General features: G+C 62.0%; 100 protein-coding genes, 4 tRNA genes, 1 rRNA gene and 4 pseudogenes (1 of these 109 running past the window's edge). 60 read left to right on the top strand and 49 right to left on the bottom strand.

Annotation, left to right across the window (positions count from 1 at the left end):
• A 5S ribosomal RNA gene (gene rrf / locus ABIB36_RS12770) occupies positions 1-92 on the top strand; the annotation flags it as partial.
• A 327-nt stretch (positions 93-419) separates the two neighbouring features.
• On the opposite strand, the gene ABIB36_RS12775 is transcribed toward rrf, so the two are convergent.
• The gene (locus ABIB36_RS12775) at positions 420-1,994 is read right to left on the bottom strand and encodes an adenylate/guanylate cyclase domain-containing protein (protein ID WP_354561603.1); all 1,575 of its coding nucleotides are present in this window, start codon (positions 1,992-1,994) and stop codon (positions 420-422) included.
• Positions 1,995-2,036: 42 nt separating this feature from the next.
• On the opposite strand from ABIB36_RS12775, the gene nucS reads away from it, so the two are divergent.
• Positions 2,037-2,708 carry an endonuclease NucS gene (gene nucS / locus ABIB36_RS12780; RefSeq protein ID WP_354561605.1) on the top strand — a complete coding sequence of 224 codons (672 nt, stop codon included), beginning with the start codon at positions 2,037-2,039 and terminating at the stop codon, positions 2,706-2,708.
• 47 nt (positions 2,709-2,755) lie between these two features.
• Positions 2,756-3,073, top strand: coding sequence for an Rv1322 family protein (locus ABIB36_RS12785; protein ID WP_084345097.1), 318 nt, complete (start codon positions 2,756-2,758; stop codon positions 3,071-3,073).
• Between the two features lie 15 nt (positions 3,074-3,088).
• On the opposite strand, the gene ABIB36_RS12790 is transcribed toward ABIB36_RS12785, so the two are convergent.
• Entirely contained in the window at positions 3,089-4,024 is a 936-nt protein-coding gene (locus ABIB36_RS12790) for a coiled-coil domain-containing protein (RefSeq protein ID WP_084345088.1), read from the bottom strand.
• A gap of 45 nt (positions 4,025-4,069) precedes the next feature.
• On the bottom strand, positions 4,070-4,549 hold the full coding sequence (mce, locus tag ABIB36_RS12795) for a methylmalonyl-CoA epimerase (RefSeq protein ID WP_354561608.1): 480 nt from the start codon (positions 4,547-4,549) through the stop codon (positions 4,070-4,072).
• A 95-nt stretch (positions 4,550-4,644) separates the two neighbouring features.
• On the opposite strand from mce, the gene ABIB36_RS12800 reads away from it, so the two are divergent.
• The 3 genes from ABIB36_RS12800 (at position 4,645) to ABIB36_RS12810 (ending at position 7,313) form a co-directional block, all read left to right on the top strand.
• Positions 4,645-5,835 carry an acetyl-CoA C-acetyltransferase gene (locus ABIB36_RS12800; RefSeq protein WP_354561610.1) on the top strand — a complete coding sequence of 397 codons (1,191 nt, stop codon included), beginning with the start codon at positions 4,645-4,647 and terminating at the stop codon, positions 5,833-5,835.
• A 103-nt stretch (positions 5,836-5,938) separates the two neighbouring features.
• Positions 5,939-6,307 carry a DUF3817 domain-containing protein gene (locus ABIB36_RS12805; protein WP_354561612.1) on the top strand — a complete coding sequence of 123 codons (369 nt, stop codon included), beginning with the start codon at positions 5,939-5,941 and terminating at the stop codon, positions 6,305-6,307.
• 112 nt (positions 6,308-6,419) lie between these two features.
• Entirely contained in the window at positions 6,420-7,313 is an 894-nt protein-coding gene (locus ABIB36_RS12810; protein ID WP_084345096.1) for a tetratricopeptide repeat protein, read from the top strand.
• 18 nt (positions 7,314-7,331) lie between these two features.
• On the opposite strand, the gene ABIB36_RS12815 is transcribed toward ABIB36_RS12810, so the two are convergent.
• From ABIB36_RS12815 to ABIB36_RS12825, 3 genes are read right to left on the bottom strand one after another with little or no spacing between them, the layout of a single operon-like run.
• Positions 7,332-8,786 (bottom strand): neutral zinc metallopeptidase, encoded by a 1,455-nt coding sequence (locus tag ABIB36_RS12815; RefSeq protein ID WP_354561614.1) that lies wholly within the window; start codon positions 8,784-8,786, stop codon positions 7,332-7,334.
• Positions 8,787-10,991: a 1,4-alpha-glucan branching protein GlgB gene (glgB, locus tag ABIB36_RS12820; protein WP_354561616.1), complete on the bottom strand. Its 2,205-nt coding sequence runs from the start codon at positions 10,989-10,991 to the stop codon at positions 8,787-8,789. It abuts the gene before it with no gap.
• A gap of 11 nt (positions 10,992-11,002) precedes the next feature.
• On the bottom strand, positions 11,003-13,012 hold the full coding sequence (locus tag ABIB36_RS12825) for a maltotransferase domain-containing protein (protein WP_354561618.1): 2,010 nt from the start codon (positions 13,010-13,012) through the stop codon (positions 11,003-11,005).
• A 220-nt stretch (positions 13,013-13,232) separates the two neighbouring features.
• Here ABIB36_RS12825 and glgP point away from each other — a divergent pair, with 220 nt between their 5' ends.
• Positions 13,233-15,812 (top strand): alpha-glucan family phosphorylase, encoded by a 2,580-nt coding sequence (gene glgP / locus ABIB36_RS12830; protein WP_084345082.1) that lies wholly within the window; start codon positions 13,233-13,235, stop codon positions 15,810-15,812.
• Between the two features lie 18 nt (positions 15,813-15,830).
• On the opposite strand, the gene ABIB36_RS12835 is transcribed toward glgP, so the two are convergent.
• On the bottom strand, positions 15,831-17,879 hold the full coding sequence (locus ABIB36_RS12835) for an ATP-dependent DNA helicase (RefSeq protein WP_354561621.1): 2,049 nt from the start codon (positions 17,877-17,879) through the stop codon (positions 15,831-15,833).
• Between the two features lie 71 nt (positions 17,880-17,950).
• Positions 17,951-19,237, bottom strand: coding sequence for a nicotinate phosphoribosyltransferase (locus ABIB36_RS12840; RefSeq protein WP_256895327.1), 1,287 nt, complete (start codon positions 19,235-19,237; stop codon positions 17,951-17,953).
• A gap of 128 nt (positions 19,238-19,365) precedes the next feature.
• On the opposite strand from ABIB36_RS12840, the gene clpS reads away from it, so the two are divergent.
• The 8 genes from clpS to ABIB36_RS12880 all read left to right on the top strand — a co-directional run bounded on the left by clpS (position 19,366) and on the right by ABIB36_RS12880 (position 25,248).
• A complete protein-coding gene (gene clpS / locus ABIB36_RS12845) occupies positions 19,366-19,731 on the top strand; it encodes an ATP-dependent Clp protease adapter ClpS (RefSeq protein WP_256895315.1) in 366 nt (121 codons plus the stop codon).
• A gap of 119 nt (positions 19,732-19,850) precedes the next feature.
• The gene (gene aosR / locus ABIB36_RS12850) at positions 19,851-20,411 is read left to right on the top strand and encodes an oxidative stress transcriptional regulator AosR (RefSeq protein ID WP_084345079.1); all 561 of its coding nucleotides are present in this window, start codon (positions 19,851-19,853) and stop codon (positions 20,409-20,411) included.
• Positions 20,412-20,417: 6 nt separating this feature from the next.
• Positions 20,418-21,482, top strand: a complete 1,065-nt coding sequence (locus ABIB36_RS12855; protein ID WP_084345078.1) for a P1 family peptidase — start codon at positions 20,418-20,420, stop codon at positions 21,480-21,482.
• 46 nt (positions 21,483-21,528) lie between these two features.
• Entirely contained in the window at positions 21,529-22,176 is a 648-nt protein-coding gene (locus tag ABIB36_RS12860) for a rhomboid family intramembrane serine protease (RefSeq protein WP_179142143.1), read from the top strand.
• Between the two features lie 102 nt (positions 22,177-22,278).
• The gene (locus ABIB36_RS12865; RefSeq protein ID WP_179142142.1) at positions 22,279-23,037 is read left to right on the top strand and encodes a cyclic nucleotide-degrading phosphodiesterase; all 759 of its coding nucleotides are present in this window, start codon (positions 22,279-22,281) and stop codon (positions 23,035-23,037) included.
• A 21-nt stretch (positions 23,038-23,058) separates the two neighbouring features.
• On the top strand, positions 23,059-23,844 hold the full coding sequence (rph, locus tag ABIB36_RS12870; RefSeq protein ID WP_084345076.1) for a ribonuclease PH: 786 nt from the start codon (positions 23,059-23,061) through the stop codon (positions 23,842-23,844).
• Positions 23,837-24,448 (top strand): RdgB/HAM1 family non-canonical purine NTP pyrophosphatase, encoded by a 612-nt coding sequence (gene rdgB / locus ABIB36_RS12875; RefSeq protein WP_084345075.1) that lies wholly within the window; start codon positions 23,837-23,839, stop codon positions 24,446-24,448. The genes rph and rdgB overlap by 8 nt, the downstream gene beginning before the upstream one ends.
• Before the next feature lie 11 nt (positions 24,449-24,459).
• Positions 24,460-25,248 carry an esterase/lipase family protein gene (locus ABIB36_RS12880; RefSeq protein WP_354561626.1) on the top strand — a complete coding sequence of 263 codons (789 nt, stop codon included), beginning with the start codon at positions 24,460-24,462 and terminating at the stop codon, positions 25,246-25,248.
• A 4-nt stretch (positions 25,249-25,252) separates the two neighbouring features.
• On the opposite strand, the gene ABIB36_RS12885 is transcribed toward ABIB36_RS12880, so the two are convergent.
• From ABIB36_RS12885 to ABIB36_RS12895, 3 genes are all read right to left on the bottom strand, one after another.
• Positions 25,253-25,600: a DUF3817 domain-containing protein gene (locus tag ABIB36_RS12885; protein WP_084345074.1), complete on the bottom strand. Its 348-nt coding sequence runs from the start codon at positions 25,598-25,600 to the stop codon at positions 25,253-25,255.
• Positions 25,597-26,007 carry a transcriptional regulator gene (locus ABIB36_RS12890; RefSeq protein WP_354561629.1) on the bottom strand — a complete coding sequence of 137 codons (411 nt, stop codon included), beginning with the start codon at positions 26,005-26,007 and terminating at the stop codon, positions 25,597-25,599. The genes ABIB36_RS12885 and ABIB36_RS12890 overlap by 4 nt, the downstream gene beginning before the upstream one ends.
• 61 nt (positions 26,008-26,068) lie before the next feature.
• Positions 26,069-26,153: transfer RNA gene (locus ABIB36_RS12895), tRNA-Leu, on the bottom strand.
• Between the two features lie 85 nt (positions 26,154-26,238).
• Here ABIB36_RS12895 and ABIB36_RS12900 point away from each other — a divergent pair.
• Positions 26,239-27,024, top strand: a complete 786-nt coding sequence (locus ABIB36_RS12900; protein ID WP_354561631.1) for a TetR/AcrR family transcriptional regulator — start codon at positions 26,239-26,241, stop codon at positions 27,022-27,024.
• 10 nt (positions 27,025-27,034) lie between these two features.
• Here ABIB36_RS12900 and ABIB36_RS12905 read toward each other — a convergent pair whose 3' ends face one another.
• The gene (locus tag ABIB36_RS12905; protein WP_354561633.1) at positions 27,035-27,718 is read right to left on the bottom strand and encodes a DUF8548 family protein; all 684 of its coding nucleotides are present in this window, start codon (positions 27,716-27,718) and stop codon (positions 27,035-27,037) included.
• Between the two features lie 438 nt (positions 27,719-28,156).
• Between ABIB36_RS12905 and ABIB36_RS12910 the strand changes: the two genes are divergently transcribed.
• Together ABIB36_RS12910 and acpS are read left to right on the top strand one after the other, a co-directional pair.
• Positions 28,157-37,441 (top strand): fatty acid synthase subunit beta domain-containing protein, encoded by a 9,285-nt coding sequence (locus tag ABIB36_RS12910; RefSeq protein WP_354561635.1) that lies wholly within the window; start codon positions 28,157-28,159, stop codon positions 37,439-37,441.
• On the top strand, positions 37,441-37,833 hold the full coding sequence (gene acpS, locus ABIB36_RS12915) for a holo-ACP synthase AcpS (protein ID WP_269306838.1): 393 nt from the start codon (positions 37,441-37,443) through the stop codon (positions 37,831-37,833). The genes ABIB36_RS12910 and acpS overlap by 1 nt, the downstream gene beginning before the upstream one ends.
• Positions 37,834-37,921: 88 nt before the next feature.
• Here the strand turns inward: acpS and ABIB36_RS12920 are convergent, their stop codons facing one another.
• Positions 37,922-38,626, bottom strand: coding sequence for a TetR/AcrR family transcriptional regulator (locus ABIB36_RS12920; RefSeq protein ID WP_168708373.1), 705 nt, complete (start codon positions 38,624-38,626; stop codon positions 37,922-37,924).
• 270 nt (positions 38,627-38,896) lie between these two features.
• Between ABIB36_RS12920 and ABIB36_RS12925 the strand changes: the two genes are divergently transcribed.
• Positions 38,897-40,255 (top strand): hypothetical protein, encoded by a 1,359-nt coding sequence (locus ABIB36_RS12925; protein ID WP_354561639.1) that lies wholly within the window; start codon positions 38,897-38,899, stop codon positions 40,253-40,255.
• Positions 40,256-40,334: 79 nt separating this feature from the next.
• Complete coding sequence (locus tag ABIB36_RS12930) at positions 40,335-41,681, top strand: dipeptidase (protein ID WP_354561642.1); 1,347 nt, start codon at positions 40,335-40,337, stop codon at positions 41,679-41,681.
• On the opposite strand, the gene bcp is transcribed toward ABIB36_RS12930, so the two are convergent.
• Positions 41,670-42,143, bottom strand: a complete 474-nt coding sequence (gene bcp, locus ABIB36_RS12935) for a thioredoxin-dependent thiol peroxidase (RefSeq protein WP_084345066.1) — start codon at positions 42,141-42,143, stop codon at positions 41,670-41,672. The genes ABIB36_RS12930 and bcp overlap by 12 nt on opposite strands.
• Before the next feature lie 80 nt (positions 42,144-42,223).
• Here bcp and ABIB36_RS12940 point away from each other — a divergent pair, with 80 nt between their 5' ends.
• From ABIB36_RS12940 to ABIB36_RS12950, 3 genes are all read left to right on the top strand, one after another.
• Positions 42,224-42,445: a DUF3618 domain-containing protein gene (locus tag ABIB36_RS12940; protein ID WP_084345065.1), complete on the top strand. Its 222-nt coding sequence runs from the start codon at positions 42,224-42,226 to the stop codon at positions 42,443-42,445.
• Positions 42,446-42,536: 91 nt separating this feature from the next.
• Positions 42,537-42,610, top strand: a tRNA-Lys gene (locus tag ABIB36_RS12945).
• Positions 42,611-43,236: 626 nt separating this feature from the next.
• Positions 43,237-43,842: a HipA domain-containing protein gene (locus tag ABIB36_RS12950; protein ID WP_354561645.1), complete on the top strand. Its 606-nt coding sequence runs from the start codon at positions 43,237-43,239 to the stop codon at positions 43,840-43,842.
• A 386-nt stretch (positions 43,843-44,228) separates the two neighbouring features.
• Here the strand turns inward: ABIB36_RS12950 and ABIB36_RS12955 are convergent, their stop codons facing one another.
• Positions 44,229-44,558 carry a hypothetical protein gene (locus ABIB36_RS12955; RefSeq protein WP_354561647.1) on the bottom strand — a complete coding sequence of 110 codons (330 nt, stop codon included), beginning with the start codon at positions 44,556-44,558 and terminating at the stop codon, positions 44,229-44,231.
• A gap of 640 nt (positions 44,559-45,198) precedes the next feature.
• A pseudogene (locus ABIB36_RS12960) lies at positions 45,199-46,418 on the bottom strand (IS110 family RNA-guided transposase).
• 281 nt (positions 46,419-46,699) lie between these two features.
• Between ABIB36_RS12960 and ABIB36_RS12965 the strand changes: the two are divergent.
• Positions 46,700-47,844, top strand: a protein-coding gene (locus ABIB36_RS12965) for an IS3 family transposase (RefSeq protein ID WP_502944929.1) whose coding sequence is annotated in 2 segments (ribosomal slippage) — positions 46,700-46,976 and positions 46,976-47,844 — 1,146 coding nt in all. Because the reading frame shifts where the segments join, the coding sequence is not laid out codon by codon here.
• A 61-nt stretch (positions 47,845-47,905) separates the two neighbouring features.
• Here the strand turns inward: ABIB36_RS12965 and ABIB36_RS12970 are convergent.
• Positions 47,906-49,114 carry a hypothetical protein gene (locus ABIB36_RS12970; protein WP_354561651.1) on the bottom strand — a complete coding sequence of 403 codons (1,209 nt, stop codon included), beginning with the start codon at positions 49,112-49,114 and terminating at the stop codon, positions 47,906-47,908.
• Between the two features lie 788 nt (positions 49,115-49,902).
• Between ABIB36_RS12970 and ABIB36_RS12975 the strand changes: the two genes are divergently transcribed.
• Entirely contained in the window at positions 49,903-50,154 is a 252-nt protein-coding gene (locus ABIB36_RS12975; protein ID WP_354561653.1) for a hypothetical protein, read from the top strand.
• A 159-nt stretch (positions 50,155-50,313) separates the two neighbouring features.
• On the opposite strand, the gene ABIB36_RS12980 is transcribed toward ABIB36_RS12975, so the two are convergent.
• Positions 50,314-50,904, bottom strand: a complete 591-nt coding sequence (locus tag ABIB36_RS12980) for a DUF6461 domain-containing protein (RefSeq protein ID WP_354561655.1) — start codon at positions 50,902-50,904, stop codon at positions 50,314-50,316.
• A gap of 755 nt (positions 50,905-51,659) precedes the next feature.
• Here ABIB36_RS12980 and ABIB36_RS12985 point away from each other — a divergent pair.
• A complete protein-coding gene (locus tag ABIB36_RS12985; protein ID WP_354561657.1) occupies positions 51,660-52,019 on the top strand; it encodes a hypothetical protein in 360 nt (119 codons plus the stop codon).
• A gap of 29 nt (positions 52,020-52,048) precedes the next feature.
• Here the strand turns inward: ABIB36_RS12985 and ABIB36_RS12990 are convergent, their stop codons facing one another.
• Both ABIB36_RS12990 and ABIB36_RS12995 read right to left on the bottom strand, forming a co-directional pair.
• The gene (locus ABIB36_RS12990; protein WP_354561659.1) at positions 52,049-52,396 is read right to left on the bottom strand and encodes a hypothetical protein; all 348 of its coding nucleotides are present in this window, start codon (positions 52,394-52,396) and stop codon (positions 52,049-52,051) included.
• 113 nt (positions 52,397-52,509) lie between these two features.
• Positions 52,510-53,790 (bottom strand): hypothetical protein, encoded by a 1,281-nt coding sequence (locus ABIB36_RS12995; protein ID WP_354561661.1) that lies wholly within the window; start codon positions 53,788-53,790, stop codon positions 52,510-52,512.
• Positions 53,791-54,072: 282 nt separating this feature from the next.
• Between ABIB36_RS12995 and ABIB36_RS13000 the strand changes: the two genes are divergently transcribed.
• From ABIB36_RS13000 to ABIB36_RS13040, 9 genes are all read left to right on the top strand, one after another.
• Entirely contained in the window at positions 54,073-54,891 is an 819-nt protein-coding gene (locus tag ABIB36_RS13000; RefSeq protein ID WP_354561664.1) for a hypothetical protein, read from the top strand.
• Between the two features lie 190 nt (positions 54,892-55,081).
• Complete coding sequence (locus ABIB36_RS13005; protein ID WP_354561666.1) at positions 55,082-55,768, top strand: hypothetical protein; 687 nt, start codon at positions 55,082-55,084, stop codon at positions 55,766-55,768.
• A gap of 47 nt (positions 55,769-55,815) precedes the next feature.
• Complete coding sequence (locus tag ABIB36_RS13010) at positions 55,816-56,094, top strand: transcriptional regulator (RefSeq protein ID WP_354561668.1); 279 nt, start codon at positions 55,816-55,818, stop codon at positions 56,092-56,094.
• 280 nt (positions 56,095-56,374) lie between these two features.
• Complete coding sequence (locus ABIB36_RS13015) at positions 56,375-56,557, top strand: antitoxin VbhA family protein (RefSeq protein ID WP_136171768.1); 183 nt, start codon at positions 56,375-56,377, stop codon at positions 56,555-56,557.
• A gap of 16 nt (positions 56,558-56,573) precedes the next feature.
• Positions 56,574-57,230 (top strand): Fic/DOC family protein, encoded by a 657-nt coding sequence (locus ABIB36_RS13020; RefSeq protein ID WP_168708378.1) that lies wholly within the window; start codon positions 56,574-56,576, stop codon positions 57,228-57,230.
• 768 nt (positions 57,231-57,998) lie between these two features.
• Positions 57,999-58,235: a hypothetical protein gene (locus ABIB36_RS13025; protein ID WP_354561671.1), complete on the top strand. Its 237-nt coding sequence runs from the start codon at positions 57,999-58,001 to the stop codon at positions 58,233-58,235.
• A 1,525-nt stretch (positions 58,236-59,760) separates the two neighbouring features.
• On the top strand, positions 59,761-60,705 hold the full coding sequence (locus ABIB36_RS13030) for an ABC transporter ATP-binding protein (RefSeq protein ID WP_354561673.1): 945 nt from the start codon (positions 59,761-59,763) through the stop codon (positions 60,703-60,705).
• Positions 60,705-61,499 (top strand): ABC transporter permease, encoded by a 795-nt coding sequence (locus ABIB36_RS13035; RefSeq protein WP_354561675.1) that lies wholly within the window; start codon positions 60,705-60,707, stop codon positions 61,497-61,499. Before ABIB36_RS13030 ends, ABIB36_RS13035 begins: the two co-directional genes overlap by 1 nt.
• A 364-nt stretch (positions 61,500-61,863) precedes the next feature.
• Positions 61,864-62,628 (top strand): MerR family transcriptional regulator, encoded by a 765-nt coding sequence (locus tag ABIB36_RS13040; protein WP_354561678.1) that lies wholly within the window; start codon positions 61,864-61,866, stop codon positions 62,626-62,628.
• Positions 62,629-63,384: 756 nt separating this feature from the next.
• On the opposite strand, the gene ABIB36_RS13050 is transcribed toward ABIB36_RS13040, so the two are convergent.
• Genes ABIB36_RS13050 through ABIB36_RS13075 form a run of 6 tightly spaced genes read right to left on the bottom strand, consistent with a single transcriptional unit; the run spans position 63,385 to position 67,370 of the window.
• Entirely contained in the window at positions 63,385-63,546 is a 162-nt protein-coding gene (locus ABIB36_RS13050) for a hypothetical protein (protein WP_354561680.1), read from the bottom strand.
• Between the two features lie 48 nt (positions 63,547-63,594).
• On the bottom strand, positions 63,595-64,215 hold the full coding sequence (locus ABIB36_RS13055; RefSeq protein ID WP_354561682.1) for a response regulator: 621 nt from the start codon (positions 64,213-64,215) through the stop codon (positions 63,595-63,597).
• On the bottom strand, positions 64,212-65,423 hold the full coding sequence (locus ABIB36_RS13060; protein ID WP_354561684.1) for a sensor histidine kinase: 1,212 nt from the start codon (positions 65,421-65,423) through the stop codon (positions 64,212-64,214). The genes ABIB36_RS13055 and ABIB36_RS13060 overlap by 4 nt, the downstream gene beginning before the upstream one ends.
• The gene (locus tag ABIB36_RS13065; protein WP_084345114.1) at positions 65,363-66,181 is read right to left on the bottom strand and encodes an ABC transporter permease; all 819 of its coding nucleotides are present in this window, start codon (positions 66,179-66,181) and stop codon (positions 65,363-65,365) included. Before ABIB36_RS13065 ends, ABIB36_RS13060 begins: the two co-directional genes overlap by 61 nt.
• A complete protein-coding gene (locus ABIB36_RS13070) occupies positions 66,178-67,137 on the bottom strand; it encodes an ABC transporter ATP-binding protein (RefSeq protein WP_354561685.1) in 960 nt (319 codons plus the stop codon). Before ABIB36_RS13070 ends, ABIB36_RS13065 begins: the two co-directional genes overlap by 4 nt.
• Positions 67,134-67,370: a hypothetical protein gene (locus ABIB36_RS13075; protein ID WP_143542009.1), complete on the bottom strand. Its 237-nt coding sequence runs from the start codon at positions 67,368-67,370 to the stop codon at positions 67,134-67,136. Before ABIB36_RS13075 ends, ABIB36_RS13070 begins: the two co-directional genes overlap by 4 nt.
• Positions 67,371-67,771: 401 nt before the next feature.
• Here ABIB36_RS13075 and ABIB36_RS21935 point away from each other — a divergent pair.
• The 3 genes and pseudogenes from ABIB36_RS21935 to ABIB36_RS13085 form a co-directional block, all read left to right on the top strand.
• Positions 67,772-68,123: pseudogene (locus tag ABIB36_RS21935) on the top strand (IS3 family transposase); the annotation flags it as partial.
• Between the two features lie 25 nt (positions 68,124-68,148).
• Positions 68,149-68,457: pseudogene (locus ABIB36_RS21940) on the top strand (IS3 family transposase); the annotation flags it as partial.
• A gap of 565 nt (positions 68,458-69,022) precedes the next feature.
• A complete protein-coding gene (locus tag ABIB36_RS13085; RefSeq protein ID WP_143542008.1) occupies positions 69,023-69,403 on the top strand; it encodes a nuclear transport factor 2 family protein in 381 nt (126 codons plus the stop codon).
• A gap of 26 nt (positions 69,404-69,429) precedes the next feature.
• Here ABIB36_RS13085 and ABIB36_RS13090 read toward each other — a convergent pair whose 3' ends face one another.
• Positions 69,430-70,062 (bottom strand): TetR/AcrR family transcriptional regulator, encoded by a 633-nt coding sequence (locus ABIB36_RS13090; protein WP_084345126.1) that lies wholly within the window; start codon positions 70,060-70,062, stop codon positions 69,430-69,432.
• 49 nt (positions 70,063-70,111) lie between these two features.
• Between ABIB36_RS13090 and ABIB36_RS13095 the strand changes: the two genes are divergently transcribed.
• The 4 genes from ABIB36_RS13095 to ABIB36_RS13110 all read left to right on the top strand — a co-directional run bounded on the left by ABIB36_RS13095 (position 70,112) and on the right by ABIB36_RS13110 (position 73,878).
• Positions 70,112-71,062: a zinc-binding dehydrogenase gene (locus ABIB36_RS13095; RefSeq protein ID WP_354561690.1), complete on the top strand. Its 951-nt coding sequence runs from the start codon at positions 70,112-70,114 to the stop codon at positions 71,060-71,062.
• A 368-nt stretch (positions 71,063-71,430) separates the two neighbouring features.
• On the top strand, positions 71,431-71,766 hold the full coding sequence (locus ABIB36_RS13100; RefSeq protein WP_143542007.1) for a DUF418 domain-containing protein: 336 nt from the start codon (positions 71,431-71,433) through the stop codon (positions 71,764-71,766).
• A gap of 340 nt (positions 71,767-72,106) precedes the next feature.
• On the top strand, positions 72,107-72,250 hold the full coding sequence (locus ABIB36_RS21945; RefSeq protein WP_179142145.1) for a DUF418 domain-containing protein: 144 nt from the start codon (positions 72,107-72,109) through the stop codon (positions 72,248-72,250).
• 92 nt (positions 72,251-72,342) lie between these two features.
• The gene (locus tag ABIB36_RS13110) at positions 72,343-73,878 is read left to right on the top strand and encodes an alpha/beta hydrolase (RefSeq protein WP_084345107.1); all 1,536 of its coding nucleotides are present in this window, start codon (positions 72,343-72,345) and stop codon (positions 73,876-73,878) included.
• Between the two features lie 33 nt (positions 73,879-73,911).
• On the opposite strand, the gene ABIB36_RS13115 is transcribed toward ABIB36_RS13110, so the two are convergent.
• Together ABIB36_RS13115 and ABIB36_RS13120 are read right to left on the bottom strand one after the other, a co-directional pair.
• Complete coding sequence (locus ABIB36_RS13115) at positions 73,912-74,223, bottom strand: hypothetical protein (protein ID WP_354561694.1); 312 nt, start codon at positions 74,221-74,223, stop codon at positions 73,912-73,914.
• A 17-nt stretch (positions 74,224-74,240) separates the two neighbouring features.
• Complete coding sequence (locus ABIB36_RS13120) at positions 74,241-74,456, bottom strand: hypothetical protein (protein ID WP_143542004.1); 216 nt, start codon at positions 74,454-74,456, stop codon at positions 74,241-74,243.
• On the opposite strand from ABIB36_RS13120, the gene ABIB36_RS13125 reads away from it, so the two are divergent.
• Positions 74,448-75,425 (top strand): alpha/beta fold hydrolase, encoded by a 978-nt coding sequence (locus ABIB36_RS13125; protein WP_354561697.1) that lies wholly within the window; start codon positions 74,448-74,450, stop codon positions 75,423-75,425. The genes ABIB36_RS13120 and ABIB36_RS13125 overlap by 9 nt on opposite strands.
• A gap of 533 nt (positions 75,426-75,958) precedes the next feature.
• On the opposite strand, the gene ABIB36_RS13130 is transcribed toward ABIB36_RS13125, so the two are convergent.
• From ABIB36_RS13130 to ABIB36_RS13135, 3 genes are read right to left on the bottom strand one after another with little or no spacing between them, the layout of a single operon-like run.
• Positions 75,959-76,228 carry a metal-sensitive transcriptional regulator gene (locus tag ABIB36_RS13130; RefSeq protein ID WP_354561700.1) on the bottom strand — a complete coding sequence of 90 codons (270 nt, stop codon included), beginning with the start codon at positions 76,226-76,228 and terminating at the stop codon, positions 75,959-75,961.
• Between the two features lie 44 nt (positions 76,229-76,272).
• Positions 76,273-76,437, bottom strand: a complete 165-nt coding sequence (locus ABIB36_RS21950; protein WP_502943566.1) for a DUF8730 family Cys-rich protein — start codon at positions 76,435-76,437, stop codon at positions 76,273-76,275.
• A 26-nt stretch (positions 76,438-76,463) separates the two neighbouring features.
• A complete protein-coding gene (locus ABIB36_RS13135; protein WP_354561702.1) occupies positions 76,464-77,876 on the bottom strand; it encodes an MBL fold metallo-hydrolase in 1,413 nt (470 codons plus the stop codon).
• Between the two features lie 327 nt (positions 77,877-78,203).
• Between ABIB36_RS13135 and ABIB36_RS13140 the strand changes: the two are divergent.
• Positions 78,204-78,449, top strand: a pseudogene (locus ABIB36_RS13140) (hypothetical protein); the annotation flags it as partial.
• Between the two features lie 31 nt (positions 78,450-78,480).
• On the opposite strand, the gene ABIB36_RS13145 reads toward ABIB36_RS13140, so the two are convergent.
• Both ABIB36_RS13145 and ABIB36_RS13150 read right to left on the bottom strand, forming a co-directional pair.
• Positions 78,481-78,810: a hypothetical protein gene (locus ABIB36_RS13145; RefSeq protein WP_354571597.1), complete on the bottom strand. Its 330-nt coding sequence runs from the start codon at positions 78,808-78,810 to the stop codon at positions 78,481-78,483.
• Positions 78,811-79,181: 371 nt separating this feature from the next.
• Positions 79,182-79,412 (bottom strand): hypothetical protein, encoded by a 231-nt coding sequence (locus tag ABIB36_RS13150; protein ID WP_354561707.1) that lies wholly within the window; start codon positions 79,410-79,412, stop codon positions 79,182-79,184.
• A gap of 449 nt (positions 79,413-79,861) precedes the next feature.
• On the opposite strand from ABIB36_RS13150, the gene ABIB36_RS13155 reads away from it, so the two are divergent.
• Positions 79,862-80,422, top strand: a complete 561-nt coding sequence (locus tag ABIB36_RS13155; protein WP_354561709.1) for a dihydrofolate reductase family protein — start codon at positions 79,862-79,864, stop codon at positions 80,420-80,422.
• A gap of 136 nt (positions 80,423-80,558) precedes the next feature.
• Entirely contained in the window at positions 80,559-81,587 is a 1,029-nt protein-coding gene (locus tag ABIB36_RS13160; protein WP_354561711.1) for an LLM class flavin-dependent oxidoreductase, read from the top strand.
• A gap of 16 nt (positions 81,588-81,603) precedes the next feature.
• Here ABIB36_RS13160 and ABIB36_RS13165 read toward each other — a convergent pair whose 3' ends face one another.
• A complete protein-coding gene (locus ABIB36_RS13165) occupies positions 81,604-82,269 on the bottom strand; it encodes a phosphoribosyltransferase (RefSeq protein WP_354561712.1) in 666 nt (221 codons plus the stop codon).
• A 62-nt stretch (positions 82,270-82,331) separates the two neighbouring features.
• A complete protein-coding gene (locus ABIB36_RS13170) occupies positions 82,332-83,957 on the bottom strand; it encodes an acyl--CoA ligase family protein (RefSeq protein ID WP_354561715.1) in 1,626 nt (541 codons plus the stop codon).
• Positions 83,958-84,070: 113 nt separating this feature from the next.
• Here ABIB36_RS13170 and ABIB36_RS13175 point away from each other — a divergent pair, with 113 nt between their 5' ends.
• On the top strand, positions 84,071-84,937 hold the full coding sequence (locus tag ABIB36_RS13175; RefSeq protein WP_502944930.1) for a helix-turn-helix transcriptional regulator: 867 nt from the start codon (positions 84,071-84,073) through the stop codon (positions 84,935-84,937).
• A gap of 18 nt (positions 84,938-84,955) precedes the next feature.
• On the opposite strand, the gene ABIB36_RS13180 is transcribed toward ABIB36_RS13175, so the two are convergent.
• Positions 84,956-85,618: a hypothetical protein gene (locus ABIB36_RS13180; RefSeq protein WP_354561719.1), complete on the bottom strand. Its 663-nt coding sequence runs from the start codon at positions 85,616-85,618 to the stop codon at positions 84,956-84,958.
• Between the two features lie 586 nt (positions 85,619-86,204).
• Here ABIB36_RS13180 and ABIB36_RS13185 point away from each other — a divergent pair.
• From ABIB36_RS13185 to ABIB36_RS13210, 6 genes are all read left to right on the top strand, one after another.
• The gene (locus tag ABIB36_RS13185; protein ID WP_354561721.1) at positions 86,205-87,089 is read left to right on the top strand and encodes a universal stress protein; all 885 of its coding nucleotides are present in this window, start codon (positions 86,205-86,207) and stop codon (positions 87,087-87,089) included.
• A gap of 96 nt (positions 87,090-87,185) precedes the next feature.
• Positions 87,186-90,380 (top strand): HAD-IA family hydrolase, encoded by a 3,195-nt coding sequence (locus ABIB36_RS13190; RefSeq protein WP_354561724.1) that lies wholly within the window; start codon positions 87,186-87,188, stop codon positions 90,378-90,380.
• Positions 90,381-90,507: 127 nt separating this feature from the next.
• Entirely contained in the window at positions 90,508-91,320 is an 813-nt protein-coding gene (modA, locus tag ABIB36_RS13195) for a molybdate ABC transporter substrate-binding protein (RefSeq protein ID WP_354561726.1), read from the top strand.
• Between the two features lie 146 nt (positions 91,321-91,466).
• Complete coding sequence (locus tag ABIB36_RS13200) at positions 91,467-92,117, top strand: TetR/AcrR family transcriptional regulator (protein WP_354561728.1); 651 nt, start codon at positions 91,467-91,469, stop codon at positions 92,115-92,117.
• A gap of 96 nt (positions 92,118-92,213) precedes the next feature.
• Complete coding sequence (locus tag ABIB36_RS13205) at positions 92,214-93,659, top strand: flavin-containing monooxygenase (RefSeq protein WP_354561730.1); 1,446 nt, start codon at positions 92,214-92,216, stop codon at positions 93,657-93,659.
• Positions 93,660-93,852: 193 nt separating this feature from the next.
• Entirely contained in the window at positions 93,853-95,049 is a 1,197-nt protein-coding gene (locus tag ABIB36_RS13210; RefSeq protein WP_084344816.1) for a L,D-transpeptidase, read from the top strand.
• A 41-nt stretch (positions 95,050-95,090) separates the two neighbouring features.
• Here the strand turns inward: ABIB36_RS13210 and ABIB36_RS13215 are convergent, their stop codons facing one another.
• From ABIB36_RS13215 to orn, 3 genes are all read right to left on the bottom strand, one after another.
• Positions 95,091-95,834, bottom strand: a complete 744-nt coding sequence (locus tag ABIB36_RS13215) for a M23 family metallopeptidase (protein WP_354561734.1) — start codon at positions 95,832-95,834, stop codon at positions 95,091-95,093.
• A gap of 315 nt (positions 95,835-96,149) precedes the next feature.
• Positions 96,150-96,225 (bottom strand) — tRNA-His (locus ABIB36_RS13220).
• An 86-nt stretch (positions 96,226-96,311) separates the two neighbouring features.
• Positions 96,312-96,914, bottom strand: a complete 603-nt coding sequence (orn, locus tag ABIB36_RS13225) for an oligoribonuclease (RefSeq protein WP_084344818.1) — start codon at positions 96,912-96,914, stop codon at positions 96,312-96,314.
• Between the two features lie 87 nt (positions 96,915-97,001).
• On the opposite strand from orn, the gene ABIB36_RS13230 reads away from it, so the two are divergent.
• Positions 97,002-98,744 carry a helicase HerA-like domain-containing protein gene (locus tag ABIB36_RS13230; protein ID WP_084344593.1) on the top strand — a complete coding sequence of 581 codons (1,743 nt, stop codon included), beginning with the start codon at positions 97,002-97,004 and terminating at the stop codon, positions 98,742-98,744.
• Positions 98,745-98,772: 28 nt separating this feature from the next.
• Here ABIB36_RS13230 and cmrA read toward each other — a convergent pair whose 3' ends face one another.
• From cmrA to ABIB36_RS13245, 3 genes are read right to left on the bottom strand one after another with little or no spacing between them, the layout of a single operon-like run.
• Positions 98,773-99,576, bottom strand: coding sequence for a mycolate reductase (gene cmrA, locus ABIB36_RS13235; protein ID WP_084344595.1), 804 nt, complete (start codon positions 99,574-99,576; stop codon positions 98,773-98,775).
• Positions 99,577-99,612: 36 nt separating this feature from the next.
• The gene (locus ABIB36_RS13240; RefSeq protein WP_354561738.1) at positions 99,613-101,649 is read right to left on the bottom strand and encodes an oxidoreductase; all 2,037 of its coding nucleotides are present in this window, start codon (positions 101,647-101,649) and stop codon (positions 99,613-99,615) included.
• The gene (locus ABIB36_RS13245) at positions 101,646-102,173 is read right to left on the bottom strand and encodes a PadR family transcriptional regulator (protein WP_084344599.1); all 528 of its coding nucleotides are present in this window, start codon (positions 102,171-102,173) and stop codon (positions 101,646-101,648) included. The genes ABIB36_RS13240 and ABIB36_RS13245 overlap by 4 nt, the downstream gene beginning before the upstream one ends.
• Before the next feature lie 131 nt (positions 102,174-102,304).
• Here ABIB36_RS13245 and ABIB36_RS13250 point away from each other — a divergent pair, with 131 nt between their 5' ends.
• Positions 102,305-103,627, top strand: a complete 1,323-nt coding sequence (locus ABIB36_RS13250; RefSeq protein ID WP_084344601.1) for an MFS transporter — start codon at positions 102,305-102,307, stop codon at positions 103,625-103,627.
• Here the strand turns inward: ABIB36_RS13250 and ABIB36_RS13255 are convergent.
• Together ABIB36_RS13255 and ABIB36_RS13260 are read right to left on the bottom strand one after the other, a co-directional pair.
• Positions 103,624-104,448: an alpha/beta fold hydrolase gene (locus tag ABIB36_RS13255; RefSeq protein WP_084344603.1), complete on the bottom strand. Its 825-nt coding sequence runs from the start codon at positions 104,446-104,448 to the stop codon at positions 103,624-103,626. The two genes, ABIB36_RS13250 and ABIB36_RS13255, sit on opposite strands and share 4 nt — an antisense overlap.
• Positions 104,445-105,086: a TetR family transcriptional regulator gene (locus ABIB36_RS13260; RefSeq protein WP_084344820.1), complete on the bottom strand. Its 642-nt coding sequence runs from the start codon at positions 105,084-105,086 to the stop codon at positions 104,445-104,447. Before ABIB36_RS13260 ends, ABIB36_RS13255 begins: the two co-directional genes overlap by 4 nt.
• A gap of 210 nt (positions 105,087-105,296) precedes the next feature.
• Here ABIB36_RS13260 and ABIB36_RS13265 point away from each other — a divergent pair, with 210 nt between their 5' ends.
• The 3 genes from ABIB36_RS13265 to ABIB36_RS13275 are packed head-to-tail and all read left to right on the top strand — an operon-like array spanning position 105,297 to position 107,914.
• The gene (locus ABIB36_RS13265; protein ID WP_084344605.1) at positions 105,297-106,409 is read left to right on the top strand and encodes a ferredoxin reductase; all 1,113 of its coding nucleotides are present in this window, start codon (positions 105,297-105,299) and stop codon (positions 106,407-106,409) included.
• Between the two features lie 51 nt (positions 106,410-106,460).
• The gene (locus tag ABIB36_RS13270; RefSeq protein ID WP_084344607.1) at positions 106,461-107,645 is read left to right on the top strand and encodes a fatty acid desaturase family protein; all 1,185 of its coding nucleotides are present in this window, start codon (positions 106,461-106,463) and stop codon (positions 107,643-107,645) included.
• Between the two features lie 41 nt (positions 107,646-107,686).
• Positions 107,687-107,914: a hypothetical protein gene (locus tag ABIB36_RS13275; protein WP_084344822.1), complete on the top strand. Its 228-nt coding sequence runs from the start codon at positions 107,687-107,689 to the stop codon at positions 107,912-107,914.
• Here the strand turns inward: ABIB36_RS13275 and ABIB36_RS13280 are convergent.
• The 3 genes from ABIB36_RS13280 to ABIB36_RS13290 all read right to left on the bottom strand — a co-directional run bounded on the left by ABIB36_RS13280 (position 107,889) and on the right by ABIB36_RS13290 (position 110,925).
• Positions 107,889-109,511, bottom strand: a complete 1,623-nt coding sequence (locus tag ABIB36_RS13280) for an MFS transporter (protein WP_084344609.1) — start codon at positions 109,509-109,511, stop codon at positions 107,889-107,891. The two genes, ABIB36_RS13275 and ABIB36_RS13280, sit on opposite strands and share 26 nt — an antisense overlap.
• Positions 109,512-109,647: 136 nt before the next feature.
• Complete coding sequence (locus tag ABIB36_RS13285) at positions 109,648-110,790, bottom strand: N(5)-(carboxyethyl)ornithine synthase (protein ID WP_084344611.1); 1,143 nt, start codon at positions 110,788-110,790, stop codon at positions 109,648-109,650.
• 62 nt (positions 110,791-110,852) lie between these two features.
• Positions 110,853-110,925 (bottom strand) — tRNA-Arg (locus tag ABIB36_RS13290).
• A 182-nt stretch (positions 110,926-111,107) separates the two neighbouring features.
• Between ABIB36_RS13290 and ABIB36_RS13295 the strand changes: the two genes are divergently transcribed.
• Complete coding sequence (locus ABIB36_RS13295; protein ID WP_084344613.1) at positions 111,108-113,177, top strand: bifunctional copper resistance protein CopD/cytochrome c oxidase assembly protein; 2,070 nt, start codon at positions 111,108-111,110, stop codon at positions 113,175-113,177.
• A 12-nt stretch (positions 113,178-113,189) separates the two neighbouring features.
• Here ABIB36_RS13295 and ABIB36_RS13300 read toward each other — a convergent pair whose 3' ends face one another.
• Positions 113,190-113,615, bottom strand: a complete 426-nt coding sequence (locus ABIB36_RS13300; protein ID WP_354561746.1) for a MarR family winged helix-turn-helix transcriptional regulator — start codon at positions 113,613-113,615, stop codon at positions 113,190-113,192.
• 160 nt (positions 113,616-113,775) lie between these two features.
• On the opposite strand from ABIB36_RS13300, the gene ABIB36_RS13305 reads away from it, so the two are divergent.
• On the top strand, positions 113,776-115,343 hold the 5' portion of the coding sequence (locus ABIB36_RS13305) for an ABC transporter ATP-binding protein (RefSeq protein WP_354561939.1). The gene runs 175 nt beyond the window's last position; the window shows 1,568 of its 1,743 coding nt (coding positions 1-1,568); its start codon is at positions 113,776-113,778; the stop codon falls past the right edge of the window.

The following is a 115,343-nucleotide window of genomic DNA, read 5'->3' on the forward strand; positions in this document are numbered from 1 at the left end:
CGCCCGGTCCCATTCCGAACCCGGAAGCTAAGCCCTCCAGCGCCGATGGTACTGCACTCGACAGGGTGTGGGAGAGTAGGACACCGCCGAACACAGTTTGCAGGAAAGCCCACAACCGTATGGTTGGGGGCTTTCCTGCGTTTATTGCTCTTGGTGTGCTGGTGGCTGCTGTGTCGATAGCGTCGGCGGGTCCACATCCCACATTCGTGTTCGACTGTCGCTTCGGTGGCGCACCGACGTTATCTGATCGTATGAATGGTCCATCGACGCGGTCAGGGGGGCGCATCATCGGCATTCCTGTCGTCATCGACACCGTCGACGGCACTGCTTCGATGGCGCACCGACGCTATCTGATCGTATGAATGGACCATTGAAGCAATCAGGGGGGGTGGCGCAGCAAGACTCACCCTCACACCTCCTTACGAGCCCCGATCCGACTCGGCCGGTTGCTTCGGGCTGGCGAGGACGGTGTGAACTGATCGTCCGCGCAATGTGACGCTGTCGCCGAGGTCCCAGAGCGACGCTTCTGCCTGCGTGGCGTTGTCGACCGTTGCCTTCGATGCGAGGATGGCACCAGGAGCGTTCTTGGCGAGTTCGGACAATCTGGCAGCTTCGTTGACCGGGTCACCGATGACGGTGTATTCGAAGCGCGACTTCGCTCCCACGTTGCCGGCCACGGCACGGCCGGATGCAACGCCCACTGCTGCACTGCATTCGGGGACTTCGTCGAGCAATCGGGTACTGATTTTTCGGGCCGCCGCTAGCGCGGAACCGCAATGGTCTGACATTTCGCCGGGCGCACCGAAGATCGCGAGGGCGGCGTCGCCCTCGAATTTGTTGATGAAGCCACCGTGGTCGTCGACCTCGTCGACGACGACCGCGAAGAAGCGGTTGAGAAGGTCGACGACCTCTCTCGGGGGACTGGATGCGGCAAGCTCCGTCGAACCGACCAGGTCGATGAAGAACACCGCGATGTCGCGTTCTTCGCCGCCCAGTTCCGAGGTCTTGCTGAGAGCAGCCTCTGCGACTTCCTGTCCGACGTGGCGGCCGAAGAGGTCGCGGATCTTCTCACGCTCGCGGATTCCGTCTGCCATTCTGTTGAAGCCGCTTTGTAGCTCACCCAATTCGGTTCCGTCGTATACAGCCAGATGGACGTCGAGGTTTCCGCGTTCGACTTCTGCCATCCCGGATCTGACGTTGCTGATGGGTGCGGTCGTGGCAAATCCTCCGAGAAGTGTCAGAAAGAACCCGAAGATGAGCGTGATTCCGCCCAGCGCCAGAATCGCGACTGCCAATTGACCCGATGCGGTGTAGTACGGCCGGATGAAACTGAAGATCGCGATGATCATCAGACCCGCTACTGGCACTCCGGTTCCGAGGATCCAGGAGAGGATAGATCGGCCCATCACTCCGGCGATCCGAATCCGACGTGGATCGCCTGCCTCGAGTGCGCGGGCGGCAGCGGGGCGCAACGCGAATTCGCTCAACAGATAGCTGAAAGCGCAGACAACTGTTCCGCCTGCACCGATAGTGAATGCCACCTTGGGAATCGATTGAGGATCGATGATGCCGTCGATTGTGGTGATCAGAATCAGGCCGACGGTCCACAGAAGGATCTGCACTCGGGTCAACTGCCAAGGCATCGACAACGTGTTGACCTGTTCTCGGCGTGTCGGCGGACGGTCCTCGACTGCCCACCGGAGTGCTCGGAGTGCTCTCGTCGTTCCCCATAGCACCCCGACGACGAAGGACAGTAAGACGTATACCGGAACGACTATGAAGTTGACCCACCAATATTTCTCGACGAGAACATCCGGCCCGGGAACGACGACACTGACCAAAGTGACGACGATGACGGCGCCGATCAGATTTGCCCCGAGCAGGAACGTAGTCAGCAGCAGTTGCACACGTATACGACGGCGACGGGGTGATTCGGATATGTCGCCGAGTAGGCGGGATCCGAGAGGCGCGACGGATCGTCTCGGTTGCGGCATGGTGGTCATAGACTAGCGGGCGCTCTGGCTTAGGGTGGGCGAGTGCGTCTCGTAATTGCTCGTTGCCAAGTGGACTATGTCGGCCGCCTCACTGCCCATCTTCCCCCTGCACGTCGGCTTCTTCTGGTGAAGTCCGACGGCTCGGTGAGTGTGCATGCGGACGATCGCGCGTACAAGCCGTTGAACTGGATGAGCCCGCCGTGTTGGATGGCCGAGACGACCGTGGGCGAGACGATCAAGTGGGTCGTGACGAACAAGGCCGGCGAGGAACTTCGAATCACGATCGACGATGTCGAGCTCGACTCGAGTCATGAGCTTGGTATCGATCCCGGCTTGGTGAAGGACGGGGTCGAGTCCCACCTTCAGGAGTTGCTCGCCGAGCATGTCGAGACACTCGGTACCGGTTACACGCTTGTGCGTCGCGAATACATGACGGCCATTGGGCCGGTGGATCTTCTTTGCCGCAATGCCGACGGAGGAACGGTGGCCGTGGAGATCAAGCGGCGTGGCGAAATCGACGGGGTCGAGCAGTTGACACGCTATCTCGAACTGCTGAATCGGGATCCGGTGCTATCGCCGGTGAGTGGAGTGTTCGCGGCACAAGTGATCAAGCCACAAGCCAAAACATTGGCCGTCGACCGCGGAATCCGATGCGTGACGCTCGACTACGACGTGCTGCGAGGGACCGAAAGCACCGAGTTCCGCCTGTTCTGATTCATGTGCCGTCGCAGTCGCTCGAACGTTTCTCTTACACTCGTACTGTGCCTCGACGGAACCACGACCGCAAAGCGGTCCGCAAGAAAGCAGCAGGATCTCCGGATTCGCTTCTCGGCGGCGCCCGGGTAGAGGGCGGACCGGCGGGATGGTCCGATGAGGAATTCACTTTTCGGACGGTGCCCGGAAACAGAGCCACGAAGACGTATCGCTGTCCAGGCTGTGATCACGAGGTGCGGCCGGGTGTCGCGCACGTGGTCGCGTGGCCGTCGGACGATCTGGGAGGCCCGGAGGACCGACGGCATTGGCACACAGGGTGTTGGTCCGGCCGCGGCACGAGGGGCCTGACCAGGCGCTGGTCGTAGCCAGCGCCCGGTGACTCAAGATGACGTGGAGGCCTTTTCCTTCCCGAGATCGACCGCGTCGTCCTTGGCCTTCGTGGAAGCGGTGGGCTCGGCTGCGTCGAGCAGTTCGCTCTCTCGGTTGACCGACGCCAGCATTGCGGGCACGGAGTCGAGTTGGCCACGAATACCGAGCAGCTGAGCGAGCACACGGCTGCGCAGTACTCGTAGTTCCTCGGCCAGTTCCTTCGAGTGCGCGATCCGTCGTTCGGCCTGTTCGGTCGCGGCCTGCAGTCGGCGGGTCGATTCTTTCGTGGCCTCTTCGATGCGGTGTGCAGCGTCGGCCTTGCTCGATGCTTCTAGGTCTTCGAGAGCCGCGAGGATCTTGGTGCGGCGGTCGGCCATCGTGATCTCGAAATCCTCTTGAACCTTGGCGCGCTTGGCCTCGGACTCGGCGGCGAGCTGATCGCGCTCGGACTGCGCTGCCTCCACCACGCGTGCTGCCTCGGTACGCGCCTGAGCCATCGTCTGCTCGTGCTCGGTTTCCAGCGCAGAACGACGCTCCTCCAACTCCGCGACGAGTGATTCGTGACGGCCGCGCAGACGCGCGCTTTCTTGCTCGGCGACCGAGACCATCTCCTCGGACTCGGCGTGCGCCTTGGCCCGAACTTCGGAGGCCTCGTCGGATGCGAGTCTGAGCATCCGCGAGATCCGGTCACTCATTCCCTCTGCAGTAGTAGGAGGCACCGACAGTCGGTCGATGTCCTTGCGCAGTTCGTCGATCTCGTCACGAGCATCATCGAGTTGTTTGGCCAGGTCGCGGGCTTGGGCTGCAGCGGCATCGCGATCCGCGGTAGTCAGCCGAAGCTCGGCGTCGAACCGTTCGAAGTAGTTGGTGACTTCGTCGCGATCGAATCCTTTTCGTACGAGAGAGAAAGGAAGTTGCACCCCGGTGCGATCTTGCTCGTTTGCCATGGCGGTCAACTTACCTTTGCCAGGTTTTCAGGGCCATACGGTGGGTCAATGAACTGATATCTCGGATGGTTCCACCAATTCGATGAGTACGCCACCGGCATCTTTGGGGTGAATGAAATTGATCCGTGAATCTGCGGTGCCGCGACGAGGTGCGTCGTAGAGCAGCCGAACTCCACGACTGCGTAGTTCGTCGGAGATTTCCTCGATGCTGCTGACCCGGTATGCCAGTTGCTGCAGGCCGGGTCCGCTACGGCCGATGAACTTGGCGATGGTCGACTCCTCGTTCAGCGGTGCGAGCAATTGAAGTGCGGCCGACGCCGAAGTGGCACCGGGAAAGGACAGCATGGCTTCGCGGACGCCCTGCTCCGCGTTGACTTCTTCGTGTGTTGCCACCATTCCGAGATGTTCGGTGTACCAGGCAATGGCGACGTCGAGGTCCGGCACAGCGACGCCGACGTGGTCGATAGCCGTCACCAGGTCGGATCGGAGTGGGGCACCCGTGGGAGACTGCGTGGTGGAGGTCATGCAGTCGACGTTAGCGTCAGCTGGATCGAATCGCTCACTGGGGCTGTTGTAGAGATCGACGACTCACTTTTCGCGCAATTGGTTGGAGGAACATTGTGACCACTTCTGTCATCATCGCCGGGGCTCGCACACCGGTAGGCAAGCTGTCCGGGGCGTTGAAGGATATGTCCGGTTCGGACCTCGGCGGTATCGCGATCAAGGGTGCGCTCGAGAAGGCCGGTGTCGCCCCGGAACTCGTCGAGTACGTCATCATGGGCCAGGTTCTCACCGCAGGTGCAGGTCAGATCCCTGCTCGCCAGGCCGCTGCTGCCGCCGGTATTCCGATGGACGTGCCTGCACTGACCATCAACAAGGTGTGCCTTTCCGGGGTCGACGCGATCGCCCTCGCTGATCAGCTGATCCGGGCAGGCGAGTTCGAGGTCGTCGTTGCCGGCGGTCAGGAGTCGATGACCCAGGCGCCGCACATGCTCGAAAAGTCTCGCGCGGGCTACAAGTACGGCGACGTGACGATGCGCGATCATCTGGCCTACGACGGCCTGTACGACGTCTTCACCGATCAGGCGATGGGTGGACTCACCGAATCACGCAACGAAGGCCCCACTGCCAGCACTCGTGAGGAACAGGACGCGTTCGCGGCCGCATCTCATCAGCGGGCGGCGGCGGCATGGAAGAACGGGATCTTCGACGACGAGGTCGTTCCGGTCAGCATCCCGCAGCGCAAGGGCGACCCGATCGTGGTGTCCCAGGACGAAGGCATCCGCGCCGATACGACCACCGATACCCTCGCCAAGCTTCGGCCGGCGTTCAGCAAGACCGGCACGATCACCGCGGGCAATGCCTCGACCATCAACGACGGTGCTGCAGCTGTGATCGTCATGAGCCGCGACAAGGCAGAGAGTCTCGGGCTGACGTGGATTGCCGAGATCGGTGCGCACGGTGTCGTCGCAGGCCCGGATTCCTCGCTGCAGAGCCAGCCCGCTCGGGCTATCGCCAAGGCGTGCGCCAAGGAAGGGATCGATCCTAAGGATCTCGATCTGATCGAGATCAACGAGGCTTTCGCTGCAGTAGGTATCGCCTCCACCCGTGAACTCGGCATCGACGAGGCCAAGGTCAACGTCAACGGTGGGGCAATCGCTATCGGTCACCCCCTGGGAATGTCCGGTGCACGTATCGCGCTGCATCTCGCCCTCGAGCTCGGACGACGCGGCGGAGGAATCGGCGCGGCAGCATTGTGCGGTGGCGGCGGACAGGGCGATGCGCTGATCGTTCGAGTACCGAAGTCCTGACGTTCGGTCTGGTCTCATTTCGCGCTCGCTGCTTCTGCTCGGGCGTCGAAGTGAGACCAGACCCACTACGCTCTGTCGTAGTCGATCGGGCACAATGGGGCGCATGCTGACCTTCTTCGATCTGAGCACCACGGCCAAGCGATTCCGATTCTTCGCAGTCCTCGAGGCGTTTACCTGGCTGGGTCTCTTGGTTGGAATGGCCTTCAAGTGGCTGCCTGCAGACGGCAACGAGATCGGTGTCAAAATTTTCGGACCGATACACGGCGCGGTGTTCGTGATCTACGTCCTGATCTCGATCCTGACAGCAGTCAAACTCCGCTGGGATATCAAGACCAGCGTGCTCGCCCTTCTTGCCAGCATTCCGCCGTTCGGTACCGTCGTCTTCGAGATCTGGGCCATGCGAACAGGCCGTCTCGCCGAGCTGAGCTCCTCCGAACCTGCTCTCGCGAAGGGCGCAGGCACGCCCTCGTAGTTCCCGCGAGTACCAGCAGTAGTGAGTCTTCACCGTTAGTGACAAACTGTAGGGCGTGACTCGTCCCGGTTCTCACTCTTCAGCCCGTCCGCCAACTGCCGTCCCGGCATCCATCGCAGGGGCCGTCGACCTCTCCGCTCTGAAGGATCGTCCGGCGCCGCCGCCTGCCGCTGGAAGCGACGACTCTTCAGCAGGATTGGCTCCCATCGTCGATGTGACGACTGCCAACTTCGAGGCGGAGGTCCTGCAGCGGTCCTCGCAGGTCCCGGTGATCGTAGATCTCGGATCGGCTCGGTCGCCACAATCTGCTGCGCTGACTCGGCAACTGGGCCAGCTGGCGCTCGAGGCGGGCGGTGCTTGGGTGCATGCGCGGGTGGATGTCGACAGCAACCCTCAGATTGCGCAAGCCTTCGGCGTCAAGGCCATTCCGACGGTCATCGCGGTAGCAGCTGGACAGCCCCTTGCTGATTTCGAGGGCTCGCAGCCCGATGAACAGCTGCGCAAATGGCTCGAGGCTGTCGAGCAGGCGACGGCGGGCAAACTCACCGGCCCGCCCAACGCGCGCGGCGACGCGGGCGAGGATGAACCCGAGCCGGAGGATCCGCGTTTCGTCGCTGCCGAGGAGGCAATAGACGAGGGGGACTTCGTCGCTGCCGAAGCTGCATATCAGGCGATCATCGACGCCGAGCCGTCGAACACGGAGGCGCTTGCTGCGCTTCGGCAGGTGCGCTTTCTCGCACGAGTCCAACACGTCGATGTCGACGCCGTGGAACGCGCAGATTCGGCGCCGTCCGACGTGACGGCTCAGATCGAAGCTGCTGACGTCGAGCTGTCTCAGCAGAAACCCGAAGCTGCGTTCGCACGGCTCATTGCCGGCATCAAGAAGACCGCAGGTGACGAGCGCACGCAACTGCGGACGCGCTTACTCGAACTCTTCGAGTTGTTCGATGCTGCGGACCCGATCGTGGTGGCTGCCCGTCGAAAGTTGGCTTCTGCGCTGTATTGATTTTCGGCTATGTGCTGGTCAGCGGTAGCGGGTGTTGCACTGCTCGCGTCCGCCCAGCACACCCGACCGGAATGCGTCGACGCGAGAGAATCCGCTGGGAAGCGTCACTCCGTCGATATCGCTGGCAGTCAATCCGTCGCTCAGTAGGCCCGACACGGCCTCGTCGAGGTCGCCAGGGGAGAGCCACACTTCCAACTCCGAAGTGCTGGTTCGGTTCTCGGCGCTCAGGCCTGCGGTGATGACACCGGCCAGGCAGGCCGATCGCAACGCAGTCTGTGGGTTGTCGAGCGGTTGGCCTGCCTCGTTCTGGACGGCAAGCGTGTATCGCGAAGCGAACAGCACATACGCGCTGTAGTCGCCGGATACGTTGAGGGGAATGACGTCTCCGCGCCGTGGACGTTCGGCGGTGCCGAGCTCGGCGAGGGCGTCGACGTCCACGCCGATGGTGTTGGTCGAGGCGCAGTACGACACCGGCTCGGTCGAGGTGCCGTCCGGACAATCGGTGTCCGACCCGGCATAGGTGACGGTGGGTGGGTTCTGCAGTGTCAGCAGGCTTTCGAACGACCTGACGAATGCCTCCAGCGTCTCCACGGTGACCGGAAGCTCGCCGTCGTCGGCGGCGTTGCTGAACTGCTGGGGGAGATCCGCTCGGCGCGATTCGATCTCGGCTTCGTCGATCTCGGTACAGGCCGCCGCTCCGTCGGTGAATCCGATCTGTACTGCGGTGACACGTTCGAAGGCGGTGCCGTGGACCGAATCCGGATCGTTGGGATCGACGTCGCGGACTGCGACGGTTGCGGCGAGTACGCCGTTGAGGCCGTCGGAGGTGTTGATGGTGAAATGTGTCGAATCCCCTTCGGCGACATGCCGAACGAAGGCACCGGCGAAGCAGTCGGCCTGCTGCTCGGCAACGATCGTTGGGGTGTCCTCGCCGATCAGACCGGACTGATACTGCACGGCATGGCCGTATTCGTGTGCGATGACCATGACGACCGACATCGGACCGAAGGCGTCGATCAATGCGGGCAGCAGAATCGTTCGATCCCAGCCGATGGTGTCGTCGCGAGAGCAGTACGCAGCGTTGGGAATTCCGCCGGTCCTGTCCCCGCAGAACCTGATGCCTTCGTCCTCGTCTTCGCCTGCGTCCCAGGAGATGAGTGCCGACACAGGGGCGAAGGTGCCCTTGAACAGTTCCGGGTAGGTCTGTGCCCAATACCGCTGGATGTCGTCGATGGCGTCAGTGGCGAGAATGTCGGAATCCGTGCCCTCGGCATTGCGCACCTCGAGCGTCGAGTGCGGTGCTCCCGGACGCGGCCCGCTCGGCCCATCCGTGACCGGTAACCCAGCCACGGTGAAAGGGTTGTCGTAGATCGACACTGCCCGGCCTTCGACCGAGGAACCACATCCACTCACTACCATCATGGTGATCACGGCGGTCATCCACAGTGTGTGTCGGGTACGACCGCCACTCATTCAACGCTCCAGTTTTATCCAAATCGCGCCGTGGGCGGGAAGCGCCACCTGTGCGGAAGACGGTCGACCGTGCCACGAGTGCGATGTTGCGGTTACTTCTCCGAGATTGCCGACCCCCGAACCGCCGTAGGATTCTGCGTCCGTATTGAGGATCTCGATCCAGCGACCAGGCTCCGGTAGTCCGACACGATAGTCGCCATGTACGACTCCCGAGAAGTTGAAGATACACGCGACAACAGATCCGTCCGCGCCGTAGCGCAAGAAGCTGAGCACGTTGTTCTCGGTGTCGTTGGCATCGATCCACGAATACCCGCTGGGGGACGTGTCCAGAGTCCAGAGAGCAGAGTTCGCCCGGTAGACGGAGTTGAGGTCACTGACCAAGTTCAGTACCCCGCGGTGCAGACCGTCGTCGTTATGGTCGTCGAGTTGGTACCAGTCGAGCCCGCGCTCCTCGGACCACTCACGGGTCTGACCGAACTCCTGACCCATGAAGAGCAACTGCTTGCCGGGGTGTGCCCACATGTACGCAAGCAGACCGCGCATCCCAGCAGCTTTGGTGAAGTTGTCCCCGGGCATGCGTGACCACAACGTGCCTTTGCCGTGGACGACTTCGTCGTGACTGATCGGCAAGAGGTAATTCTCACTCCACGCGTACACCAACGAGAACGTGATCTCGTGATGGTGAAAGCTGCGGTGAATCGGATCGCGCCCGAGGAAGTCGAGCGTGTCGTGCATCCAGCCCATGTTCCACTTCATGTTGAAGCCGAGGCCACCGACACTGGTCGGACGGGTGACGCCGGGCCACGCAGTGGACTCTTCGGCGACGGTGACGACGCCCCGGTGCTTCTTGTGCACTGTCGCGTTCATTTCCTGCAGAAACGACACCGCTTCGAGGTTCTCGCGGCCGCCGTAGATGTTCGGCGTCCAACCACCCTCGGGACGGGAGTAGTCGAGGTAGATCATGGATGCGACGGCGTCGACGCGTAATCCGTCGATGTGGAACTCGTCGAGCCAGTACAGCGCGTTGGCGACCAGGAAGTTCCGTACCTCGCGACGACCGAAGTCGAAGACCAGCGTGCCCCAGTCGAGTTGCTCGCCGCGTTGAGGATCCCCGTGCTCGTAGAGCGGGCCGCCGTCGAAACGGGCCAATGCCCACTCGTCCTTCGGGAAGTGAGCGGGCACCCAATCGACGAGGACGCCGATGCCTGCCTCGTGCAGGTGATCGACGAAGAAGCGGAAATCGTCGGGGCTGCCGAACCGTGAGGTCGGGGCGTAGTAGGACGTCACCTGGTAGCCCCACGACCCACCGAACGGGTGCTCGGCGACCGGCAACAACTCGACGTGGGTGAATCCGGTTTCGAGCATGTACTCGGCCAGCTGCACAGCCAATTGGCGATAGTCGAGGCCAGGACGCCAGGAGGCCAAGTGCACTTCGTAGACGCTCATCGGCGCCCGAGTCGGCTCGATCTCCGCGCGTGCTGCGAGCCAGTCGTCGTCGGACCACTCGAACGTGGAGCCGGCGACGATCGATCCGGTGGCAGGTGGAACCTCGGTAGCGAATGCCATCGGATCGGCCTTGTCACGCACAACGCCATCGGACCCGTGGACGCGATACTTGTAGATGGTTCCAGGTCCGACATCGGGAACGAACAGCTCCCAGACACCGGTGGATCCGAGCGCACGCATAGGCCAACTCTGGCCCGACCACCCGTCGAAACTTCCGACTACGGTCACGCCCGCGGCAGCCGGCGCCCACACTGCGAACGAGGTGCCGCTGACGTCGCCGTCCGGGGTGGTGTAGTTCTGCTCGTGGGCACCGAGGATGTCCCACAGTCGCTCGTGCCTACCCTCGCCGAACAGGTGGAGGTCCAGTTCTCCCAGCGTGGGGAGGAACCGGTAACCGTCGGCGGACTCGGCGGTGTATCCGCCGGGCCAGGTGACGACGAGTCGGTAGTCCATCGAATCGGTGAACGGTACGACGACGCTGAACACGCCGTGCGCAACATGAGTCAACGGATAGTCGACGCCGCCGATGCGCGCGACAACCGACTCCGCGTTCGGCTTGAGCGCGCGAATGGCCGTTCCGCCGGGCACTGGGTGAGCGCCGAGCACCGAGTGCGGATCGTAATGTCTGCCTTGGGCGAGCAAATCGAGATCATTGCTGCTCGGTGAGGCAATATCGGTTGTCGTCGGGTTGTCGGTCACGATTTTCCCACTCACTTCCGGTTGCCGCGGTATGCCAGTTCGAGCCGTGCCGGATACGGAATCGGCGGTAGCGCCAATATGTGCGCCACTGACTTCCACGGTTCCAATCTGACGAAATTGGTCTGTCCCCAATTGAATTGCTGGCCACTGACTTCGTCGGTGACGGTGAGGCTGTCATGCCAGTCGTGTCCGAGCTCAGGCATGTCCAACCAGATGGTGCCTTCTTCCGGTCCGAACGGATCGAGGTTGATCACCACGAGTACCGAGTCGCCGGTGACCGGATCGAACTTCGAATAGGCGATCAGCGCGTCGTTGTCGACATGGTGAAAATGGATGTTGCGCAACTGTTGTAGAGCCGGGTGCGCCCGCCTGATCGAATTCAGCGTCGCCAGCCACGGCTCCAATGATTCGCCTCGGGCCAGTGCGCCTTCGAAGTCTCGGGGACGGAGTTGGTACTTTTCCGAATCGAGATACTCCTCGCTGCCCGGACGCACGGCTTGGTGCTCGAACAATTCGTAACCCGAGTACACACCCCACGTGGGCGACAGGGTTGCCGCCAGCGCAGCACGAAGTGCGAACATTCCGGGTCCGCCGGTCTGGAGGCTTTCGTGAAGGATGTCCGGAGTGTTGACGAACAGATTCGGCCGCGCATCGTCTGCGCGTCGGGCATGCTCCTCGGCGAACTCGGTGAGCTCCCACTTGGCAACCCGCCACGTGAAGTACGTGTAGGACTGAGTGAAGCCACGCTTGGCCAACCCGTACATCCGCGCAGGCCTGGTGAAAGCCTCGGCGAGGAACAGCACCTCCGGATGAGACTTCTTGATCTCGGCGATGAGCCATTCCCAGAAATCTGGTGGCTTGGTATGTGGGTTGTCCACTCGGAAGATCTTGACTCCCAGCGCAATCCAATGTCGAGTGACGCGCAGAACCTCGTTGTAGATGCCGCGGCGATCGTTGTCGAAGTTGACCGGATAGATGTCCTGGTACTTCTTGGGGGGATTTTCGGCGTAGGCGATCGTGCCGTCGGGAAGGACCGTGAACCACTCCGGATGGGTCGCTGCCCACGGGTGGTCCGGGGCTGCCTGAAGCGCCAAATCGAGTGCGACCTCGAGATCGAGTGCATTGGCAGTTTCGACGAACGCCCGAAAGTCGTCTTCGGTCCCGAGTTCGGGATGGATTGCGTCGTGTCCGCCGTCTTTGGAACCGATGGCCCACGGTGAACCGACGTCGTGTGGCGCCGGGGTCAGCGTGTTGTTCGGTCCCTTCCGATTGATCTCACCGATCGGGTGGATCGGTGGAAGGTAGACGATATCGAATCCCATGCCGGCAATGCGGGGGAGTTGTTCGATGGATGTGGCGAACGTGCCATGACGGGGTGTGCCATCTTCGTTCCATCCACCTGTCGACCGGGGAAAGAACTCGTACCAGGCGCCGTTGAGCGCGCGGTTGCGATCCACCCAAACATTGATGGCGGGGGAACGCGTCACCAGCTCGCGCAGCGGGTACTCGTGCAGAAGATCTGCCACTGCCGGTGTGAACGCCGACGCGACGCGAGCCGGAAGCTGACGGGCGGTGTCGCGCAGCGCAGTGACGACGTCGACGAGAAGCGCTCGTTCCTCGCTGGGCACACCCTTGGCGGCGCGCTCGAATACACGTGCACCGATTTCCAAGTCGTTGGCCAGCTCGGTGGCGCTCTGACCCACGCCCAGTTTGGCTTCGAGTGCATGCTTCCACGTCGAGACGGGATCGCTCCACGCCTCGATTCGGCAGATCCAGTAACCGGGGGTGCTCGGAGTGAAGAGTGCGTCGAACGTATCGGGTTCACTACCCGGGGTCATGGTGATACGCAGTGGGGTCCGAACTCCGGGGCCACGAACTGCGAGCGTTGCGGCAACCGCGTCGTGACCCTCTCGCCACACATCCGCCGAAACCGGAAATGCTTCGCCTACCACCGCTTTCGCGGGGTATTTTCCGGTGCTCGTGTCTGGAAGGACATTGTCGATACCGAGTCGACCTGTCACTTCACACTCCGTTCTTCGCTCCGTTCGGCCGGTCGCATCGGGTGCGACGGCCGAGTAACTGATGGTCGGCGTGCTCTCGTGAACAACCGTAGTGCAGACAGCGGCGCTGTGCCTGTGTCAGCGGCCTCCGTCGGCGATTTTCGGCTGTCCGTCGGTCGTTCCCCACCGGTAGCGCCGGTGAGTCCGGCCATGCACGGACAACGTGGGTAGTGTTCGTTTCGTGAAAGCCTTGCGTCGGTTCACTGTCCGAGCCCACCTGCCCGAGCGTCTGAATGCCCTAGCGGAGCTTTCGACAAACCTCCGCTGGTCGTGGCACCCACCTACTCAACAACTCTTCGAGGAAATCGACCCAGCGCTCTGGGTCGAACTCGATCGCGATCCCATCGCTCTGCTCGGAGCGGTCGCGCCGAAGCGCCTGGAAGAACTTGCAGACGATCCGACTTTCGTCGACCGCCTTGCGGTAGTGTCCGGCGATCTGTCGGACTACCTGACTCGTCCACTCTGGTTCCAGAAGAAGCAGCGCACCGATTCTTCGCTGCCCACCGGCATCGGTTACTTCTCGATGGAGTTCGGTGTCAGCGAGGTCCTGCCCAACTACTCGGGCGGACTCGGCATCCTTGCGGGCGACCATCTCAAAGCCGCGTCCGACTTGGGCCTGCCGTTGATCGGAGTCGGCCTTCTCTACCGATCCGGATACTTCCGGCAGTCACTGACCGCCGACGGATGGCAGTCCGAGCGCTACCCATCGCTCGATCCGCAGGGCCTGCCCCTGCGTCTGCTCACCGACTCGTCCAATGCGCCGGTCCTCATTCACGTGTCGATGCCGGGAGAGCGGGTCCTGCGAGCCCGGGTATGGATCGCGCAGGTGGGACGCGTCCCCTTGCTGTTGTTGGACTCCGATATCGCGGACAACGATCCGGAACTTCGAGGTGTGACCGACCGCCTGTACGGCGGAGACCAGGATCATCGCATCAAGCAGGAGATCCTGGCCGGAATCGGCGGGGTACGTGCCATTCGTGCTTACACGCACGCGCACGGTTTGCCGGACCCCGAGGTGTTCCACATGAACGAGGGGCACGCAGGGTTCCTCGGTGCCGAACGCATCCGCGAACTCGTCACCGGCAAGGGATTGGACTTCGACTCCGCCCTCGCATCGGTGCGAGCGGGAACCGTGTTCACCACCCACACGCCGGTGCCTGCGGGCATCGACCGGTTTCCGGCCGATCTGGTCCGGCACTACTTCGGCAGCGACGCCTCCGCCGACTCGGCCTTGCTGCCAGGTTTGCCGATGGACCGCATTCTGGCGCTGGGCGGTGAGCCCGACCGGTCGGTGTTCAACATGGCGCATATGGGCCTTCGTCTGGGCCAACGTGCCAACGGTGTCTCGAAGCTGCACGGGATCGTCAGCCGGGGCATGTTCAACGATCTGTGGCGTGGATTCGACGTATCGGAGGTACCGATCGGTTCGGTCACCAATGGTGTTCACGCGCCTACCTGGGCCGCGCGCGAGTGGATGGAACTGGCGAACGACACCGTCGGTGCCGATGCGCTGGAGGAAGCACGCGGCTGGGAACAGTTGCAGAACGTCCCGTCCGAAAAGCTGTGGTCGACGCGAAACGATCTTCGGGGTCAACTCGTCGACGAAGTTCGCCGTCGGGTGCATCGATCGTGTGTGGAGCGAGGCTCGACCGAGGCTGAACTTGGTTGGACCTCAGGGGTTTTCGATCCGAACGTACTGACGGTCGGATTCGCGAGACGAGTGCCGACGTACAAGCGTCTGACGTTGATGCTGCGCGAACCGGAACGACTGAAGAGGCTTCTCCTCGACCCGGACCGTCCAGTGCAATTGGTCGTTGCCGGAAAGTCCCATCCTGCGGACGACGGTGGCAAGGCTCTCATCCAGCAGATAGTTCGGTTCGCCGATGCCGCAGATGTTCGCCATCGCATCGTGTTCCTACCGGACTACGACATGTCGATGGCTCGATACCTCTACTGGGGCTGCGACGTCTGGCTCAACAACCCCCTTCGCCCACTCGAAGCCTGCGGAACCTCAGGCATGAAGTCCGCGTTGAACGGTGGTCTCAACCTGTCCATCCGCGACGGATGGTGGGACGAGATGTACGACGGCGAGAACGGCTGGGCCATACCGACTGCCGACGGCGTGACGGACGAGAGCCGCCGCGACGACCTCGAAGCCTCGGCGCTCTACGAGTTGCTGGAGCAGTCGGTGTTGCCCAAATTCTACGACCGCACCGACGGTGTGCCGACTCGCTGGATCGAGATGGTTCGCCACACCCTCGAGCATCTGGGGCCGAAGGTGCTGGCGTCGAGGATGGTTCGTGACTACACGCTCGGTTACTACGCACCGGCCGCGACCGCGGCGCGCACAGTCGACCGCGACGAGTACACAGGCGCGAAGGACGTCGCAGCGTATCGCCGACGGGTCGAGGACGCGTGGCATTCCGTCGAGGTCGTCCAGGTCGACAGCGAAGGCCTGCCCGACACCCCGGTCATCGGCGCGAAGCTCACCTTGCGGGCGTACGTCCGACTCGGAGGTCTTTCGCCGTCGGACGTCGTCGTTCAGGCTGTGCTCGGCCGGGTTACCGACGACGAGGATCTGATCGACACCCGAACTGTGGTCATGACGCATTCAGGAACGGACTCGCTCGGGGAGGTCTTCGAGACCGACACCGCTCTGCCGGTCAGCGGGGCAGTCGGTTACACCGTACGAGTGCTGCCGCACCATCCGTTGTTGGCCGGTGACGCCGAATTGGGTTTGGTGAAATCGCCGAATCCGTAACCCGTTCCGCGAAGTTGGCTACCTTCCGGAAAGGCGGGTGAGGGCTTTGCGCACTACCTCAGGGTCGGACGTCTCCCAGAACGGGGGAAGCGAGGCCCTGAGGTAGCCGCCGTAGCGAGCCGTCGCAAGTCGGGGGTCGAGCATGGCGACGACGCCTCTGTCGTCGACGCTGCGCAGCAACCGGCCGACGCCCTGTGCGAGCAGAAGCGCGGCATGATTGGCGGCGACCGAGAGGAAGCCGTTGCCGCCACGGGACTCCACTGCCTGTTGCCGAGCCACCAGGAGCGGGTCGTCCGGTCTGGGGAACGGGATCCGATCCAGGATCACCAGGCTGAGCGATGGACCGGGAACGTCCACTCCTTGCCACAGTGACAGGGTGCCGAAGAGCGAGGTTGCCTCGTCCTCGGCGAACTTGGTGACCAACGCGCCCGTGGAGTCGTCACCCTGGCACAGGATCGGTGTGTCCAGCCGCTCGCGCATCGCTTCGGCGGCAGTCTTCGCCGCGCGCATCGAGGAGAACAGACCCAGTGTCCGGCCACCGGCAGCACTGACCAATGCCTCTATCTCGTCCAAGTACTCGGTGGACAGTCCGTCACGGCCGGGAGGCGAAAGATGTTTGGCCACATACAGAATGCCGGCCTTCGCGTGATCGAACGGGGATCCGACGTCGAGCGAATTCCAATGAATCGACGCGGTGTCCGACGGCGGCTGTACGCCCGACGCCATGGCCGTGTCGCTGCGTGCAGAATTCTCGGCCGGAAGACCCCAATTGATGGCGAGACCGTCGAACGAGCCACCGACAGTCAGCGTCGCCGAAGTCAACACCACGGTCGACTCGGCGAAGAGTCGGCTGCGCAGTAGACCCCCGACCGACAGTGGCGCTATTCGGACGGTGCGTTTGACGTTCCCACGGAAGTCGTCGACTGCATGCCAGACGACGTCCTTACGTTTGGCCGGGTCCGGTTCGTCGAAGGCGGTGAGCACTCGTACCGCGCTGTCGTGGACTTCGTCGATGGCCACGAGGGCCGCATTGCGCGCGGCGGCGGCTTCCGGGTCCGAGGCTGCCATGCTCTGCTTCTGCGGACCGATCGCGGTACGAACGGCCCAGGCGGAGTCTCGAACGGAGGCCAGTGCAGGTCCCACCCCGTCCGGGAGGGCCGACCATCGGCCGGGTGGGAGGCTGTCGAGAATGGCAGCCCAGTTGTCCGCCGCGCCGTCGAGTGCGTCGACGATCTCCTCTTCGATCAGCTTGCCGCACCGGCGAGCAGCAGCGGTGACCGTGGCGGCAGACAGTTCCGAAGTTGCAACGCCGGTGACTCGATCGACGAGTTCGTGCGCTTCGTCGATGACCACCACGTCGTGCTCGGGAAGAATCTGGATTCCGGTGATGGCATCGATGGCCAGCAGTGCGTGGTTGGTGACCACTACGTCCACCTGGGACGCTTCGGTGCGTGCGCGCTCGGCGAAGCAGTCCTCGCCGACGGGGCATCGAGACTTGCCGAGGCATTCACGTGCGGTGACGCTGACCTGCCGCCATGCCTGATCGCTGACGCCGGGGACGACGTCGTCACGGTCGCCGGTATCGGTGTCGGAAGACCACTGCGTGAGCCGGACGACCTCACGGCCGAGGCGTGAGATGGCGAACGCGTCGAAGAGTTCGGCGTCGGGCTTCTCCTCGGATGCTCCGGTGTGAATCTTGTTCATGCACAGATAGTTGTTGCGGCCCTTGAGTATTGCGAACTTCGGCCGCCTACCGATCGCATCCTTCAGTGCATCCGCCAGTCGTGGGAGGTCACGGTCCACGAGCTGACGTTGCAACGCGATGGTTGCCGTCGAGACGACGACGGTGCGCCCGGACTCGACAGCATGTCTGATGCTCGGTACGAGGTACGCCAGCGATTTACCGGTCCCGGTCCCAGCCTGTACGGCCAGGTGCTCCCCGGTGTCGATCGAGTGCGCGACGGCCGATGCCATCGTGAGCTGATTGCTGCGTTCCTTACCTCCCAGCGAGTGCACCGCGACCTTCAGTAGGGCGGGAACTGTGGGGAGCTCGGACTTCGACGACACCGCAGAAGACTACTGCCACTCACCGACCGGATGGCCATCGACACCGTCCGGCCACCGCCGCGGGCGACGGTTCAGGCGGGGGCTGCGATGAACCGCGTCGACAGTGCAGGTTCGCCCTGCGAAAGTTTGAGTCCTTCCCAGGGGAGACTGACGAGACGCTGTGCGAGCAGTTCTCGTGCAGCGCCCAGTCCCGGTAGCGACGGTTCTTGCACACCGCCGCGTACCAGGGGCTTACACAATTCGATGGCGTCGAGTCCGTCGTCGATCACCGGCGTGCTGCCCACTGGATACACGATTTCTTCGACCGCAGTTCCAGTGGCGCGTGTAGTTCGGATCGCGGCCTTGGCGCCCCCGCGGGACTCCTTGTGGCTGCTGCGTTTGGCGACGGGACGGCCGTCGACCGTGACCAACTTGTAGACCATGCCCGCGGTCGGCGCCCCCGATCCGGTCACCAGCGAGGTTCCGACGCCGTAGCTGTCCACCGGTTCGGCACGTAATGCGGCGATTGCATACTCGTCGAGGTCACCCGATACGACGATCTTCGTTTCCGTGGCACCGAGGTCGTCGAGTTGACGACGGACCTGCCGGGCGAGCACTCCGAGGTCACCGGAATCGATGCGTACTCCGCCCAGGCCGGTACCGGCGACCTCGACGGCATTGGCGACACCGGCAGTGATGTCGTAGGTGTCGACGAGCAGCGTCGTGCCGACCCCCTGACTGCGAACCTGCGCGGCGAAGGCGGCTTTCTCGTTCGGACCATCGGCGTCGGTGTAGAGGAGGGTGAAGGCGTGCGCCGAAGTTCCGGCTCCGGGGACACCGTGGCGTCGTACTGCTTCGAGGTTCGACGTCGCGGTGAATCCGGCGATGTAGGCGGCGCGAGAGGCCGCGACTGCGGCTTCTTCATGCGTGCGACGCGAACCCATCTCGATGAGTGGGCGCGTACCCGCAGAATTCGCCATGCGTGCGGCCGCCGACGCTATTGCGCTGTCGTGGTTGAGAATCGAGAGGGTAAGAGTTTCCAGAACGACGCATTCGGCGAAGGTTCCGTGTACCGACAGCACCGGCGAGCCGGGAAAATACAGCTCGCCCTCCAGGTAGCCGTCCACGTCCCCGCCGAAAGAATAATTCTCCAACCACTCGAGGGTCTTGGTCGGGAGGAAGGCGGCGAGCGCCTCGATCTCGGCAGGCCCGAAGCGGAATCGCGTCAGTGCCTCGAGGAACCTGGCGGTACCGGCGACGACGCCGTAACGCCGGCCGTTCGGCAGCCGCCGCGCGAAGACCTCGAAACTGCACGGTATGTGCGCAGAACCGTCGGCGAGCGCGGCCGAGAGCATGGTGAATTCGTACTGGTCCGTCATCAGCGCGGAACTGCGTTCATGGTCGCAAAAGTCCGGCTTGGAGATCGAGGCGTCGGTCACAGAGACAACAGTACGAGGCGTAGGGGCGAAGGTGTGTACTACGGCTCTCTCGTCGTACCCTGAGAGGTATGGCTTCATCGACGGCACGACCGACCGTGGGCAGAGCGGTCGCGGTACCGAACTCGTCGATTTCACCGTCGGCGGCATCCCCCCAAGCGGTACCAGCGGAAACAGAAGTGGTGGCACGGGACGAGGCACACGATGTGCCCTGGGTGACCATCGTCTGGGACGACCCGGTCAACCTCATGCACTACGTCACCTTCATTTTTCAGAAGCTGTTCGGATACAGCAAAGCGAAAGCCACCGACCTGATGATGCAGGTTCATTCGGAAGGCAAGGCAGTCGTCTCCAGCGGTGAGCGCGATGCGATGGAGAACGACGTCCGCAAACTGCACGCGGCCGGTTTGTGGGCCACCATGCAACAGGACAAGTAGGGCAACAGGACAAGTAGGGCAACAGGACAAGTAGGGGCAACAGGACAAATAGAGGCAGCAAGCAACATCCGGGCTTCGAGACAGCAGGCCGGCATCCAAGGACGGGGCAGAAGAGCGCAGTGCGCATGTGGAGCAGAAAGAACTCACTCAGCGGGGTCAAGATCCGCTCGGATATGGACGCCAGGGAAGCAACTGTGCTCAGGTCGCTCGTGGAGTCGGTAGTCGGTCTTCTCCGCGATCGAGAAGCCGATGCCCCGACGGACGAGCTGGCGGCGATGACGGGTCTACGAACCGGCCACAGTAGTCCACCCGAAGATGCAGCGCTCGCGCGGCTGCTGCCGGACTTCCATCGCCCGGATTCGAACTCCGACACCGCAAACCTCAACGGTGCGCTTCGCGGATTGCACGAGCCGGAGATCATCGACGACAAGCTCGCTGCAAGCCGAGTCATGCTCGACACGATTCCTACGAACGGCGGAAAAGTCGTCCTGACCCCCGCGCAGGCAGAGTCCTGGCTGATGGGTCTCAACGACGTAAGGTTGGCGCTCGGAACTACACTGGGTATCGACGCAGACACCCCTGAGGTTCTCGACGAGGGGGATCCACGAGCTCCCCATCTGGACGTGTACCACTGGCTGACCTGGATGCAGGATTCGCTCGTCCAGGTCCTCATTCCGTAGGAGTACCTGTTGGGGACGGGTCCGAAGGATGCACTGACCGACGTGTCAGGCCTACTGGTGGGCCATCACCATGAAATCGATCCGGCTGCCGAACTCGGGTACGGCGCGGCCACAGGATGCACGGTGATCCGCGCTCTCGGCGGCGCCGTCGCCGCCGTCGACGTCCGGGGAGGTGGTCCCGGCACCCGTGAAACCGATCTGCTCGATCCGAGCCATTCGGTGCAGCAGGTCAATGCCGTTCTCCTCACCGGTGGAAGCGCATACGGACTCGCCGCCGCCGACGGTGTCATGCGGTGGCTCGAAGAGCACGGACATGGAATTGCCATGGGTAGCCCGGACCAAGTGGTACCGATCGTTCCTGCGGCCGTCATCTTCGATCTGCCGGTAGGGGATTGGTCCATCCGGCCGACCGCCGACTTCGGATATCGCGCAGCAGCCGCCGCTCGAGCCGATTTCGCGACCGGTTCGGTGGGCGCGGGCGTCGGTGCCCGCGCGGGCGTGCTCAAGGGCGGCGTCGGCACGGCGAGCACCGTCATCGAGGGAGGACCTGCCGACGGCGTCACCGTCGGCGCACTGATCGTCACCAACCCGGTCGGTTCGGTGTTCGATCCCCGAACCGGACTTCCGTGGGGAGTCGGGTCGGAAGGGCCCGGTGCGTACCGGATGCGCAAACCCGACGTGCACGAGGTGTGGAACGCCAACGCACTCGCACCCAAGGGCACCGCCCTCAACACGACGATCGGCGTCGTAGGCACCGATGTCGATCTGACGGCGGCGTCGTGCAAACGGGTGGCCGTCGCCGCTCACGACGGCCTGGCACGGGCGATCAGACCTGCCCACTCCCCACTCGACGGCGACACGATTTTCGCGCTGTCGACCGGCACGAGGAAGGTCGTCACGGAAACTGCCATGCCCAAGGCGTTCTCCTCCGACCTGCCGGTTCTTGCCGCAGTGTGCGCGGTTGCGGCCGATGTCGTCGAGCGGGCCATCGTGCGTGCATTGCTCGACGCGACCTCGATTGCCGGTATTGCGACGTACCGTCAGATTTTCCCGTCGGCCTTTGCGCCCTGACCACAGCGGTAGACTTCGAAGGGCAGACCACCTCCTCGGCGCGTGGATGTCGGGGCTGGACGAAAGGCCTAGTTCTGTGACGACGAACCCTTACCTTCCCGCTACCGCACCCAAACGCCCACTGTGGCAGCAGGCCGCGATGTTGATGGGCTCGTTCGTCGTGCTGCTGTGGGTCATCGAGATCATCGACGTCGCCTCGGGTAGTCGCGTCGAGCAGGCGGGGATCAACCCGCGCAGTGTGGACGGTTTGTGGGGAATTCTGTTCGCGCCGGTGCTGCACGACGACTGGGCCCACCTGATCGCGAACACCCTCCCGGTTCTGATCCTCGGATTCCTCGTTCTGCTGTCCGGTCTGGCGCGTGGGTTGATGGCCACGGGCATCATCTGGGTCGTCGGGGGTGTCGGTACGTGGTTGATCGGTGGCGGCAACTCCAACCACATCGGCGCCTCGGTTCTCATCTTCGGTTGGATCGCCTATCTGCTGACGCGGGGAATCTTCACCAGAAACTTGGGGCAACTTGCCGTCGGCGTCGTGGTGTTCGTCATCTACGGCGGCGCGCTGTGGGGCGTATTGCCGAGTACACCTGGGGTGTCGTGGCAAGGCCACCTCTTCGGCGCCGTCGGAGGAGTCCTTGCGGCGTGGGTCCTGTCCTCCGATGCCCGCGAGGCACGTAAGCAGAAATCTCTCGGCTGAGCCCCTCCGCCGACACCCCCACAACGCGCACATGGGTGGTTGACTTCGTAAAAACGTGTCGAACGTTTCGGTGCCGGGCATCGACGTGGCAGCATGACATACATGCGAATTACCGTCCTGGGATGTTCGGGGAGTGTGTCAGGGCCTGATTCCCCCGCGTCGGGTTACCTGCTCGACGAACCGGGAACATCGCCTGTCGTACTCGACTTCGGTCCCGGCGTGCTCGGTGCGCTGCAGAAGTATGCAGATCCCGGTGACGTCAGTGTGTTCCTGTCGCATCTACACGCAGATCACTGCCTCGACGTGCCGGGGCTCCTGGTCTGGCGCAGATACCACCCGAATCCGCCTGCGGGGCGCGCGCTCGTATACGGGCCGAAAGACACCGCTTTCCGGCTCGGCGTCGCCTCTGCCGAATGCGGTGGCCAGATCGACGACATGTCCGACACGATCGATCTGCGTCGCTGGCAGGACGGCAGAACCATCGAACACGGACAGCTCACCGTGCACACCCGCCAGGTCTATCACCCGCCGGAGTCGTACGGCATGCGGATCACGACAGGGGCGGGGAAGCTGTTCGCGTACACGGGGGACACGGGGATGTGTCAGGCAGTCCGCGATCTCGCCCACGGTGCCGACGTGCTGTTGTCGGAAGCATCATGGACGCACCGCTCCGACCGCCCGCAAGGTATCCACCTGTCCGGGACCGAGGCTGGGCAGCTGGCACGTGAGGCCGGCGTGGGTGAGCTGTTGCTGACTCACATTCCGCCGTGGACTTCCCGGGAAGATGTCATCGCGGAAGCGAAGGCCGAGTTCAGTGGTCCGGTGCACGCCGTCCTGCCGGGCGATGTCTTCACCGTCTAGGCCAGGGTTAAGATTGCTGCCGTGTCCAGACGAGAAGACGGCCGAGCGGACGACGAGCTCCGCAACATCAAGATCACCCGCGGATTCACCGACAACCCGGCAGGATCGGTGCTGGTGGAGTTCGGAAACACGCGGGTCATGTGCACCGCGAGTGTCGAGGAGGGTGTTCCTCGCTGGCGTAAAGGCTCGGGCCTCGGTTGGCTCACCGCCGAGTACGCGATGCTTCCCGCAGCAACCCATACCCGCAGCGGACGTGAGTCCGTCAAGGGCAAGGTCGGTGGGCGGACTCAGGAGATATCCCGCCTCGTCGGGCGGTCGCTGCGCGCTTGCATCGATCTTGCCGCCATCGGTGAGAACACCATCGCGATCGACTGCGACGTACTGCAGGCCGACGGCGGCACTCGTACCGCGGCCATCACGGGCGCATTCGTTGCACTGTCCGACGCCGTCACCTACCTGCGTGCGGCCGGTCGACTCGCGGACCCGCAGCCGATTTCCTGTGCCATCGCAGCGGTGAGCGTCGGCGTCGTCGACGGCCGTGTTCGGCTGGATCTGCCCTACGAGGAAGATTCGCGTGCCGAGGTCGACATGAATGTCGTGGCCACCGACACCGGTACTCTCGTCGAGGTCCAGGGCACCGGCGAGGGCGCTACGTTCCCGAGGTCCACTCTCGACAAGCTGCTCGACTCAGCTCTCGCGGGCATCGAGAAGCTTTTCGAGGTGCAGCAGGCTGCCCTCGCCGAGCCGTACCCCGGCGTGCTTCCCGAGCCTGCCGTCGACGCACCGAAGAAGAAGTTCGGTGGCTGATACCAAGCTTCTCGTCGCGAGCCGCAACGCCAAGAAGTTACATGAGTTGCGTCGGGTGCTCGATAGCGCCGGGGTCCTCGGAATCGAATTGGTCGGATTGGACGAGGTGCCCGAGTTTCCCGAGGCACCCGAGACCGGTGCGACGTTCGAGGAAAATGCGCTCGCCAAAGCCCGCGACGGCGCGGCTGCCACCGGGCTCGCTTGTGTTGCAGATGATTCCGGTCTCGAGGTCGACGCATTGAACGGTATGCCGGGTGTGCTGTCGGCGCGATGGTCCGGAGTACACGGAGACGACGGCGCCAACACGTCGTTGCTTTTGGCGCAGCTGGGCGACGTACCGGACGAGCGGCGGGGCGCAGGTTTCGTCTCTGCCTGCGCGCTGGTCGTCCCCGGCGACGTCGAGGCCGTCGTCCGGGGTGAATGGCGCGGCGTCATCGCGCGAGAGCCGTTGGGTGAGAACGGGTTCGGCTACGATCCGATATTCGTTCCCGAAGGGGACGGCAGATCGGCGGCGGAACTCAGCCCGCAAGAGAAAGATGCCGCGTCGCATCGAGGGCGTGCGTTGACATTGCTGATTCCTGCACTCGAGACGCTTACCGGGTAGAGACTGGTCTGGTGAAACGAACAGTCATGGCCGCGGTCCTGGTGGCCGCTGGAATGCTTGCCGCACCGCTTCCGGCAGCAGCGTCCCCGGTGCAAAACTCGTTCGCCGAGGCGACCCTGTACTCCATCGCACACCCGGGTGCGAGCCCTTCGGGTGCCAACGACTACGCGTGTGTCCCGAGTGCCGAACACCCGGAACCGGTCGTGCTCGTCCACGGGTTCCTCGAGAACTCCTACGACAACTGGGCATCGATGGCGCCGGCCTTGAAAGCCGAAGGCTACTGCGTCTTTGCGCTCGATTACGGAGCGCTCGAAGGGATTCCGTTCGGCGGCCTGGGTTCTCTCGAGGACAGTGCAGCCGAACTGGGGCAGTTCGTCGACACCGTCCGGACCACGACGGGAGCGCAGAAGGTCGCCATCGTCGGGCATTCGAAAGGTGGGACCGTACCGCGCTACTACGTCCGGTTTCTCGGGGGTGCGGAGTCCGTAGCTCGAATCGTCGCGCTGTCGCCGCCGAACTATCCGACCCCGGGCCCACCTCCCGACGAGGCTCTTCAGCGTCTCAACGAGGGGAGTGACACTGTTCAGGGAGTGGACTACACAACCATCGTGACCCGCTACGACCAGGTGGTGCCCTATGAGGCGTCATTGCTGACCGGAGAAGGAAACACGAACGTCGTGCTTCAAGACTTGTGCCCAGGCAACGTCACCGAGCACACTGGAATCTCCTACGACCCTGTTGCACAGCAAGTGGTGTCGAACGCGTTGCGCGGTTCCGATCCCACCGAAGTTCGGTGCTGACTGCTCAGACGCCGAAGTCGCGCTTTACCTGAGTCGTTCGCCAATGCTCTACGAAGAACGACAGGAACGGCACTGTTCCGGCGAGTAGGGTGCCAACGGTTCGGGCGGCCGGCCAACGAACCTTGATGGCCAAATCGAGGGTGAAGAGCAGGTAGACCGCGTAAACCCATCCGTGGACGATACCGATCCAGCCGAAGCTGTCGTTACCGAAGCCGTACTTGGCAACGATCTCGACGAGAAGGACAAGAAGCCACACACCGGTGGTGTACGCGAGAATTCGGTAGCGCAGGAGCGCGGAAGCAATCTTCTTCGTCTTTTCGGTTGATGCAGATTGCTGTGGTGCCGTGCTCACTTGGTGCTCCTGTCGGACTCGCGGGAGCGATCGAGCTCCGCAAGATAGCTGTTGTACTCGAGAAGTTGGCGGGCCTCGGGATCTTCGAGGTCGTCCTCCACCGGCGCCACCGGTCGCTGGGGGAGCAGATCTGCGGGAACTTCACGCACGACCTGTTCTACGACGTCGTCGTTCTCGGCGTCCGGCGGAGCGTCGGCCTCGTCTTCGAGCTGTACGAATTTGCGGTAGGCGTAGACGACGAATACAGCGAACAGAGGCCATTGGAATGCGTAACCCAGGTTCTGGCCGTTGCCGCCGACGGATTCGAAACGCTCCCACTGCCACCAGCCCAGGGCCAGGCAACCGAGCGCCGAGACGATCACCAGAGCGATGAGCGCCGGGCGGCGTTGAGTGTGGGTTTTCGACACCCCCCGACGGTACCCGAGTATCTACTACCTCAGGTAGTTCGGTGGGGGTCGTCACTGATGGTGGTGCGCGAGGGGGGACTTGAACCCCCACGTCCTGAGACACTGGAACCTAAATCCAGCGCGTCTGCCAATTCCGCCACTCGCGCGAGTTGCTGTGCAAGTCTACAACGCCGAATCCCGACCCGAACGCAGGTGCATCCTCGGCTCGGCGTACAGCGTACTGTCCGATGTGTGGCAAGCAAGAAGGCGACAGTTTTCGATCCAGCGCGCACCCTCGGCCTGCTGTGGCGAGTGGACGAGAAGCCGAGTCGCAGCGGGTTGAGTATCGATGCGATCGTCGACTCCGCAATCGAGATCGCGGACGCCGACGGGATCGATGCTGTGTCCATGCGACGTGTCGCCGATCGACTCGGCGTCGGTGCAATGTCTCTCTACACGCACGTTCCGGGGCGCGAGGAACTTGCCGATCTGATGATCGACACCGCTGTGGCGTCGTTGTATTCGAGTGTCGCCGAACCCGCCTCGGCGACCGATGGCTGGCGTAACGGACTTCGATTCGTCGCGGAGCGCAATTGGCTTCTCTACCAACGTCACCCGTGGATGCTCGATGTGCAGGGTGCGCGTGCTGTGTTGGGCCCGCACACCAATGACAAGTACGAGGCAGAGCTGAGCGTCATCGACGGCGTCGGGCTCACTGACATCGAAATGGATTCGGTCCTCACTCTTGTCCTGACGCATGTCGCGGGCACCGCACGCGCGCTCGCTCGATTCGACAAGGTTCGCCAGGAATCTGGAATGACGGATGCACAGTGGTGGGCCGCAACGGCGCCCGTCCTGGAGCGCGTCATGAATCACGCTGACTACCCGGTGTCGGCGCGCGTGGGAACCGCTGCCTCGACTTCGTATGGCGCAGTGACTGATCCGGTGCACGAGTACGTGTTCGGAGTCGATTGCATCCTCGACGGCGTGGCCGCGCTGATCGAGAGGGGGCGCGGCCACGTCCGCACCGACGGTTAGCCGGCAGTCTTCAATTCCGCCCCTTGCCCGGGAGAGGAAAACGGCGTTGGTAACGCCACACCGCATGTTCGAGCGCTGCACGTTCGACGTTCATGCTCTCTGCGGTCACGGCGAGAAGCATCTCGGCACTCTCGCCGTCGAGCGTTCTGCCGACCGCGTCCGAGGTGAACGCGATCACCTGCAGCAGCGAGTTAGGTGTGCGCTCGCCCACGAGGAACAGTGCGCACTCCCACGTTTTCCTTCCGGCCCCGGGGACGGCGGTGAATGCAGCGCGAAGTTCATCCGAATCGACGAGATCTTCAGCACGTGCCACGCCGAGTCCGGTCAATGCCGTCGCGATGCGTGCGGCGCACTCGGCTTTGGTGGTGGAGTTGCCGGCCACCCGCTGCCTGTTCCCGAGGATCTCGGCGAGTTCCTCGGGATTGTTCACGAACGCGGCGAGCGCGGTCGGATCGTCCAGAGATTCGCACTGCCGATACTCGCGCCAACGGGAGACGACGCGCCGCACGCCGGTCTCGGGGCCGCCGTATGTTGCCCGCGCGGAAAAGACTGCGTCGAGTAGGGCAGCTTCGATCTCCTGTGGCCATCCGGGATTCCAGTAGGGCGACTTCGCTGGTGTCGCACATGTTGCGATATGGGCGGTGAGAGCCTCGCGGTCGCGCTGCGAAAATATATGTGTAACCGATGAATACATGAATCCCCCCCGGGTCTATGTACTTCGAGAATGGGTCGATGTACTTCGAGAAGCTACCCAGGGTCACCGACAACTTGGAGACTGCGCTAGCGGGGATGTTGTGTGACGAGGCTCATATAACGAAAAGATAACGATAAATCTGAGGTTTCCCTCACGTTCGGCCTGCTTCCATTCGGGCTGTGCCAGCACCGATGTTTGTTACCGGCGAGTTGCCTCAACGGTAGGTAAAGGGCCTCCAGCGGCCGTACTCGCTGGTAGCAGTTGGACGTCCACTCGAACGTGAGGCTTTCCTCATGATTTTGTCTTAGCCTGGTGAAGCGCGGTCAGAGTGACTCGGTCCCCGACGGTCCTCCTCCACGGGGCCGCTGAACCGCGCCGGCGAAGGGCCATCCACGAATACCTCGATATCCGAGGTGCTCACGAGAGGAATCTTGCATCTTGACGATCAACGAGAGCACACCATCACATGGACAAGGCGCGAGCAGGTCGCCAAAGAGCGGTGGTGGTTCTCGTACGCTCGCAGATCGGTTCGCGGCCGGTGAGCCCTACGCGCTGGCTTTCGGTGGACAGGGTGCCCCATGGCTCAGCTCGCTCGAAGAGCTCGCCCGCGACTCGGCACTCGAGCCCGAGCTCACGGACCTGGTCAACGAGTCCGTAGCCATCCTCACGCCGGTTGCAGACGAACTCCTCGTCGTGCGCTCGGTCGGCTTCGATCCCATCGGCTGGATGCTCGAACAAGATCTCGCAGACGAGGACGACGCCGCCTCCACCTACGGTCCCTCCGAAGCCGCACTTACCTCCGCGGCCGTATCGCTTCCAGGGGTATTCCTGACCCAGGTCGCTGCGCTGCGTGCGCTGAAGCTGCAAGGACTCGACCCCGCCCAGACGCCGCCGGTCGCCGTCATCGGGCATTCACAGGGCCTCATCGCCGCCGAGTCGGTCAAGAGTGATGGTGCCGAGGACGCACGTCTCCTTGCCGTCGCACAGCTGATCGGTGCTGCCGCAGGCCTGGTCGCACGTCGTAGGGGAATCATAGGAGCTGCCGATCGGGCGCCCATGGTTTCGGTCTCGAACGTAGAACCGGAACGGCTCGCGTCGATCATCGACGAACTCGCAATCCCCGGCGCACCGGAACGTTCCGCGGTCCTCGCAATCCGCAACGGACGCCGTCGCGTCGTGCTCGCAGGCCCGCCTGCTCAGCTCGCTCGTGTGCAGGAGCGCAGCGAGCAGATCGCTGCCGAGGAAGAGCGTGAGCGCGATTCCAAGAAGCGTGGCGGTTCGGTATTCGCGCCGGTCTTCGAGCAGCTCCCCGTCGAGGTCGGCTTCCACCACCCCGCACTGGGCGATGCCGTCGAACTCGTCTCTGCATGGGCACAGCGCTGTGGCCTCGACGTGGACATTGCGCGCACTCTTGCCCACAGCATTCTCGTTGCACCCGTGGACTGGGTCGACGCCATCGACGGCGTCGTCGACGCAGGTGCCGACTGGATCCTCGATCTCGGTCCAGGTGACCTTCTGACTCGCATGACGACCCCGGCTCTGCGCGGACAGGGCGTGGGCATCGTTGCTGCCTCCACGCGCGGAGGACACCGCAACCTGCTGACGCCGGGCGCTGCCCCCGAGGTTGCACCGGCGTGGTCGGAGTTCGCACCGAAGCCGATCACCTTGCCCAACGGTCGCGTAGTTGTCGAGACCACCTTCACCAAGCTCACCGGCCGTTCACCTATCCTCCTTGCCGGCATGACCCCGACGACGGTCGACGCGAAAATCGTTGCCGCAGCAGCCAACGCAGGCCACTGGGCCGAGCTCGCCGGTGGCGGCCAGGTCACCGAGGACATCTTCACCGACCGCGTCGCCGAACTCTCGCAGCTCCTCGAGCCCGGTCGCGCGATCCAGTTCAACTCGCTCTTCCTCGACCCCTACCTCTGGAAGCTGCAGCTCGGCGGCCGTCGCCTCGTGCAGCGCGCCCGAGCGGCAGGCGCCGCCATCGACGGCGTCGTCGTCACCGCAGGTATCCCTGAACTCGAAGAAGCCGTCGCGCTCATCGAGGAGCTTTCCGACGCGGGCATTTCGCACGTGTGCTTCAAGCCCGGCACCGTCGCGCAGATTCGCGCCGTCATCCGGATCGCGAACGAGGTTCCGTCCTACCCCGTCATCGTCCACATCGAGGGCGGCCGCGCAGGTGGCCACCACTCGTGGGAAGACCTCGACGATCTGCTGCTCGCAACCTACGCAGAGCTGCGCGCACGTCCCAACCTGGTGATCTGCGTCGGTGGCGGAATCGGCACACCCGAGCGTGCAGCCGAATACCTCACGGGCCGTTGGTCCCTCGGCGCCGGCTACCCGAAGATGCCGCTCGACGGAATCCTCGTCGGTACCGCCGCCATGGCAACACTCGAAGCGACGACCTCGCCCGAGGTCAAGCAGCTTCTCGTCGACACACCGGGAACCCCGGACTGGGTCGGTGCAGGCACCGCATCCGGCGGAATGGCCTCCGGCCGTAGCCAGCTCGGGGCGGACATTCACGAGATCGACAACGCGGCCTCACGCTGCGGGCGCCTCCTCGACGAGGTCGCCGGTAACGCCGATGCTGTGGCCGAGCGTCGCGAGGAGATCATCGCGGCACTCGACGGAACCGCCAAGCCGTACTTCGGCGACGTGGAATCGATGACCTACCAGCAGTGGCTCATTCGCTACCTCGACCTGGCCATCGGCACGGACAAGCGCAAGGATTTCGATTGCGGTGGCGAGTTCACCGACGCGCTCGCCGAGGCCACCGATTCGGTATGGCTCGACGTCACCTGGCGCACCCGCTTCCTCGAGATGCTCCAGCGCACCGAAGCCCGTCTGCACCCCGTCGACCGCGGCCCGATCCCGACGCTCTTCGCCGACGTCGACACGCTCGAACGTCCGCGTGCTGCACTCCGCTCGTTGCTCGCTCAGTTCCCCGATGCAGGCGACGTCGTTCTGCACCCAGCGGACATCACCTTCTTCACCTCGCTCTGCAAACTGCCGGGCAAGCCGATCAACTTCGTTCCCGTCGTCGACGGTGACGTTCGGCGTTGGTGGCGCAGTGACTCGCTGTGGCAGGCGCACGATCCGCGGTACTCCGCCGATCAGGTCTGCGTCATTCCCGGCACCGTTGCCGTCGCCGGAATCACCCGCGTCGACGAGCCGGTCGGGGATCTACTCGATCGCTTCGAAAAAGCCACCGCCGACGAGTTGGTAGCCGACGGCAGTGCACCGGCCCCCGCTGTGAGCCGTCGTTACGCAGGTATCGCGCCCGGTCTGCTCGGCATCGTTCTTGCTGCCCCCGACGTCGACTGGGCGTCACGGATGACGCAGAACCCCGTTGCACGTCTCGGTGACACCGCGGACTGGATCGTCGAATCCGACACCGTCGCATCACACCCGCAGACCGGATCCTCTCTCACCGTGCAGGATTCGACTCACGTCGAGCTGACCGTTCCGCTCGCCCCCGGCAAGGAGGTGCGCATCCGCTTGACCGTCCCCGTTTCCACGGTCGACGGCGGCGCCCCTGTCGTCACTGCTGAGGATGCGCAGGCTTCGATGTCCTCGCTACTCGGAATTGCTGCGGGACAAGACCTTCCCAAGGTGAAGAACGGTGTTGCACGCGTCAACCTGGCGTGGATCCCTGATCTCGTGGCAGACCACGGCGGCGTCACCGGATCGGGTCTTCCCGACTCGCTGACCGTGAGCGGCAAGGCTGTTCCCGACGTGCTTGTCGGAGCATGCTGGCCTGCCGTCTTCGCTGTCCTCGGCGCCACCCGCACAGCTGCGGGAATCGACGTGATCGAGGGCATGTTGGATCTGGTCCACCTCGACCACAGCGTCAACCTGGTAGGTGAACTGCCCACTGACGCATCGATTCTCGTCGTCAAAGCTGAGGCAGGGGAGGTGCTCGACACCGATCTCGGTCGCGTAGTCGAGGTCACCACCACCATCGGTGCGATGCTCGGGGAAGGTCTCGACGCGCCTGCCGTGGCAACTCTCGTCGAACGCTTCGCCATCCGCGGACGCACCGGCAAGGGTGAACTGTCCGATCCGGCTCCCGCCGGAGGCTCGGTCAGTGCCGACGCCAAGGACACACCGCGTCGTCGTCGCCGTCAGGCCACCATTCTCGCGCCGCGCAACATGGCAGCCTTTGCCCAGGTCTCGGGCGATCACAACCCGATCCACACCTCCGATGCGGCTGCGCTACTCGCCGGTCTCGGTTCCCCGATCGTGCACGGCATGTGGCTCTCCGCCGCAGCGCAGCAGGCCGTCACCGCAATCGACTACGCCGACACCAAGACTCCGCCCCGTCGCCTGACCGCATGGACCGCTCGCTTCCTCGGGATGGTCCGCCCCGGAGCCGAAATCGACATTCGCGTCGACCGCACCGGATTCGATCATGGTGCCGAACTCATCGACGTGTCCTGCCGTGTCGCAGGCGAACTCGTCATGGTTGCCTCGGCTCGCACTGCGGCGCCGAAGACCGTCTACGCCTTCCCCGGACAGGGTATTCAGCGTCAGGGAATGGGGCTGGACGCACGGTCGCGCTCGAAGGCCGCCCGTGAGGTCTGGGAGCGCGCCGACAAGCACACTCGTAAGGCTCTCGGATTCTCGATTCTGGCGGTCGTCCGCGACAACCCGACCACGCTGAAAGCGCGTGGCACCGTTCATCGCCATCCCGACGGCGTCATCCACCTGACCCAGTTCACCCAGGTCGCGATGGCTGTTCTCGGTGTCGCACAGGTCGCCGAAATGCGCGAATCCGGTGTCTTCGTCGAGAACTCGATTCTTGCGGGCCACTCGGTCGGTGAGTACAACGCTCTCGCTGCCGTCGCCGGTGTTCTCCCACTCGAAGCAGTCCTCGAGGTCGTCTTCCAGCGTGGATCGGCCATGCATGCGCTCGTTCCGCGTGACGCATCCGGTCGAAGCGATTACCGCATGGCAGCCATCCGGCCGTCGCAGATGGGTGTCGCCGACACCGAAGTGCACGCTTTCGTCGCCGGTGTCGCCGAGGCTTCCGGTGAGTTCCTCGAGATCGTGAACCTGAACCTGCGTGGATCGCAGTACGCCATTGCCGGCACGGTTGCCGGTCTGGCCGCACTCGAGAAGGAGATCGACGTCCGTGTCGCCGAATTCGGCGGCAAGCGCGCCTTCATCGTGGTGCCCGGCATCGATGTACCGTTCCACTCGACTGTGCTGCGTGGGGGAGTCGACGACTTCCGCACCCGGCTCGAAACGTTGCTGCCTGCTGATCTCGACCCGGAGATCCTGCTCGGACGCTACGTGCCGAACCTGGTGCCCAGGCCGTTCTCGCTCGAGCGTTCGTTCATTCAGGAAATCGCGGACCTCGTTCCTTCCGAGCCCCTGAACAACGTCCTCGCCGACTTCGATTCCTGGGCTGCACGCCCGCATGATCTGTGCCGCGTCGTGCTGACGGAACTGCTGGCGTGGCAGTTCGCCAGCCCGGTCCGTTGGATCGAGACACAGGATCTGCTGTTCGCCGAAGAGGCAGACGGTGGACTCGGTGTGGAGCGTTTCGTGGAAATCGGTCTCGGCGCAACGCCGACGGTCGCCAACCTGGCTTCGCAGACACTGAAATTGCCGGGCCGCTTCGGATTCCCGGTCGAGGTGCTCAACCTCGAACGTGAGGCCGCGATCGTCTACGGCACCGACACCGACCCAGCGCCGGTGGAGGAAGAGGAGTCCGCTCCGGTCGAGACCGCCTCTGCACCTGCCGCTTCCGCTGCGCCGGCTCCTGCGGCCGCACCGTCGGCTCCATCCGGCGGCCCGCGGCCCGAGGACATCTCCTTCAGCGCTTCGGACGCAACCAAGATCCTGATCGGACTGTGGACCAAACTGCAGCTCGATCAGATCGGACCTGCCGACACCATCGAGGCACTGTGCGACGGCGTCTCCTCGCGTCGTAACCAGTTGCTCGTCGACCTCGGTTCCGAGCTTTCACTCGGTGCGATCGACGGCGCAGCCGATGCCGACATGGGCGCGCTCTCCGGCACGGTCAACAAGCTCGCCCGTACCTACAAGCCCTTCGGCCCGGTACTGAGCGATTCGATCAACGACCACCTTCGCAAGGTCTTCGGACCCTCGGGACGTCGTCCGGCTTCCATCGCCGATCGCGTCAAGAAGGTATGGGAACTGGGCGACGGCTGGGCGCATCACGTCACCGCTGAGGTCGCTCTCGGAACCCGCGACGGCTCCTCGGTCCGCGGCGGCGCACTCGGTGGCCTGGCCGACGGTGCACTCGCCGACGGCACTGCAGTCGACACCGTCATCGATTCGGCGGTAGCCGCTGTCGCCGCTCGCCGCGGTGTTGCAGTCTCGCTGCCGCAGACCGGTGGCGGAAGCGGAGGAACAGTCGATGCGGCTGCTCTCGGTGAGTTCACCGAGCACATCACCGGACGCGACGGGGTTCTGGCTTCGGCGGCGCGGCTCGTTCTCGAACAGCTCGGCTTCGCCGATGCTCCGAACGCCCTGGCTGTCGACAATCCGGACGCCGTATTGGTGGATCTGGTTGCTGCAGAACTGGGTTCGGACTGGCCACGACTGGTTGCCCCGGCATTCGACGAGCGCAAGGCCGTTCTGGTCGATGATCGTTGGGCGACGGCGCGTGAGGACCTGGCCCGCTTGTGGCTCGGTACCGCAGGCGACATCGCCGTCGAAAGCTTCGCCGGATCGGGTAAAGCTGTTGCAGCTCAGGCTCAGTGGTGGAAGTCGAAGGCGCAGGCCGAACGCAAGACCACGCTGGCCGAGTTCTACGGCCGGATCGCGGACATCGCACAGTCTTCCGAAGACAAGGGCGAATGGTCCGACGAAGTAGCCGTCGTCACCGGAGGTAGCAAGGGGTCGATCGCCGCGGCGATCGCCGCCAAGCTGCTCGGGGGCGGTGCAACCGTCTTCATCACCACCTCCAAGCTCAACGACGAGCGCCTGAAGTTCTACCGAGAGCTCTACCGGGCGAATGCTCGCGCCGGTGCAGCACTGTGGGTCGTTCCGGCCAACATCGCCTCGTACACCGACGTAGACGCACTCATCGAGTGGATCGGTTCCGATCAGGTCGACAATGCAGGCGGGGCAAAGACTCTCGTCAAGGCAGGCGTCACACCCACCATGCTGTTCCCGTTCGCTGCTCCTCGCGTCGTCGGCGAACTGTCCGACGCCGGCGCCCGCGCCGAGATGGAGATGCGGGTTCTGCTCTGGTCGGTCGAGCGTCTCATCGGTGGACTGTCGAAGATCGGTTACGACAACGACATCGACACCCACCTGCACGTCGTACTGCCAGGTTCGCCGAACCGCGGCATGTTCGGCGGCGACGGTGCCTACGGTGAATCGAAGGCAGCCCTCGACGCCATCGCGACCAAGTGGGGCTCGGAGAAGAACTGGGCCGAGCGTGTTTCCATTGCCCACGCGCACATCGGATGGGTTCGCGGAACCGGACTCATGGGCGGCAACGATCCGATCGTCGAGGCCGTCGAGGCCGAAGGCGTGCGGACGTGGTCGACGAGTGAGATGGCAACCGAGCTGCTGAAGCTGTGCGAGCCTGCCGCTCGCCGCCAGGCCACGCAAGCGCCTCTGCTTGCCGACCTGACCGGTGGACTGGCGAACACGAAGCTCGACCTCGTCGAGCTTTCCCGTGCCGCAGCCGACGCGGCCGGCGAGAAGGTAGAGGAAGTGCTCGACAGCTCGGTGATTGCGGCTCTGCCCGCTCCGCCGCGTTTGTCCACCTCGACCACTGCACCGGCATGGCCTGCGCTCGATGTCGATCCGAAGGACCTGATCGTCATCGTCGGCGCCGGCGAGCTCGGACCGTACGGAAGTGCGCGTACGCGCTTCGAGATGGAGGTCGACGAGGAGCTCTCCGCCGCAGGCGTTCTCGAACTCGCATGGAACACCGGCCTGATCACGTGGGAGAACGATCCCAAGCCGGGCTGGTACGACATCGAATCAGGTGATCTCGTGCCCGAGGCCGAGATCGCCGACAAGTACCACGACATCGTCGTCGAGAAGTGCGGTATCCGCACCTACGTCGACGACGGCGCCATGGTCGGCAACACTGCGCCGCTGATGACCTCGGTCTTCCTCGACAACGATCTGACCTTCGTGGTCGGCACCGAGATCGACGCACGATCGTTCGCGGCGGCCGATCCCGAGCACACCGTCATCGCACCGGTCCCGGAGTCCGGTGACTGGCAGGTCACTCGCAAGGCCGGAACCGAGATTCGGGTGCCGCGCAAGATGAAGCTCACCCGCACCGTCGGTGGGCAGATTCCGACCGGCTTCGATCCGACCAAGTGGGGCATCTCGCCGGACATGGCGAGCTCGATCGACCGCGTCGCACTGTGGAACATCGTGACCACCGTCGATGCGTTCATCTCCTCGGGCTTCAACCCGTCGGAACTGATGCGCTGGGTGCACCCCACGCTGGTTGCCAACACACAGGGCACCGGCATGGGCGGGATGGAATCCATGCGCTCGCTCTACATCGACACCTTGCTCGGTGACGCTCGTGCGAACGACATCTTGCAGGAAGCGCTGCCGAATGTCGTTGCAGCGCACGTGGTTCAGTCGTACATCGGCAGCTACGGCGCGATGGTTCACCCCGTCGCAGCGTGTGCAACCGCCGCCGTCTCCGTCGAGGAAGGCGTCGACAAGATCAAGCTGGGCAAGGCGCAACTCGTCGTCGCCGGTGGTTTCGACGACCTGAGCACCGAAGGCATCATCGGCTTCGGTGACATGTCCGCGACCGCCGATTCGGCTGCCATGTCCGCGAAGGGAATCAGCGATCGTCGATTCTCCCGGGCCAACGACCGCAGGCGCGGCGGGTTCGTCGAGTCGCAGGGCGGCGGAACGGTTCTGCTCGCTCGCGGTGACCTGGCGCTGGAAATAGGACTTCCGGTCCTCGGTGTCGTTGCGTACGCGCAGTCGTTCGGCGACGGCGTGCACACCTCCATCCCGGCTCCGGGACTCGGTGCGCTCAGCGCCGGTCGTGGGGGCAAGGATTCGTCCTTCGCGTTGTCACTCAACGCACTCGGCGTCAGTGCCGACGATGTGGCCGTGATCTCCAAGCACGACACCTCGACTGCCGCGAACGACCCGAACGAGGCCGAACTGCACACCCGCCTGGCCAAGGCGATCGGACGCACCGACGGAGCACCACTGTTCGTCGTCTCGCAGAAGAGCCTGACCGGCCACTCGAAGGGTGGAGCCGCAGCTTTCCAGCTGATCGGTCTCTGCCAGGTGCTCAGCAACGGAGTCATCCCGCCGAACCGCAGCCTCGATTGCGTCGACGACAAGATGACCGAATTCGAACACCTCGTGTGGGCACGCGAGCCGCTGCGTTTCGGTGACTCGGTACCGCTGAAGGCAGGACTGCTGACCAGCCTCGGCTTCGGTCACGTGTCCGGTCTCATCGCCGTGGTTCACCCACAGGCCTTCCTCGAGGCCGTGCCTGCAGATCGTCGCGCCGACTACATCGCTCGCTCCAACGAGCGACGTATCGCCGGTCAGCGCAGGCTGATCTCCGCGATGGTCGGAGGTGACGCACTGTACGAGCGGCCCGAGGACCGACGGCTCGGACACGACGGGACGCCTGCAAAGGCGTCGCGCGAACTCGAAGCGGACATGTTGCTCACCGAGGCAGCACGCCTCGGCGACGACGATGTCTACCGCTCGGGTCTGCCGGGGTGCAAGTAATGGCTATTCTCGGAGTAGGTTTCGACCTGGTGACCGTGTCCGACTTCGCCGAGCAGATGGACAAGGCCGGCACGACGATGATCCGCGACAGCTTCACCACGGGGGAGCGTCGGCACTCGGCAACGAAGAGTTCCGACCCGGCTCGCCACTACGCAGCACGGTGGGCCGCGAAGGAGGCGGTTCTTAAGGCCTGGGCAACTTCACGTTTCGCCAGGCCGCCGCAGATCGGCGACAATCCGTACCCGCTCATCGAGGTCGTCAACGACGCCTGGGGACGGCCGTCGATCAAGCTGCACGGCATGGCTCTGGAGTTTCTGCCGACAGTCAAGATTCATCTGTCCCTGACCCACGACGGCGATATCGCTGCAGCCGTGGCGATCTTGGAAGAATAAGTCTGTAGACACACGACGCCGGTCCGCTCGCTACGAGTGGGCCGGCGTTCGTGTTTCCGGCTGTAGCCTGGCGGAGTCGAGCGCAGATCTACTCGGCGGAGGCGCCCGAACGCCTGCTGTCCCTTTCGGCGCCGAGAAGGTACGCGGTCATGATGCGTTTGAGTTCGGCGACGGCATCCTCGTGGCTCTGTCCGTCCTGAACGGAGAAGTTCAGCATCGAGTACACGATGTGGACGAGGACCTGGGCCATCAGGTTGCGTCGCACTCTCGGTGTCCGGGGAGTGAGGGGGCCGAGCATGCGGGCGACCTGGTCGGCGAATTCGCGTTCGTGGATGACGCCGGTGGCGCGCGTGGACGGAGTGGACTGCATGGCGAGCCACACCTCGCGCCGCGACGGATCCGACATCCACATATTGGCCATGTGGTCGACGAATTTGTTGAGGAATCGAAGCCAATCCAGCGACGGCACCTCGCCGTTGAAGTCGGCCAGTTCTTGCTGAACACCGACGACGTCCTGCCGGTTGAGCTCGCACACGATCACGTACTTATTGGCGAAGAACTGGTATAAGGTGCCGATCGGGAGCTCAGCGCGAGCGGCAACTTCCTCACAGGTGAACGATTCGAATCCGGCGTCGCTCAGCACGTCGCGTGATGCGGCAAGCAATGCGTCGAACTTGCGTTGGCTGCGTTCTTGGGTAGGACGCCGCCGCGGCATCAGCTCCTGTGTCTCTACCGTCGATTCGAGCGCTGCGTCTATTCGTCTCGCAGCCTGGGCGCTAGCAGAGGACTCCACTCCTCCAGGCTAGCGGCCGAAGCGCCATCTACTCCACTACGCGGAGTTACAGACACCGAGTGGCGGCCCAGGGCCAGTGAAAGCTCACTCCATCTCACCGTGCCGCTCGATACAGTAACTTCGGCAGATCTCGAGTTGCTTTCTGGTCAATAAAACCATCTTTAGGTATGGTTCGAGTATCAGTTTCATCGTCGTGGAGGGTGACATCGCCGATTTCGTCTCGGAGATGCTCATGTCGGGAGCCTCACCCTTAGGCACAGGAGTATTTACGTGGCCACTATTGGTCTTTCCATCGAGTCGGGTGCCCTGCACTCCGTCCTTTTCGATGGGGTGGAAGATTCGGTAGCGGCAAGCCAGGTGACCGCGCTGGACGATAGCGTCGCAGCATCGCTGACCGCTGCCGTAGAGAGCATGCGTGAGCTTGCTGCTGCCGCTGACACAGCGGTGGACGGTATCGGAGTGGTGTATTGCTCGGATGAAGAGCGTGCCCTGTTCGAGTCGGCGATCGCGGAGGCGGACGTCGATTCGGTGTCGATGATCTCCGCATCCTCTGCGTTGCTGGGGTGGCTGGCGCGATCGCCCGAGTTCACTTCCGCCGAGCGAGTTCTTCTCTATTACATGGGCCCGTCGGGGGTATCGATCTCGCTCGCCGACGTGGCGAAAGAAACCCTGTCGCCCGCCAAGGCGGTGGCATTCGATTCGCCGACCCCTGAGCGTATCGGCGGCACGGTGGCCCTGGCATGGGAAGTTCTCGACGAGGCCGGTACCGAGGCCGACTCTGTCGCGTTGTTCGGAGACCTCTCGGGCAACAGAGATGTGGTCGACATCCTTTCCCTCGGGCTCGGTGTGCCGGTAATTCGAGTCGGCGACGCCAGTCTGATCGCCGCCAGTGGTGCAGGACTGCTCGCGGTGAGGGACGTGGTTCCAGAGGTGGCGATGGACCTGGACGACGACAGTGCCGCCGACGATGCTGTCGACTCGGTGACGGACGCCGAAGACGAATCCGAAACGGTGTCGGCGGTAGCACCTGCCGCTCCAGCGTTGGTGACGTCACCGCCTCCCGTCGTGGCCGCGGAGGTGCACCAGCCGCAGGTGCGCCGTTCCATGCCCCGCAAAAAGCTCGTGCTCGCCGGAGCTCTGCTGGTGGGAATCCTGTCCGGTGGAGTTGCGCTGGCATCCACGTTGCCTGCGGATTCGCCGAAGAGCCAAACTCCCACGGAGATGGCGAAACCGAGGTCGACGGCAATCGATACCGACTTGGGTACGAGCGAAAGCACAGCGGCGCGGCCCCCGGCCCTGACGCCGGAGCCAGCGCCACCACCACCCGCACCTCTCGCTCCGTGGACGCCGGAACCGGTGTTCTTGCCTGCGCCCGTAGTCGAGAATTGGACGGTCGATCCAACAACCGGTGTCGCGAAGCCACGCGAAACCTTCACCCCGATACCGGCCCAGTCGATCCCCCCGGCAGCCGCTGTAGTGCCGGGAAGTGAGGTGGCTCCTCCGGAGTTCGCCGTCCCGGTCATCATTCCCGAGCCAGGGAAATCCCAGGAACAGCTCGAACAAGAGGCTTGGGACCGACATTGGCAGCACACTGCACAGTGGGTCGAACAGGAGATCCACGAAAACTGACCCTCTGCCCGACCTCCCTGCACGATGACACAATGATCGTCAAGGGTGGAAACGGTCGGTAAGAGTGTCAGGAGTGACGATGTCGAATGTTCGATCGGCGATTTCCGCAGACATGCCGCGGGCTCAGCGCGAACTACGAGAGTTGGTGGCTTTCCGATCGGTTCACGACGAACGTCAGTTTCCGCGTGAAGAGTGTGTAGCCGCGGCGAACTGGGTTCGCAGCGCATTCCTGGACGCCGGAATGGACTCGGTGGAGCTGATCGAGACCGACGACGATTCGCTGGCTGTCGTGGGGCACCGGCCTGCGCCTGCAGGTGCGCCGACAGTGCTGCTGTATTCGCACTACGACGTCCAACCGCCGGGGGACCGATCACTGTGGGACAGCGAGCCGTTCGAACTCACCGAGTCTCGAGGCCGCTGGTTCGGCCGCGGCGCAGCGGACTGCAAGGGCAACGTCGTCATGCATCTGCTGGCGCTGCGCGCACTCGGTGACGACCTCGCCGTCGGAGTCACCGTGGTTTCCGAAGGTTCGGAGGAAATGGGCACCGGTGGACTCGAAGCACTCGTGCAGGCGAGGCCCGAACTCTTCGAATCCGACGTCATCATCATCGCCGACACCGGCAATGCTGCCGTGGGTCGGCCGACCGTGACGACGACACTACGCGGAATCGCCAATATCGTTGTCCGAGTGGACACTTTGAACGGTGAAGTCCACTCCGGAATGTACGGCGGTCCAGCCCCCGACGCCCTCGCTGCACTGATCCAGTTGCTGTCCACACTGCGAGACGAGCACGGAAATACCGTCGTGGACGGATTGGACACGAGCCAGGTGTGGGACGGCATCGACTATCCAGCCGATCGGTTCCGCGCTGACGCAGGGGTACTGGACGGGGTGGACCTTGCGGGCTCGGCCTCGGTTGCCGACGCCGTGTGGGCGCGCCCGGCCCTCACGGTCCTGGGAATCGACTGCCCGCCCGTCGTCGGTTCGGCGGCCGCAATCTCGCCGACGGCGTCCGCACGCCTCAATCTGAGGGTGCCGCCCGGTATCGACCCACAGACTGCTCAGGATGCGCTCGAGGCCCATCTACGGGCGCACGTGCCGTGGAGCGCGCGCGTGAGTATCGAGCGCGAGGCGATCGGATCGCCGTTCCGAGCGCGAACCGACGGCCCCGGCTACGCAGCTCTGGGCGAGGCGATGAAGGAAGCATTCGGCACGGACGTGTCCTCGGCAGGGCAAGGCGGCTCGATCCCGCTGTGCAACGTTCTCGCACAGACGTTCCCGAAGGCGGAGATCGTGCTCATGGGCGTCGAAGAACCGCTGTGCCGCATCCATGCACCCAACGAAAGCGTCGACCCACGGGAAATCGAGAACATCGCCGTCGCCGAAGCTCTGTTTCTACAGAAGCTCGGACGGTCAGACCGATAGGTCTCGGCGGAGCTTCGCAACATGTCCGGTCGCCCGGACGTTGTACTGCGCTACCTCGATCTTGCCTGCCTCGTCGACGAGGAACGTCGAACGAATGACACCCTGCACCGTCTTGCCGTACATCTTCTTCTCGCCGAAAGCGCCCCACGCCAGAAGCGTCGACTTCTCCGGATCGGAGAGCAACGGGAAGTTCAAGCCCTCGGCGTCGCGGAACTTAGCGAGCTTCGCCGGCTTGTCGGGGGAGATGCCGATGACCTCGAGGCCTGCGCCGTTGAGTTCGGCCAGACTGTCGCGGAAATCGCACGCCTGCTTGGTGCAGCCCGGCGTGCTGGCAGCGGGGTAGAAGTAGACGACGACCTTCTTGCCCGCGTAATCGGACAGAGAGACGTCGTTTCCGTCTGCATCGGGCAAAGTGAAGGCCGGTGCAGTGTCGCCGGGCTCGAGCTTCTTGTTGTCGGTCACCGGAGAAGAGTATCCAAAAACGACAGTGCTCTACGCTCGACAACGACAGACGAAAGATTTTGCGACAAGTTGGAGGACACGTGGCCAAGGACACCGACCGGATCGAACGCGAGATCGAGGCCGCTCGCAATCAGCTCGCCAGCACACTCGACGAGCTGAGCGTCCGCGCGAGCCCCAAGCGCATCGTCGAAAGCACAAAGCAGACCGTGATCGCCAAGCTCAACGAACCGCCGGTGAAATACACCCTCATCGGAGTCGGCGCAGTAGTCGCAGTGCTCGTCATCCGCAAGATTTTCAGCTAAAAAGCGCCTCTGACCAGACGATTTCACATCCGGTCAGCGATCCTGTTAAAGTTTTCCCCGGCACCACAGAGAACGACGGTGGTGCTGATCGGCGCCATTAGCTCAGTTGGTTAGAGCAGCTGACTCTTAATCAGCGGGTCCGGGGTTCGAATCCCTGATGGCGCACAAGAATGACCCCCTTACCAGCGGAAACGCTGGTAACGGGGTCATCTTTTTGCCTCGGGGAGTCAGGTCTACTCATCACTTTGAGGGCAAAGTGATGAGTGAATTCGGCGATGTTTCCCAGGTCGCGATCCTCGTACGCGTCATCGACGATGATTCGACTCGCGGAACCGTGTGTCCGGGATTCGAGAGATGCGGGTCGTGTAACGCAGCGGCCTGACCTGCTCTTTCAGCAGAGCCGCAGACGGTCAAGGCATCGTACGAATAGCGCCCAGGACCGTAGGTCATCACTTACTCATCACTTTGCCCTGAAAAGCCCTATGCCGCAGCGATGATTCGGCTCTCTGGCCCGAGTTGAATTGGGACAGTCGGTAGTCTCGCGAGTCCGCTTGGCTGATTGTTCGCATCGCTTGATCGCGCGGCCGGTGTGCTCGCCCTCACCCAGCCCAAGGGGGTTGGCACATAGGGTGGGTTCGTGCTTGCGGCTTACGATGTTGTCGATCTCGCAGACTGGACTCGGGGTGAGAGTGAGCCCGGTGGCGATGAGGAGAAGCGGTGGTTTCGCGCCGCGGAGGGTGCCGGCCGCGAGGGTCACCTGGCTGTTCAAGCCACGCAGGATCAAGCCTCTCGTGCTGTCAGAAGAGCGGCGTCAGCGAGGGGACGCGCAGGACCAGTTGATCCGCGGCGAAGATTGGGCCGAAAAGATCTCCTACGAGCTCGCACGTCTTCTCGACGTGCCGGCCGCTGAAACCGAGTTGGCGACGGTCTTACGGCTGGGGACTGTGGAGCAGGGCCACGGATCCATGAGCCGCGACATGCGTCCACTCCGGTGGTCGTGGAACCCAGGCGCGGCTCTGCTGGCGGAGCTCGATGACAACTTCGACGCGGCGTCATGCGAGGGGCATACCCTCACTGCGATCCATTGCGCTCTCGACGGCCTCCATGGGCCCGTCGACACGCCCCACGAAGCCTGGCCTGCATGCGATGTATTCGCCGGATACCTGGTCCTCGACGTGCTCATCGCCAACACCGACCGGCACGTCCACAATTGGGGAGTACTGCAGAACCCGACGACCGGCGCGGTCTGCTTGGGGCCGAGCTTCGACCACGGTTCAGCTTTGGCCAGCGGAAACGGCGACCCTTACCGAGCGCAGCACGTGGCGCTGAATCAGATGGAGCGGTGGTGCGACGGGGGCGGACCAAACGATTCGACGGCGGAACTCCCACCATGCTGATCGACGTCGCTCAGCGGGTCGCTGGTATAGGTGGCCGATGCCACCAAACGGGGATGACCAGTTTCAGAAGACCAAACCTGCTTGGTTTCCGACCGACCGCATCGCAGTCAGCAAACCACGCCCGCACGAAGCGCCATGTCGATGTGCACGCCGCTTCTCGAACTAGCGGGCGCGATCCGCGTGCTGCGTGCGACCGACAGGAGCGGTCGTTCCTGCCGGTGGGTTAGTCTGGACTCTATTCGCTACCTTGAGTGGTATCGAAAATTGGGTTGACCGGCGAGGAGTCAGAACGAAAGTGTCAACTCTGCATTCAGTTCGAGTTGTCGCTCTGAGGTGCACGTCGGCTCAGGCCGGGGACGGCACGTCAGCTTCCTGGTGGTCGCTTATCAGCGGCGATTCTTATTGGCCGGGTTACTGTAGCCCCACCAACCGCCGCTCTCGGCCCGACGCTGCCCGTCATCGAGGCCGGGCCAGCTGTTGCTCGATGAATCTTCTATGGTGTTCTGTGCGTATCGTGCGCCCAACTCGGCCTCCTTCAGGTCGTTGGCTCGGCGCTGCTCTGCGAGGATCCGTTCCTGCAGGTTGCGGTCATTCTTAGCGTCAGTCTTTGACTTGCGCTGCTCCTGTTTACCAATTTTGGCCAGTTTGTCTCCATTGGACCGATACGGGAAAATTCCGAATGAGCTGAGGCTTAGAGCTTTACGACGTATTCCCATCGCGTTCTCCTAAGATTTACGCGCTCCTGTAGCTCGACCCTTGCCTGGTGCAAGGACTGCCAGTTTCGGTATAAGAACTATCGTTGACCAGGTCGATTGCATTACGGAGAGCACCGAACAGCATGGATCGACCTGGCATGTTGTCCGTGTTCGGCAAGTGGTCGAATGAGCGACGATCCGAAGTTGCACACAACGAGACGAACACCGTGAGTTCATTAATCAGCTGTTGTCCGAGTTGGGCCCGGGGACTGCCGTGGGATGAGATCGAGCTGAACGAAAAAACTTGCATGTCATCTTGCGGGCCGACCAAAACACTGAACCGCTGCTCACGACGTTCGCGAGGATCAGTGACGACGGCCCCGCCTACATTGTCGGCCGTAGGAGCTCCTGAGACATTGCAATGAAATTGGTGTCGGAGCGTCTTCACCTGCTCCTCGGACGATGGGGTCTACCTGGACAAATCACGTGTCGCGGCGCGTCTGGGATGCATGTCGACGTTCACACTCCGCAACTGCGCAGCGCGCATTTTGGTTGGATAGGCACATACCAAGCTGGCGTGTCCCCGGTGAACGGGGCCACCCTGTTTTAGAGTCTTGTTGCCCATGAGCTGGGCGGATAGACACCCCAGGGCTCTAACTTGTCAAGCGGCACTGAGTTGTTGGGCGTCTCGGTGTCCCCAGGCGGTGTGCTCGTCATAGTTGCTGTGATGTCGTAGGCAACCGTGGAGGATGCCGACGAGCCTGTTGCCGAGTGCCCGTAGCGCTTGGTGGTGGAGGTTGCCCGCAGCACGATATCTATCGTAGTAAGCGCGAGCGCCTGGGCTCTGGCTGAGGGCACAGAATGCCCATTGGTCAATCGCGTCGTAGAGGCGTCGATTCCGAACGTGACGAGCGAGAACGGCGCGTTTCTTGCCGGATGCGACGGTCAGGGGTGACGTGCCGGCGTAGTTTTTGCGAGACTTGGCCGTGGTGTATCGGTTGGCATCGTCTCCGAATTTACCGAGCACCCGGGCGCCGAGGATGACACCGAGTCCTGGCAGGGAGAGGTAGATGTCGGCGTCCGGGTGTGTCCTAGAATGTGTTGAGAGTACTGCTTCGAGGTCAGCTATTTGTCGGTTCAACTCCGCTATCAACGCGACCGCCGAACGGGTAGTTGCGGCGAACGCTGCTTCGACGGGCGGTGGCGAAGCAAGTTGGTCTTTACGTAGCGATACACGAATTTGCTGGGCTCTTGAATCTATATTGCGCTGTCGCCCAGCTTTTTCAGTATCGAGCGTATAGACGAGGTGCTGAGATGTTCGGCTTCGGCGGGTGAAGCGGCGCGCGCGAGCACTGCGACTGCGTCGCGGTCATGAAGGCATTCGAATGCAACCAGGGCACTCGGGTAATACTCGAGCAACGCCGAGCGCAATGCGTTGGTCTGGCGATTGCGGGACCAGATCAGATTCTGGTGACCACGGGCCAGCACTTTGACCGCCTCGGCATCCGCGGTGTCGCCGGCGACGGTGCGATGATTGTGGCGGTCGGTGCGAACTAGGTCTGCTAGCAGTTTCGCGTCTCCGGCATCGGATTTCGCTCCGGATACATGGTGCCGGTCACGATAGCGTGCGGCGGCGAGCGGGTTGATGGCGTAGATCGTGTATCCGGCTGCGAGCAGCGCAGATACCCACAACCCTCGGTCGGTTTCTATCCCGATGACGACATCGGCTGGCGTGGGGGCGTGCGTGGCCACGACGTCGTGGAATGCCGCGATACCTGCCAACCCTTCAGGTAGTCGGCGCGTGGCCAGGCGTTTACCGTCGGTGTTCATTACGTGGATATCGTGGTGGTCTTCGGCCCAGTCGTCTCCTACGAAAATCATGTTGCATTCCTCTCCTCGCACGCGTTCGGTCATTGCTCGGTGAGCCTTCGAGGGATCCGGACTGCGACCTAATGGATCAGTGCTCAGTGCGGCACGACACCCCATCAGCGTTCTGTGGAACCCTCACCGACTGGTGGGTGCACGATCTATCCTCAGGAGTCGACGTTCACTCCCGGACGATGAAGTGCTCACCCACCAGCGGCTCAGTGATCAGCATTCTCCGACAGGACTGCGCGGTGACGAAGACTCGCCGATCGAGTCCCATTAGGACTATGGAGAACATGGCTGGACGGAAACGGAATTCTGCCGAGGACATCGTGCGCAAACTGCGGCGCTCCGATGAACTCACCGCTGCAGGCAAGACGCAGGAGGAGATCGCGGCAGAGCTCGAGGTGTCGGCGGCGACGTTGTACAACTGGCGCCGCCAGTACGGCGGCATGGACACCGACGCCGCGAAGGAGCTCAAGGAGCTGCGGGAGCAGAACGGCAAGCTCAAGCGACTGCTTGCCGACGCTGAGCTGGAGAAGGACGCTCTTCGGGAGGTGGCGCGGGGAAAATTTTGAGCCCAGCTGCCAAGCCTCGCGCTGTCGACATGCTCGTTTCGACGATGAACATGTCGAAACGATTGGCGTGCAAAGCAGTTGGGCTTGCCCGTTCCACCTATGCACGAACACCGGTCGCGCAGACACCAGCCGACCCCGACGCCGCACTCAGAGCCGAACTCCGCAAATACGCAGGCACACACCCAGTGCACGGGTTTCGACGCGCCTGGGCGCATCTGAGGCACGACAAGGGCATGACGGTGAACAAGAAGAAGGTCCACCGACTCTGGAAGGAAGAGGGTCTGCAGGTTCGGATCTACCATCCCCGCAAACGCGCCGGCATCAGTTCGTGCCCGCAGATCGAATCCGATGCACCGAAAGTGGTGTGGGCTATGGATTTCCAGTTCGATTCCACTGTCGATGGGAAGGCCATCAAGATTGCGTCGATGATCGACGAACACACCAGACTGTCGGTGCTCAACATCGTGGAGCGCTCGATCACCGCCCAGCGGCTGACCGAGGAGTTGGGCAAGGCGTTCGCGCTGTGGGGAGGGCCGCCTCAAGTGCTTCGAATGGACAACGGGCCAGAGTTCATTTCCTATGTGCTGCAACAGTTCTGCCGGGACAGGATCGGTATCGCCTACATCCCGCCGGGCATACCGTGGAACAACGGACACATCGAGTCCTTCAATAATCGACTACGGAAGGAATGCCTCAACCGCAATTACTGGACCAGCCTGCTCGAAGCGAGGGTCGTGATCGGCGACTTCAAGGACGACCACAATAATCGACATCGCCACTCATCGCTGGGCTACCTCACCCCGGCTGAGTATGCTGCCCAATGCACCCACACGCACCAACCCGTGGGCTGCGAGATCGACTGACATCAATCACACCGTGGCTCTAGAACGCGGTGGTCCGACTATCGGGGACCTGCCACCAGCCTTAACCATAAAGGCTAACCGTCCGCGCGTCTGGTGTCGCGTCGATATTGGGTGTGACCAGAGCAGCTTCGATGCGTAATCCGCCCGACATCAGCGGGGATGAGACGTTCCATTCCCGTAACCCATCTGCTCTGTTGGAAATCGGCGGAAGCTGGACAACTTGGGACGAGCCATCTGGAGCCGTCACGATCAGGAGTTTTACATCTTCTGTTGCAGTTCCAGACGCGATGAATGTCTGCGCAACTCTTCGAAGCTGATAGGAACTCCGCAGAATCGGGTTGCCAGTCGAACCAATCCATTCGGTCTTCGTTGTGCGGCTATCATATTCTTGCCAACGTTGAGCGGCGAAGTCGACGAATGTCTGACTTTGGTTGTGGCGCTCAAAATAGACTTCCGCCCACGTTCGACGCCCGTACTGGTCGATTCCCAAAAAATTGCTGCCTGCGAGCGGTGCAAGGGTGTTTTGTACGTCTTCATCCATTGAAGTTGGCGGAGTGGGCGAGGTCTGACCAATTCCAAAGGTCCGGACTAATCCAAATCGACCAAGCATTTTCTCTGCCCGCCGTACCCACTTCGGCCGCTGGGAATTTTCAGTCGCGAAGATAGCTAGGGCGACGTCCGAATCAACTTTGTAATGATGCGACCATCTGATGATTGTACTGACAAAGTCCTTTTCCAGTACTTCGACAGATTCGCCCGGGCCCTGTTCTTGCCTCCTGGTGATCGTAATGGCAGCGAACCCGAAGCAGGTTACGAATACCGCTGTAATTAATGCTTGGAAGTAATCTGACCAGTCGGGCAAGATATCTGAGACAAGTGGCTGGTATAGTACGGCTGCAGCGGTGGTCAATAATACGCCAAATACGATTAAACTCTGCGCGATGATGGCGGCGCTACGGTTCTGTATTCGATCTGCCCGGCTAGCAATTGCGGCCCGAAGCGATGTCTGTGAAATGTGAATTATTGCGATTGCGCTACCGACAGTCACGCGTTCAGTGAATTGGTTCTCCAGGCCACTGCAGGCGCACAGGGAAACAAGAAAGACGGGGATAAACCGGAATAGAAGATATCGATGTAGATTTACAGAGAACCAGTCGGTCATTAAATCCGACGCGGAGAAGTAGCTGGTAGGCCAATTACTTCGAAGAGCTGAATAGATGGTAGTCAAGATGGCTGTTCCCAATATGACCCTCAACAGTGTATCTGCCATGCTAGCCAACATTCTGCCTCCCGGGGCTTTAGCAGCCAGTTTTACCTGAAATAAGGTGTGGAGTCTACTGGAACTGACCCCGCCCTGGGATTGGTGGATGCTACTGGCAGGTCCCCGATAGTCGGACCACCGCGATCTAAAGTGGCGACCTGGGCGATTGCGTCGCGCGGTGGCGTCAGCTAGTTGCGCGCTGTATGGCAATAGCCTGTTCGCGAGGATCGTCGACGACAATCCGGCATACCTTTCCGCCCGCAATTTCTCGTGAACGGCGGTCACTGGCATTGGCACCGAAACCTAGGCATCGCAAAGCACGGCGTAGGCCGCTGCACCGGCATATTCCTCTATACGCGGTGTCCGCAGCGTATCTTCGTCTCGACGCCGGGGTTCCAAGCGCAACGGGGAGCTCATCACTTTGAATCATGGCGGAGTCGAATGACCATGTCGGCCCGTATGGACGGTGGAAGGACGAGGGGGGACGTCGATGGACCCGGAGACAGTCGAAAGTGGTCATCTTTTACTCATCACTTTGAGTCGAACTCGGGTGGATTCACCCGCACACTGATGGTCTCTCGATTCGCCGAACAACCTGGTCAGCTGGCGTGTGGTGGACTCTGGTGGGTCCACCGGAATTGTTACCTCTTTTACAGCGGGTCCGGGGTTCGAATCCCTGATGGCGCACAAGAATGACCCCCTGACCAGCAGAAATGCAGGTCAGGGGGTCATCTTTTTGCCTTGGGGAGTCAGGTCTACTCATCACTTCGAGGGCAAAGTGATGAGTGAATTGGGCGATGTTTCCCCAGGTCGCGGGCCGCGTACGCGTCATCGACGATAATTCGACTCGCGGAACCATTGTCGCCACCGCCCAGGGCGCTCCGACGATGTCCGGTGCATTCGCCACCGTCGCTCTCAATACCGGTGCCATCATCGGGCCGGTGGCCGGTGGTGTAGCCCTCGCGGCTGTGGGCTCGAGCGGGCCTGCCTGGGCCAGTGCTGTATTGGTGCTGCTGGCTGGTGGCGTGTTCAGTGTGGCCAGTCGCTGACCGATGACGACTGTCTGCTGGCTCGGCGGAGGGGAGGGGTCATGCGCGCGCCTTCGATCGGCACAGTGCTCGAGAACGTCGGGGCAGTCCGTCTGATCAGTCCGGGAACGCGGTGTCGTGACGGGAACCGAGTGCCGACATGCGATGGCCGACAACTGCTCAGTTGCGCCCGATGCCACACAAGAATGTCGCGTGGGAGATCTGATCGTCGGTGATCGTGTGCGACAGGTAGTTCGCGGCCAACGCGAACGATGCTTCCAGGACGTGGAATCGACCGTCCTGCATCGGGCCGGTCCCGTCGGGGTCTATCCCTACGTCGCGGAGGCGAATTCGCCACTGTTCGGGTATCGCACCGTCTCCGGTGAAACTAGTCCGCAGAAGGGGGTCGAAGGACACCACTTCGGTGCCGTCGTCCCACACCGAGAAGTGGCAGTCCGCATTGACGCTCTTGGAGTGCATCACCACGCGGCGTCCGGCCGAGAGGATGCGCAATTCGTCGTTGGTGACGTTGGTCCCCGGGGCGATCGCGAGAGTCACCTCACCGATCTGTGTGGCACCGATGACGGAGAATTCGTCGCAGTAGCGTTCGTTGAGACCGTCCAGGCCGATTGCTTCGCCGTCGAGTCGGGTGCACAGCGAGTCGATCACGGTCGGGGGATCGGTATCGGTGACGTAAGCAACGAACAATCCGTTCTCGACCCACTCGTACTGTGCGGTGAGCCAATCGAAGTCCGAAAATGTGGAGACCATAGTCCGATCGTCGCACGGTTCAGCACATCTCAGGTGGCGTTGTCGGCAATAACGCATCCAGCACGCGGGTACACCGGTAATGCTTGCGCGGATGAGACGTCGGGGAAGTGGGCGGCGTCGCTACTGTCGCTACTGGTGCGTCGACTGTACGAGCGGGACAACGGCAGTGGACCGGATGGTACCTCGTCGACACGGACGGTACCTCGTCGACACGGACGAACCGTGGTCGCTACTGACGACACATCCGTCCGGTCCGACGTACCTACGGTCTCGGGTTGGCTGGTGCTACAGCCGCGGGTTCGGCGCTGGTGTTCGTCGTGCTTGATACGGGGTTGGTGTCATGCAGAGTCGCCGGCAGCAGCGCGGCCTCGTGACACCGCATCGCTGATGCGAGTTGGGCGCGCTGCGTCTCGGGGGTTCGATCCACAGATGAGCTGAAGTCCGAAGTGATGCTGATTCGTTGGCAGCAATCTCGACCGGAGAACACTCGACGGGTATGGCCGCGAAATCTGCAAGTATTGGGGGCACGTCAGGTAGGGGTTACTACTCTGTTGCCCGCTTCGTCGGTATGCGAGCGTTGGGGCCAGTAGCTCGCCGTTTCGCCTTACTCCGGCCGTGATGGTTCGCGATCGATGTAACGCGTGCGCGATCGATGTAACGCGTGCGCGAGGCGCCGCGCTGCTGAGCAGAAACGGCCAGATGAAGCGCAGCGGGACAGAGTGGATTCCCGTGGGCGCTGTAAACGGAAGGTATAGATGAAGAAATATTTCATTGCTGTGCTCGGCGTCATCTTGGTCTTGTCGTGGACGGGATTGTCAATTTTCGAGACATCTTTGTGGATCGCGATCGCGGGGATGGCCGTGGCTGAGGTCGTCATTGCGTTGTTGCTGTTCACATCCCGATGGCGCAACAGGCGGGCCGCGGTGGTTGTAGCTGCGTTGGCGGCGTTCCAGTTCGGTCAAAGCTATTTCTACGAGCAGGTGCGGTACACATCGAGTGATCCGGTGATTCCGATAGACAACTTTGCGGTACTCATCCTCTGCGGGGTTGCGATCGCTTTGATCGCGTCTGGGCCAAGATGGCCACGTGTCAGCGATCAACGAGTAGGTCCGTAATTTGGCGAGTCGGTGGGCAAATCGCTGAACTACCTGGCCGCCCGATAATCAGGTGGTCGGCCTGGCGCTGCAACATCGGCGAGGAAGAGGGCCATCATCAGCCCAGATCTATCGGAGGAGTCCACCGGTCGGAAAATGTGATCGAGCAGAGCCTCTACCGGAACTGGTTTCGGAATTTCGGCATACCTGTCGCTGACCCTTCCCAGCTTCAACAGATCGCTGTTGTCGACGCAATCGAGTATTGACCTGACATCCGAGCGAACTGCATCCCATGAGTTCGTCTCCATGAGCTTCAGTACATCCGCGATCGAGAGACAGTCGCCAACCTCGGTGATCCCGTGAAGAATCTTGTCGACCAGGTCGTCATCGTTGGACATGCGCTGCCATCCTCGGGGTTTGGAACGTTTTGTCGGCGTCAGCCTTATTCTCAGTGCCGACTGATCCGTGTTCGGTCGGCCAAGACGGAAAGAGTCGCTGCACTTGCTCGGCGTCAATCGGCGGATTTCTGTAAGCCTGGAAACGCAGACCGGAGTTCGGTGTGAAGTTCAGCCACATTTGCTGCATATGTGTGGGACGCGTGTCCGAGCGTCTCCACGGCCGCCTTGTGTGGATATTCGTCGGCGGCGCTGAGCAGGCTCGGTATTGCCATGGAGGCGGCGTCGACCATCATGTCGTACGGGTTGTCGAGTGTTTCGTTCAATGGTTCGTAGGATCCCGAGTACGAAACCGACGTCGTCTCGGTCTCATCGTAGATGTCCTCTGCCGCCGCCAGTTCGGCTTCCCTGTCCGCGCCCAGTTGCGCAAATGCTCTGCCGATCTCGTGGTAGCCGGTGAACGGCGACGGCAACGCTCGCCCGGAGGTGAGGGCATCGAGCGCCGGCCGCACCCAGGGCCGCTCCGAGAGGCCGGCAAAGTCGAAGGCTGCGGTGGCGCACCAGGTAGCGATGTTGCGCGCGGTGGTGTCGTCGGCGGCGAGTATCGACATCACCAATTCTCGGTCGTACCGTGTGAGGTCCTGTCCACCGTTGTAGGACAACACTTGCGGGATCGGCTCACCACCCCACATCGCGCGTTCACGGTCGAGTCTCTGCTGTTTCAACTCGGCGCGGCTGAGCAACTGTGTTGTTCCGTCCTCGTGAAAGAGGGTGATGAAGGCAGGTGATTCGGGCTCCGACCGGAAACTGTCGACATCGGAGTCGAATGCAGAAGAGGACGGTTCGGACGCTGGACCTGGATCATCGACGACGGGCTTGTCGTCGTCCGGGACTCCGTAACCCGGCATGTCCCAGCGGATCGCGGCGCGAGCCTCGGCCCCGTCCGATGGCCACAGGCGGATTCGCCACACGTCACCGGGAGTGGTGCCACCGGGCCACCCGTAGTTCACGAAACCGCGCCCGCTGACCTGAACCAGATAGTCGCCGGGCGGGATGGCGCAATCGACTGGGTCCATGGTCGTCGAATCGATCTGGAGGACACCCTCAGGACCGATCTCGAGCCGGTCTTCGCTGACTCGTTGCCACTGGTCGTCATCACTCGACGGCCGAGCGGTGAACAACTCGACGTCGATCGACATCTCGAAGTTGTTCTGGTGAGGGCTCAGTATCACCAGTGTTTTGCCGTCGCCGGCGGCGGGCTGACTGGCCAAAGCTTGTTTGAGCAGCGGATATTCGTTCTCGCCGTCGTCGAGACCGCCACGGAGATAGAACTGGCCGTGGTCCATCGTCAGCTCTACGTGGTCGGAACTGACGGCCGTTTCGGAGTGCTCGGTCATGTCGAACACAGTGCCAGGCGACAGGGTAGCGGGGCGAGGATTTCGCGGAACTACTACGGCTTCGGTCAGCCTCGACTCCTTCGTTGCCGACACGTTCGCGACCACGCGATCGGCCGACAACGACATGCGCCGTGTCGTTCTAGGCCGGCGGCGAGGACGGCTGCCGCCCCGGCGTGCGCACTTGTGAGATGCCCTCCTGTAGCGGGGATCAACGGCGGGATCGTCGACTCAACTAGATGAGACGTCTTGCTGCTGGTGCGGTTGGGGTGTGAGGCTGCACGAATGGGGAATCTGGATGCAATGCGCTTGCTCGACACCGTTCCAGGGCGGACATTCGTCTCGGGAATGGTCGACGACTTCCAACGCGCGGGCGCGGGACTTTCCGCGGAGGCGTTTCTGCGATCACGGTCGATGGCAGAGCTGGTGTGGGCTGTGCAGGGGGACATCAGTGGCTATCTCTATGGCGGCGGACTTGACGATGCACTGTCCGTCGATCCCCACGACCCCGGCATCGTTGCGATGGCGGAAGCGACGGTTGCCGAGCTAGACGCACCATCTCGTGAGACGTTCACGAGTCCGCAACGTCACCACGGATGTGTCGACGTGCTTCGGCAGCCTCGTGTGACCAATCGGCGAGCATCGTCGGAGGTCCTGCCGGCCGGGGCATTGTGGACCGCGACCCCTCTGGCCGGCGGCGTGGACACGTGGACTCACAGCCGTGAAACGGACGATCCGGAAAACCTGTACGAGCGTCATTTCGACCCCGCGCAGGTTCGGGTCGCTCGAGTCGACAGCGCTGCCGACTGGGTCACCCTGCTGCATTCTCATGCACGGGTCGACTCGGCGTCGGGGACTGTGTATCCGGACTGGGTTTCGATCGCATCGAGTGTGGACGCCGTGCATCTGTCACTGCTGGGTTTGCTGACGGCCCATCCGCGACTGTCGGAGGTGCCCGCTGCCGATTCGCGTGACAACTACGGGCACAGCAAGAGTGGTGCGTGGCCGGGCGTCGGTGACTGGTCGACCGTCAGCACGGCATGGATAGTGCTGCCCGAACACCGTCGCTGGGCCCCATCGATGGAGAACTCGCTCGATCGCTAGAGAGAACCTCGTTCGAGCGACTCCGGTGCATTCGGTGGTTCGGTCGAGGGTCCGACGCGCGGCGGAGCCTGTAATCGAACGGTTGATGTCGGTCACGGCGGGTGGTCGGGGGCATCGAGGTCAGCGCGAGGTTTGCAATGCAAACTGGACGCAACTAAGGTTTGTATCGCAAACCACAGTGGAGGTACGGATGAGTCGACAACCGGAGGATCGAACCCCGGATCAGGTCCTCGACGACGTGAACGAACTGCGCGTGAAGACCCGTGCTGCTCGACCTCGGTTGTCCGTGCCACTGTTCATGGTTGCCGTGCTGATCTCGGGTGCTATGCCTTTGTATGTGCAGCGGCCGGTGTTTTCGGGTGAGAGTTCGACAAGCAACCCTCTCGGCATCAGTGGTCTTCTCGACTTGGTTTCGCCGACTGCCGCGACGATCTACTGGCTTATTGCTGTGCCACTGTGTGTTGTGGCGGTCAGTTATTACTGCAATCGGGCCGGAGGTCGCTCTGGTGTGCGGTTTCGTGTGCAGCCGTGGCTGTGGAGCGGGATCGTGTTGTTCGTTCTCGCGGTGTTCGCTACGCGGAACGGGTTGTTCGGTTTCGCTGGGAATCTGATGATTCGTGGTTTGATCCCCTTGCTGACAGTGTCGGTGGCGGTTCTCGTTTGGGGTCTTGTTCTGCGCTCGGTGTTGCTGAGCGCAATCGGTGCTGTTGCGGTCGCGACGAGTCTGGTGTCGAATTTGTACAACGTCGAGAACCTCGTGCCACAGCAGTACGCGATCGACGATCGATACAGTCTGCTGCTGAATATCGCCGTCACCGCTTCGGTGTTTCTCGTGGGGGCGTTGGTGGCCGTTGTCGTCGAACGAGTTCACCGGTGACCCACCCGAGCAGTAATCTGAATGACATTGTGCATCAACGTAATCGATTGGGAATACTGGCTGTCCTCGTCGAGGCCGATGAGGTCGAATTCGTGTTCGTCAAGGATGTGCTGGCGCTTACGGCCGGAAATCTTTCGAGGCATCTTTCGGTCCTTGCCGAGGCTGAACTGGTGCACATTCGAAAGGAAGCAGGCAAGAAGAAGACGTGGGTGTCCGTCACCAAGGCTGGTCGCCGCGCTTTCCGAGCTGAAATCGACGCCCTCCGCAAGATTGTCGAGGCGAACCCGGTCGAGAAGACACCACCACCTCCCGGTGGTCGATCTTAGGAGACCTGACGGTCAACGCCGCATGTTCGATCAGTCCAGGGTTGGAAGAGCTGCTCTGCAGCGCTCAGGAAAGATCGCAATGGCCGACGATGCAATCCGGAGTGACGGCGCTCGTAGAGATTCAGCAGTAACGCGCACCGAATTCATTTCCCGTTACGGCACCGCCGACGAGCCGAATGTACTGGCAGCCAGCGTGAGAGAGTGGTGAACCCGAGGAGGAGGTAACTCGCTGCGTGGGCCAGGTTGGCAGTAGTATGGGTTGAAGTAGAGGAGGTGTCGGATGTCGATACGACGACCAGCGGGAGATCGTGCGCGGGCTATCGACGCTGCTCGCGTCAACAGTGCTTTGGAGGGTGCCCGCAGCACCGATGCGACCCGTGCGGACCAGGATGCGTATGTTCGCGGCGAGATCGACATCGCCGAGCTCGGGCATCGGGTGCGCAGCCGGTACAACCTCTCCTGAACCGGATCGCCTTCCCATGGACGACGTACCCCCATGGGATACCGGCGACTACGACCTCAATTGGCCCGGGTATTTTATTCCGGGCTCTTCGGTGCTCCGTAACCGCGTGGGAGCGACAACTAGGGAAACACTGGCCGGCGCCGAGAACGACCTCGTCGAAGTGCGGGTCGCCGAACTGCGCAACAATCCCAGTGCCGTGACGCGGACGTACGACCTTGATCACTTGAAGGCGTTGCATCAGTATCTGTTTCAGGATGTCTACCTGTGGGCTGGTGAGCTGCGGACGGTAGGTATCGAGAAAGAAAATGAGTCCTTCATGCCGCCGGGCGACATTGGGCGGCCGGTCGCCTACATCGCTGGGCAGATCGCCGAGACGAAGCATCTCCGTTCGATCTCGAACGCAGACCTACCCGGCTGTCTCGCGGAGATGTACGACTTCGTCAATTTTGCCCATCCCTTTCGGGAGGGCAACGGCCGCACACAGAGGGAGTTCTTCGATCAGTTGTTGTCCGAGTCGGGGCGTGGTCTGGCGTGGGATGCGATCGAGCTGGCTGAACTGCACCGCGCATGCCATCTTGCGCGGGCGGAGCAGAACATGGAACCGCTCCGAACGATGTTCGCGAAGATCGTCGACGACGATCCGGCGTACCGTTTCGGCCGTGATACTTCGTGAACGGCTGTCATCGGCACTGGTGTAGCGACGGTTCGCAGTCCAGGGCAAGGACACTGCACAGGCAAGTTCTCTGCGGTGCGGCGTGTCATCGTCCCGATGCTGGAGCTCCAAGAAGTTCGAGGGAGCTCATCACTTTCAATCTTGGTGAAGTCGAATGGCCACGGCGGTCCGTTTGGACCATGCCGGACCGAACAGGACTCATATGGACCGGGAGCAGGTCGGCGGAGGTCATCGTTTACTCATCACTTTGGGGCGTACCCGGGTGGATTCACGCGGACGCCGATGGTCACTCGATTCGCCGAACACCCAGCTCAACGGGCCGATGATGGACGCGAGTGTATCCACGTGAATTGTTATCTCTTGTACAGCGGGTCCGGGGTTCGAATCCCTGATGGCGCACAACGAGTGCTCCTGAACAGCGTTTACGCTGGTCAGGGGCACTTTTTGCTGTCCGGGTATGTCTGGGCATCCGCACACTTCGCGAAAATGGCCAACTCTCTGACCTGCGGATTCTCAAGCCGGGTAGGACGATTCGGAAACTTGACTCCCAATGACTTGTACTGGGAGTCAAGTCTGCGGCTCATACCGCTCTGACCTGTGCAGACGGACACTGTGAATGTATCTCCGTGCAGTCAACGGACGGTTGTGGACCCGTAACTCATCACTTACTCATCTTTTTGGCCGAAAGAGATGGGTGCCGTTGGGTTCTTCGGGCAGTTCAGCGCGCCGTTCAGGGAACATGCATTCGCTGGTGCCTAGGGTGAGTTCGTGCCCGAAGCATTCGACGTGATCGACCTGGCGACTTGGATCAGGGGTGAGAGTGAGCCTGGCGGTGACGAGGAGAAGCGCTGGTTCCGCGCCCCGGAGGGCGCAGACCGTGACGAGCACTGGTTGTTCAAACCTCGCAGGATCAAGACGCTCAAGCTCTCGAAGGAGCGAGGAGATGCACCGGATCAATTGATTCGCGATGAGGACTGGGCCGAGAAGATCTGCTCGGCCGGGTAACGGTTAGACAGGTGCTTCATCCTTCACGAAGAACGAAGCGGCATCAAACCCGGGACGGTTCAATCTGAGTTGAGCTTCGGGGTCGGAGTCGCTGAAGGTGCGATCGAAGGCCCAGGTGGTTCGTCGGAACCACTCGGAGCGGCGGTCTGCGGAGAAAACTAGGTGAATGCTCCGACACGGACGCCGATCTGAGTTTCGGCGGAGAGCCCTGCAGGCTCGTCAGTCGGGTACTTGGAGAGGGGCAGGAGGTAACTCCTTTGCTGTTGGTGGAGTCGAGTGACCATGTGAACGAGGATGGTCGGTGCAGAATGTTCTTGGTGTTGGGCGGATTCGAAAGTGCCATCTTTTGGTCATCTTTTTGAGTTGAACGCGTGCGAATCCGGCTGGACGTCGGTGGTCACTCGACTCCCCGAACTCCAGGCCAACCGCCTTGTGGTGGACTCGGATGCATCCAGGGGAATTGTCATCACTCTGACAGCGGTTCCCGGGTTCGAATCCCCGGTGATCTTGCGCCAACTCATCTCTTTGAGCCCAAAGTGATGAGTTGATTGTTCCGGCACTGGCCATCGCCCGTGCGGTTGATTCTGAGGCCGGGCAGCGCTCGCGGTCCGCTTACGTACGTCTCGTTCGCACTCAAGGCATAAGGACGAATTTGATCGCAGAACCACAAAGATGGCTGACGCCCGACTACCGGCGTCCGCCTTGTCGTCGCTAGTTCGCGCTTCCAGCTTCGGCGCGAGCTGGTTCAGCGCTTTGCTCATATCCGGCGCAATCGACATTCGTCAGGTTCTGGTGGGGATGCGAACCAGCGGTGTGAGGAAGTCGTGCAGTGGCAGCCCGTCCCGGGCACTGAAGTCGACGCCCGTTATAGAGGCCAGATCCGTTGGTTCGACTGGAGGGTACTGCCGGAGGATCTCCTCGCGCTCGCTGGTTGCGTGATCGTAGAACCAGGTCACTGGCGAGTCGAGACCGCGGACAAACGTCGTGACCCAACGCTGCTCAGACTCATTGGACGACAGGATGCCTCGGGATTCGGATGCTCGGTTCGTCGACGCCCCGCGCTCAGGAATCAGGTCCTGTGGACGTTCGGGATGCTGTCTATCGAATGCAGTCCATGACAAAAGTCATGACTCTTCGATGGTAGATGTCATCGCAAATCATGTTGATACGCACTGGTTTTCGCTGCTCTCAGCGATGACACTTGAAGTCGAGGCAAACCGCCGGGAACAAGTAGTATTCCATTCTTCACTCTGAAAATAGGTATCGACGTGACAATATGCGTAACGACTCGGTGCCCGACCACGACGTGGCGGCCGAGCGTCCGATGAGATCGGCCACCTCAAGCCGATCATCAGAAAGCAATGCGTTCGCATCGCAAGCACCGGAGCAGCGGCAACCATTACCGCACTGGCGTCGCAAAGCCAGAAGGCCGCTGACGAACAGGCAGGCAGCATTACAGCTTCGCTGGACAGCGTTCATTCAAGCCTCGACGTGCAACTAAATAGATTGGTGGACAACTAATTTCATGATCGAACTAAATGGATTGACCAAACAGTACGGCGCTACCAAGGCGGTCGAAAACTTGACTTTCACGGTGAAGCCGGGTCTTGTGACAGGTTTTCTCGGACCGAACGGCGCGGGCAAGTCGACCACTATGCGCATGATTCTAGGGTTGGACCGGCCGTCCAGCGGTACGGCTCTGATCGAGGGCAGGCCCTATAGTGAACTGAAGCAGCCACTCCGGACTGTGGGTGCGCTTCTGGACGCGAAATGGGTGCACCCCAACCGTTCTGCGCGAGCTCATCTAGAATGGATGGCCGCCTCGAACGGTATCGCGAGGTCGCGGGTCGATGAAGTGCTTCGACTCGTCGGACTCACCGGCGTCGCCAAAAAGAAGGCCGGAGGGTTCTCGTTGGGTATGTCCCAACGTCTCGGGCTGGCCGGGGCATTGCTAGGTGACCCGAAAGTGTTGCTGTTCGACGAACCGGTCAACGGTCTCGACCCCGAGGGCATCGTGTGGATCCGAAAGTTCATGCAGCGCCTCGCGGCAGAGGGGCGCACTGTCCTCGTATCGAGCCACCTATTGTCCGAAATGGCGCAGACCGCAGAGCATCTTGTGGTAATCGGACGTGGTCGGCTGATTACAGACTCCTCGGTGCAGGATTTCATTGACAATGCCTCGGAGGCATCTGTATATGTCCGGAGCCCCCAGCGTGACTTGCTCCGCAGCGCGCTGACTTCGGCAGGCCTCACCGTTCGAGATCCGGCTACGGCCGATGATCTACAGCCCGGGTTGGTAGTCACCGATTCGAACACCGATGACATCGGAGAAATTGCAGCAAGAGCCGGATTCGTGCTGCACGAATTGTCCTCACAGCGCGGATCGCTGGAGGAAGCATTCATGAAACTCACCGGTGACGACGTCCAATATCACGGCGCAGGAGCCGATTCCGAAGGAGGCGCACTCTGATGGGTGTATTAGCAGCAGAACGTATCAAGCTCACGTCGACGAAGTCGCCAAGGTGGAGCTCGGTGATCGTAGTTGTCCTCGGACTGGGTCTTGCCGCCGTCATCGGCATCACGTCGAGAATCAGCGTGCAGTCCTCCGATAGACAGCTGTCCGACGGAAACACACCGGATATCGAACCCATTCTTCCGTCTACCTTCGATGCATTGGCCGGAGTCAGTGGGTTCGGTGTCACGGTTCTCATGATCATGGCCGCTTTGACCATCACCAGCGAGTACCGTTTCGGTGTCATTCGTACTACATTTCAGGCAACCCCGAACCGCGGGGCGGTGCTGGGAGCCAAGGCGCTGCTGGTTGGACTGTTCGGCCTCGTTCTCACCTTCGTCCTCGGATTCGGTGCGCTCTACCTTGCCGCCGCAACTGCTGGTGCCGACGCAGGGGAATTGCTCAACTTGGACGTAGACGGATCCTGGCGCGTCGTCTATGGCACCGCGATTCTGGCCTTCCTGCAGATCGTCATCGCGGTAGGAGTTGGTGCTCTGGTTCGTCAGTCGGCAGGTGCTATTGCGTTGTTGCTGTTGTGGCCGTTGGTGGTCGAGAGTCTGTTCGGATTGTTCGGTTCACTGGGGCGTGCATTACAGCCGTTCCTCCCGTGGGCGAACGCGAACCACTTTCTGGGGCAGGGCAGCGACATCGACTTCCACTGGGGGCCTTTCGGCAGTCTGCTCTATTTCATCGTATTTACGGCCATCATCTTCGGCGCAGCAGTACTCGTTACCAATCGTCGCGACGCATGATGTGAGTTCTCCAGGAGGAGTTCGTCCCTCCGACCGTGAGCCAAGTCTTCTGCTTCGGCGATTCGCACATCGCCCTGACCGGTTGTCGTCGGTCAGGGCTGAGGTGTGAGGTGCTTGTTGTGGTGATCAGATTCAAGACGCGTGGGGGCACGACAGTGTTTGCTTCACTTTTACCGCTTGTTTGTCGACGACTTAGATTTTTCTCTCTTCAGTGCCTGCAAGGCGAACCACACGAGTTCGGCGAGGTCGGACATCGCTGTGTCTGTTCGTAGAACGACTGGTGAAGTGATCCCAGGAGTGAGAGTCCATCTCGCTGCACGTGCGCGGATGGACTTTAACGAGACCAATCGAGGAGGGGTCTGAGGTGGGACTGAGCACACGGCAGCTTGCGGAGTTGGCAGGCACGACCCTTCAGGCTGTCCGCCACTACCACGACGTGGGTATGCTCGACATGCCCAAGCGCTCGTCGAACGGTTACAAGCAGTACACGGTTACGCATCTGGTGCGGTTAATTCAGATAAAGCGACTCAGAGATTTGGGTGTTGGTTTGGCTGACATCTCTCGAATGAGCAGAGTCGGTCACGACCTGACGGTGACGATCAGTGACTTGGACGAGCAGTTCAAGGTGAACATCGCACGGCTCGAGAAGATTCGGTCCGAGCTGAAGAGCATTCTGCAAGAACATGTTCCGGTCGACGTGCCGGTTGAGTTCGGCGTTATTGCCCGAGACTTTGCCGTGTCCGACCGCGCACTCATTATGGTGTGCTCAAGGGTTCTCAGCGAGGACAATCTGAAGGACCTGCGGAGCATGCTTCTCGACCGACATCCGATCGAGGATGAATGGAGTGCGCTTCCCCCGGATGCTGGCGAGGCAACAATTGAGAAGTTGGCGGAGCGATACCGGCCGGTCATGCGCCAACGGCTCAAGGATTTCCCCTGGTTGAGCCGGCCTTTTGTCGGGAGTCCCGCCGGTGAGGAGTTGTCCAGAGAATTAGTTGGGCAGGCGATTTCTGCGCTTTGCAACCCGGCGCAGAATGGGGTGACCCGGCGCATCCAGCTGATCGTGCGCGAAGAGACGAGTAACCCGACCGACAGGACGAGGGACGAAGCTGACGTCGTCGGCTCCTGACGGTGAGCACCAGCGCGTGGATGAGTTTAAGACGGCTCGGACGACCTAAGAAGAGCTGAGCCACCCTTGACCTCGAAGCCGCCGATGCCGTAGGCGAGTTCGAGCAGCTCGTCACCGCGTCCCTGCTGCACCTCCTTCAAGCCGTCGCCAATGCGCGACCACTCGTGAACGAGTGCAGGCCGCTCATGACGTCACCGAGCGCGGTGTCAAAATCGAGCTCTTCACCGAGCGACGGTTCTCAATGCATTTCCTCATCGGTGGGTGATGACAATTGTCAGTTGGAACACGGCTTCGCCGCAGTGGGGTGCTGCAGCGCTGAGCGCACAGTGACGTTTCGTGCAACAGGCGCCAAGAGCCTTCCTCCGAAGGGATGAAGGGACCGCGGCCTCCGACCGATGTGTTCGAGGACCGCTATGGGAGGGGGTGACCCCATGATCGAATACGGAGATGATCAGGCAGTTCGGTTCGGTGGACGATCGCACCTTCACGTCAAACCGGGCATGGTGACAGGGTTTCTCAGCCCCGACGACACCGGGAAATCGACGACGATGCGCATGATGGTTGGTGGGTGCGTCCAAAATCCGTTGAGCAAGAGCTTCTCTGAAGTGTATGGCCGCAGTGAACGGCATCCTGAAGTCTCGCGGAGACGAGGCCCTCGAGTTGGTCGGACTCAGCGAGTCGCGAGGAAGAAGGTCGATGGGTTCTCCCTCGGCACGTTCTACCAACAGGGCCTGGCCGCGGTGCTGCTCGGTGATCTCAAGGGGTCCACGTATTGACGGGTACTACGACCATGGCATCACCGCCCGTCGCGCCGGCCATATCCACCTCGCCGGTCTCGATGACCGGTTCGACGACATCGAAGGCCGCGCGAACCTCCTTCTGCATGGTCTTGCCGAGATTACGGGCAACACCACCCACCTTGATGATGATTGACGGAACACCGGCCTTGCTTTGGTGGTGGAGTAGTTAGATCCACCCGTACCGGCGTGCTGTCAGAGCAGCCTCGTACCTGTTGGACGCCCCCAGCTTGGACATTGCCGAGGACAGGTAGTTGCGGGTGGTGCCGGCGGAAAGGTATGCGCGGGCTGCGATCTCGTCCACACTGGCGCCGTCGGCTGCGAACTCGAGTACGTCGGCTTCGCGGGCGGTGAGTGTGGTGTCGCCAGCGCTGATGGCTTCGACGGCCAACTGGGGATCGATGTGGCGGCCGCCGCTGTGGACGGTGCGGATGACATCCGCCAGGGTGGCAGCGGGTGCGGTTTTCGGGAGAAACCCGCGCACTCCGGCGGTCAGTGCTCGTTTGAGGTAACCGGGACGGCCATGGCTGGTGACGATCACGATGCCAGCGGTGGGGGTCAGGGACAGCAGTTCGATTGCGGTGTCGATGCCGTCGATGCCTGGCATCTGGAGGTCGATGACGGCGACGGCGACTGGTTGGTTGCCCTCGGCGCGTTGACGCCACGCCCCGATCAGTTGTTCCCCGGAGCCGAAGTGGGCGATCACCTCGATGTCGTCTTCGAGGCCGAGGAGTGCGGCCATCGCGCTACGGATCAGGGCCTCGTCATCTGCAAGAAGTAGCTCGATCATGGCTTGGCCCATCGGATTATGAGCATGAATCCGTCGTCGGCGGTATCGGTGTCGAGAGTTGCGCCCACGTGAGTAAGCCGCTCGGCAAGTCCTAGCATACCTGAGTGTGTCGTTCCATTGCGGAGACTACCGGGAGCGCCGTTGTTGTGTAGAGACATCCCCTCGTCGCCGAGTGTGAGGGTAGCCGAGGTGGCGACGGAGTGTTTGACAATGTTGGTGGTGCCCTCCCTTACGACCCAGGCGGCGACCTCGTGGAACGGAGCAGGCACTTTATTCGGATCACCTTCGGTGCTGAGCTCGCAACCGGCCGCGCGGAGCAGCGACCGGGCGCCGGCGACTTCGTTGTCGAGGTTGATGCTGCGGTAGCCGCGCACGAGTTCACGCATCTGGTCGAGTGATTCCACGGCGAGGGTTTTGACTTCGTCGATCTCGGTGGCCGCGCGCTCGGCTGCGCCGGCGCGGGAGAGGGTGGCGGCCAGTTCGCTCTTGACTGCGATGGCCGAGAAGCTTCGACCCACGACGTCGTGGAGGTCGCGGGCGAAACGTAGGCGCTCTTCGACCACCTGCAGTTTGGCCTCCGATGCCTTGCTCCGTTCAAGTTCGTCGACGACGCGCACTCCCCACAGGGTCAGCAAAGTCGTGGCGACGATGAACAGGCCGGCGAGCAAGACGATAGCCGCGACACGTAGTGCTGCGGCTGGCGTGGTGCCCACGGCCGCGCCGGTCGCGGCTGCCAGGCCGAGAACGATCCACCACCGGTAGCGGATGAACGTGACGAGGGCGATGGTCGCAAGCGACGCGGCGAAGATCGCGACGCCGGTTGCCGCATCGAGCTCCGTATCATCGGTCGCCCGGTGCGCGACGAGGGCACACGCCAGCCACACCGACGCGAGGGTCAGCGCACCGACAGGACGCCCCCAGCGCTGCAGGGCCTTCGGCGACCACACTGCAAGCTCGGGCTGGGACTGAATCGAAAGAATGGCGGCAGCGCCGGCCAGACAGATGCCAGTAGTCATCCACGTCGACCCGATCGTGGGGGTGATGGTGATGACCACAACGACAGCGATGACCCCTTGGAGCGTGAGCTGTGTGTAGAGGCGGAATTTCTCCGTGCCCGACAGCTCGTGCCACCAAGAGGCCGCTGGCATCATCCGCGATCGTCCCAGCGAAAGCTCGTCGCTACGACGGCGAGCGCCAGTACGGTCCATAGGCCGAGTGTGGCTAGTGGTCGTCCCATGTCGGCAAAGGTACCCGCGAAGTCGGTGGCAGCGTCGGTGGTCAGGTCGAGCTTGCCGGCGGCGCCGAGGGAAATGAGGTCGGACAGGGCTGCAAAGGGAGTCCAGTCGGCGATCGCTGCCAGGCGGTCGGGAAGAACACCGTGAAGCGAGTTCAGGCCGACAAAGGTGAGAATTATGACCGGCATGGAGGTGATTTGCGCGGCCTCCGCGTTCTTGGTGACCGCACTGGTCGCCAGTCCGAGGAGAGAGAAGACGACGATGCCGAACAGCAGCGCGATCACCAATACCGCCGCATTTACGGGGGTGGGTGATCCGGCGCCGTAGATCACTGCGGCGACGATGGCGCCGCCGACGAGGGTGAGAACGGCACTGGGTATCGCGGGGGCGGTGAGGATGTGCCAGTCGGACGCTTCCCCTGTGCGTAGCCGTTTGAGGACACCCTCACCTCGGCGGGTGGTGACCATCGAGAGCACCGAGTAGTACTGCACGAACAGCAGAGCCATCAGAGTGAACATCTCCAGTCCCGTGGTCGCGGCCTCGGCGGTGGATCCGGTGTCGCGTCGGGCGAGGAAGAAGGTGATCAGAGGGAGGGCGATCGGAAACACCGTTCCCATGAACACGAGGGTCTTGTTGCGACGGAACTGGCGGTACTCCGCCATGGACAGTGCTGCGAGTGGGCGGCGACCGAAGCCGACACCGACCGAGGTGGGTGTCTTGGTGGTGGTCATGAAGGAGTTCCGATCATGTCAGGGGGCGAATCAGATGCGTCGGTGATAGTGGTATCGGCAACAGAATCGTCGGCTACGTCGAGGAATACTGATTCGAGGGACGCGGCGCGTGCTTCGAGTCCGCGTAAGTGGAGTCCGCGTTCGTCCGCCCAGGCCAAGAGTTCGGAGAGGTGCACTTGAAGGTCGTGGGTGTAGACGGTCACCCGTGCCTGCGGATCTATACGAGCACCGCGCAGTGGTGGCAGTGGGAGGCCTGGGTGGTCGAAGACGATGCGCGCTGGGTGTTCGTCGACGATGTCGCGCAATGTGCCGCGGCGGGCGATCTGCCCACTGTGCATGATGGCGATGGTGTCGGCGAGAGCCTCGGCCTCGTCGAGGTAGTGGGTGGTCAGGACCATCGTGACCCCGGCCGCTTTGAGACCGGCGAGCAAACGCCATGTTCTGCGGCGGCTTTCGGGGTCGAGGCCGGTGGTGGGCTCGTCGAGGAAGAGCAGTCGGGGTTGTCCGACGAGTGCGCAGGCGAGGTCGACTCGACGCTTCTCCCCGCCCGAAAGTGATCCGACGCGGACGTGAGCTCGGTCGGTGAGGTCGACCTGCTCGAGGACTGCGGCCGCCGTAATGGGGTTGGTGCAGGTGCCGCGCCACATGTCGAGTGTTTCGGTAATGGTCAATTCGGCGGGGAGGCCACCGGATTGAAGCATGATGCCCACCTCGGGGCGGATGAGTTTGCGGTCGCGGCGTGGGTCCAGGCCGAAGACTTCGATATATCCGGCGGTGGGGGCTTCGAGTCCTTCGAGTAGGTCGAATGTGGAGGTCTTGCCAGCGCCGTTGGTACCGAGTAAGGCGAAGACTTCGCCCTCTGCGACGTCGAGGTCGATGCCTTTGACTGCTGTGAATGCGGTGTCGCCCGAGCCATAGGTTCGTGTGAGCCCGCGTGCGGTGATCACTGTGCTCATCTCGAACCCCACTTGCGGGTGCCGATGATCCAACGGATCGCGAGGTTCACGACGACCGCGGTGGACGCAATTGCGATGAACAGAACTGCGGGTTGCAGTGCGGCGAGGACCACTGCAGCCAGTACACCAGTGGTCACGGCCACCGCGGCTTCCCTGGCCCGTGTCGGGGCGGGACCTAAACCAATGGCGTCTTTGACCAGATTGGCCGCGGGGGTGTCGTTCGGTGTTGGCATGACTCAACTCTGGGCGAGGCGCAGCACTTCCTGTAGTGCCCGCAATCATCGGTTTCACATGGATTCTTGCATTGGTGCGTAATGACAATTGTCAGTTGAGGTTGGAAATTGGTGTCGTACCTGGCGCTGTGGCTCTTTGCGCCGGATACCGAGGTCTGCGAGGAGATCTTGGAGCAGAATCGAGCACGTCGCGTGCCCGGAGTCGGCGTGCACGACCCACGGGATGCCGAGCTGGGAGTAAAAGTCCTACCAGGTGCTGACGATCGACACGTACCCGAGCCACAGTCCGAGGAAGCGAAGCATCTGCACCCAGGGCGGGCCCGCGCGAGATGCCATGACGGGGGGAGACGGCCAATACGATGCCCAGCCAGCAGAGGGTCACGAGGCGTCCGAATAGCGGGCCGCTGGTCCTCGACCTTGCTGCAGACGGAGTCCCCGTCGCAGTGACCTGCCGGGTTCTCGGATCCTGCACCCAAGCATTCAAAAAATGAAAGAAATACCCTATTACGCAACGTGATTGAGACGATGCACACCTGATCGGCATCGCCCGCGAGATCCGTAACGACGACCCCGCATTCGGCTACCGCTTCATCGCCGACGAGCTGCCCGACCGCGGCATCAGCGCCGGTGAAAACAGGGTCGCACGGTTGTGTTCGCAGGAACAGATCTGGTCGGTGTTCTCGAAGAAGAGAGGACTGTACAGAAAGGCCGGCCCGCCTGTTCACGATGGCCTCGTCGGTCGTCAGTTCACCGCGCAGGAACGCAGCCAGATCTGGACCTCGCAGCTCTATGCAACGCAGTCGAGAAGAGGAATCCCGAAGATGCGATTGTGCACTCCGATCGTGGCAGTCAGGTTCGCGCCAGAAAGTTCGTACATGAACTGTCCCACAACGGATTGCAAGGTTCAATGGGTCGTGTTCGGGCATGTGGAGACGATGCCGTAATCGAGTCATTCTTCGCCCTACTTCAGAAGAATATGCTCGACCGGCAACGCTGGTCGACACGCGAACAACTACGGCTGGCAATCGTGACATGGATCGAGAAGACCTACCACCGCAAGCGTCGCCAGAGACGCCTCGGCGCCATACGGCGCCTCCTCGACGGCCCTTGCGTAGACACCTTCAGTACCCGGTATCCATTCAGCGACCGGATTACGGTGTGCGGTGAAGTCCGTTCGGCGGTGCCGCATCGTCCGCTCGCGCAGCAGCACCGTCGCCGTGCGGGGGAGCAAGGACGTTGGCCGGACAGAAGCTTCGAGCTGAACGGAGTTGGAAAACTCTTGATAATCGTGGTCAAGGCGTATCCTGCCCAGGTGCTGTTCGCAGCTACAGTCGTGTGTCTGGTCACGACGCTCTAGTGCTTGCCGCCGCACCGATGTGATGTCGACCCGCAGCGGCTGAACGCGCCTAGTGGCGCACCTGGAGAGTCCGCGACGGGAACGGAGCCGCGATCGTCGGGTCATCCCTGATCGGTGACATGGGCCACGCCTGATCGGGTCCGCGCGGCCACGGTCTTCACCGACCGCGAAGGCCTTGACATGAGTGCCCTGGTCTGGGAGTTCGCCGAGCACCACCCCGAGCAGTACCGCAACGGCCTGCTCCACCCGCCCGTAACAGTCCAACGATGCGTCCCACTTACCAGAAGGAGTAATGATGACAGTACCCAGTTCCGTCACTCGCCTAGAAGCCGCAATCAACTCGCACAATGCGGAGGAGATCGCCGCATGCTTCTCGCTTGACTACGTCTCCGAGGTCCCGCAATATCCGGTGCGTAACTTCATAGGCCGCGAGACCGTGGAGCGCAACTGGACGAAGCTTCTGGCTCGCACACCCGACCTCCGCGCCCGGGTGCTCCGGAGCGCGATCAACGGAGGTGAGGTCTGGTCGGAGTGGGAGATGGAAGGGTCGACCACAGACGGCGCTCCTGCCGTCATCGCGGGGCCAGTCATCTGGCGCACCGACGCAGATGGTCTCATCTCGTGGGCGCGTTTCTACCTCGACCCCGTCACCAGCGACCCGACACCTCTCCCGTAGATCGGGTCCACAATGTGGTGTTCCTCCTATCGGCCGAACACGGCCGTGCGCGCGAGGGACGGCGGCGGGGGAAGTGTGCGGTTGGCGGGGGAGGCGTGCAGCGCATCGGTCATCATGGCGGCGAAGCGTCGGGCAGCACGTGTCCGCACCTCGGGCGGTGCCGTCGACAGCCCTCGGTTCGCCATCAAGATGAGAACGAAATCGTCGACGACGAAGTCCTGCCTCAACTCACCCTGTTGCTTGGCCCGCAGTGCGAGGTCGGCGAACGCCCGCAACGTCTCACCGCGGTGAGACTCGAGATCCACAGCATCAGGATACTCGGCGATGAACGCTTCGGTGAACCCCTGGTTCTGCGCATTGAGCTCACTGATGTGGTCGATGACGCTGCAAAATCCCTGCCACGCATCCGGATTCGCGCAGCCCGTGCGGACGATGTCACGGCATATGCGGAACTCATCCAGGAACGCTTCGAGAATCAAGTCTTTCTTGGTGGGAAAGCGACGGTACAGGGTCGCCGGCCCCACCTCGGCCCGGCGAGCGACTTCACGCATCGACACCCCGAGACCCTCCGCGGCGAAAACCTCGCGCGCCACTTCGAGAATTCGATCCCGGTTCGCCGACGCGTCCGTGCGCAGGATCTGAGTCAATTGCTCTGCCATGCTTCTCACTTTACGCAAATGGACGGGGGCGTCCACTACCGTCCGAAATATGAAAACAGTCGTCATTCAGACATTCGGCAGTCCCGACGGCATGCAGGTCGTCGACGCACCAGCGCCGGACCTGCAGGCCGGGCAGGTCCTCATCGAGACCGACGCCATCGGCGTCGGGGGAGTGGACGCTGTCATCCGGCGAGGCACCCTGGGCGATCTCGGTCTCGGCGAAGGTTTCATCCCCGGAAGCGAAGTGGCCGGGGTCGTGAAACAGGTGGGCGACGGCATCGAACCGGGTTGGCTCGGCCGTCGCGTCTGGGCGTTCACCGGAGTCGGGGGAGGCTACGTCGAACATGCCGCCGTTGACGTCAGGGACATCGTCGCCGTTCCCGGCGGGCTCTCCAGCATCGACGCTGTGACCCTCGGAAATTCAGCCACGGTCGCCCATTTCGCACTCGAGCGTGCGCACGTCGCTGCGGGGGAGTCCGTCCTCGTACGAGGCGCGGCAGGGAGCATCGGCATTGCTGCAGTAGAACTCGCAGCCCGCACGGGCTCGGTGACGGTCACGACATCATCCACAGAACGCGGAGATCGGCTCCGTGCACTGGGTGCAGCTCACGTACTCGACCGAGACGGATCTGGCGACGGGCCCGAGATGTTCGACGTCGTAATCGATCTCATTGCAGGCCAGGCACTGGGCACTTTCCTGGATCGGCTCTCGCCGAACGGACGGTACGTCCTCGCCGGGGTCGTCGGTGGCTACCCACCGGAGGACTTTGGGATGAGCCTGATGCGCGGGTTCCGGCAGTCGTTGTCGCTGAGCACTTTCAGTCTCGACACTGTTCCTGTGGTCGAGCGTGACCGAGTTCGCGCCGAAGTGTTCGACGCTGCCGTACGCGGCGACATCCACGCCGTCGTCGACGATGTTCTGCCGCTCGAGCGGGCGGCCGAGGCGCACCGGCGGATGGACGATGGCGGTGTGTTCGGTCGGATCGTGCTGACGCCGTGATGGCTGTTCGCTTGCGTTTGCGACCGAGTTGGAGCGTGTACCGCCTGACGCGGTGATTTGTCCGCGGTTTCCGTTGGCGTTATCGACCCGACCACTGCACGAGTTGCGGGTTCTGCACGTTTGACCCTGTTTCAGGAACACCGATTAGCTTTGCTGTGCACACAACACAAGAGCAGAAATAGACTACTGTTCAGCCGCAATCGGTTCCGACAGTCGGAAGCCGTATTTCTACCCTCGACGTAATTCGCGGTGTCGCACTGTGCGGCATCATCTTTGTCAACATCGGGCCTCTCACCGGATTTCGCACCGCCCCGGGCCTGTACCAGCGAGCCGCGCTCGACAACACGGGCGGATGGTTGCATCTTCTGGTGCAACAACGCTTCTTCCCAATTTTCGCTCTGCTCTTCGGTATCGGATTCTCGATATTCTACGAGGCTGCGGCACTCCGAGTGGTACGTTCACGACTCCTACTGCTCAGGCGACTCCTTCTTCTGCTCGCCATGGGGATCCCGTTCAATTTCCTGCAGCCCGGGTCGGCGTTGCTACCCCTCGCGGTGGTCGGCCTCGTCATCCTGCTTCCGAGTACGTGGATGTCGCGCCGGGTCTCAGCGGTCGCGGTAGCTGTCTTCATAGCGGGCAGCCTTCTTTTCGCCGGCGGTGGTTCCAGCCTGACCCGGGAATGCTCCTCCTGGGAGCCAGTCTGACCCGATACGGTCTGGTCACGGCCTTCGGCCGATCTCGCCGTGGTGCAACAATCGTGCTGATCGCCTGCGCAGCTGCCGCTGTTCCGCTGATTCGCTGCAAGCCAGGACAATTGGAATGTCAGGATTCAGTGCGGAGTCTGCCGCAGCCGGACTGGCTATCGCAGGGGTGTACTTTCCGATGGCCTCCTTGCTGATGACCACCCGAGCGTCTCGAATGCTGGTAGGGGCTGTTGCCCCTCTGCGCAGGATGTCCTTGACCAGCTATGTCAGCGCCGCGCCGCTGATGCTTGCGGCGGGACGGCTCCTCAGTTTTGATCAAAATGCTTCCTGAGCAATACCGTTGGCGACAGCATGCGGAATACTCTTCGCACAGTGGGGTCTCAGCACAATATGGTTCAGCCAAGGACCACTCGAGTGGTTGTGGCATTGGGGCACCTGGGGGCATCGGCAGCCATTGGGCCAACAGATCGCAGCGACCGTCTGATCGACTACCGCGATGATGTGCGGACATCCCAACGGGGTAGCTGGCCCAGTCGTTGTTGACTGTGTCCCTGCAACATAGTGCGTAATGGACCGATGCGAACTCACCTAGGCCTGAAAGCAGGCGCGGTTGTGGCAGCGATCGCGTTGCTCGCCTCCTGTAGCCAGAACACCACTCCAGAGGAGGACGCCCCCGACACCGGATCTCTCGACAAGTTCTACAGTCAGGAGTTGAACTTCGAGACCTGCACCCCGCCTGCCGAGAAAGCCTGGCCGACGATGGAATACCAGTGTGCAAATATGGATGTCCCGCTCGACTACGCCAATCCGGACGGTGAGACGGCCGAGATCGCGATCTCTCGGATTCCCGCCCGTTCGGCTGATCCGATCGGTTCGGTGGTACTCAACCCGGGCGGGCCAGGATTCTCGGGTACCGCGTTCGCGGCGACCACTGCGGATGCATGGGCACAAAGCGCCGTCACCGACAGGTTCGATCTGGTCGGGTTCGACCCACGTGGCGTCGGTGCGTCGACGCCGGCAGTGGATTGTTTCGACGACGAGGAGCGCGAGGCCGACGCGATCGGCGCTGCGATCGGCGTTCTGCCGCATGCACTATCCGAAGAGTCGACTAGCGAATACTACGCGCACTGCGCCGCAGGGTCCGGGGGCGAAGATGTGTTGGCTCATATTGGAACGCGTGATGTGGCACGGGATATGGACGTCATGCGTGCCGCGCTCGGCGACGACGAACTTACCTTCGCCGGCGCCAGCTACGGAACGCGACTGGGTGCGGTCTACGCCGAGATGTTTCCCGAGAACGTCCGCGCGCTCGTCCTTGACGGCGCGATGGATCCGCTCGCCGGGACGAAGGAGAGACGCCTCCAGCAGGCCGACGGCATGCAGCGTGCGTTCGACGAAATCGCGAAATTCTGTGCTACACAATCTGATTGTGGTCTCGGACCGGACCCGGGCCGGGCGACCGAGGTGTTTCAAAGCCTGGTTCAGCCTTTGGTCGATGCACCGCTGCCCGTGACGGATGGCCGTGAACTGACCTTCACCAAGGCAATCGGGGGCGTTACTCTCGGTCTGTACTCACAAGAGGCATGGCCAGCGGTCATCATGGGCATTGCCAATTTACGGGATGGCCGGGGTGAGACTCTGCTCGCACTCAACGACCTCTACCACGAGCGTGCCGCAGACGGAACCTACCTGGACACACTCGAAGCGACGGGCGCGATCAACTGCCTCGATGAGGAACGACACACCCCGGACGAGGAGTCAGCACTCATCCGCGCAGTATTCGATGCGAGTCCGTTCGTGGACTCGGGACGACCGGTTGAGAATGTGCGTGACACCTGTGAGCATTGGCCCATCCAACCCACTCTCGGCTACCCCTACGCAACGGAGATCGAAGGACTACCCGACACCTTGACGGTCTCCGTCACCGGTGACGCGCTGACCCCGCACCAAGGCGGGATAGACCTCGCCGACACTCTCGGTGGCAGCCTCCTCACCGTCGAGGGCGAACAGCACGGGGCGATCGTCGCCAAGAACACGTGCGTCGACGACATCGTCGCCGACTACCTCATCGACCTCCTGACGCCCGCCGACGACGCCCGCTGCGCCCTCTGAGCCGGGTCAGTCATCAGACGCGCTGTCGAGCGATCACGTTGGCCCGGAGCAGTACTTCGAGCTGGGCGGGGTTGTAGAACTCTCGGATGGTCTCGCCAGGGCATCGCCTGCCAATGCCGGATTCCCTCTCAAACGCGAATCCAGGTCGATCATCCACGAATACTTGACCAGCGCTTCGGTGATTGTTGCTGCAAATTTTTCGGCGAGGCGCGCACGTGTGTCCTCGTCGGCAGCGGCGGGCAGAGACTCGAATTCGTTTGTTGCAGCGTCATTGTCGGATTCAATGATGTCTCGAACATCATTCATGGTGTCGGCGTCGTACATCTGCGAATAGACCAGGGCCATCGATCGCTCGGCTAGAGTCATCCGCAAGGCGGCTGTTCGAGGCTGGCGGGAACCTCGGTGACGGACCCGTTCTCGAGCAACAACGCGATCTCCACGCGAGTCCGATGGCTTCGCTCGATCACCTCTGCGAGATGTACGTCTATGGCAGTCAGCACCTCGGCTGAGGTCTCGACGCCTGCACCTACAGTGTCGATGGCCGCGATGGGAACGAGAGAAAGGCATGCATGACACACATCTTCAAGGTCACATGGAAGCTGGACGGCATCACCATGGAGGGCACGATTGTATGCCCAGACGGTGAGGGGCCCTTTCCAGCAGTGGTTTTCGTCGCCGGCAGCGGTCCGACCGATCGCGATTGGTGTTCACCATTGCTGCCCGGCAGCAATGGCAGCGCACGGCTCATGGCAGAGACGTTCGCTGATGCGGGTATCGCCACTCTGCGGTACGACAAGCGGGCGTCCGGCGCGCGTGCGACGGAGAACGCAAGGAAGCTCATCGGGAAGATGAGCATGCAGTCGCATCTGAACGAGCTGGTCGAGGCCGTCAACGTACTCTCCCAGCAGGACTACGTTGATTCCACGAGGATCGTCGGGCTCGGTAACAGTGAAGGAACCCTTCACGTGCTTCACTACGCCATAACTAGCCAACACGTCCCGTTCGCGGGCATTGTCCTCGCCGCGCCACCTGGCCGGCCGATACGGGAAGTGCTGCTGTCGCAGCTGACGAAGCAGACCTTCCAGATTCCCGGAGGGCGCGAGCTGATGGCAAAGGTGCAGGAGGCCGCTGCGCGTTACACGGCCGGGCAGCAGATGAATCCTGACCCGAGTTTGCCGGACAGCGTGAAGATGGTGCTTGCCGGCTTGGAGGCACCAGCGAATCTCCCGTTCATCCGGGAGCTTTGGATCGAGTCCGCGACTGATTCGCTAGTAAAGATACAGATTCCCGCATTGGTGCTGATCGGTGCGAAAGACGGTCAGATCGATATGGCCGCCGACGGCATCCCTCTTCAAGAGGCCGCCGCCGGGATGGCCAACGTAACCTTCGCCTTCCCTGCCAACGCGAATCATGTGTTCAAAGAAGATCTGCGCACTTCGGCTGAAATCGCCGCGTCGCCAGGCAGCGGATTCAACGAGCCGGGCACTCGTCTCGATCCCGAAAGTCTGGAGACGATCCTCACATGGCTGTTGGGCCTCAGCGCCTAGACCCGCATAGGACTCACTGCCTGCGACAGGATGCACCAGCAGGTCATCACTTTGAAACGAGGTGGAGTCGAGTGGCCATGGCGGTCCGTTTAAACTATGGGGGACCACACGAGACTTAGGTGGACCGGGGGCAGGTCGAAGGAGGCCTTCTTTTACTCATCACTTTGGGGCGCATTCGGGTGAATTCAGGCGGACGCCGGTGGTCACTCGATTCGCCGAACACCCAGCTCAGCAGTCCTATGCTGGACGCGAGTGCATTTACTTGAATTGTTATCTCTAGTACAGCGGGTCCGGGGTTCGAATCCCGGATGGCGCACAAAATATGCCCTCGAACAGCAGAAATGCTGTTCGAGTGCATATTCTTTTGACTCGGTGAGTCGGGTACTGCCCTTCGACGCCAAATATAGCGACCAGCGACCGTAGCGGGAAAGATTCCCCTGCTCGCGATTTTGATCCTCTGCCAGGTCATTCCGCGGGGGTTGGTTGTGTGCGGTTTCGCTTGACGCCGCCCTAGTGCCACGGCTACGGACCATTCAGGCGAGGGTGAGGAAGATCTTTTCGAGTTCGGCTTCGGTCATCGGTTCCGTGGTGCCGGCGGTCTCCCCGGTGATGCATTCACGAAGGCTGGTGGCAACGATCTTGAAGCCGGCCTTGTCGAGTGCACGGGACACGGCAGCGAGTTGCGTGACGACATCCTTGCAATCACGACCCTGTTCGATCATCGAGATCACTCCCGCGAGCTGACCGTGTGCTCGCCGGAGTCGGTTGAGTACCAACGCGATGCTGTCCTCGTCGCCGGTCATGAGAGCTCCCTTCGAAGATGAATCAGTGTTGTGTATTGGGCGGGTCATCGCCGAAGCAGGGAGCGGAAGAATCCGGTCCCTGCTGTATCGGCAGCAACGCAGGTGCAGCGCTGCGCTGTGGGAACGCTATTCATTACGTCGTCGGAGTGTTGACCGCATCCGGCCCAGGTGGTCTTGGAACAGGAAGAACACTTCTCGGGGTAGCACATGATGGGGATTCCTTGTCCGGTCTGCGTCACTCGATGACGGATGAAAGTTGCTGCGAATCAACCGATGTGAAAGATGATTCGATCCAGGCGTTGTAGCCACCGACCAGGTCGCTGACGTTCTCGATACCGTCGGCGCGCAGTAGCGACGCGGCGACGGACGAGCGCCAGCCGCCGGCGCAATAAACGACTATCGGCTTGTCTTGTGGCAGATCGTCGAGATGGGAGCGGAGTTGAGCGAGCGGAATCGGCTGAGCGCCTGCGATGACGCCGTCTTCGCGCTCACCGGGATTACGAATATCGATCAGTGTGATCGCGTCCGCACTCAGGAGTGACTCGAGTGCGGCCACTTCGGTGCGCGGTGCAGTCCGCACCAGGTCGGTGAGTGTGTCGGGGAAGGTGCCGTCAGTGTCGACGGTGAGATACCCGATGACATTGTCGGACCCAATGCGCGCGAGCCGCATTGCTGCATCTTGTTGCTGACCCGGATAGGTGATGAGAGCGATTCGGCCGCCGATGTCTGCCACCATGCCGCCGGTCTCGGCGAACCTGCCGTCGAATCCGACATTGATCGAGCCACGCACATGTCCGGCAGCGAAATCGTCGGGCGTGCGGGCATCGAGAACTCGAATCCCCTCAGCCAATCCAGTGCGCAGTTCAGTCGGCGACAGCACGGGGATGTGCCGACCTTGATCGAGCAGCGCCCGATTCGACTTGTTCAAGGCGACATCGGTCGAGAAGTACGCCGGCACCGCAGGCTGACCGTCCGTGACGAGTGCGACGAAGGCATCCTCGGTCATGGGCTGCACCGACGGATTGGTGCGTCGTTGCTCACCGATCGTGGAGGTCAGCTCGGACGAAAGGTTTTTGCCACAGGACGATCCTGCGCCGTGAGCGGGCATGACGGTCACCGAGTCGGGCAACTTCAGGAGAGTCTCGTGGACGGTGCGGTACATCGCCCGTGCAAGATCGGTGTTGGTGCCGCCTCCGAGGTTGGCCAGGTCGGGGCGGCCGACGTCGCCGATGAACATCGAATCTCCGGTGAGCACGGCAGACGGCGCAGCAATCGGATTCTCTCGGACCAGCAGGCTGATCGACTCCCACGTGTGGCCGGGGGTGGAGAGGATCTCGATGTCGACTGTCCCGAGGGACACATGTTCGCCGTGCCGCAGCCTGCGGATCGGATACTCGGTCTCAGCGGATTCGCCGAACCCGACCCACGCTCCCACGGCGTCGACAAGCTCGAGGTGACCGGAAACGAAGTCTGCATGAAGGTGGGTGTTGATTACCCCCTCGATTGTCAGTCCGTATTTGGCTGCGTCATCGAGATACTCGGTGATGTCGCGACGCGGATCTACCACGATGGCTCTGCCGGTGGTCTCATCGCCGATCAGGTATGACGCATGAGATAAGCACTCGATGTAGTACTGCTCGAGGATCATCGGACAACCTTCCTTGCGATATTCGGGGTATATGGAGACTCTATAGATACCCCATGGGGTATGTCAAGTACCCCATGGGGTATGCAAGCAGGGTGGACCACCTCGATTTGTGGCCTCGTCACGAGCGTTCGGACATCAAGCAGGACTGGGCAATTGAAGACCACTGCATATTCGTCGGTTCAGGAAACAAGGTGGTCCCATGACCGCATCCGCTCGGCTTGGGTCGGGAAGAATCAGGTCACAACAACGCGAACGTGCCCAGTGCAGGTGCGGGCGTCAGTCCGGATTGTCGCGGCAGAGGATCCCCTCTACGACCGGGCGGCGTTGTTGTTCTCCTCGATGTTCTCGGGGATATCCGGCGTCGGCTACGACACCCAAACCTTCGAAGGCGGTTACGGCGACGGCACCGACAGTGGATTCGACACAGCTGGAAACTTCGAGGGCGACCAGGGTGGGTACGACCAAGGCGGTGGCGATTTCGACGGTGGCGGTTCTGATTTCGGTGGAGGATTTCAACTGCTCTCACCGGCAGTTAGAGGCAACTTTGTGGGTCCGGGCGCTGCCCTTTGCTGAACCTCGAAGCAATCGGCGTTGGTCCGGGTTGTCAGACGGGGGAGTACACGTCGTTCAGGGTCACCAACGTCAGTCCGCTAGTTCGAATGATGTCGACTAATTGCGGATAGACATGCGTGACGGCAGGGTGGTTTGCGTGTCCGATCACCAAAGCGCCGGGCGCGAAATACTTGCGCGCGCACTCGATGAGGTAGTCGTCGGTAATGATGGAGGAGTCCGACAGCGTCCACGAGTGGTACGAGGCCGTCACGAAGAATGTGAAACGAGCGCCGTTGTCTCTTGCGAATTGGATGTAGGCCGCAACTACGGCGGGGTCGGTGCCGTCATCGATGGCCAGCGCAGGAGTTGGTGCGGCCGGCAATTTAGTCACTGCGCCGGGTGGGATCGGAACGCGGCACTGTCCTGATCAGCGGTCCATCGATGCCACCACGCCGGGCGACACCACCCCCCCGGATCACTGATGACAGGGGCAGAAGTCGTACAAGGTCTGGCGACCGCAGCACTCGGATTCAAGGACCACCTAAAAGGCAGCGGGCGGAGCAAACGATTTGATGTATCCCGAGTTTTCCGGAGTCGAGTCGAAGAAGGCCACCAAGAATTGCAACGGCCCGTTCGGTAGCGGTTTCACGATTCACAGATTGTGCGGCAACTGTCGTTCGCGGCCTCCGCGCTGACCACCGATTGGACGGAAAGCTCAAAGCCCGCACGTAGCTCGAGCCTCTCCGTCGCCAGTTAGGGGAAGACGGGAGGCGGCGAAGTTCCAACGCCGCATGCCGTGTTTCCGATCGCGGCGGATCCACACTGGGCGAATGCCGCCAAGATGGTCGACCAGGTCGGAAGCGCCCCATAGAACGGCCCGCCCATTTCGGCACTGCCGGTGCCTATCGGTGCTGCGATGGCTGCGGCGGGAGAGCCGAGCGCAACGGCTCCGGCGATGAGGAATACTGCGGCGAATCTTTTCATGTGAATAACCCATCGGTTGGCGGATCACGCGACCCAATTCGCAGGCTATCTCACCATTCTCGCAGTTGGTGGATGACGCACGAGAAGCCCGCTCTGCGCACGCTATGGCCCGTGATGATCACACCGAGTCTGCCGAAGTCCCCAATAAGCCAATCGATTTCGCTCTCTGGCGGCAGCGGAATGAACTTGGCTGGCCCCGAGTCAATGGTTGCCAAAGGGGGCGTCTGATCGAGAACGTGCAGTAGGCAATGGCGCCGGTGCCGCCTTACTCGACGAGTACCTCTTCGTAATTGGCGGTAGGACGCGCAAAGCGAACTGCGCCGACATCGAGGTGAGCGGGCCAGGATGGAGACATTTTCGTACTATTCCACTGGTCGCGTCTCATTGGTAGACCGTCTTGCCTGTACCCCGAACGATGAGTTTTGCCTTCCGGAGCAGTCTTCAGTTGCATGGGAAAACTCAGCTATGGCTTCAACGTATCGGTGGACGGGTACATCGCCGACGCCCAAGGCAGCATCGACTGGTCCGAACCGAGCGAAGAACTGCACCAATACTGGAACGATCTCGAGCGGGAGACTGCCTTGTCGTTCTATGGGCGGCGGCTCTACGAATTGATGTCCGCCTACTGGCCGACCGCCGACAAGTCCCCGGACGCCAACCCGATGATCGTCGACTTCGCGCAGATCTGGTGCAACATGCCCAAGGTCGTGTTCTCTCGCACCCTGGAGTCCGTCGACTGGAATTCCCGCCTCGAACGCGGCGACCCGGTCGAGGTCGTGAGGAAGCTGAAGGCCGAAACCGACGGCCGGTTGGAGGTGGCCGGCGCGACTCTGGCGGCACCTATCGTGCAGGCGGGACTGGTAGACGAGTACCGGATAGTGGTTGCGCCGATCGCAGTCGGCGGCGGCATGCCGTTCTTCCCGACACTGCCGTCGTGGATCTCGCTGCGACTGGTCGAGAACCGCACCTTCCCCGGAGGTGCGGTCTTGCTGCGCTACGAGGCGAACTAGCCGAAGACCCCGCCGTCATCGGGGTGAACCGTGCGACAACCGATCTGGCCTGCGACCCTGAACTCTTTCATCCGGAGTGGTTGAATCGATCCCAGTGCTGGGTGGATCCGTCCGCCCCGAATCGAGAGGTCGCATCATGCATGTTGGCGTAGACAGCTTTGTCTCCTCCGTGACAGACCCGACGGACGGCCGCGTGATCGGGCCGGCCGAGCGGATGGGGCACCTGCTGGAGGAAATCGCCCTTGCTGACCAGGTTGGGCTCTACTCGTTCGGCATCGGCGAGCATCATCGCAGCGAGTACTACGATTCGGCGCCGTCGATCATTCTGGCTGCCGCTGCCGCTCGGACGGAACGGATCCGCCTCGGCAGCGCGGTCAAGGTGCTCAGCGCGGATGATCCGGTGCGGGTGTTTCAAGAGTTCGCCACCCTGGATCTGATCTCGAAGGGCCGGATCGACCTGGTTGTTGGCCGCGGGTCCTTCACCGAGTCGTTTCCGCTGTTCGGCCTCGATTTCGCCGACTACGACTCTCTCTTCACCGAGAAGCTGGAACTATTGCTGCAGATTCGCGACAACGTCGAGGTCACGTGGTCCGGTCGGCATCGCCCACCACTGGTCCAACAGAGCATTTACCCGCGGCCGGTGCAGGATCCTTTGCCGATCTGGGTCGGCGTCGGTGGAACCCCGGAGTCCTTCGCCCGCGCAGGCATGCTGGGGCTGCCACTGATGGTTGCGATCATCGGAGGTGAGCCGCGCCAGTTCGCCCCCCTCGTAGACCTGTACCGACGCGCAGGAGCCCAGGCCGGTCATGCCCCGGAGAAGCTGCAGGTGGGGCTGCACGTATTCGGCTTCGTCGCCGAGACCACGAAGGTGGCAGCAGACACAATTTTCCCCGGCTGGAACGAAATGTTCACCAAAATCTCCCGAGAGCGCGGTTTCGCCCGGCCGACCCGCCAGCAGTTCGACGCCACATCCGGGCCCGACGGTGCCTTCTTCATGGGAGACCCGCAGACGGTGGCCGAGAAGATCCTGCGGGTAGGGGAACAGTTGGGCGGCGTCGACCGGTTGTCGCTGCAGATGACGAACCCGCGGCTCGCCCATGGTGACTTGCTCCGCGGGATCGAGTTACTCGGCACCGAGGTCGCCCCTCTGGTGGCGAAAGCCTGACTTTCCGGGCCAAACATCACTGATCGCGCTGATGTCGGGCGGACGCGTCGGCGAGTGTGGCGCGGACTTCGTCGTCGGTGGTCTGCTCGAATTGTGTGTACGACGCTCCCACCCCGAAGAACCGGGCAGGTGTGGAGACGCACACGAACTCGTCGACCAATTCTTGGAACAGACCGCGGCTCGACGCCGGAGCCACGGGAACGGCCGCAACGACGTGGGTGGCGCCGTAGCGATGCACAACCTCGAGCGCCACTCGCATGGTTGCTCCGGTAGCGACACCATCGTCGACGACGATCACCGATCTCCCGTCGATCCGAGTCGGCGGTGCGTTTCCGCGGTAGAGCTGTTCACGACGCTTCAGCTCGCGGGTTTCGTCAGCGATCACCTGTTGCAGCTCAACCGAATTCACCTTCTCGGCGCGGATCACGTCTTCGTTGATCACCATCGCTCTACCGCTGGCGATGGCTCCCATCGCCAGCTCGGGGTGCCTGGGTACGCCGAGCTTGCGGACGACGAGAACGTCCAACTGCGCGTGCAATGCCGTAGCGACTTCGGCGGCGACCGGAACTCCGCCACGCGGCAAGGCGAGCACCAGCACGTCGTCGGGGAACTCATCGGGGTCGAGGAGGACCGACAACGCCTGCCCGGCGTCGGCTCGGTCGCGGAACGGTCTCGTCCCCATGCGCGACGGTTACCCGCAGTATCGAGGCACAAACGCCTCGAACCCGCGGTTCTTCTCGGCGTTCAGGCCGTCGACTTCCTGAGCTCGAATTTCAGTATCTTGCCCGTCGGCGTGCGGGGGAGGTCCAGTGGAAAAACGATTTCGTCGGGGACTTTGAACTTCGCGAGACGGCCGCGGGTGTACTCGATCAATTCTTCGGCGCTGACGTCGGCGTCCTTCTTCTTGATCACGAATGCTCTGGGGCGTTCTCCCCACTTCGGGTGCGGGACGCCGATGACGGCGGCTTCCAGAACCGCTGGGTGGGACATGAGGGCTTGTTCGATTTCCACGGTCGAAATGTTCTCGCCGCCCGATATGACGATGTCTTTGGCGCGATCTTTGACCTGGATGTAGCCGTCCGGGTGCATTACCCCGAGGTCGCCGCTGTGGAACCAGCCGCCCGCGAACGCTTCCGCTGTGGCTTTCGGATCCCGGTAATAACCGAGCATGACGTTGTTGCCGCGAAGGACGATTTCACCCATCGTCTGTCCGTCGGCCGCGACGTCGTTCATTTCGGGATCGACGACGCGTGCGTCCTCGGCTTGAATCATCCCGACGCCCTGTCTGGACATCAGCTCGGCGCGCTCGTCGGATTTCAGGTCGCGCCAATCGTCCTGAACTTCGCAGATCGTGTACGGCCCGTAGACCTCGGTCAGCCCGTACACGTGGACGACGGTGATTCCGAGTCCTTCGAGTTTGGCGATGATGCTCGGTGCTGGTGGCGCTCCGGCGGTGGTGATGTGCAGGGCGTCCACGTGGTGAGCCTGGGGCGCTTCGGCGATGGTCGAACAGACAACCGGCGCGCCGCACAGGTGCGTGACGCCGACATTGTCGATTGCATCCCACACTGCCTCGGCACGAACCGCGCGTAGACAAACGTGGGTCGCGGCGGCCTGAGTGACGGCCCAGGGTGTGCACCATCCGTTGCAATGAAACATCGGGAGGGTCCACAGATACTTGGTCGAGCCGGTGAAACCGTTGTGGAACGTCTCGCCGAGCGAATTGAGGTAGGCGCCACGATGGGTGTACATCACGCCCTTGGGCTTGCCCGTGGTTCCGGAGGTGTAATTGATTGCTATGACTTGCTGTTCGTCCTCTACGCCCCACACCAACGGCGGTGCATCGACCAGATTGCCGGCCTCGGCGAGAAGGTCTGAATACTGCCCGGTGACAACACCTTCCGGAACGGTGGGGGGAGCGATCGTGGAGTCGGGGATCTCGATTATTTCCTGCAGCGACGGCACTGCCGCGCGGGCACCGGAGGCGGATCCGACCAACTCCGAATCGACGAACAAGATCTTGGTGCCGGAGTGGTCGAGGATGTAGTCGAGTTCGCTGCCGGTCAAGCGTGAGTTGAGGGCAACGAGGACGCCACCTGCCAGGGGAACGGCGAAGTGCGCAAACAGCATTTCCGGGGTGTTGGGACTGAGGTATGCGATGCGGTCGCCGGGTTCGATGCGGCTCGCCAGGACGCGGGCGAGACGGTCGACCTCGTCACCGAATTGCTTGTAGGTATAGCGGCGGTCGCCGTGAATCACAGCCACCCGATTCGGGAATACGCTCGCCGAACGCGCCAAGAAACGCAACGGGCTCAACGGTGTGTTGTTGGCGGACGACAGTTCGGTGGACGACAGTGTCGAATCGAGCATCGGGTGAGACCTTTCGAAAAGCGATAGTCTTGTGACGCGCACTACACGTTACCGTTGACGCTATCCACAGCAGGGAGAACGCCGCTACCCCCGAGAGTGGGTATCGGGCGGGTATGAGAGGGATCGTGAGTCGACATCTGAGGCCGAGCGACCGGGATGCGTTGCAAGCCGAATTGCGAACGCTGAAGGCGGCGACCCCGTTTCCGGTGCTCTTCGGCGGTACCGTCGAACACGGCAATCTGACCTTGTCCGGGTTCGTGGGGACGCGTAGCACCATTCTCCGCAACCTCGTGATCGACGTCCGGTGTGGTGTCGGTGGCCGCGCGATGGCCGAGCAACGGCCGATCGGTGTCCAGGGCTATGCCAACTCCCTGTCGATCACTCACGAATACGACTATCAGGTCGGAGCGGAGGGGATCGAGACCCTGCTGGCAGTGCCAGTGGTCGTGCGCGGCCGGACACGCGGCGCGCTGTACGGCGGGTTGCGGGTGAATCAACCCCTCAGCGACCGTCTGACGGACGTTGTAGTCGAACGTGCGCACAAGCTGGCACGGGAAATCGACATTCGTGACGAGGTAGACCGCAGGCTTGCCATGTTGGCATCCTCGGGACGGGTAGAAGCCCCGATAGCCCGTGACGACCGCCAGATGGATGCCATCATCGAGAGCTATCTCGCATTGCGATCCATTGCCGACCGCATCGAAGACACTGATCTCGAGGCAGAGGTGACGGCCGTCGAGCACACCCTGCGTCGTATCTTGCCGACGGATCGACGGACGTCGACGGTGACGTTGTCGAAGCGCGAAATCGAAGTTCTCGAGTATGCGTCGCTCGGCTGCCGCAACGCCGAGATAGCGGCGCGACTGTCGTTGAGCGTCGACACCGTCAAAACGTATATGCGAAATCTGATGGGCAAGTTGGACGTAGCCACCAGACAAGAGGCCGTGGTCGAGGCGCGTCGGCACGGTCTACTCGGCTAGCGCGCGATCGCGAGACCTCTACGAAACAGACGGTGTCAGGTCCGTACGTACGCGATCAACTTGTGTATACCACAACGCCCAAGCAAGAACCAAGCAACCCCCGAACATGAGGGCCCCGTGGGCAATACGAAGTGCGGGACTTGCGAAGAACTGCGGAAGAAACGATGCGAGCCCCACTGCAAGTGGCAATCCCGACCACGACGGCAGTACACCGGAGCGTCTCACAGCGATTGCGGTACAAATACCTCCCACGAGAATGAGCAGCAGTCCAACGACGAACATCGAAATTTGGATGGCACCGTTCCTGATCGGATCAGTCAGATCCATGATCTTTGGATCGGAGTCGGACAAGGCCTGCGTTCCGACGGCGTTCAGGGCGAAGGCCTCAGCGCCGTAATAGGCCAGCGTCAACCCGACGCCGATCCATGTGAGCACGACGGCGGTGCGGGCCATCGAGTTCGCTGCCGTAGCGCCCACAACGTATTCGAGATTACGTAGGGCGAGCGCAATCGTGATGAACCCCAACATTGCACACACGTGGGCGATGACCCAACCGGTTTCGCCGAACGCCTCGGCCCCTTCCAATCCCACCTCGCTGGAGTAGGGTCTGAAAACTGGGTAAACGAGAAACATCACGCCGGTAAATGTCCATAATGCGCTCCCGGCCTTTGCTGAAGTCACTGCCGGTTCTCCTCTTCGATCGTTCGTTGCCGAAGTGTGCGTCGCTGTATTCGGGGAAGACACTTGTGCACGTGAAAACCAGCGCCGACCAGAAGAACGAGGTCGCGGTCGCTAGCGATCGGCCGGAGTGTAGCGCACTCAAACCAACGAACTGGTCACCTGAAGTGAGATGGTCGGTCGCACGGGCGAAAGCGCGGTTGATTCGGTCGAAATCGATCGAAATGTGCGCTTGTAGTTGCGAAATAGACTTCGTATGCGGATTTGCCCCAAATACGAAATGGGCCATCTCGTCGATCTCGCATTCTGAATCAGCAGTCGCTCCGAGGTTGTGGATTCCACAAGGTGTCGCGCAAGGCTCTGCCTCACTTCGATATCGACGGAAAGGGCTGACGACGCCTGCGTTCGGCAATGTGGAGTCCCCGGTCTCGAGGCAAAAGGTGTACACCTGAAGGGAAAGCTGAGCCCCATGTTCCACTGTTCCACCGTTGAAGAGGACTTTGTACTCTCGTCTGCTTAACTCACCCGTGCAATCGTGGTGATCATAGGCGGTGAGTCGCCGCACCCTTTTATCTGTCGGGAGGCTGACATGGTCTTGGCGAATCATCAGGAAATCGTTGTCGGAGTAGATGGTTCACCCGCCAGTATGGCTGCGGCTCTGTGGGCCGCAGCCATGGCGGACCGTTTGGATTCTCCGCTGCACATCGCGTGCGCGGTGCAGGAACCGACGTTCTACATGGCCGAGTCCGTCATGGTGATACCCGAGGAAGTGTGGGAGCAGCAGCGTCGTACCGCCGAGGAGATTGTCGACGAGGCAGCGAAAGCCATCCTCGAGCGACATCCGTACCTCAGCGTGGCCACACATGTCGACGCTGTGCCGCCCGCTGAAATGCTGGTCGACCTGTCGGCTTCGGCACGGTTGATGGTGGTCGGTAGCTCCGGGACAGGCCTTGTGCTGTCGACTTTGCTCGGAAGCACCGCCAAGGTGGTGGCCGACACGGCAGCGTGCCCTGTCGTCGTGTGGCGTGAAGGTACTGGAGACCCGAACTCGCCGATCGTGGTCGGAATCGACGGCAGCGCCACGAGTGCCGCTGCGATAGCGATGGCCTTCGAAATAGCCTCGCGGCTGGAGGTGCCACTCATTGCTGCGCATGTGTGGAGTGCTGCATCCCAGGCGGGAGGCGTCACATTGCCGCTCCTCATCGACTGGGCGGCCATCGAAAAGGAGGAGTCGGTCCTCCTCGCCGAAAGCCTCGCGGGGTGGGTGGCGAAGTACCCGGACGTCGTAGTCGAACGTGTTCTCCGACAGAGCAACCCCGCGCACACTCTCGTCGACCTGTCCGAGCACGCCCAACTCGTCGTGGTGGGAAGCAGAGGACGAGGTCCGGTGCGAAGCGCCCTACTGGGATCTACCAGTAGCAATCTCACACACCACGCGCGCTGCCCAGTCATGATCTGCCGCGTGCACTCGTGAAATCTCGTGGTGCATCTCCGTTGATATTTCGCGCGGAAAAAGCAGGCACCCCATAGAGTTCCGCATGGCGACCGTCGATTCGGGCATCGAGTCGCCGTGAGAATCCAGGGATGCCGGATCGATGCTGTGTTGTTCGATCTGGACGGGGTCGTCACCGACACGGCCGGGATTCACGAGCGGGCATGGAAAAGCATGTTCGACGCAGTGCTCGCTGCGGCTGGACAGGGGGATCGCCCGTTCACGCACGAGGACTACCGGGTCTATATCGATGGGCGGGATCGACTCGATGCTGTTCGCGCATTCACGCGCGCACGTGGTCTGGCTCTCCCCGAGACCCACAACCCCGAGACTCCCCACAGTGATATGGCACTGGGGAGCATTCGCGCGTTGGCCGATCGAAAGAATGAAGACTATCTCCGCACGTTGACCTCCGAAGGTGTTCGTACGATTCCTGGAACGATCGATGTGCTTCGTCAACTGCGGCTTGCAGGCATTCCGGCAGCAGTGGTGTCGGCCAGCAGGAACGCGGGGGAGGTGATGGCCCTTGCCGGCGTCGGGGGACTGTTCGATGTGCGGGTCGACGGCACCGATGCACTGCGTCGAGGCCTGGCAGGTAAGCCCGCGCCGGACTTGTTTCTCGAAGCAGCCCGCAGGCTCGGAGTTGCACCCGAGTTTTCTGCCGTCGTGGAGGATGCGGTGGCCGGTATTCAAGGCGCGCAAGCCGGAAAGTTCGGACTGATCATCGGACTTCAACGGGCTTCTGCGGCAGTCGAGTTGGATGCGGAGGTGGTTGTCGGCGATCTCACTGAACTCGATATCGACATCGGTTCGGACAGTCCCGCTGAATACAACGGTGCTTGTGAGTTGTGTTCCACCGACGCGGAATCGAAGTGGGTGTTGCATTACCGCGGCGCGATAGCCTCGAATGAGGGAATCCGTGAGAGCCTCTGCACCCTGGGGAATGGATACTTCGCGACCCGTGGTGCCCTGCCCGAGACAAGCGCCGACGGCGTGCACTACCCGGGTACGTATCTCGCCGGATGCTACAACAGACTCACCTCGACGATCAGCGGCGTCGACTACGAGGACGAATCAATTGTCAATTGGCCGAACTGGCTGGGCACCACATTCAATATCGACGACGGTGAATGGCTCAGCAGCGACAATCATCTTCTGCAACACCACCACATCGCCTTGGATATGAGAGAAGGCGTTCTTCGACGCGAAAGCCTCCTCGAAGATTCGCAAGGACGTCGCACCTGGCTTCGGCAGATACGGTTCGTGTCCATGGCATCGCCGCACCTGGCGGCGCTCGATACCAGACTCGAGCCGGAGAACTACACCGGAACGATCACCGTGCGCGCGACCTTGGACGGCGATGTCACCAACGGCAACGTAGCCGAGTTTCGTGCTTTGAACAACGCTCACCTGACTGAATGCGAAACAGGTTCTGCGGCAAAGAATCAGGTATGGCTCCAGGCGCATACTCGGCAATCGCGGATCGCACTCACGCTCGCTGCCCGAATGGATTCTGCCGCTCCAGTCCTCGGCGCAACCAGCACCCCGACGAGCATCTTTCAGGAAACCTCGGCTGACGTCTCACAAACCGTCGGCGTGCAAGTAGCGGCTATCGTCGCCCTGTATTGCTCCCGTGATCGAGCCATCTCCGATCCGCTCAGCGCTGCACTGTCGTGCCTCGACGAATCGGGATCTTTCCCCGCGCTTCTCGACGACCACCGACGGCAATGGAAACGGTTGTGGCATCGATACGATCTCGAGGTCGAATGCTCCGACGACGAGACCGTCCGAGCGGTTCGACTTCAGCTCTTTCATGTCGTCCAGTGCCTGTCTCCGCACACTGTGGATCTCGACGTCGGGATTCCGGCGCGCGGCCTTCATGGGGAGGCCTATCGCGGGCACATTTTCTGGGACGAGTTGTTCGTACTGCCACTACTGAATCTGCGCATTCCAGAGTTGTCGAGATCTCTGTTGCTCTATCGCTATCGACGACTGTCCGAGGCGAAGCGCCGGGCACGTGAAATCGGCTGTAGCGGTGCCTTGTTCCCGTGGCAGAGTGGCAGCGACGGTCGCGAGGAGACGCCGCACGTGCTGTTCAATCCACGATCAGGACGATGGATGCCCGATCACTCCTATCGGCAATTCCATGTCGGTCTGTCGGTTGCCTACAACGTGTGGCACTACTGGGAAGTGACAGCAGACTTCGGTTTCCTGGCCTCGTACGGAGCCGAGATGTTGGTCGAAAATGCACGATTCTGGACCAGCCTTGCAGTGTGGGACGCCGACGACGATCGGTTCGATATTCGGGGCGTGATGGGACCCGACGAATTCCACGATGGATACCCCGGTCATCCCGGTGAGGGAATCGACAATTCGACCTACGTGAACGTGATGGCCTCGTGGAGCATTCGACGCGCGCTGGACGCTTATGCAATCGTCGGGCGTGACGGCGGTGTCGGCCTGTGGACTGGGCTCGATGTCAGCTCGTCGGAACTTCACGCATGGCACAACCTGGCATGCAGGCTGCGCGTGGAGTTTCTCGACAACGGATTGCTTGCACAATTTCATGGGTACGGGGAACTCCGCGAACTCGACCTCGATGACTACCGACAACGGTACGGAAACATCGGCCGGCTCGATCTGATCCTCGAAGCCGAGAATGATTCCTGCGCTCACTACAAGGTGTCCAAGCAGGCCGATGTTCTGATGCTGCTGTACCTGTTCACCGCGGAGGAGCTCACCGAACTGCTTTCGGGGATGGGGTACGACTTCGAGCCGAGCACGATTCCGGCAACCGTCGACTACTACCTTGCTCGAACGACCCATGGTTCGACTTTGAGCAGAGTCGCGCACTCCTGGGTGCTCGCACGAGGTAACCGTCGAGACTCCTGGGACATGCTGCGGGAGTCGTGCACGGCCGATCTTGCCGACAGTCAACAGGGAACGACCCGGGAGGGAATCCACCTGGGCGCAATGGCGGGCAGCGTGGACATCCTGCAGCGCTGCTATACCGGAATCGAAGTGCGAGGCGACACCCTGAGGCTCCATCCGCAATTGCCGATCGAGCTGCAATCACTCGAACTCGATCTCCGTTATCGCGACCACTGGGTTCATATTCGGTGCGACGGTGCAGCGACCACTGTCACGACGAACCCCAGCAGTGCACCGGCGATTCGGATCAGCGTCGACGGGCATGAATTTGTGATGAACGGCGGTGAATCGGTTTCTGCCACTGCCGCCCTCATCTCGGAAACAGCGAAAGCTGTGACGTGAAGTGCTCTGGCCAATCTACGTCTGCGAAGCAACCCCAAGCTTTTCTCCGCGGATGCTGCTCTAAGATAGGTGTTGGTCCGCGTATGCGCATTGGCGGACTATGAACAAGCCTATCGAGGGAGCGAAAGTGAAGAAGAGTTACGGGCGACTCGGAACAGTCCTCGCCATGTCTGCATTGCTGGCTGCGGGCTGCTCGACTGGTGGTGGTGATTCCACGGCGCCGGAGTCTGGATCCACTGCTTCAGATCCGGCAGGGCAGGACATCAGCGGTGACCTCACCGTCTTCGCAGCAGCGTCGCTGAAGGCGACCTTCACTCAACTCGGCGCCATGTTCGAAGCAGCCCATCCCGGGACCGACGTTGCGTTCAACTTTGCCGGTTCCTCGGATCTGGTCACGCAGTTGACGCAGGGCGCACCGGGAGACGTTTTTGCTTCCGCGGATACCGCAAACATGACCAAGGCGCTCGATGCGAACCTGATCTCCGGCGACCCCGAGAACTTCGCGACGAACACGCTGATCATCGTCACTCCGCCCGGTAATCCGAAGGGCATCGCTTCCTTCGCCGACCTCGCAGACAAGGACAACAAAGTTGTCGTCTGTGCACCTCAGGTGCCATGTGGCGCTGCGACTACGAAGGTGGAGAAGGCGACCGGAGTAGACATTGCCCCGGTGAGCGAGGAGTCGTCCGTCACCGACGTCCTCGGCAAGGTCACCTCCGGTCAGGCCGACGCAGGTCTGGTCTACGTGACCGACGCGTCGGGTGCGGGTGAGAAGGTCACCTCGGTCGCCTTCGAAGAGTCGTCCGGTGCAGTCAACACGTACCCGATTGCGGTGCTGTCGGATTCGCAGAACAGTGCGGCGGCGAAGGCATTCGAAGCCCTGGTCATGAGCGCCGAGGGGCAAGAGGTTTTGGCTGACGCTGGATTCGCTGCGCCCTGACGACAGTGAGATCGCAAGCAATCGAGACTACAGTCGCGCGGGTGACCTACTCCGGTAAGGCACGTGCTTGAATATTGGTAGTGGGGTAGTTCACTCGAAGGTGCGTCCGGTTCGAAAAGCAATGGTAGCGAAGGGTAGACCCCGAGATGACGAGTAGCGGCGTGCGTTCAGCGCGCACGGCGGGGACGCGCGAGTCGATCTTGCTGATGGCAGAACGACTGTATGCCGAGCATGGGCTTCATTCGGTGTCCAACAGGCAGGTGAGCGAGGCTGCGGGGCAAGGCAACAACGCGGCGGTCGGATACCACTTCGGTACGAAGGCGGACCTCGTACGCGCGATCGTCGAACGCCACTCGGGCGTGATCGAGGAGAATCGGACCACGCTCGTGCTTCGAAACGGGGATTCGGAAAGGCTTCGAGATTGGGTCTCGTGCCTCATCGCGCCGTACACCGATCACTTGGCGACGTTGGGCCAACCCAGCTGGTACGCACGATGCGCAGTCCAAATCATGACCGATCCGACGCTGCGGCCACTGATGTACGAAACGGCAGGGGTTTCTTCCTCGTTGAGGAAGACCCTCGTCGGCCTTCATCGATGCCTACCGGATCTGCCGGCTGAGGTGCGCCGAGCGCGTAGTGACATGGCCCGAAATATGATGATGCATATCTGCGCCGAGAAAGAACTCGAATTCGCACAGCAATATCCCGAGCGTCCACCGAACTGGGCCGACTGCGGAACCGATCTGATCGACGCCACGGTGGGCATCTGGCAGGCACCGGTATCGCCGCGACGCTGACAGAATGGAAAGCGACACGTCGAAGTTCCCGGATCCGGGGGAGCCCGAACCACACGATGGAGTTCTTGCCATGACTATGCTCGCGAACATTTCCTGATGACCACGACAGTCGACGTCCTCATCATCGGCGCAGGCCTGTCCGGAATCGGTGCCGCGCATCATCTTCGGTCCACCCTGCCACACAAGAGCTATGCCGTTCTCGAGAGTCGTGGGGCGATCGGCGGAACGTGGGATCTGTTCAGGTATCCGGGGATTCGATCCGACTCGGACATGTACACCCTCGGCTACAACTTTCGCCCCTGGGTGGGCGACAAATCCATCGCCGACGGCGCGTCCATCCGTGAGTACATCGAGGACACGGCGCGTGAAGCGGGTATCGACCGACACATTCGGTTTCATCACACAGTGGTGTCGGCCGAATGGTCCACTGCGACCTCGACATGGACGGTCGAGGCGAAGGTGGGTGAATCAGGCGAAGTTGCCGTGTTCACCGCCTCGTTCTTGATGTGTTGCAGCGGATACTACGACTACGACAAGGGGTTCACGCCGGATTTCGAGCGCCTCGAAGACTTCGGCGGAACCGTCGTGCATCCGCAGTTGTGGCCGGAGGATTTGGACTACGCCGGCAAGAAGATCGTCGTGATCGGTAGCGGTGCCACGGCTATCACCCTGGCGCCGACCCTTGCCCGTGACGCCGAGCACGTGACGCTGCTCCAGCGCTCACCCAGCTACATCATGTCGTTGCCGTCGAAGGATCCGATTGCGCTGGCGTTGCGCAAGTACTTGCCATCACGTGTGGCCTATGGGGTCACTCGAATGAAGAACGCCGTCACCTCGATCGGGATGTACGTGCTGTGTCAGCGCTACCCGAATTTCATGAAGGGACGGATTCGCAAGCTTCAGGAGGGCTGGTTGCCCGAAGGCTACGATCTCGACACCCACTTCACACCGAAATACGATCCCTGGGATCAACGGCTCTGCCTCGTTCCCGACAGTGATCTGTTCACGGCCATCGGAGAGGGAAAGGTAGACGTCGTCACCGACCACATCGAGCGCTTCACCGAGAACGGGATCGCGCTGACGTCCGGGGAGGATCTCGACGCCGACATCGTCATCACTGCGACGGGTCTCAACCTCGTCGCCCTCGGCAACGTCGCCCTGCGGGTCGACGGCAAGCAGATCGACATCACCGAGTCGATGGCCTACAAGGGCATGATGCTCACCGATGTGCCGAACTTCGCCTTCGTCATCGGGTACACCAATGCCTCCTGGACGCTCAAGGCCGATCTGGTGTGCGACTACATCGTGCGGCTCCTCGCACACATGGACGCCAACGGCTACCGGGAGGTCCGCCTCGAACGTGATGCAACCGTCGGGGAGGAACCGTTTCTGGATTTCGCTGCCGGCTACGTTCTGCGTTCGGTCGACACCTTTCCCAAGCAAGGTTCGGTTGCACCGTGGCGCCTGCGGATGAACTATTTCAGAGACCTTCCCTCGCTGCGCTACGGCAAACTCGTCGACGACAACATGCGAATGCGCTGACTGGTGATTCGTCACCGATCTCGCCGGTGCGATCGGTGAGGTAACACGAAGCCGATACCGCGCGATTGGTATTCGAACGTTACTCGAGCTGCGGCATTTCGATTGGATAGCCAAGCTGTGACCTGGAAGCATTCAATCGTGTCTGCCGGGCCGAGTACGTGCCCCGAATCGGTGTGTGGAAGTGGAGCGTGTGATGAGGTTCTCTCGCGGAATTGGGACCGCCGCGGTCTCGATGTTGACTGCAACTATCGTCCTGTCCGGATGCACGACGTCGAACACAGGTTCGACGGACGCACTCGCTCCGATCGACTCCAACCCGATTGCCGAACTCATGAAGCCCAAGGTGAGCTCCAGCGTGGCCGATGGTGCAGTCGGATTCTCTCCCGCAGATCCGGTGACCGTCTCTGTCGCCGACGGCAAGCTCGCGAACGTCACGGTGATGGATTCGGACGGCGTGCCGATCGAAGGCGTCCTTTCTGCCGACGGCCTGACCTGGTCCAACACCGAGCAGCTCCAGTACAGCAGCCGTTATCGCGTGCAAGCAGATGCGTACGGAATCGGTGGTGCGACCCGCACGGTCAACAACTTCACGACCAATCAGCCCGGCAACTTCACCAAGGCATACGTATTGCCGAACGAGGGTGCGGTCGTCGGAATCGGTCAGCCCGTCGCGGTGCAGTTCGACGAGCCGATCGCCGACAAGCTCGCTGCGCAGAACGCCATCCAAGTCACGACGACGCCTCCCGTCGAAGGCGCGTTCTATTGGGTCAACAGCAAAGAGGTTCGGTGGCGTCCGCAGAACTACTGGGCGTCCGGCACTCGCATCGATGTCGCCGTCAACGTCTTCGGCCGTGATCTCGGTGACGGCATCTACGGCCAGGAGAACTCGTCGACGTCGTTCACGATCGGTGACGCCGTCGTCGCGACCGCAGACGACAACACCAAGCAGGTCACTTTCTCGGTCAACGGACAGAACGTCATGACGATGCCCACCTCGATGGGGAAGGACAGTACCCCCACCGACAACGGCGTTTACATCATCGGCGACCGATTCGATCACCTGGTCATGGACTCGTCGACCTACGGAGTGCCGGTGAATTCGTCTTCCGGTTACCGCACGCCCGTCGACTGGGCGACCCGTATGTCCTACAGCGGTATCTTCTTCCACTCTGCGCCCTGGTCAGTGGGCCAACAGGGGAGCTCCAACACCAGTCACGGTTGCCTCAACCTCAGTCCCGCGAACGCGAAGTGGGTCTACGACAACACCAAGCGTGGAGACATCGTCGTCGTGCAGAACACGCTCGGCGGCACACTGTCCGGTACCGACGGGCTCGGCGACTGGAACATCCCCTGGGGTGACTGGAAGGCCGGCAACGCCAACTCCATGTGACAGGGGCGCCCTTGACCAGGCGTCACCCCTACCCGATGGGCTCAGCGTGCATCCAGGCTTTGGTACCTTGCTGGATCTACGCCCAGCGTTTTCAGGTAGCCAACCGGTTCGATGCTCGAGCCGTTGTTTCTGACCTCGTAATGAAGATGGGGTCCGGTCGAGTTACCGGTGCTGCCGACCTCACCGATCTGATCGCCGGGCGCAACGGTGTCGCCGACGCCGACGTTCATCGCAGATTGATGCCCGTAATAGGTCACCGTGTTTCCGCTCTTGACCCGCACGAGATTGCCGTAACCGTCTCCCGCGTCACCTGCTTGTTCGACGGTTCCGCCGTTCACGGCGTAGATCGGGGTGCCCGACGGGGCAGCGAAGTCCACACCCTGGTGGAATTGGCCGCCGTTACCGGTCGGGTTGTTCCTGCTGCCGTAGTTGGAAGAGAGTTCGTAGCTGCGCGCGGGCAATGGCAGCATCGCCCCGCCCAAGCCGACCGACGGCGGCGCGAGAACGACTTCAGGAGCGGACGGCGTGCTCGCCTCGGGTGCGGGCCCGAAGTCGGAATCGAGAATCACCGCAGCGACCTCGTTGATCAGCACGCCGGTGGCGTCGAGTACGGCTGAGAGGATTGCTGCTCGCTGCTGAGCGTCGGGTTGGGGGATAGGGAGTACAGGCAGGTCGATGGTCGGCTGCGCCGTGGCCACGGCCGGATCGATCAGACCTGCGGAACCGATGCACAACGCCGCCGACAACACCGAACCCGCGATCGCTCTGTGAACTTTTCGACCCACTGCAACTGCCTCCTAGTCTCTGCCCGGCTGGTATTCCCTGATGGGCTTCGAACGACGGGTGGCGCGTTTCGGGGGCGCGTCGAATCAACGGTGCAAGTCACAGCTTTCACGTTGGTACTTTTCTTCCCCAAAAGTGCCATTTGCAACCGTACGTCACATGAACCCCATGCGACACTCGAAAGTTGAATTACAACAACGTAATTCGCTACTCGTTCGATGCACTTCCGCCGCGACTTCGTGACGTGCGCCGAGAGCAGGGGTGCAGAACGCACAAAAAAGCCGGCCTCCGTGTGGAGACCGGCTTTCTTGCTTCTATGGGGTGAGTGACGGGACTCGAACCCGCGACACCCAGGATCACAACCTGGTGCTCTACCAGCTGAACTACACCCACCATAGCTACCGGACCGAACCCTCGCGGGTTCTGTTTCAGCAGCGATGACAATACTAGCGGTTCGAATCGTTGGTTGCCAATCGGTATCAGGACTGCGTGTCGAGTCCCTCTACAACTGCAGCAATATCGCTGGTAGAGGGCCCAGGAGGCGCCACGAACACGGTCTGGCGGTAGTACTTCAGTTCCTTGATGGACTCTTCGATGTCTGCCAACGCGCGGTGGGCCAGACCTTTGGTCGGCTGACCGAAGTAGATGCGCGGGTACCACCGACGGGCGAGTTCCTTTATGGAACTGACATCGATCATTCGGTAGTGGAGGTAGGTATCGAGGTCACCCATATCGCGTGCGATGAAGCCGCGATCGGTGCCGATCGAATTTCCGGCCAAGGGCACTGTCCCGGCTACGGGGACATGCTCGCGGATGTACGCGAGTACCTGACGCTGCGCCTCTTCCAGCGTGACCGAAGATGCACGCACCTCCTCGGTCAATCCGGATTTGGCATGCATCTTCTTCACCACGTCCGGCATCCCGGCCAGCGCGTCGTCGTCGGCATGAATGACGATGTCGACACCGTCGCCCAGTACGTTCAATTCGCTGTCGGTGACGAGCGCCGCAATCTCGATGAGCTTGTCCTTCGACAAGTCCAGCCCGGTCATTTCACAATCGATCCACACAAGTTTGTCCTGCACCAGACACACCCTAGTGCGGGCCTCGTCACCACTAAGGTTTGCGGTGGTGATCAACTGCGAGATGAGCTGTGTCAAGGAGGACGGAAGATGACGGTCGATCCGAATTCGGCGGGCGGTGGGTTGCCGTCGACGCCTGCAGAGAAGGCGAAGGCAGCCAAAGCCGTCGCACTCGAAGCAGCCCGAATCGCTCGCGAGGCTGCCGCAGCAGCGGATGCCGCCGAAAAGGAAGCGATCGACGCGGAGGCAGCAGCAGGCGCGACCGGGACATCCCCGTCGGGGGGCGTGACCTCCTCGATCGCGGCGGGCTACGCATCGCACGGCGCAGTGCTCGAGCTGGGATCGGTGATGCTCGACGGCGTCAGCGACCCGTCCGCTCGCATCGCGATTCCTCTGGCGACACTCAATCGTCATGGCCTTGTCGCCGGCGCCACGGGTACCGGCAAGACGAAGACCCTTCAGGGCATCGCCGAACAGCTCTCCGCCGCGGGAGTTCCAGTGGTGATGGCCGACGTGAAAGGTGATCTCTCGGGATTGTCGGCACCGGGAGCAGACAACGAGAAGATACGCAGCCGTGCCGTCGACTGCGGGGAATCGGACTGGATACCCACCGGCTACCCCGTGGAGTTCCTCTCCCTCGGAACCGGTGGCATCGGTGTCCCGGTCCGTGCAACGATCACAGCTTTCGGGCCGATCTTGCTCAGTAAAGTGCTGGAACTGAACAAGACTCAGGAGTCCACCCTGGGGCTCATTTTTCACTGGGCCGACAAACAGGGGTTGGCGCTGCTCGATCTCAAGGATCTGCGATCGGTCATCACACACCTGACCTCGGCCGAAGGCAAGGCCGATCTGAAGGGCATCGGTGGAGTCTCGACGGCGACTGCCGGAGTCATCCTGCGCGAGCTCGTCAATCTCGAGGCCGACGGCGGCGACACCTTCTTCGGTGAACCCGAACTTCAGACCGAGGACCTGCTGCGTGTCGACGGCGACGGCAAAGGGATTGTGACCCTGTTCGAACTGGGTGCCCAGGCGTCGCGACCGGTCATGTTCTCCACATTTTTGATGTGGGTTCTCGCCGACTTGTTCCAGACGTTGCCCGAAGTGGGGGACATCGACAAGCCCAAACTGGTCTTTATTTTCGACGAGGCGCACCTGCTGTTTGCCGACGCGTCCAAGGCGTTCCTCGAACAGGTCGAACAGACCGTCAAGCTGATCAGATCCAAGGGTGTCGGCGTGATCTTCTGCACCCAACTACCGACGGACATTCCCAACGAGGTCCTGTCTCAGCTCGGGGCACGAATTCAGCATGCGTTGCGCGCGTTCACACCAGACGATCAGAAGGCTTTGAACAAGACTGTCCGGACCTATCCCACCACCGACGTCTACGACCTCGAGAAGGCCCTCACTTCACTCGGTACCGGCGAAGCGATTGTGACTGTGCTTTCCGAGAAAGGTGCCCCGACGCCGGTGGCATGGACAAAGATTCGTCCACCGCGTTCACTGATGGACACTATCGGCAACGACGCGATCTCGGCCTCCGCCGCAGCCAGCACGCTGAGCTCGAAATACGGTGCGACGATCGACCGCGACTCCGCCTACGAACGCTTGCAAGCGCGCGTGTCCGACGCCCCGAACACGGACCCGGTCCTGGACATACCGCCGCTCCCGGTGGACCTACCGGACTTGCCGCGCGTGGAACCGCAAGGGCCGTCGGCTGCCGAGCGCATCATGGACAATCCGGCGGTGAAGAGCTTCCTACGATCTGCGGCGTCCGCGGCAGGCCGCGAGATATCGCGGAGCATCTTCGGTACCGGGCGGCGGCGTAAGCGCTGACGTCCGGCATCGTTGTCGGCGCTGCCCTCTACCCGCCGAGCTTCTTGTAGAAGCCTCCGATGATCGGAGCGGAAATAGCACGAGGGCTGTATTGGCCTGCAACGGACATGGCCTTGCTGAGGACTCCCGGCACTACGCGCATTTTGTTCGTGGCGAGCGAATCGAGCGACAACTTCGCGGTGTAGGTGCTGTCGATCCACAGGAAATCCGGGACGAGCTTGTCGACGATGGACGCGTCGGCGGGATCGGGTGTTTCGGTGCGGACGGGTCCGGGGGCCAGAAGCGTGACGTGCACTCCGCTGTCCTTGAGTTCGAGGCGCAGGGATTCGGAGAACGTGTTGACGAAGGCCTTCGAGGCCGCATAGGTGGCGTTGTTCGGTATTGCCATGTTGCCCGCGGCTGAACCGGTCATGAGAATCCCGCCGCTTCCGCGCGCGATCATTCCGGGCAGGACGGCGAGCGTAAGATCATGCACCGCAACGGTGTTGAGCTCGACCTGATCGCGCTCGTACTGAGGGTCCAGCTGCGCAAGAGGGCCGAATGTCGCTATTCCTGCGTTGTTGCACAGGATGCTGATCGGCCGTCCGGACAGCTCGGTCGACAGGGACGCACGAGCAACACGATCCGCGAGATCGACGACGCGAACCTCGACCGTCACGCCGTGATCGGCGCGAAGTTTCGTTGCGAGGGCTTCGAGCAACTCACCCCGACGAGCAACGACGACAAGCGAGTGCCCTCGCCTCGCCAACTCGGTGGCCAGGGCCTCTCCGATTCCGGAGGAGGCGCCGGTGACGACGGCGCGGGCATCAGGGGAAGGACTGGGCAGGCTCACGGTGAGACAGGCTAGCGCAGCGACGTCCTCGCCCGATCAGATACTCATCGCAAGCCGGGTGGCCTGCTCGATTGCGCGTTTGGCGTCGAGTTCGGTGGCGAGGTCCGCGCCCCCGATGACGTGCGTCTTCATAGCCGATGCGGCCAATTCGTCTACCAGGTCACGGACTGACTCCTGGCCTGCGCAGACAACGATGGAATCCACCTCGAGAATGCGAGGCCGTTCGTGCTTCTCACCGAAGGAAATATGTAGCCCGTCGTCGTCGATACGTTCGTAGTTGACGCCCGAGAGTTCGTGCACGCCCTTGGCCTTCAATGCTGCGCGGTGGACCCAGCCGGTCGTCTTGCCCAGTCCGGCCCCGATCTTTCCGCTCTTACGTTGCAGCAGATACACCTCGCGGGGAGACGCGGCCGGAATCGGGGTCGTCAGCGCACCGGGCGCGGCCTCGGGTTCGGTCACGCCCCACTCCTGCTTCCACTCCTTCACATCGAGCGTCGGCGAAGCGTCGGTGGTCAGGAACTCCGATATGTCGACGCCGATACCGCCTGCACCGATCACGGCCACCCTCTTACCGACGGGCATGCCCTCTTCGACGACCTCGGCGTAGGACAGGACCGACGGATGGTCGATGCCCGGGATGGACGGGATTCGCGGGACCACGCCGGTGGCTATGACCACGTCGTCGTAGCCACCGGCGAGGAGTTCGGCTGCGGTGACTGTTCGGCCGAGGTGTATCGCAACGTTCTGCTCGTGGAGTGAGGTGGTGAAGTACCGAATCGTCTCGGCGAACTCTTCTTTGCCGGGGATGAGCGCGGCGATGCCGAATTGCCCGCCGAGTTGCGGGCGTGACTCGAAGAGACTGACTTCGTGGCCACGTCGCGCCGATTCGAGAGCCGCGGACAACCCTGCGGGCCCGGCCCCAACGACGGCGATTTTCTTCGTCCTTCGTGCGGGGAGCAACTGCAATTCGACCTCGCGCCCGGCTCGGGGATTGACCAGGCACGAGACTGTCTTGCGAGCGAACGCGTGGTCGAGGCACGCTTGGTTGCACGCGATGCACGTGTTGATGCTGCCGGGAGCGTCGGCTTCGGCCTTGCGCACCCAGAACGGGTCGGCGAGCATCGGCCTGGCCATCGAGATCAGCTCGGCGTCCCCGCGCGCGAGAATCGCTTCGGCTGTCTCCGGCATGTTGATGCGATTGGATGCGGCCACCGGGATTCCGACGTGTTTGTCGAGTTTTCCCGTGATGTCGACGAATGCGGCGCGCGGTACCGAGGTGACAATGGTCGGGACCCGCGATTCGTGCCATCCGATATCGGTATTGATCATGTCGACGCCGACCCGCTCGAGCTCCTGCGCGAGTGCGACGATGTCGTCCCAGCTCTGCCCGCGCTCGACCAGATCGGCCATCGACAGGCGGAACACGATCAGGAAGTCCGCACCCACTGCAGCGCGTATCTTCTTTGCTATCTCCACAGCAATCCGTCGGCGATTCTCCGGGCTGCCGCCCCATTCGTCGCCGCGACGATTGGTTCGCTCGGAGAGGAACTGGTTGATGAAATAGCCTTCGCCGCCCATGATTTCGACCCCGTCGTACCCCGCCGACTGTGCCAGTCTCGCGCAGCGTACGTAGTTGCGGATCTGCCATCGAACCCCGCGAGAGGATAGTCTTCTCGGTCGAAATGGGTTGATAGGAGCCTTGATCGACGACGCCGATACGGAGAAGGGCTGGTAAGAATAGCGGCCGGCGTGCAGGATTTGCAGGGCGATCTTCCCACCTTCACGATGCACTGCGTCGGTGATGCGTCGGTGCCGTCGGGCTTCGATCCGGTTGGTGAGTTTGGCCCCGAACGGCAACAGCCAGCCGGTTCGGTTCGGTGCATATCCACCGGTGATGATCAGTGCGACGCCACCTCTGGCGCGCTCGGCGAAATACTCGGCGAGCCGGGCGGTGTCGCGACCGCGGTCCTCGAGCCCGGTATGCATCGATCCCATGATGACGCGGTTCTTCAACGTCGTCGTGCCGACCTTCAACGGAGACAACAGGATTGGATACCGACCGGTTGTGCTCACAGCTTCTCCAACACTTCTTCGCACCATTCGGCAAAGCCTTCCTCGACTCGAATTCCACCGCGGAGCACCAGGTACTGGTGCAAGGCCGCTCCGGCAAGACCTGCAGGAGCGGGAAAATCACGTTTTTCGATCAATCGATACAACTGCAGGCGCTCGAGATGCACGTCGCGATGGCGTCGTACCTCCACCTTCAATGCCGCGATGTCACCGAGGGCGGCGCCGCGGATCTTCACAGCCAACTCGTCTCGGAGAACCGCCGGGTCGGTCGGCTCGGCGATCCACCTGTCGAGTTCCGCCTTACCTTCGGCACTGACGGAATAGACCTTCTTGTCAGGTCGTCCTTGCTGAGCCACCGCGGTGCATACCACCCAACCGGCGCCGTCCATTCGCGTCAGTACTCGGTAGATCTGCTGATGCGTCGCACTCCAGAAGAAGCCGATCGACTTGTCGAATCGGCGCGCGAGTTCGTACCCCGACCCCGACAGCTCGGTGAGGGAAACGAGGAGTGCGTGTTCGAGTGCCACGCAGCAAAGTATGTATGCAACGAAGTGCTTATGCAACTAGGTGCATAACGGGCGCTCTCGGTCGGAAGTCGCACGTCGACTCGATACCCGAGTGGGACGCCCGACGAGGATTGCTCGCCTAGGCTTCCGCTATGAGTGAACAGGCGAATGCCGCCGTCGTCGGCGTCGCGACGACCCAAAAGCAGGTATTCGCCTGGGGGATATGGGATTGGGGATCGGCCGCGTTCAATGCCGTGATCCTGACCTTCGTGTTCTCGGTCTACCTGACCGACGCGGTCGGCGATGACTTGCCGGGTTCCATTTCGGCGACGTCGTGGTTCAGTTGGTCGATCGGCCTGGCTGGGGTCGTCATTGCCGTCCTGGCCCCGATCTCCGGGCAGCGGTTCGACGCCCGAGGGCGAAGAAAGCGGTCCCTCGGAATCCTGACAGGTCTGACCGTCCTCAGCATGGTGGGCCTGTTCTTCGTGAAGGACGACTACCACTATCTGTGGCTCGGTTTGGTACTGCTGGCTTTCGGTTCGATTCTCTTCGAACTTGCCAGCGTTCCGTACAACTCGATGCTTCGCCAGGTCTCGACGCCGCAGAACATCGGCCGGGTCTCCGGATTCGGTTGGTCCATGGGTTATTTCGGTGGCATCGTGCTGCTGCTGATCTGCTACTTCGGTTTCATCACCGGCGACGGAGACACTCGAGGACTGTTCGGTCTGACGACCGACGGCGGGCTGAACATCCGTTTCGTTGCCCTTCTTGCGGCCGTATGGTTCGCCGTATCGGCCATTCCGGTTTTCCTGGCGGTGCCGGAACTGCCGCCGACGGGTGCAGATCCGGACGCCGCCAAGGCAGGAATTGCCGAGTCCTACAAGGTGCTGTTTCGGGATCTCGGCGAACTGTGGACGGTGGATCGGCGCAGTGTCTATTTTCTTGCCGCAAGTGCGTTGTTCCGGGACGGTCTGGCCGGGGTCTTCACCTTCGGTGCGGTTCTCGCAGTGAGCGTGTACGGCATCGGGACGGCCGATGTGTTGTTGTTCGGCGTCGCGGCCAACGTGGTCGCCGGACTCGGGGCGATCAGTGCTGGACGGTTCGACGACAGGGTAGGCCCGAAAACGGTCATCGTCGTCTCGCTCGCGTCGATGATCTTCGCGGGCGTCGTGCTGCTCTTCGTGTCCGGGCCATTGATGTTCTGGGTTTTCGGTCTCGTCCTGTGCCTGTTCGTCGGACCAGCGCAGTCTTCCTCCCGCACATACCTGGCGCGACTGGCCCCGCCAGGGCGGGAAGGACAATTCTTCGGCCTCTACGCTACGACGGGCCGAGCAGTGTCGTTCCTTGCGCCGACCTTGTTCGGACTCTTCGTATGGCTATTCGACTCGGACCGTGCGGGGATCGGTGGTCTGCTCGTGGTTCTCGCGCTCGGCCTCGGGGCGCTACTGGCAGTGAAGGCGCCGGACAAGGTCTAACTAGAGACGATGCGTGCACGGATCTCGTCCGCGAGCCGCTCGGGAGCTTCCTCGGGTACCCAGTGCGAGATGCCGTCCAGTTCGACGAAGGTGTAGTCGGCGTCGACGAACTCTGCGCAACGTTCCGCCGCGGCGCGGCCGATCGCAGAATCGTGATTGCTCCACACATATGTGGTGGGGACCTGGACGGATTCGAGACGACCGAAGTCGCTCGTCATCGCGCGGTACCAATTGAGGGCTGCAGTCAGAGCGCCCGGTCCGCTGAGGTGCTCGACATAGCTGTCGACAGCACAGCTGCTGCCGAACATGGCACGCAATCGAGCGGCGTCGTGCTCCAGGAGTACTTGTTCGGCTTTTCCCTCGATGCGAAGCAATTGCATATAGCTCGAGCGCGCCTTCTGATCCTCGTCTTCGCGCAGAGCCCAACCGAACGCGGCCGTGTGCGGCACCGAGACCGCAGTGAGGGAACGTACGCGCTCGGGATGTCGGGCGGCCAGCTGCCATGCCACGGCCGCACCCCAGTCGTGGCCGACGATGTGTGCCGACTCGAGATCGACCGCGTCGAGCAACCCGAGAACATCGGCGACAAGTTTGTCCGAGGTGTATTCCGCGACATCCGACGGCCTCGCTCCGGGGGAGTACCCGCGCTGGTCGGGGGCGAGTGTCCGGATGCCAGCGGTGTGCAGGCGAGGGGTTACCTCTTTCCAGGAGAGCGATGACTGCGGAAACCCATGCAGCAGGACGACAGGTGTTCCATCGTCGGGACCCTCGACCCGGACGTCGAAGACGAGGTCGTCGATCGTGATGGTCTCCATGGTCATCGGTTTCCTTCCGCTCGGTGTCGCGGATTCCACGATCCCATGCCGAGCACGATGAGCCGGACTTGCTGCTCGGTGCGGCGCACCAGTTCTTGTTCTTTCTGGCTGCCTGGGCGGTCGATCTCCAACAGGCCTACCGTCGCGGTCAACATAGTGGAGACGATAAGGTCCGCGGCCATCTCCAAGTCGGCAACATCCCAGGTCGAAAGACCTGGCATGCGGGCGAGGTCGACGGTCAGCTCGCTGACGAACATCCGCAGTTCGGTCGCGAATGCTTGTCGTACTGCGGTGACGCCGCCGTATCGTTCGCGCGAGAGGAACCGGAACTGCTCCTCGTGGCTGCGCATCTGCCTAACCAGGATCGCGAACGACTCGGCCGCATTCTTGACGCTCGGATCCTTCCGCGCATCGCGCAACATCTGTCGCAGCATTCGCATCGAATCCTCTACCAGGGCGACACCCAAATCGTCCATCGATGCGAAGTGGCGATAGAACGCAGTCGGAACGATCCCCGCAGATCGAGCAACCTCACGCAGACTCACGCTTGCGAAGGAGCGATCTCTCAGCAGTTCGAGAGTGCCGTCCATGAGCGCCTGCTTGGTGCGTTCCTTGCGTTCGGCTCGGGTGCCCGGTTCCGTCACGGGTTCGAGTTTATGACTGTCCACTGAGCGAGTACTCCCGGTCCTGAGCTCGACTGGCGCGGTAGCTGTGATGTACGTCATATCTTTGACGGTTTGTTCGTGCCGTCACATTGACGTTGACAGCTCGGGGTGCGGATCTGCCACACTGATTCTAGTGCACAGCCGTACACTGAAACGGTTCCGCCGTTTCGACCGCTATCGGGAGGCGAGATGACACTTCATCAGAAATCGCGAAGACCGCGACTGCCGGGCACCTTCTCTCTGTTGTCCTTGTTCGAGGCGATGGCGACACCGCACGCCCTCGATCGCTATCTCGAACTGGTCGACCCGATGACCACGGTCCGCGATCTTCGAGCTGAAATCACCGCGGTACATCGCTCCACCCGTGACACAGTGACCTTGACGATGCGCCCGACGCAGCAATGGCGTGGGTTCGAGGCAGGTCAATTCGTGCAGGTCGGGGTCGTCATCGACGGTGTCCGCCACACTCGCTGCTACTCGCCGAGCTGCTCCCAGTATCGCGATGACGGTCGAATCGAACTGACTGTGAAGGCGCATCCGGAGGGGCTGGTTTCCCAGTATCTGCATTCGAACGCGCGTGAGGGGCTGGTTGTCAGTCTTTCTCAGGCGGACGGGACATTTCATCTCCCGCGGCCTCGGCCGGCCGGCGTGCTTCTCATCAGCGGCGGCAGCGGAATCACCCCCGTGCTGTCGATGTTGAGGACGCTGCTGGACGAGGGGTACAGCGGCGACCTCACCTTTTTGCACTACGCGTACACCGAAAGCGACGTCTCTCATCGACGTGAACTCGACGCCATTGCAGCAGCACACGAGAACATTGGCATCGTGTTCGCTTACACCGATCAGGAGCAAGGCGGCGATCTGAACGGCTTCTTCGGCGCCGAGCACCTCAGATCCGCCGCACCGTGGTACGCCGGCGCCGAGACGTACATGTGCGGCCCGCCCGGACTGATGCGTGGCGTCGAAAACGTGTATGCCGACCTGGGTCTCACCGAACGCCTCCACCTCGAAGAATTTGCGCCACCCTTGGCCGTCGTCACCGGCGACGTCGGAGGCGAGGTGTCCTTCACCGAGAGCGGCAAGGTCGGTGACAACTCCGGTCTGACACTGCTCGAGCAGGCCGAAGAGGTGGGCCTGACCCCCGCATACGGATGTCGGATGGGGATTTGCTTCACCTGCACCTCGGTCAAGACATCCGGATGTACCCAGAACATCAAAACCGGTGAGACGGACAGTGAACCGGACAAGAAGATCCAGCTGTGCGTCTCGGTGCCAGTCGGTGATGTCGCCATCGAGATCTGAGCTGTTCACCGCGCATGCCGCTACACATCGATCCGAAACGGAGAGTGTTCAATGTTCGGAATTCCATCACCATCGTTGTCCCTGTTGCCATTCATGAGTACTTCGGACTCGCCCCACCAGCAACCCGTGCCCACAACGCTCTCCTACGCACAAGTCCAAGAGCTCGGCCGCGAGCTGGACGAGATGCGAGCTCGCACCGTCGCGAAGCTCGGTAGCGAGGACCGGGAGTACATCTACAAGGTCATCAAGGCGCAGCGCGGGCTCGAAATCACTGGCCGCGCCCTGATGTATCTACCGTTCCTGCCGCCGGCATGGCTGGCCGGAGTCGGTGCACTGGGGCTGTCGAAGATTCTCGACAACATGGAGATCGGGCACAACGTCATGCACGGTCAGTACGACTGGATGCGTGAGCCGGAGTTCAACTCACAGGTCTTCGAATGGGACACGGTATGCCCGGCCGATCAGTGGAAGCACTCGCACAACTACATGCACCACACCTTCACCAATATCGTCGGCAAGGACCGCGATATCGGATACAGCCTGCTTCGCATGGACGAGGGGCAGAAGTGGAATCCGTACTATCTCGGTAACCCGGTGTATGCGTTCTTCCTGATGCTGCTCTTCGAATGGGGCGTGATGCTCCACGATCTGGAGATCGAGAACGTTGTCCAGGGCAAGCGCAAGTGGCACGACGTCAAGCCCTTGCTTGCGGGCATGTGGCGTAAAGCGGGCAAACAGGTCCTCAAGGACTACGTCATCTTCCCAGCGCTGAGCGGGCCATTCTTTGCCTCCACGGTCGTGGGCAACCTCGGGGCGAACCTGATGCGGAACCTGTGGACCTACTCGATCATCTTCTGTGGACACTTTCCCACCGGGGTACAGACCTTCACCGAGGACGAGACGTCCGACGAGTCGCAGGGTGAGTGGTACGTCCGTCAGATGCTCGGGTCCGCGAACATCGAGGGCAGTCCGCTGTTCCACATCATGTCCGGCAATCTGTCGCACCAGATCGAGCACCACCTTTTCCCCGATCTACCTGCGCACCGATACCCGGAGTTGGCCCCGGAGGTCGAAGCGCTCTGCGAAAAGTACGGACTCCCGTACAACTCCGGTGGGTTCTTCAACCAGATCGGGTCCGTCTGGGGCAAGATTTTCAAGCTCGCTCTGCCCAATTCACTCACCGGTTCGAAACCGACAGTCGGTGTTATCGTCGAGCGCAAGAAGGTCGCTGCATAGTGACCGGAGTCGAATCTCGACCGAATCAGGGGTGGCCAGAGGTGGTAGGGAAGTTCGAGCGCAACAAGGACACAGTTCAAGAATTGACGGAGTCCGCAGCCACGCACGTCGGCAAGATCGCGGTCATCATCGCCGGGGCAGTGCGCGATGTGACTCGCGAGATCGGCGACTGGGTCTCCGACGGTGTCGAAATGCGTGAGGCTGCACGCAAGGCCCGAGATGATTCACCGGGCGGCACCGTCATCAACGGAGAGTTCGAGAGCCGCTGAGGGTCGCCTCCCTACGTGAGACCTGAAGTACACGTAGGGAGGCGACCAGGCCGAAGACGAGGAATACGAGCGCGGCAAACAATGCCCACTGAGTCGCGGAAGCGAAAGCCTCGGACAACTGCCGGACGATCTCGTCGGGAGCGTGGCTTTCGCGCAATCCGCTGATCGCGCCACCCGCGGATTCTCGAGTGGCATCGGCGAACTTCTCCGCCGGACCTTCGATCCCGCCGAGATAGTGGGCCAGCCCCACCGACAGCACGGCGCCGACTACCGCAGAACCGAGCGCCGAGCCAACTTGCCGGACGGTGCTCTGCGTGGCAGAACCTTGCCCCGACAGGTCCACCGGGATATCGGCCAGGACGGTGCTGGTGAGTTGCGCGGATGCCAGGCCGAGGCCCACGCCGTAGATCACCAGCACAGCTCCGATCGTGACGGGGGAGGTGTCTGCGCTGAGGACCACAGCGAGGACCAGCACGCCGATGATCTCGAGCGCGACGCCGACAACGACCGTGCCGGCCGCGCCGATCAGGGCAGCCAGGTGCCGTGCCATGGTGCCGGAGAGAAATGCGCCGGCTGCCATTGTCGCGAGTACGAACCCCGCTCCGAGGGTGCCGAGACCGATGGCGTTGATAAGGAACAGTGGCAGCGCGAAGATCAGGCCGAACTCGCCGACCGCAATCATCATCGCGGCTACGTTCCCCCAGCTGAAGGTGGGGGTGAAGAAGATGTGCAGATCCAGCAGCGCCGACCGAGCGACCCTGGCACGGTGTCGTTCCCAGAAGACGAACAGCGTCAGCGCGACGGCGGCTACGAGCAACAAGACCGGCACGATCGAGATGGGCTTGTCCGTCGACCATGTCATGCCGAAAAGACTCAGGTCTTGGATGGGCTGCCACCAACCGAGGGAACTGCCTTCGATTATCGCGAAGACCAGCGCACCGAAACCGATCGCGCTGAGCAACAGCCCATCCATGTCGAAGCCGGGGCGGTTGTCACTGGAGCGGGTCTCTGGGACGACGACCACCGCCGCGATTATCAAGACAACGCCGATGGGGACGTTGACGTAGAAGATCCATTGCCAGCTGAACGTGCTGGTGAGCCAGCCTCCGAGCAGCGGACCGATTGCGGCGGCGCCGGCCATGACCGCACCCCAGACACCGAACGCGGCGGCCCGATCCTTGCCTCGAAAAGTCGCGTTGACCGTAGAAAGTGTGGATGGAAGTATGCACGCTCCGCCGACGCCCTGAAGTGCACGCGCTGAGATGAGCATCTCCGCGCTGCCGGACTTCGCGGCCCACAAGCTGCCGGCCAGAAACAGAGCGATACCGACGATAAAAATGTTGCGCCTGCCCAGGCGGTCACCAAGATTGCCGGTGGTCAGCAGTAGTGCGGCGAACACAATCGAGTAGAGCGAGTTCACCCACTGTGCGTCGGTGATATTCAGGCCCAGGTCGTCGATGATCGTCGGGAGGGAGACTGCGACGATCGTGCCGTCCATGACGACCATCGCCAGGCCCAACGCGAGGACGACGAGCCCCCACCACTTCGATACGCGTGGAGCAGCAGGCGCCGCAACGGCCGTTTCGCTTTTCTTCACGGTGTCACACTATGTCTCGCAGCAATAGCCGCGCATCAACCGAAAGTTGTAACCCTGACGCGCGTTCGACGTGGTTGGGGCTCGACACCACGACCACACCTCCCGCGCATCGGTCCGCGAAGATCGCGGGAAAAGGCTACACAGCGGGGTGTGGGTACTCCGGACTGCGATGTTGGAACGCAAGGATGTTGGGGTTGGCAATTACGCCCTCGCGAATCTCGATTGCCTTCCTTATCGTTTCGTCACTGTCCCACGACGTCGGCCCGTCCAAGACGATACGAAGATAGGGGAGAAGCGATTCGCTGACTTCCCAGGTAGCAGAGTCCCAAAGATAAGACGGACTGTGGTCGACTGCGTAGTACCGGACGTTGTCGCCGACGGTGAACATGGGTTCGGTGAACGATGTCGGCCGGGCCCATTCGAACCCCATTCCCTCGTCGCACGACACGTCGACAACGAGCGTTCCCGGATTGATCGACGGTAAGTCGTCGTTCATCAGGAATGTCAACGGCGCGTTGGTGTCCTGCAGTACGCAGTTGACGATGATGTCGTGATCGCCGAGGAACCCGGACAGTGGCACCCTGCCGGTTTCGGTCAGGGCGCGGCTGCGGCGCGGATTGTTGCCGTCCAAGTCGAAATTGACGATGCGTGCGGAATGAATGGGTGAACTGACAGCGGTTACTCCGCGCTGGGTGAGGACGTCCACATCGTGAATGCCATGCGCGTTGAGTGCCGTGACAGCGCCGCGAGCAGTTGCTCCGAAACCTATGACTGCGGCGCGAAGTCGGCGGCCGTAGTCCCCGGTGACCCCGACGAGCTGCATCGCATGAAGGACGGAGCAGTATCCGGCGAGCTCATTGTTCTTGTGGAAGACGTGAAGGTTGAACCAACCCTCCGAGGTCCAATGATTCATCGCCTCGAACGCGATGAGGGTGAGCTTCCGATCGATAGCGATCTGCGTCAACTTCTCGTCCTGCACGCAGTGCGGCCACCCCCATAGAACTTGACCGTGTCGCAGCGTCTCGAGGTCCTCGGCAAGTGGCTTGGGGAGCAGAATCACGTCGCATTCGGCGACGAGTTCTTCACGAGTACGAATGCCTGCGACGAGAGTGTCGAGATGGGCGTCGGAGATTCCGAACGGCTCGCCGTACCCAGCCTCGAAGTACATTCGAGCTCTGAGGTCGGCGGCGATGCGATCGAGGTGGAGTGGGTGGATCGGAAGTCGGCGTTCGTTCGGCTTACTCGACCGTGACGTGACGCCGAGGGTGAGCTGGTGCACTGTGGCCCCTTCGGTTGACCTCAGTCAACCACAATCCGACATGCTCACTCCGCGTCTGAAAGTGCCCCCGGCAGGATTCGAACCTGCGACCAATGGATTAGAAGGCCATTGCTCTATCCCCTGAGCTACGGAGGCGTGGCGCGGACAGCGGAAAAGGCATCCGTCCGAGCACGGTGCATGAGTCTACATTCCGTGTAGCAACGTGATCCGCATGGAGGGGTTTGCCTCGTGGTGCAGGCCACACGATCTACGACGGCTCGTAGGAGTTGCGGGCGCTGGCTTTCCCGCCGCGGCATGGACCTCCTACTCTGGAGGGCATGGCAGCACCGGAAGTGGATCGGACCGAAACCTCGAGCACGGCTGGAGCCGACGCTGATAGTGGGGCCAGGTCCAAAGATTCCCCGGGGTCGGCGACGACGTCCGTGTTCGTTGCCGCAGGCGCGATAGCCGGCATTGTCGCGGCGCTGGTGGTGACCCTGTCTGCATCGGACGCGTTGGTCCTGCTCGGCATCCCGGATCCAGGCCCGGCCACGGTCTACGGACTTCCTGCGGTACGCGCGATCGGTGAGGTCGCTGTGTCCATTGCCATCGGCTCCTTCTTGCTCGCGGCGTTCTTGGTTCCGCCGCAGAAGAACGGGGTGCTCGACGTCGGTGGCTATCGGGCGGTCCGCACTGGATCTGTGGCAGCGATCGTCTGGGCCGCGTGCGCACTGGTGCTCGTTCCGCTGACCCTGTCCGATACTTCGGGTCAACCGTTCACCACGGCGATCCAACCGAGCAACCTGTGGGTCGCGCTCGAACAGGTCGAGATCGCCAGTGCATGGCGCTGGACGGCGATCCTGGCGGTGCTCCTGGCAATCGCATCGCGGGCAGTGTTGAAGTGGTCGTGGACACCGCTACTTCTCGTGTTTGCGCTCGGTACGTTGATGCCGATCGCTGCCACCGGCCATTCGTCTTCGGGCGGATCGCACGACTATGCAACCAACAGCCTGATCCTGCATCTCGTTGCGGCGACGCTCTGGGCGGGCGGACTTTTCGCAGTATTGACTCACGCACGACGTAAGGGCGCGCACACCGACGTCGCGACTCGAAGGTTCTCGACGATCGCAACCGTGTGTTTCGTGGTGATGGCCGTCAGTGGTGTCATCAACGCACTCGTTCGAGTATCGGTCTCGAACCTGTTCGACTCGACGTACGGCCTGCTGGTTCTCGGGAAGATCACGGCGTTGACGGTGCTTGGATTCTTCGGGTGGATCCAGCGGCGTAGGTCGCTTCCCGCTCTGGCTGCCGATCCCGAGTCTCGTGGAGCGCTCATCCGATTCGCGGGCGGTGAGGTACTCGTCTTCGCTGCGACGATCGGCCTTGCCGTCGGACTCGGTCGCACACCTCCGCCTGCGGACATCGATCCGAATCTTTCGCTTACCGAGGCCGCGCTGGGTTACAACCTGGGCGGACCACCGACCTTCGCGCGTCTGGCATTCGACTGGCGATTCGATCTGATCTTCGGTACCGCGTCGATACTGCTCGCCGTGATGTATCTGCTCGGCGTCCGTCGGCTGCGGAAACGAGGAGACACGTGGCCGATGGGCCGCACTGTTGCGTTCATGCTCGGCTGCCTGACCTTGTTGATCGCCACGTCGTCAGGGGTCGGCAAGTACTCGTCTGCGGTGTTCAGTGTGCACATGGGTGGGCACATGGCGCTGTCGATGCTTGCCCCGGTTCTGCTGGCGCTCGGTGGCGCGCTGACGCTGGCGTTACGCGCTCTGCCGGCAGCAGGAAAAAACGGAATTCCTGGGTTGCGGGAATGGCTGTTGATCGGTCTGCACAGCAAAGTCTCCCGATTCCTCACCCAACCGATAGTTGCCGCAGTGCTGTTCGTCGGCGGCTTCTACGTGCTCTACCTAGGTGGGATCTTCGGTGCTGTCCTCGACAACCACACAGCTCACTTGTTGATGAACGCACACTTCATCCTCAGCGGCTACCTCTTCTACTGGGTGGTCATCGGAGTCGATCCGTCGCCGAGGCCGATTCAACCCATCACCAAGCTCGCGATGGTGTTCGGGTCGCTGCCGTTCCACGCGTTCTTCGGTGTGGCGCTGATGAGCCAGGCCACGGTGATGGGTGGCTGGTTCTACCGCTCCCTCGGACTCGACTGGAACGCAGATCTGCTCGGCGACCAGCAATTGGGCGGCGGCATCGCCTGGGCGACGGGCGAAATACCGCTCGTCCTCGTCATGCTCTCGCTGCTCATCCAGTGGTCCCGCAGTGACACCCGAAACGCGACGCGTTCCGATCGTGCCGCCGAACGCGATCACGACGCCGATCTGGCGGCCCACAACGCCATGTTCGCCGAGCTCGCGAAGCGTGATCGCGAAAGCGGACTCTGAGTTTTCTCGAGCTCACCAGGCCGCGGTGATCTTGTCGAGGATCCGAGCCAACTGCTCGCGTTCTTCGGCATCGAGCGTGTCGAACAGTTCGGTGGCGACAGCCCGACGTGCGGAGTCGATCGCGTCGAGCTGGGTGCGCCCGGAGTCTGTCAAAGAGACCAGTACGGCGCGTCGGTCCTGCGGGTCCGGTTCACGGATCACCAGCGCCGCGGCTTCGAGCGAGTCGACGATGTCCGTCGCCGAGCGTGCCACGATGCGCAACCGGTCGGCGAGAGCGCGTAAGCGCATCGGCTGCCCTTCGCGGGCAAGGACGTGAAGGGCGCGAGATTGCGACGGATTCAGACCGAACGGCTCGAGCGCATTCATGTGGGTGTGGCGTATCCGCCGTGCGACTGCCATGAACGAATCGGCGATGGTCGGGCTGTCTCCCGTAGGCATGACCGAAGCATAGCCTCATTGCCGACAACCTCATAATGAGGTAGCCTCTGCATTATGTCGTTCATCGAACCTGGAGGTCTTCTTGGTACGCCCACTCACGAAATCTGCGGTAACCGCTCCTGACACCGGGCCGCTCACCGATCCAGCCCCCGTCGGCCGCGTGCTCGCACTCTTCCGTCCCTACCGAGCACGTATCGCTGTCGTCACCGCGATCATCGTCTTCAGTGCAGTCATCGCACTGGCCTCACCTCTACTTCTCCGCGAATTGCTCGACCATGCCATTCCTGATCGCGACGTCACCCTCGTCACGCTGATCGCCGTCGGCATGATCGCAGTCGCCATCGTCACCAACACGCTCGGCGTCGTGCAGACCTGGATGTCCAACGGCGTCGGCCAGAAGCTCATGCACGACCTGCGTGTCTCCGTCTACGCACATTTGCAGAAGCAGTCACTCGGCTTCTTCGCCCGTACCCGCACCGGCGAAGTGCAGTCTCGGATCGCCAACGACATCGGTGGAATGGAATCCGTTTTCACCAATACCGCGACGTCGATAGCCCAGAACGCCACCACCGTGGCAGCAACCGTCGTCGCACTATTTCTCCTCGACTGGCGTCTGGCGCTGTTTTCGCTGGTGATCCTGCCCGTCTTCGTCCGAATAGCACGTCGTATCGGCAACGAGCGCCGAAAGATCTCGGTCACCAGACAGAGGCTGCTCGGAGAACTCTCCGTGCAGATCGAAGAATCCCTGTCCGTCAGTGGCATTCTGCTCGGCAAGACCACCGGATCCGCGCACGTGCTGACCGATCGGTTCGCCAGTCGGTCCGACGAAGTCGCCGATGTCGAACTCAAAGCGATGATGGCCGGCAAATGGCGAATGGCCAGCATGCAGATCAGCTTCGCGATCATGCCGGCCCTGGTGTATTGGTTCGCCGGCGTGACCATCGGAAACGGAAGTGAACTCACCGTGGGGACGCTCGTCGCGTTCACCACCTTGCAGACCCAACTCTTCCGACCGACCATGCAGCTGCTCGGCACCGGTGTCGAAGTGCAGAGCTCGCTGGCATTGTTCGGCAGGGTATTCGAGTATCTCGACCTGCCGATCGACATCGCCGAACCGAAGAACCCGAAGGTCCTGTCGAGGCAGGACACACGTGGCGACGTCGCATTCGAGCATGTCGGCTTCTCGTACAAAGGCGCCTCCCAACCGACATTGACCGACATCGACCTCGAGGTCCCGGCAGGAAGCACATTGGCCCTGGTCGGATCGACAGGCTCGGGTAAAACCACACTCGGGTACCTCGCTGCGAGGCTTCACGACCCGACGTCCGGACGGATCACCATCGACGGCGTCGACCTGCGGGATATGCAGACCACGACCGTGGCCGACCTCGTCGGCGTCGTATCGCAGGAGACGTACCTGTTCCATGCGTCGATCCGCGAGAATCTCCGGTTCGCCAAACCTGAGGCAACCGATGCCGAGATCGAACACGCGGCCCGGATTGCCCAGATCCACGACTTCATCACCGCACTGGACGAGGGATACGACACGCTGGTGGGGGAGCGTGGATACCGATTCTCCGGTGGGGAGAAGCAGCGACTCGCCATCGCCAGGACCGTCCTGCGCAACCCGCCGATTCTCGTACTCGACGAGGCGACCAGCGCGCTCGACACTCGGACCGAGCGTGCGCTACAAGACGCCCTCGACGAACTCATGGCGGGACGCACCAC

Source organism: Rhodococcus sp. UYP9 (assembly GCF_040547235.1).
Lineage (GTDB): Bacteria > Actinomycetota > Actinomycetes > Mycobacteriales > Mycobacteriaceae > Rhodococcoides.

What these genes read in the sequence shown, in the direction of transcription:
- ABIB36_RS13165 (WP_354561712.1), bottom strand. Translation starts at nt 82,269, where the DNA reads ATGGGGACGAGACCGTTCCGCGACCGAGCCGACGCCGGGCAGGCGTTG.
- ABIB36_RS13005 (WP_354561666.1), top strand. Translation starts at nt 55,082, where the DNA reads ATGAGTCGACAACCGGAGGATCGAACCCCGGATCAGGTCCTCGACGAC.
- ABIB36_RS12840 (WP_256895327.1), bottom strand. Translation starts at nt 19,237, where the DNA reads ATGACGGACCAGTACGAATTCACCATGCTCTCGGCCGCGCTCGCCGAC.
- ABIB36_RS13255 (WP_084344603.1), bottom strand. Translation starts at nt 104,448, where the DNA reads ATGACCATGGAGACCATCACGATCGACGACCTCGTCTTCGACGTCCGG.
- ABIB36_RS12955 (WP_354561647.1), bottom strand. Translation starts at nt 44,558, where the DNA reads ATGGGAATACGTCGTAAAGCTCTAAGCCTCAGCTCATTCGGAATTTTC.
- ABIB36_RS12790 (WP_084345088.1), bottom strand. Translation starts at nt 4,024, where the DNA reads ATGGCAAACGAGCAAGATCGCACCGGGGTGCAACTTCCTTTCTCTCTC.
- ABIB36_RS13265 (WP_084344605.1), top strand. Translation starts at nt 105,297, where the DNA reads ATGACACTTCATCAGAAATCGCGAAGACCGCGACTGCCGGGCACCTTC.
- ABIB36_RS12990 (WP_354561659.1), bottom strand. Translation starts at nt 52,396, where the DNA reads ATGTCCAACGATGACGACCTGGTCGACAAGATTCTTCACGGGATCACC.
- ABIB36_RS13270 (WP_084344607.1), top strand. Translation starts at nt 106,461, where the DNA reads ATGTTCGGAATTCCATCACCATCGTTGTCCCTGTTGCCATTCATGAGT.
- ABIB36_RS13200 (WP_354561728.1), top strand. Translation starts at nt 91,467, where the DNA reads ATGACGAGTAGCGGCGTGCGTTCAGCGCGCACGGCGGGGACGCGCGAG.
- ABIB36_RS13155 (WP_354561709.1), top strand. Translation starts at nt 79,862, where the DNA reads ATGGGAAAACTCAGCTATGGCTTCAACGTATCGGTGGACGGGTACATC.
- ABIB36_RS13175 (WP_502944930.1), top strand. Translation starts at nt 84,071, where the DNA reads ATGAGAGGGATCGTGAGTCGACATCTGAGGCCGAGCGACCGGGATGCG.
- ABIB36_RS13150 (WP_354561707.1), bottom strand. Translation starts at nt 79,412, where the DNA reads ATGAAAAGATTCGCCGCAGTATTCCTCATCGCCGGAGCCGTTGCGCTC.
- ABIB36_RS13205 (WP_354561730.1), top strand. Translation starts at nt 92,214, where the DNA reads ATGACCACGACAGTCGACGTCCTCATCATCGGCGCAGGCCTGTCCGGA.
- ABIB36_RS13185 (WP_354561721.1), top strand. Translation starts at nt 86,205, where the DNA reads ATGGTCTTGGCGAATCATCAGGAAATCGTTGTCGGAGTAGATGGTTCA.
- ABIB36_RS13230 (WP_084344593.1), top strand. Translation starts at nt 97,002, where the DNA reads ATGACGGTCGATCCGAATTCGGCGGGCGGTGGGTTGCCGTCGACGCCT.
- ABIB36_RS13035 (WP_354561675.1), top strand. Translation starts at nt 60,705, where the DNA reads ATGGGTGTATTAGCAGCAGAACGTATCAAGCTCACGTCGACGAAGTCG.
- ABIB36_RS12805 (WP_354561612.1), top strand. Translation starts at nt 5,939, where the DNA reads ATGCTGACCTTCTTCGATCTGAGCACCACGGCCAAGCGATTCCGATTC.
- ABIB36_RS13160 (WP_354561711.1), top strand. Translation starts at nt 80,559, where the DNA reads ATGCATGTTGGCGTAGACAGCTTTGTCTCCTCCGTGACAGACCCGACG.
- ABIB36_RS13115 (WP_354561694.1), bottom strand. Translation starts at nt 74,223, where the DNA reads ATGGCCCTGGTCTATTCGCAGATGTACGACGCCGACACCATGAATGAT.
- ABIB36_RS13020 (WP_168708378.1), top strand. Translation starts at nt 56,574, where the DNA reads ATGGACGACGTACCCCCATGGGATACCGGCGACTACGACCTCAATTGG.
- ABIB36_RS12930 (WP_354561642.1), top strand. Translation starts at nt 40,335, where the DNA reads ATGTCGAATGTTCGATCGGCGATTTCCGCAGACATGCCGCGGGCTCAG.
- ABIB36_RS13300 (WP_354561746.1), bottom strand. Translation starts at nt 113,615, where the DNA reads ATGCCTACGGGAGACAGCCCGACCATCGCCGATTCGTTCATGGCAGTC.
- ABIB36_RS13000 (WP_354561664.1), top strand. Translation starts at nt 54,073, where the DNA reads ATGGGGAATCTGGATGCAATGCGCTTGCTCGACACCGTTCCAGGGCGG.
- ABIB36_RS12995 (WP_354561661.1), bottom strand. Translation starts at nt 53,790, where the DNA reads ATGACCGAGCACTCCGAAACGGCCGTCAGTTCCGACCACGTAGAGCTG.
- ABIB36_RS12975 (WP_354561653.1), top strand. Translation starts at nt 49,903, where the DNA reads ATGTTTCCCCAGGTCGCGGGCCGCGTACGCGTCATCGACGATAATTCG.
- ABIB36_RS13130 (WP_354561700.1), bottom strand. Translation starts at nt 76,228, where the DNA reads ATGACCGGCGACGAGGACAGCATCGCGTTGGTACTCAACCGACTCCGG.
- ABIB36_RS13135 (WP_354561702.1), bottom strand. Translation starts at nt 77,876, where the DNA reads ATGATCCTCGAGCAGTACTACATCGAGTGCTTATCTCATGCGTCATAC.
- ABIB36_RS12985 (WP_354561657.1), top strand. Translation starts at nt 51,660, where the DNA reads ATGAAGAAATATTTCATTGCTGTGCTCGGCGTCATCTTGGTCTTGTCG.
- ABIB36_RS13210 (WP_084344816.1), top strand. Translation starts at nt 93,853, where the DNA reads ATGAGGTTCTCTCGCGGAATTGGGACCGCCGCGGTCTCGATGTTGACT.
- clpS (WP_256895315.1), top strand. Translation starts at nt 19,366, where the DNA reads ATGGCTTCATCGACGGCACGACCGACCGTGGGCAGAGCGGTCGCGGTA.
- acpS (WP_269306838.1), top strand. Translation starts at nt 37,441, where the DNA reads ATGGCTATTCTCGGAGTAGGTTTCGACCTGGTGACCGTGTCCGACTTC.
- ABIB36_RS12905 (WP_354561633.1), bottom strand. Translation starts at nt 27,718, where the DNA reads ATGTATTCATCGGTTACACATATATTTTCGCAGCGCGACCGCGAGGCT.
- ABIB36_RS21950 (WP_502943566.1), bottom strand. Translation starts at nt 76,437, where the DNA reads ATGTGCTACCCCGAGAAGTGTTCTTCCTGTTCCAAGACCACCTGGGCC.
- ABIB36_RS13055 (WP_354561682.1), bottom strand. Translation starts at nt 64,215, where the DNA reads ATGATCGAGCTACTTCTTGCAGATGACGAGGCCCTGATCCGTAGCGCG.
- ABIB36_RS13125 (WP_354561697.1), top strand. Translation starts at nt 74,448, where the DNA reads ATGACACACATCTTCAAGGTCACATGGAAGCTGGACGGCATCACCATG.
- ABIB36_RS12860 (WP_179142143.1), top strand. Translation starts at nt 21,529, where the DNA reads ATGTCGGGGCTGGACGAAAGGCCTAGTTCTGTGACGACGAACCCTTAC.
- ABIB36_RS13090 (WP_084345126.1), bottom strand. Translation starts at nt 70,062, where the DNA reads ATGGCAGAGCAATTGACTCAGATCCTGCGCACGGACGCGTCGGCGAAC.
- ABIB36_RS12775 (WP_354561603.1), bottom strand. Translation starts at nt 1,994, where the DNA reads ATGCCGCAACCGAGACGATCCGTCGCGCCTCTCGGATCCCGCCTACTC.
- ABIB36_RS13030 (WP_354561673.1), top strand. Translation starts at nt 59,761, where the DNA reads ATGATCGAACTAAATGGATTGACCAAACAGTACGGCGCTACCAAGGCG.
- ABIB36_RS13110 (WP_084345107.1), top strand. Translation starts at nt 72,343, where the DNA reads ATGCGAACTCACCTAGGCCTGAAAGCAGGCGCGGTTGTGGCAGCGATC.
- ABIB36_RS12970 (WP_354561651.1), bottom strand. Translation starts at nt 49,114, where the DNA reads ATGGCAGATACACTGTTGAGGGTCATATTGGGAACAGCCATCTTGACT.
- ABIB36_RS13250 (WP_084344601.1), top strand. Translation starts at nt 102,305, where the DNA reads ATGAGTGAACAGGCGAATGCCGCCGTCGTCGGCGTCGCGACGACCCAA.
- mce (WP_354561608.1), bottom strand. Translation starts at nt 4,549, where the DNA reads ATGACCTCCACCACGCAGTCTCCCACGGGTGCCCCACTCCGATCCGAC.
- ABIB36_RS13070 (WP_354561685.1), bottom strand. Translation starts at nt 67,137, where the DNA reads ATGAGCACAGTGATCACCGCACGCGGGCTCACACGAACCTATGGCTCG.
- ABIB36_RS13295 (WP_084344613.1), top strand. Translation starts at nt 111,108, where the DNA reads ATGGCAGCACCGGAAGTGGATCGGACCGAAACCTCGAGCACGGCTGGA.
- ABIB36_RS12815 (WP_354561614.1), bottom strand. Translation starts at nt 8,786, where the DNA reads ATGAGTGGCGGTCGTACCCGACACACACTGTGGATGACCGCCGTGATC.
- ABIB36_RS12865 (WP_179142142.1), top strand. Translation starts at nt 22,279, where the DNA reads ATGCGAATTACCGTCCTGGGATGTTCGGGGAGTGTGTCAGGGCCTGAT.
- ABIB36_RS13170 (WP_354561715.1), bottom strand. Translation starts at nt 83,957, where the DNA reads ATGCTCGATTCGACACTGTCGTCCACCGAACTGTCGTCCGCCAACAAC.
- ABIB36_RS12980 (WP_354561655.1), bottom strand. Translation starts at nt 50,904, where the DNA reads ATGGTCTCCACATTTTCGGACTTCGATTGGCTCACCGCACAGTACGAG.
- ABIB36_RS13095 (WP_354561690.1), top strand. Translation starts at nt 70,112, where the DNA reads ATGAAAACAGTCGTCATTCAGACATTCGGCAGTCCCGACGGCATGCAG.
- ABIB36_RS13075 (WP_143542009.1), bottom strand. Translation starts at nt 67,370, where the DNA reads ATGCCAACACCGAACGACACCCCCGCGGCCAATCTGGTCAAAGACGCC.
- ABIB36_RS13015 (WP_136171768.1), top strand. Translation starts at nt 56,375, where the DNA reads ATGTCGATACGACGACCAGCGGGAGATCGTGCGCGGGCTATCGACGCT.
- ABIB36_RS13060 (WP_354561684.1), bottom strand. Translation starts at nt 65,423, where the DNA reads ATGGACCGTACTGGCGCTCGCCGTCGTAGCGACGAGCTTTCGCTGGGA.
- ABIB36_RS13085 (WP_143542008.1), top strand. Translation starts at nt 69,023, where the DNA reads ATGACAGTACCCAGTTCCGTCACTCGCCTAGAAGCCGCAATCAACTCG.
- ABIB36_RS13065 (WP_084345114.1), bottom strand. Translation starts at nt 66,181, where the DNA reads ATGACCACCACCAAGACACCCACCTCGGTCGGTGTCGGCTTCGGTCGC.